Consider the following 115,343-nt stretch of genomic DNA (forward strand, 5'->3'; position numbering starts at 1 on the left):
GCAAAGAGTGAAATATGATTATACTGAAAGTTAAAGGAGAAGAAAAAAATGACAAAAAAGCCTTATAAAGTAATGGCTTTATCCGCATTAATAACGGTAATGGCAGCAGGTAGTATCATGCCAACATATGCTTCTGCAGCGGAAAGCACGGCAAAATCAACTCCTATTCACGCTAAAACAGGTACAACGGGCGATTACCCGGATTATTCATTAGGACCAGAGGGTCTTAAAGAGGCAATAACAAATACAGGGTCAAATGCTTTAGTAATGGACCTTTATGCTTTAACAATCATTAAACAAGCAAATGCTGATTTCAATGGGCTCAATTCAATTGATACATCTTTACGAACGAAAATAATTAATGATCAAAATATTGCCAGAATAAATGCAGGGCAATGGTTAGATAAACTTAAACCGCAAATGATTTCAACGAATCAAAATATTATTAATTATAATACTAAATTTCAAAATTACTATGATACGTTAATAACAGCTGTAAACAATAAGGACAAGGAAACATTATCAAATGGACTTACAAGGCTAAATAATGATGTTGTAGCAAATAAGGCGGAAGTGGACGAATTATTAGGAGAACTGCGAGAATTCCGAAAGAAAATGGCGACAGATACGCAAAACTTTAAACAAGATGCAACTCAAATAACGTCTATTTTAGCAAGTCAAGATGCTGGAATTCCGCTGTTGCAAAATCAACTCACAACGTATCATGCTACAATTGCTGAATATAATAAACTGCTTATTGCCTCAGCAGTTGCAACTGCTTTAGGCCCACTTGCTATTATAGGCGGAGCAGTTCTAATTGGTACTGGTTTAGGAGCTAAACTAGGAGTGGTGTTCATTGTAGGTGGTTTAGGAGCAACAGCAGGTGGTATAGCGGGAATTGTTATAGCAAAGCAAGAGATGGATAAGGCTCAGGAAGAGATTAAGAATATAACAGGACAAATAACCCAGGCTCAATTAGAAGTAGCTGGTTTAACCAATCTAAAAGAGCAAACTGAATCCTTAACAGAGACTATTGATATAGCAATTACTGCACTACAAAATCTTTCAACCAAATGGGATGTAGTTGGATCAAAATATAAATCTTTACTTAAAAATATTGCAGTTATGGACCCTAACGATCTATTTTTCATAAAAGAGGATCTCGATGTGGCTAAAGATAGTTGGAAAGAAGTTAGAGATACTGCTGCAAATCTTTATGAAACTGATATTAAATTAGTAGATACAAAATAATCAATTGATTTTATGTGATAAGGGTTCCCTGTTCAAACTTGAGCAGGGAACTTCCTCAATGCTCACTAAAAGATACGAATTCTTAAAAAGCGTAGGTGGCATAATATGAATAAGAAATTGTACAAGAAATTCCTATTATCAATGATGATTGCTGGAATGGTAACAAGTAATATAGTACCACTTCATACTTTCGCGGCAGAACAAAAAGTCCATACAACTATATCGCAAGAAACCATTCATAATTATTCACTTGGTCCTGAGGGCTTTCAAGATGTACTAGCACCAGCAATGTCTAATGTACTTGTTATGGATTCATATGCCAAAACAATACGCAATCAACAAGAGACAGACCTTAGTGGTATAAGTTCTCTTAATAGTTATTTACGAGCAAACATGTTGAAGCACCAGGACGATGCAAAAAAAAACGCGACCTATTGGTTAGATAATCTTAAACCACGTATTATGAATACGAATCAAAACATTGTAAATTATAATGATACATTTCAAACACACTATAGTATTTTACTAGATGCAATAGATCAAAAAGATACTGAAAAATTGAAAACTGAGCTCGAAAAATTGTATCAAAGTATATTAACTAATAAAAGTGAAGTTAACGAGCTATTGGAACAGCTGAAAACATTCCGAAATAAAATGACAGCAGATACGCAAAACTTTAAACAAGATACAAATCAATTAACGACTATTTTAGCTAGTACAACTGCAGGTATTCCGTATTTAGAACAGCGAATTAATGGGTATAATGAGTCTATCAAAAAAAGCAATGATCAAATTATTGCAGGTTCAGTACTTTGCGCGACGTTAATAACGTGTATCATTGGTGGACCGCTGATCGCAACAGCAAAAAGTAATATTGCATCTGCTGAGCGAGAAATAGAAATTTTAAAAGCACAAATTTCTGGGGCACAAGCAGAAATAGCTATTATAACTGATGCAAAAAATAAGACTACGAATATGGCGGAAACAATTGACACAGCTATTACTTCTATACAGAAAATGTCTAATAGTTGGGATACTGTAGCAGCAAAATATAATAATTTAGTAAAAAACATCACATTCATTACCCCAGAAGAATTTGCTTTTATAAAAGCAGATCTTAATACAGCAAAAGATAGCTGGCAAGATCTTAAGAATTATGCTGATAAATTATATGAATCGGTGAAAATTGCGGAGAAAGAAGAGCAGGATCTTATGGATCGACTTCTTCCTTCAAGTGTTCAATATTTCTACAAACCGATACACAATGCCTATACATTTGAAATAAAAACGGGAGCAAATGCACCAAATGCGTCCTATAAAGTTATGAATTTAACAAAACGGACTACTCATAATATGTGGAGCGGAGGACCAAATGCAAGCATGTGGATTGACCAGCTTCCATTAAACTTAAAAGACCAATATGCAGTAATAGCAACGGTCAATGGAATGGATTATGTCATATATAAAGAAGTAGGAGAAAACATTCCTGGAGCTAATTTGAATGGTACCTATCAACTATTTTCTGCGTTAAATAATAGTAGCGTTATAGATATGGATCGATCAACGAATAATGTTACCTTATGGAGCAATAACGGCGGTAATCATCAAAAATGGAAGTTAGTATATGATTCAAATAAAAAGGCCTATCAAATTAAAAGTGTAACAAATGGAAATTTAATATTAGCTTGGAATGACTATCAAGGTTCTAGCAATGTTTTTGCTACACCTAACCAATACTATGAAGAGCATTATTGGATAGTTGAAGATGCAGGAAATGGATATTTTTATTTAAAAAATAAGAAAAACTCTAGGTATTTAGATGTAACTGGTTCTGGTACTAAAGATGGAACAAATGTTATAGTATATCCATTTACAGCTAGTAATAATCAAAAATTTAAATTACAGAGACTAAATTAAATTATAAGATTCTGGTAGAAAAAATTTTCATCTTGAATTTCAATTGTTGTAAAATCGGGCATCTCTCCTGCTTCGGAAAGATGCCTCTTTTCTATTCTAACGAATGTTGGGATACAGCCGCATGCCCATCAACTTAAGAATTTTAAAAAAAGGCGTTATTCTTTCTTAATAATATAAATGAGAAAGGGTGTCGTTTTTTAGGTTCTGTTGCAAAAATAGTGGGATATGAAAGAAGGGTAAAAGATTCCTAGCGGTATTGAACGTTATGCTGTTAAACCAAAGAGTTCATTGATAAGATATATCTGCCTTTAGACAGACTTCTCCCCTTGGAGAGTTTGTCCTTTTTTGACCATATTTGTGAAATTACCAATGTTTCAAGATCTGCTTTATATAGAATACTACAAGACAAAACATAATAAAAAATACCCGCCCAAATTGGAAATTTTCAGATGTGGGGGTTTATTCTTTGAATCGTTTCTGTACCCCAGTTTAACATTTTGTATGTTTTTTAAAACTATTTTTCTTTCGGAAGTACAATTCTTTTATACAATTGAACTGTAATCAAGTAGTAAATTAAGTAAATCACTACGAAAATGACAAGTGGCAACCAAATTCGGAAATACGGATCAATCAAAAGCGGACCGAACATGTTCATACCAACTAATATATGAGCAATACCCACAATTGCCGGTACTAAGAATATGAAGAATAACTCTTTATAAATCGATTGTGTTAATAACCCCTGGCGGACACCGATTTTACGAAGCATTTGATAACGTGTGCTGTCTTTCGATGCACCAGATAGAATTTTAAACATTAGGCAACTTGCCATCATTGCTAAGAACGCAATTCCAACGAAGAAGCCCATGAACATGAATCCACTGGCCATACCATGACTCAGATTATACATTTGATATGTACTACCTAATTCTTCCGCTTTCACATTTTTACATTTCGCTATCTGTAATTCATCAAGTTTTTCCCATTATTTCAAATGTGCTCCAAAATCATCTGTTTTTCCAATAAACACAGTATTTTCTTTATTCTTCATACTATCGTATATGCTTTGGTCTATAATTTTTATTTCATGATCAGGATACATATAAGTTGGCTGGATTGTGAAGAAAGCTTCTTTCCATTGTTTTGTTTTCGTATCATCGTTATACAGTTTATACAGTTGTTTTGGCAATGTAAATGCATTCTTAGGAAATTCCTCTGAAACTTTCATCTTCTTCCTATTTTCACTATCTTGTGCTAAAGGACGATTTTTCTCTACATCTTCTTTTATATAATATACCCCTTGAAAGGAGCACTTATTTGACAAGGTACTGTTCTATTTCTTTTATTAATAGTTCTGCACCTTCTGGACTTAATGAGATCTTACCCTTTGCTAATGCTATGTTACGATTTGACACTTCTCCTGTTAATGCACAAACATGACCAGGCTGATACTTCTGTAAAATGATGTCTTCCCCTTCTACAAAAATCTCTAATGGTGATTTTTCTTTAATACCAAGCGTATTTCTAAGTTCCTTTGGAATTACTATACGCCCTAATTCATCCACTTTTCTAGTTACTCCGGTTGCTTTCATCCAGCATATTTCCCCATTTCATTATCAATTTGTACCCAAGTTATTCTTTACTATTGTAACAGGCTTTCTCCATACACGAGAAACATAATGATTCAAAAACTAACGATCATAACCAGGATTTCTTTAAACCTTTGCTGAAAGGAAATACGCCCTTCTTCCATTCTACATGCCCCTTTTCTCTACAACTTTTAATAGGAGTCCCACCAACATAACGCGAATTTCATACGCTAAGCAAAATTTTATAAAGAAAAAATCGATCTCCTGTAAATTGAAGGAATTGACTTTTTGTGGTTAAGTACCAAAAACCTCATCGGATTAAAATAAGGAACTTTGTTTTTGGATATGAGTTTTGGTACCTGGTATGATTAGGTTTTTAACGATTTTGTTAAAGAACCACCCAAGTCCCATAAACGGTCGTTTTTGGGAATATTAATAGTGTTTAATACATAATCAATATGGATATTTATGGTACATTGATAGGGAGAGTGAAAAAATGTACTTAAAGCATTTAAGTAAAATAATGAAATAACACTCTAGGATATGATAAAATCAAGAATATACGTTCGGTCGTTGTAGGGTTATTATAATTTAAAGGGGGAGAAACAATTGGAAGAAACAAAATATTCGCAAGTTTGGAACTTAGATAATCTATTCCCAGGTGGAAGTGAATCCTCTCAATTAAGTGAACATATAAAAGATTTAGATGTTCAGGTCAATAAATTTGAAGACGAACTGAATTTTTTTAATACTCCGGGAAACATAAATGAATCAGAAAAAGTTGCAGATTTACTTGATTACATAGGAGACATTCAAATTTATATATCACAAGCTAATTCTTTTATAACCTGTCTTCTTGCTCAAAATCCTAAGGATCAACATGCTATAACATTAAAAGGAAAAATAACAACAATACATACTCGTTTTGAATCTGCATTGAAAAAAGTGAAAAATACTTTAATAAAAACGAATCAATTTTTGTGGGCGGACTTACTTAATACTGATGTTTTAGCAAATTACAAGTTCATACTAAATGAATGGCGTAAAGATACTAAAATGAAACTTTCAGATGAAGAACAAGATTTAGTGTCAGACCTTATGGTAGATGGGTATCATGCTTGGGGACAATTTTATAATTCGTTTATGAGCAATATTAGAATTAAAGTTCAGATAAATGGTCAACAAAACGAATTATCAGTGGGGCAAGCTATAAATTTACGTTCACACCCTAGCGAAGAAGTTCGTATAGAATCTCATACCGCTTTAGAAAATAAGTGGAGAGAAAACGAAGAATTATTTGCGAAAATATTAAATCATATTGCAGGATTTCGATTACAAGTTTACAAAAATTGTGGCTTAGATAATGTAATAGAAGAACCCTTAATGAAAAATCGTATAAAAAAAGAAACGCTAAATGCAATGTGGTCTGCGGTTAATAAATTCAAAACCCCCTTCACTAACTACTTAAATCAAAAAGCAAAAATGAATGGTCATGAAAAAATGAAATCATTTAACTTTTGGGCACCTGTTACACAGAGTGATCAAAAAATAGAATACGAAGATGCTGTTGATTTCATATTGGAGCATTTTAGTCAGTTTGGAACAGAACTAGAGCAATTTGCTAAACAGGCTTTCAATAAAAGTTGGATAGAATCAGAAAATCGCTCTAATAAGTCAGCTGTTGCTTTTTGTGCTGGTTTTCCACTCTCGAAGGAATCAAGAGTTTTTATGACATATGACGGTACGTTTACAAATCTATTAACATTAGTTCATGAGTTAGGTCATGCCTTTCATAACCATGCAATGCAACCTATTAATGGAATAAATAAACAGTATCCAATGAGTATTGCCGAAACTGCTTCAACATTTTCTGAGATGATTATTTTAGATGCTGCAATGAAAAAAGCAGGATCTACTAATGAAAAATTGTTTTTACTTGATGAGAAATTAAAGCGTAGCGTCATGAATTTCATGAATATTCATTCTAGGTTTTTGTTTGAAAAGAAATTTTATGAGGAACGTAAAAAGGGAATTGTTTCATCATCACGCTTAAATGAAATAATGCAAGAAGCAATAGATATAGGGTATGCTGGTTCCCTAGATAAGGCTTCACTCTATTCATGGATATGGACACCACATTATTATATTACACAATCTCCTTTTTACAATTTCCCATATACATTTGGATATTTATTTGCATTAAGTATGTTTGCAAACGCAAAAGAAAAAGGGAAAGAATTTGAAAAAGACTATTTAAAATTGCTTCGTGATTCAGGAAGTATGTTAGCAGAAGATTTAGTAATGAAACACTTAGGAGAAGATATCACATTAGAAACTTTTTGGGAAAAAGGGATAAAATTATGTGTTAACGATGTTAATGAGTTCATAAAATTAACTTCTTCACAAAATAAAGTGTTTCAATAAGTATAAAATACTGGAGGAAATAAAATGACTCAAAATGGGATTGTTTTAGTAGTTAGTATATCAGTATTTAAAGATGAAAAAGTCTTAATAATAAAAGAAAATAAGCCAAATTACAGTCCCCTTTGCTTAATATATTTTAGTTAGATTACTACCGTAACCTAACTAAAATATATAACTAATAGAAAAAAATAGGTATTGAGAAAATGTAATTTCTTAGGAATCCGAAATTTGTTTATTCGTGAATTATGGCATAAACTTGTATTTTAATTTTAGATGGTGTAATTGTTACAATAATACATTTAAAAAAACCACCGATTCATTAAATACGCTAAGTTGGGTCACCATACATGTCCATCAATTTATTTTGTCTCTGTTCTTAAGTTTTGGGGAATGCCATCAGCCCCCTATGTCAGTGGATTCCATAATGCCAAAGCGAATATCCAATTTGGGTCACCATTTCCTTGATGATTTTGAATAGCTTCATACACTTTCCCTTGATGTTCTACTTTATCTCCCTTTGTATACGCCTTCTTTGAATCCCATTTTTCATAAGATGTATTTTGATCTTTTGTTTTTACCGGAAGAATGTTACTTTGAATTGATGTATTTCCAGCTGCATCTACGGCCTTCACTGCATATTTATATTCCTTATTAACTGTTAAGTTTTGATCAGTAAACGTCGTTCCTTGTACCGTTTGAATTAATTGTCCATCACGTAATACCTGATATTCTTTTACACCTACATTATCTGTAGAAGGATTCCATTGTAGTTCTACACTGTTAGAAGTAAGGTTGCTTGCATATAATTCTTGTGGCTGTGTGGGAGCTTCCGTATCTGGTTTCGGATTAACAATTTGATTTAATTTCTTCAAGCCATCCTTTGTAACTTCATAAACTGCTTTTTTATCAAAGTTTTCACGTTTATTATTCTCTAAATTTATTAATGTTGCCCTCTCTCTGCCTTCTAGATGTGTAAGTTCAATAAAATCGCCGATCTTTACTGGAACTTTTTGTGTTTCAGCATTTTGCTGTTTATTCCCATAAACCTCTTTGTTATATACCACTTTACCTGATGTGTTTTGCACTTTAATACTTGCATATGTACTATCAAAGTAGTTATGTGGTACACCTGCTTTTAGATCAATTTGCATTTCTTCTGTTGATTTATTTAAATTTACTTTCGCAAATTCAAAATCGCCAATCCCTTTCAGTGACCATGCAAATTGGTCTCCTTCTAAGATACCATCTCTATTTGGTACATGGTCTTTTATTTGAGTAATAAGATCCATCATCGGTCTCGGTTCATTCGCAAAAACGGAAATGATACTGTTATTTAATTCTTCCCACTCAGCATCTGTTACATTTGGATTTTGTAACATAAGAGAAACGTAATCTTTCCATACTAAAAAATTGATTGGTAAAATATTGGTGGATATTTTATAAATTGCAATTTTATTATCTGTTGAAGTCATCGCTTTCGCTAACCAGCGTAATCGCTCTGATTGATCTAGTTTTACTGGTTCACGTTCAGCATTTTCAAATAGTAACATATACGGCACTTGATTTGTCGGGCTATTATCTGACCAAGGAATAACAGTTGCATCATGACGGCTCGACTGACCCCATCCAGATATATCATATCCTAAATTCCAAGAAGATGGCTTGTTATTCCATATAAGTGCACAATGTCCAGGTTGTCCAACAGGCATAGCTGCCACTCCAAATGCTTGGCTTACTTGCGTACCAAACTTCGAAATATTACCGCATACCCCACCAAATTTATAAATGGAAGAAAGATTCCAACCTAAACCGTAGAATGCATCATTTCCAGCTTGAATGCTAACTCCATCTTTGTTATGGGTTACATAATCAATCAAATATGCACTTTCCCCTACCTTATCTTGGTTTTTAAGTTCTGGATGTTCCGTATTAATCATATTTCTTGCCCAAGTTAAATCTTCTTCTGGTGACCAAGTATTCACTACTAATCTTAAATGCCAAACATCATATGTTCTAAAGCAAGGAAGTAACTCATTATTTTGATCTGCTGATTTATAATGTTGGTACCTTATTAATGGATTAATAGGTTGATTGTTTGTCCAATATTTTATAGGTTCAGCATGAGCTAACGATGTAGCTACCGCTAATTTCAAATACAACCCTTCGTGAGAATCTGCATCCGCATTCCAGATTGTATTCCATATCTCAAGTGCATTTACAGGATTTTTTCCCGTTGGACTACCACCTTCAAGATAGGTATTCATCACGCTTGTATTTTTCATAGCCCAGCTAAGAAATTTCTGATGGTCAGCATCTTTTTTGGCAAATGCATCCATTGTTGCACCACCTGTTTGTGATATGAATTGCCACTGAGCCAAAGCTGCTGCAAATACTGGGTCTGCAAGCTTCTTTTTCAAGTTTTCTTCAGTCATACCCCCAACATTTCCATTTAAATATGCTGTGAGATTTTTCAAATGGGCTTCAAAATTACCATTTGCAATGGCTTGATCTGTCTGTTGATTCAATGTTTCTAAAGTGAATGTTTCTTGATTGAATGACATTGTTTCAGCTGAAACCTTTGTATGCGGAATCGTAGCAATACTTCCTAAAATAATAGGCATAGTTAATAATAAAGATGAAATCCTTTTCAAAATAATTTCTCCTTTTTTGTTTTTGACTTTTGACTGTTGCATGATTCTCATTTATATAAAATAATTCCCATGCCATCAACTTAAAAATTCAAAATAAGCGGGCTCCATAACGATAAAGCAAATATCCAATTTGGGTCACCATTTCCTTGATGATTTTGAACAGCTTCATACACTTTCCCTTGATGTTCTACTTTATCTCCCTTTGTATATGCCTTCTTCGGATCCCATTTTTTATAAGATACATTTTGATCTTTTGTTTTTACCGGAAGAATGTTACTTTGAATTGATGTATTTCCAGCTGCATCTACAGCCTTCACTGTATATTTATATTCCTTACTAGCTGTTAAGTTCTGATCAGTAAATGTTGTTCCTTGTACCGATTGAATCCATTGTCCATCACGTAATACCTGATATTCTTTTATACCTACATTATCTGTAGGAGGATTCCATTTTAGCTCTATACTGTTAGAAGTAACGTTGCTTGCATATAGTCCTTGTGGCTGTGTGGGAGCTTCTGTATCTAGTTTTGGATTAACAATTTGATTTACTTTCTTCAATCCCTCTTTTATAATCTCATACACCGCTTTATTCCCAAAACTTTCATGAATGTTTTTTTTCCATATTTGTAATAGTGGCTCTATTCGCACCTTCAAAATGTGTGAACTCAATAAAATCGCCTACTTTTACCGGAATTTTTGCTTGCTCAGCATTATGTTGCTTATTTCCATAAATTTCTTTGTTGTATACCACTTTACCTGATGTATTTTGCACTTTAATACTTGCATATGTACTATCAAAGTAGTTATGTGGTACACCTGCTTTTAAATCAATTTGCATTTCTTCTGTTGATTTATTTAAATTTACTTTCGCAAATTCAAAATCTCCAATCCCTTTCAGCGACCATGCAAACTGGCTTCCTTCTAAAATATTCGAAGAATTCGGTGTATCTGGTTTAATCGGATTAGAATCTGTACTTTTCCAAATTTCAGCCATTAAATTTGGATACCCTAGTGCCGCTATTTTTTGGATTGTATCATTTTTTAACACGGATACTTTTTGTTGCTGCGCTTGTTCTTTCGCAAAGATTTCTAATGAGGGCGTTATTCCAATAGTAAACATAGATAATGTGGCGGTTACCATCACTAAATTTTGTGTTTTTCGTTTCTGTCACCTTTTCATAATATCCCTCCGCTATATTTCTAGATACTTAAAATATGAATATATAAGTAATAAATATTACTTACATATTCATATTATCTATTTACACATATTTACACAATTTAACATAAATATACTCATTTATATAAGAAAATGGATACATTTCAATTCAATTAAAAAGAAGAATAATCAAATGAATGTATGAGAAAAAACAGATTTTAATACATTTATTTTAAAAAAAACATAAAATATATAAAAATGTCGAAATATTAACACACTATGTTCTCATAAAAAAACTTCTAGACAGTTATAACTAATCACCTAAACTCAGATATAACAGTACTTTAAAAAGAACGTCATCCTAATTGGGATCACCATATCATTTTGATGAATTTGTACGCTAAGAAATTTATAAATGAAGAAATCATTTATGTAAAATTAAACAAATGTTTGTTTAATTATTTTAGTTATGGATCAATTTGTGAGATATGAGTATGGTTGTTTGAGTTGCGGGGTTCAATTGTCTGCTTAGTTAATTTCTCATTTATTATATAAATCTTATATAGCAAAGAAAAAAGCATCCGCTACGGATGCTTCCTCTAAAAATTTATAATATGTGATTTTAAATATTCTATTTTTTTTGGTCATGGATTGTCCCATCTTTTTCTAGAATATCCGCATCAACAAATAACGAAAATTTAGGTTGTACCGTGGGTACCATCTTACCGTTAATAAGATAATAGTAGGTTGATAGTGCTTGCATATGAAAATTTTTTCCTTTTTCATACCGATCACATACTTTTTTTAGAGTAATAGCATCAGTATTTCCAAGATGTAGAGATTTTTTGCAATTCCCATAAAATTTTTCGCACCAGAACTTTTAATTATACATCAATATTTAATTTTCTTTTATAGATAAAATAAATCCCTAATAACCCAAAAAATAGATAAATATTTCTATATATACATAATATTACATTTTTAAATAATCTCATTATACTACTAAAAAATACAAAAAATTATCTATATTTAGTCAAAATGTATCTAGTCTTCTATTTAAGATATAAGTTTTTTAGCCAAACTAGATTATTAGAATCGACACTTTTGTGTACATTTATATTACTTATGATTTACCGTTAATTCCCAACTTACAAAAATGGTATATATTTATTAATTTTAACTCGATTTTACGTAGTTTATGAGAAGAAATATATTATTTTTGAAGGTACAATTAATAGTTAATTTGGTGAATTATAACATATATTATCTTTAAATAATACCCAGTTGAAAAAACAATGGATCAATTGTGACATAATTGTTAGATTTAGGAATATCAGAATACATTCTATATATAAATAGAAAGGTGATCGTGTACGGATAAAATATAAGGGGGATTTATATTATGTTTTCAAAAAACAAAAATTAGTAACAATGGTAACCACTTTAACACTAGGATGTGGATTAGCTTTTGGATTAACTCCTATTTCGGCAGATTCTATAAGTAACCCTACTCCTATTAACGAAGAACAAATACGAATACAGATACCTTTCACTAGATATGTTATTTCAGCAGATGATAATTATTTAGTTGTAGCTGACACTAACACAAAAGTGGAGGCACTCTCTTATCAAAATAATTGGTGGGAATTAGCCTCTCAAAATAAAATCTTACGTGTCCCTATTACTAGCAAAGATAACTACAGCGTAGGTGAAAAACTAAACATATTTTCCGTAGGATGGACTCACTCTATTCCACCAATTGCTGCTATGCCTGTTATCGAAAAAATAATTGAATAAATTATATATTTTTTATAAAAGAAGATAGCCATTATTTGTAATACTGAAACTAAGATAATTAAATAAACATCATTATTACTACACGACGACACATGTTGTTTAACAATGTAGTTTTAAGGCGTATCAACACTTTGCATGATACGCCTATTTTTCATGGTTTTTCCTTCGTTTTATCACTACATTTTGTAGATTTATCAAAACTTTTATCGCTACATTTGAATTTTTTTCATCACTTTTAAATAGCCAGTTTAAGAGAGGCAATTGATTGCTTAGTTGAAATTCATGTTTGTATTTGTGTCAAAATAAAGCTCCTTCAATACTTCCTTTTAATAGATGCGTTTAATACACCTAATTTTAAAAAGATTTTATATACCATGCATTCATAGTGGAGTGTTCAGAACCTGGTAGGGGGGCATTTAAAAGTATAAATCCAAATTTTTCATATAATAGACATGCAGTTTTTAATTCATGCATTGTTTCTAAATAGCACTTTTCATAATGTTTAGAGGCAAATGACAAAGCTGTTTCCATTAGTTTCTTGGAAAACCCTAGACCTTGTGCTTTTGGACTTAAGTATAGCTTTTGTAATTCGCAAACTTTATCATATTCGTTAAACGGTGCTATACCAATTCCACCAACAACTTCTCCTTCCATTTCTACTACCCAATAGTTCGCATGTTTTAGATTATTATAATATTGATGTAGGTCATTAAGTTGAGGGTCAAAATAAGCTGTTCCAGGAAGCGCTAATCCAAGTGATTTTAATGAATCTTGTATAATTTCTTTTACTTTTGCATTGTCTTCTTTTTTCATTTTTCGAATAATCATATACGATCTCCTTCAATTAGGTTTTAATAAAGATTGCGACAGATTTTTGAAAATGGCATCCTTAAAACATTGACTAAGTCCACATTTTAAGGGTACAGTTATATTAATATTAAACGTGGACTTAGTCAACTAAAGGAGGATCTATGGATAAAAAAATTACTTATGACATCAGACAATTCAACCGTTTTTATACAAAGGTACTTGGTCTATTTAATAACCAGATTCTAGATACAGATTATTCATTAACCGAAACACGAATACTATTTGAAATAAGCGAAAGAACAGAGTGTATTGCGAATAATCTTGTGCAAGAACTTAATATTGATAGAAGCTATATGAGCAGAATTTTACGTAGATTTGAGAAGGAAGGATTAATAGAGAAAAGAAGCTCAATAAAAGACAGCAGAAAAAACTTTCTCTTTTTGACAAAAAAAGGAGAGGTACTACTAGATATAATTCATATTCAGTCAGATGAACAAATAAATCAATTGTTTAACGGACTAAGTGATAGTGAGATTAATGAAATTCGTATTTCCATGATGATAATAAAAGAAAAATTGGATAAAAATATTAAACAAAAATAGATGTGTCAATCCTTAGAACATTAGCTATAACTTGTTTTTTTGAATAGGTATAAATATATAAAATATCTAATGTGCCTATAGAATTCATCATACATCATTATCAATAGTTAACTCTTTTTTAATAATAAAAAAGATGTCCAAAAAAAATTATATTTTTTAGACATCTTTTTAATCTATTTTATTAATAATCCCGTAGAAGTAACTTGATATGTTCTTTTCTTACCCATAAATTCCTGTTTACTATTCTCAAGATTAATTAGTAAAGCTCTTGTCTTTTCCTTTTGTGCTTCTCCTTCTATATGGGTAAATTCAATATAGTCTCCTATTTTTACTGGAACAGTTTGAATTTCAGCGGCTTGTTGTCTATTTCCTACAATTTCTTTATTGTACAAAATATTGCCCGATGAGTTTTGAACTTTAATGCTTGCATACGTACTAGTAAAATAGGAGTGTGGTATACCGGCTTCTAATTTGATCTGCATTTTTTCTGTTGCTTTGTTATACTCTACTTTTGCGATTTCTCGATCATTATATCCCTTTAAAGACCATGCAAATTGATTTCCATCTAAAACTGTTGCTTCTGGCATTTTTTCTACTTTCTTCAGACCTTCTTTTGTAACTTCGTATATGGCTTTTTTTCCAAAGCTCTCTTGCTTACTATTATCGACATTTGTGAAAGTAGCTCTATGCACACCTTCTAAATGTGTTAACTCGATATAATCTCCTACTTTGACTGGTACCTTTTGTGATTCAGCATTTTGCTGTTTGTTTCCATAAATGTCTTTATTGTATACTACTTTCCCCGATGCATTTTGTACTTTAATACTCGCGTATGTTTCATTAAAATAATGATGCGGTATGCCTGCTTTTAAGTCGATTTGCATTTCTTCTTTGGACTTATTGAAATTGATTTTAGCAAACTCGAAATCACTGATTCCTTTTAGCGACCATGCAAATTGATTTCCATCCCAAATTGTTGCTTCTGGCATTTTTTCTACTTTCTTCAAACCTTCTTTTGTAATTTCGTATATGGCTTTTTTTCCAAAGCTCTCTTGTTTACTATTATCAACATTTGTGAGAGTAGCTCTATGCACACCTTCTAGATGTGTTAACTCGATATAATCTCCTACTTTGACTGGAACCTTTTGCGATTCAGCATTTTGTTGTTTGTTTCCATAAATGTCTTTATTGTATACTACTTTCCCTGATGCATTTTGTACTTTAATACTCGCGTATGTTTCATTAAAATAATGATGTGGTATGCCTGCCTTTAAATCAACTTGCACTTCTTCTGTCGACTTATTGAGATTGATTTTAGCAAACTCGAAATCGCTAATTCCTTTTAGTGACCATACAAACTGCTTTCCTTCTAAAATATTAGAAGAGTTCGGTATATCTGGATTAAAACCTAAGTTATCTAATATAGATTTTAGATCAGGTAAAACACCTATTCTATCATTCCATGGATCTTGAGATTTTGTTCCTGTATTTGGATTACTTAAGATATTTCTTAATTCGGCTGGTGTATAAGGAGAACCTCGGTGTTCTTTAGCAATACCTTGAATCGAAGTTGCTGCCCCAGCAATAATTGGTGAAGCACTTGATGTTCCACTAAATGTTGATGTATATAAATTTGTATTATTTTGACTTGGATTTGCAGATGTTGTATCAACATTTTCTCCCCATCCATATACATCTAATCGGCTTCCATAATTTGAAAACCATAAACGTTTATGTGGAACAGTTGATGTTCCCGCCCCAACCATAATAGCACCTGAATCCTTAAAGTCTGGACTATTTCGATTTAAGATTTTTTTTCCATTACGATCTTTAAAATTATCTAAGTCGTTTGAACCATTTGCGCCAGCTTCTATAATAATAATCCCTTTATCTGTACCAACACGAATCGCATCAAAAATATCTGGATGTACTTCTACAGGTAAATATTTCTCCCCATACCCATCATACGAAGCTTGTGCCTCTAATAAAAGGATATCCCCTGCTTGTAAATTATGTACAGCACTTAAAATGGCATCCGCTGTATTATAAATTCCATTATCCCTGATTTGGGATATTACTTTTACATTTGCTCTTGGTGCAATTCCAATATTTCCAATTTGATTATCTTCGGATGAAACAATTCCTAATACAGAAGTACCATGAGCTCTATGCTGACTTATATTTTGTCCAGACATAAGCTTTATATTTTTATTGACTAAATCCTCATGGTTCAATAACCATCCATATTCCATATCCACAAAAGTAGTACCCTTTCCGTCACCACCTTTAATGCTCCAAGCATGCGAGGCATTAATTCCCTTTGGTGCTGCTTCAAGATATCCTTGATTTTTAAATCTAGGATCATCGTACGGATTAACAGATAAATCTGGTAACTGTTGTATTTCAGGGGGTGTCAAAATTTGTTTTTCTTGTATATAAGCTTCCTCTACAAGAGGTGATGTTTCAAATTTTTTCAGTAATAATTCTATTTCTATGTTATTAGGAGCTTGTACAATATAATAATTTAATAGATTGTTAGCTGATTGATTAGCAAATGATTTAGAGTGTAATGATAACTTTTCAATCTCTATCGGATTTACAGATGAGAACAGGCGATTTAAAGTAAGTTCCGTATTTTCGGAAAATAACTTCTTTAAATTGTTATCATAATTCCCATTTTTTATTCGTTTCTCAATACCATCTTCATAAGGTAAGTCAATTGCATTTTTAAACTTTACAATTAATTGTTCTTCCTGTGAATCTCTTTTATTAGAATCTGTTTCTTTGTATGTGACATTATAAGATTCCGCGTAAACTTTATTATGAATTCTATCATTTTGTAGTATTAGATCTGTTCCTACAAATGTTGTCATTGCAATTGATGAAATTAGAAACCCTTTGAATATGTTCATACTATACCCGCCAATCTATTTTCTCTTGAGCATTTTTTAATGCGTATAATAGTTAAGATTTATATATATTATATAAATCAATAATTTAAGTTTTGTAGTGAAATCTATGACTTTATTAATAATCCCATAGAGGTAACCTGATATATTCTTTTCTTTCCTATATATTCCTGTTTACTATTCTCAAGATTAGTAAGTGTGGCGCGTGTCTTTTCCTTTTGTGCTTCTCCCTCTATATGAGTAAACTCAATATAATCCCCTACTTTGACTGGAACGGTTTGGCTTTCAGCAGCTTGTTGTCTATTTCCTTCAATTGCTTTATTGTACAAAATATTGCCCGATAAGTTTTGAACTTTAATGCTTGCATACGTATCAGTAAAATAGGAATGGGGTACTCCCGCTTCTAATTTAATCTGCATTTTTTCTGTTGCTTTGTTATACTCTACTTTTGCGATTTCTCGATCATTATATCCCTTTAAAGACCATGCAAATTGATTTCCATCTAAAACTGTTGTTTCTGGCATTTTCTCTACTTTCTTCAGGCCTTCTTTTGTAACTTGATACCTTGCTGTCTTTCCAATGGTTTCATTTTTTTTATTTTCAAGGTTAGTTAAAGTTGCTCGCGTTTTCTCCTTTGTTGCTTCTCCTTCTATATGGGTAAATTCAATGTAATCCCCTACCTTGACGGGCACAGTTTGGCTTTCAGCATTTTGTTGTTTATTTCCCACGATTTCTTTATTGTACAGAACATTTCCAGAAGAATTCTGGACCTTAATACTCGCATACGTACTAGCAAAGTAGGAATGTGGTACACCTGCTTCTAGTTTTATCTTCATCTCTTCTGCCGTTTTATCGTAATCTACTTTTGCAATTTCTCTATCACTATATCCTTTTAATGACCATGCAAATTGATTTCCATCTAAAACTGTTGCTTCTGGCATTTTTTCTACTTTCTTCAGACCTTCTTTTGTAACTTCGTATATGGCTTTTTTTCCAAAGCTCTCTTGCTTACTATTATCGACATTTGTAAAAGTAGCTCTATGCACACCTTCTAAATGTGTTAACTCGATATAATCTCCTACTTTGACTGGTACCTTTTGTGATTCAGCATTTTGCTGTTTGTTTCCATAAATCTCTTTGTTATAGATCACTTTACCTGATGTATTTTGCACTTTAATACTTGCATATGTACTATTAAAGTAGTCATGTGGTACACCTGCTTTTAGATCAATTTGCATTTCTTCTGTTGATTTATTTAAATTTACTTTCGCAAATTCAAAGTCTCCAATCCCTTTCAGCGACCATGCAAATTCGTTACCTTCAAAAATGTTTGGAGATTCATTTTTGATTTGTACCTTTTTCTCAACAGTTTGATCAAATAAATCCGTTAATACAATTTTTGCATAAGCATTTGTTGATAATGATATAGATTGACTGATTCCATTTTGATAAGATTTAATATCATCAATTACGTTAATAGGTTGGCCCGTCATATTTTCATTGTTATAAATTTCAATTTTCCCCTTAAATTGCGGTGTACTATTTTCTTTTAGTTTCCAAGATACATTTAATTTTTCATTTTCATAATATATAGATTGGATATCAAAATCTAGTTTTCCTATTTCAGGTTGAGTAGGTTGATTTAGCGTGAATATTTTTCCTGATCCAATGGTAGACTGCGTATTACCTCCTGCTTTGACCCATACATATTCTGAAGTGGCTCCTCCATCATATTGATATGTATTATCATGCGTCCCTGAAATATTTTGATTATTCCAGGAATTCCATTGTTTATCTACTAACTTTCGGCTATAACCATTTTTCAGGCGAGCTTCTCGAACATTCTGTCCACTATCAGCCCAGTCTTCTTGAAACATTCCTAATCCATGATTAAATGCAACATTAGCAACAGGAAAATCCATAATTGCAATTTGATGCCATTTATTATTTGTTACATCTTTCAGCCATTGTCCAAATTTAGTATGACCATTTTCTTGCCATGAACGCATTGTCATTCTGTACCAATTGTAGTCTTTCCAACCATAAGTTGTTTGAACCTTCATTCCTGTTCCTTCTCCTCCAAAGGGTCCAGCTTGCGAATTCGGAGATAAGTATTCGGCCTTTATTGCTTCTTTAGAGGAAATTGGATCCCATAAAGCAAAATGTAAAGTACGTTTTCCATTTTCATCAAACCCACTTTGTTGTTGAAAACCAGCATATCCTCCAGCTTCACCACCTGCATTCCAGTTGTGTACAGCCCAGTACGTATAAGGCGGAGTCTGAACTGGTGACCAGTCTATACTAATAATATCTGAGGCAGGTATATTTTGGGGACTGACATAAACTGCTGGAGCAGCTGAATGTGTTGCAGCTTTAGTGTGCGAAATAGACGTTCCAAACATAGAAAACATGCTACATGCTGCGGTAATTATAATAACTTTATTAAATCTTTTCTTTTCTTTCTGAATAATCACTAATCTTCTTCCTTTTCTAATTTTAATTTTTGAATAATAACTTAATAGAGAAATCTATCAAAATTCAAGCAACATCCAGTAATTCTTTAAAATACTGGCTCAATTTATGTTTTTCTATCTTCACATCTGATTCTTACATATTACTTGATTGTAAGTGGTTTCCATAACGATACTGCAAATATCCAATTCGGGTCACCATTTCCTTGATGATTTTGAACAGCTTCATACACTTTCCCTTGATGTTCTACTTTGTCTCCCTTTGTATACGCCTTCTTTGGATCCCATTTCTCATAAGATGCATTTTGATCTTTTGTTTTTACCGGAAGAATGTTACTTTGAATTGATGTATTTCCAGCTGCATCTACGGCCTTCACTGCATATTTATATTCCTTATTAACTGTTAAGTTTTGATCAGTAAACGTCGTTCCTTGTACCGTCTGAATTAGTTGTCCATCACGTAATACCTGATATTCTTTTACACCTACATTATCTGTAGAAGAATTCCATTTTAGCTCTACACTGTTAGAAGTTACATTGCTTGCGGATAATCCTTGTGGCTGCGTGGGAGCTTCTGTATCTGGTTTCGGATTAACAATTTGGTTTACTTTCTTCAGGCCATCCTTTGTAACTTCGTATATGGCTTTTTTCCCAAAGCTCTCTTGTTTACTATTATCGACATTCATAAAAGTAGCTCTATGCACACCTTCTAAATGTGTTAACTCGATATAATCTCCTATTTTGACTGGTACCGTTTGTGATTCAGCATTTTGCTGTTTGTTTCCATAAATATCTTTCTTATATACTACTTTTCCTGATGCATTTTGTACTTTAATACTCGCGTATGTTTCATTAAAATAATGATGCGGTATGCCTGCTTTTAAGTCGATTTGCATTTCTTCTGTCGACTTATTGAAATTGATTTTAGCAAACTCAAAATCGCTAATTCCTTTTAGTGACCATGCAAACTGTTTTCCTTCTAAAATATTATTTCCATTAGGCATATCTGGTTTAATTGGATTAGAATCCGTACCCTTCCAAATTTCTGTTGTTAAAATTGGATATCCTAATGCAGCCACTTTTTGGATGGTATCGTTATTTGGACGTAATCCCCACTTCTCAAAGAAAGGCATCAAATTTTGTTTGGCTACTTTTGATGCTGAAATCATAAATAATTGTTTTTTATTTTCATCAGTTTGTGGAATTTCATTTGAAGGCATGTCTCTATACAATTGATGCAATTTAGGATAGAAATCCTCTCCATATGCTAACTGTAGTTGCCAAAGCATAACAAGCTTAACAAAAACATCACTAATTTCATCATAATTTTTATTCGTTTGTTCTAGATATTGAAACGCTTTTGGATAAATTCCACTTTTCTCTAAATTGGATGGTTGATTAAATGCTTTTTCTACAGAAAGGCTGTATATATTATTTTGTACTTCTGTCATATTATAAAACTTCCAGGGCGATTGTTGTCTCAAATGTCCTGCCTCGTGCCATGGACCCCAGCCATCTTTTACAAATTTATCAATATCTAACACGTATTGAATTGCATCTCCTACATATGCAGTTCGATAAGAAGTTGCATACATATAATAATCAGGAGAATGATTTTCCTCTACGTAATGAACATAATGTTTACCTACTTGTTCTTCGGATAATCCAGCTACTTTGTCTTGAATTCGAGTAGCTTCATCCATCTTTTTTAAGAGTTGTACAGGATCTGTATTAGAACCCAACAAATATTTCTTAACACGTGCAGGGCTGGCTGTAATTAATACACGTTCTCCTTTTAACTCCACTGCATGTGCATTAGGATATTGGTCCAGCATGTTTATTAGATCTTGTTTCGTATGCTTTCCTAATTCAAAGAAAGGCGTAGTCGCTCCACCTGTTGTGACTGTTGTTCGAATGGTGCCACCTTGTTGTTTATTATAAAAATAAATCATCCCCCCATTTGGAGATTGAATTGTGTTTATACCAGGTTTTAATGTAAATAATTTTATTTTAGAATCTTCTCTCCAAGAAGCATCATACGAATACGTTCCAATATATACCTGAATATCTTGATTACCTTCTACATTAATCGTTATTTGTTCATTTGGTTTTGCATATAAACCAGTGGGTTCATATGGGCTAAATGCCATACTTTTTCTTTCCTGTTGTTTTAGTACCTCGACATCACCTTTCCCTGGGACTGTATACGCTCTATTTTCTGATTTAACTGAATTCTCACCTTGCAGTGATGCTGATAATTTTTTTGGTTGCTGCATTTCCTCTGCAAAGACATCTGGTGAAGAAGCCATTCCAGAAGCAAGTATAGTTAATGTTGCAGTAGCTACAAGTATTCTTTTGGTTTTATGCTTTGATTTATTCCCCATAGTATCTCCCTCTCATTTCCTTGATAAATTTAAAAGTTTTCATTTCTTTAGCATGTGTTTACGTGCAAAAACAGTTCATGAACTTGTATTTATTACTTTTTACATAGCCCTCCCTTTACTCTGTTTATAATTATATTTAGATGTTATTTTATGACACATATAAATACAACTTTATAAAATATCTATCAAAAACGTGTATTTATGTTTTAATCTAGTATTCCTAACTGTCTTACAAATCAAATAAATTACACAAAGGTAGTCATTTCGTGTGAATAATACATTAAATCTAATTAATTACAGAGTAATAATTCACAAAAAATTAATATTATGTAAAATTCAAGAAAGTAAATAGCTATAGGCGGATTTGTCATATATACATTGACACCGCTAAGTCATTTACTACCATCAGAATACTTCATTCTTTTTTCTCTTATAGCTTAAGTTTTTAAGTTATTGGGAGATGAATTGGCTTCGGACAAGGGATGGCAGGAAGTCATCTTAATTGTTCGAAATACTTACATTGTTACTTCAATATCATTCGAATGTACGTTTGTTGTATAATAGGTAAATATCAAAATGGGTGTAAAAGGAATAATGATCAATGAAGCATATAAATTTCGTATCTATCTAAATAAAGCACAAGCAACCTTAATCATTCATTAGTTAGTTACTGAAAATACTTTGTTTCAATTGTAAGATTAGGGTGTATGATAATAAGTTTAATAATTATAGAAAAAACCCCGATTTGATTATGTTTCAAAATAAAAGTAAGCCTATGACTCAAAATTACATGTATCTTGGCAGTACCCCTATATTTACCTTTAACAGTACAATTTTTTCATTTGTAAGTTTCTTCAAAATTCCCCCACCAATTAACAAGCCTAATCATCATTTATTTTTCTTTATAACTTAATTCTATGATATACTCATAATGAGTCGGGAAATCACTCTCCCCTCTATGTACTTATATTTTATCTATTCATTTTGGCGTTTAGACATTTAAAGCTAAGCGTCCTTTTTCTTTTTTACCCTATAATTCAGCATCTCGTACTAAATTATTTGCTAATCTTCTCAAAACAAACAATACAGTATCTATTTAGCGGATTAATTCAACATAAGATTATATGTAGACTATTAATTAGGTATTTAGTTTTTTATTAAACATTATGATACGTGAAATTTTATATTTCCCCTATAAAAAAAGCCCCTTGAAAGGAGCATTTATTTTACAAGATACTGTTCTATTTCTTTTAGTAATAATTCTGCACCTTCTGGACTTAATGTTATCTTACCATTTGCTAATGCTATGTTATGATTTAACACTTCTCCTGTTAATGCACAAACACCACCAGGCTGATACTTCTGTAAAACAATGTCTTCCCCTTCTACAAAAATCTCTAATGGTGATTTTTCTTTAATACCAAGCGTATTTCTAAGTTCCTTTGGAATTACTACACGCCCTAATTCATCTACTTTTCTAGTTACTCCGGTTGCTTTCATCTAGTCTCTTTCCCCATTTCATTATCAATTTGTACCTAAGTTATTATTAACTATTGTAACAGGCTTTCGCCATAAAGAGGTATTACCACATTACTATAAATCTAACAGAACAGGTTACCCCAAAAAAGCCAAAAATGAAATTTTGTGCTATAAAAATTTTTTCTATTTAGAGTGTACCTTAAAATATTAGCTTAATGGGCATGTGACAAGACCCCTAACACTATAAAATTAATTACTATTTTCACGTCTTTCTATAAATGTGATTTGTAGCATACATCTGCCACAATTTAAACCATAACTTTACCCGGAACGTTAAATATAAATAACTATAAATAGACATTGAAAAATAAAGCCTACATCTCCAATTACTAAGTAATTGGAGATGTAGGCTCTTTTATTTTTTTCCCTGGTCCAACTTGAAAATTAAGAAATTCTCCACTGTGCAGATCATATTCTAATTGTATTTTGGTTCCAGCTGTTTGGGCACACCCTCCTGAGCCTAGATATACATTCTCTAAAGCATTTGGCACTTGAAATACGGTGGCATCTAGGATACGGACTCGTTGAAAATAAGAGAAAAGGTGGTTAGAAATTTGTGTTTGTTCACATATCTTTTGTTCTAACAGTAAAAAAAATATGTTTTAAAAACAAAACTGCTTTAGCATTTAAACGTATATTTAAGCCCTCAGGGCTAAGTAAAGTGCCTGCCGCTGCATGAAGCCTACTACATAATCGAACCAAGGAATCACTGCCACCCGTTGACTAATCCAAATGCAAATAGCAGCTAAGTCTGATCCAGAAAACTTACGTTTTCGCTTTATAAACCCTATTTCTCTTGCAAGTTCTTCTAAGAATACAGGTTTAACATATCGTTGTAATTCTTCTGCAAATGGTAGTAATTCATCTTGAATCGAGAGATTCATAAGAAAACATCATCCTTACTAATTTAGCTTGTTTAGAAAAGATAACGTTTTTTGATATTTGAGGGTATTAAAATCTCCTGAGTTGCTGGTTATATATGGTGACCCCATAGCCAAAGAAATAAGAAGATATTTAGAAGTGCATCAAATTTTGAGGAAGTGCTTGTGAACCGTATCATAAATAAATGAGGTTTTATATGTTCGATTTTTAAATAATACCCAAGAAGGAGTGGGTTGCAGTTATAGTAATACTCTATTTTTTGTATTTCTATAATAGATAATTTTTTTAAAAAACAGAATTATCTTGACAGTTATTGAAGGGATTGATAAGGTTATAAAAAAATATTTCTTATCCAGAGAGGTGGAGGGACTGGCCTTATGAAACCTCAGCAACAGGTCTGCTTAAGTAGACACTGTGCTAATTCCAGCGGGTGATAATCCTGATAGATGAGAGCTTCCGTTTTTATTTGTCAGTAGCGCCCTCTTTTTTAGAGTGCGTTTTTGTTTTTTCTGGATAGTAACTAAAGGAGAGTAGAAATGGAGAACAAAAATGGGCAAGAATTTCAAAGGAAAATGCAAGCACGTCATTTAGTCATGCTATCACTTGGTGGGGTGATTGGAACGGGCTTATTCTTAAGCTCGGGTTACACTATTCAACAAGCTGGCCCGTTTGGAACAATTCTATCCTATCTGATTGGTGCGCTAGTGGTTTATCTAGTTATGCTATGTTTAGGAGAGCTATCCGTACATATGCCTGAAACGGGCGCATTTCATAGTTATGCAGTTAAATACATTGGACCAGGTACAGGGTATACAGTAGCCTGGTTGTATTGGCTAACTTGGACTGTTGCTTTAGGTTCTGAATTTACAGCCGCAGGATTACTTATGAAGCGATGGTTTCCATCGGTTAATGTTTGGGTATGGAGTGCTCTTTTTGCCATTTTGATCTTTGTATTAAATGTCCTGACTGTTAAATTTTTCGCCGAATCCGAATTTTGGTTTTCATCGATAAAGGTTATAGCTATTGTGATTTTTATTGTTTTAGGAGTAGCGGCAATGCTAGGTTTTCTTCCGATGAATCATTCAAAAGCAGCACCATTCTTTTCTAATTTTACAAGTGGAGGTTTATTTCCTCATGGTGCTACCGCCATTATAATGACCATGCTTGCGGTTAATTTTGCTTTTTCGGGAACAGAATTAATAGGCATTGCAGCTGGAGAAACAGCGAACCCGGAAAAAATGATACCGAAGGCCATTCGAATTACTCTGTGGAGATTGATCATCTTTTTTGTAGGAACGATTGTTGTTTTATCTGCGTTATTGCCTATTTCCGATGCAGGGGTATTAGAGAGCCCTTTTGTTGCAGTTCTAGAACGAATTGGGGTGCCATATTCAGCTGACATAATGAATTTCGTTATCTTAACAGCCATTTTATCTGCAGCAAACTCAGGCCTTTATGCCTCTTCTAGAATGCTTTGGTCGCTTGCTAATAAGAATACGATATCCCCGATTTTTGGAAAAATGACAAAGCAAGGTGTTCCAATCAACGCCGTCATTTTCAGCATGGTGGGTGGAGCTTTGGCTTTGCTCTCAAGTATTGTGGCACCAGATACTGTCTATATCGTACTTGTTTCCATTTCTGGTCTAGCAGTAGTTGTAGTTTGGATGAGTATTAGTGCTTCCCAGTTCCTATTTCGCAGACAATTTTTGAAAGAAGGAAATTCTGAAAAGGACTTGATTTATCGCACACCACTATATCCATTAGTACCAATTGCTTCTTTTATCCTTTGTCTGGCATCGTGTATTGGAATTGCATTCGATCCAACACAGAGAATTGCCTTATATTGCGGCATACCGTTTATTTTGTTTTGCTATGGAAGTTATTATCTAACAAAAAATCTAAAAAAGAGGGACGTAAATTATGTCGAACAAAATCAACCCAATTGATGCTATTTTATCCCAACATTCCATTATGCTTCTTGACGGAGCATTAGCTACAGAATTGGAGGCGCATGGATGTAATTTGGACGATCCCCTTTGGTCGGCACGTGTGTTACTAGAAAATCCGGAACTAATTTATCAGGTTCATTCGGACTATTTTCGTGCTGGAGCGGACTGTGCCATAACAGCAAGCTATCAAGCTACTATTAGTGGTTTTTCCGCGCGTGGAATACAAGAACAGGAAGCTTTGGAATTAATTAAGAAAACGGTGTTACTTGCAAGAAGGGCAAGAGATGATTTTTGGAAGGAAAATACGCAAACGAATAGGCCTAAACCATTGGTTGTTGCATCAGTTGGGCCGTACGGGGCTTACCTTGCAGATGGTTCAGAGTATGTAGGCAACTATGGTGTGACAGATAAAACATTAGCAGACTTTCACCGTTCGAGAATGTCAGCGTTAATCGAAGCAGGTGCAGATCTATTGGCATTTGAAACAATCCCTTCCCTGCAAGAAGCAAGAGTATTAGATAGATTATTGCGTGAGTTTCCAGAAACATATGCGTGGCTTTCCTTTTCGGTAAAAAATGAGAAAGAGATTAGTGAAGGTATGAAACTCGTGGAGTGTGCACGAGCTTTTGAGAAAAGTGAACAAATTGTAGCGATAGGCATCAATTGTGCGCCAGTAACCGTTGTGACTGGTGCAATCCAAGCGTTGAGGGAAAACACCAAAAAACCGATTATTATTTATCCAAACTCTGGTGAAACTTATAATCCAGAAACAAAAACATGGCATGGTCATGAACAATGTAACGCGTTGGATATTCAATCTGAAAAATGGTACCAAGCAGGTGCACGTTTAATAGGTGGATGCTGCAAAACGACCCCTTATCACATTGAGGAGATATCGAACAAGTGGCGTTCTTCCGAGTTTTTCTATTCGAACGAAGCAAAACAGTAATGTAATGGATGATAATCTATCTTTGTGTGTATTTTCATGATTTGGCTTGTTCAGGAATCTACAGTTACGTCTAGTGGCACAAAATGTCTTTTCAGAGACACAAATATGGATGGTAGCCTCGGGAATCCAGTGGACTTTTGGGTACCTTAGGTATGGAAAGGAATCAGGGAAAATAAAAACCGCTAGTTTAATAGATATGGTAGACAACATGCTAAATCTTTTAATGAAGATATAATTGATCCAATTGAAGGTGAAGGGGACCATTTATTCGTAATTAAAGTTAACAAAGAGGTTAATTTAGTTATTCAAAAAATAGTTCAATAACTATATGAAAATTTGTTGTAGTAGTAAATGTGGTCATATTGTTGTAAAAAAGGATAGATGTAAACAGGTATACTCCCCTGTTCATCTATCCTTTCCTTTTTACCTTATAAAATGTGTGATATTATATTCAATCGTATAAATATAGGATTTCATTACTATTGCCTTGACTTTTAATAAAACGAAAGGGTTTATTTGGTATGCGTATTATTAAAAGTATGCTTCTATTTTAGGAATGCTTTACCCCATAAAATGAAAGTACACTTTGTTTCCATTCTTAAGTTGATGGGTATGGGGTGTCGCCACATTGCTATTTCCTCCAACTCGCAACATGTTTGCGGTATCCTTGCTCAAATCATAATAAATATTATATATCTAGCAGCTTAACTCTTTTAATATAATACTTAAAAATGGATATGCTTAATTGCATATCCACTATCAAGATAGTATACACTTCCCTTATACATACTTTCTTCCTATTTATATACTTACCTTCGCTTCTCCAACATCCTCTTTTTTAATTAAATCTAAGTAAAAATGTGTGACAGTTGTGTTGTAATAAGGAGAAATGAAAATAAATGATAGATTAAATGTAAACATTCCGATAAATGCGGCTAATAAAAACCAACCAATAAATGATAACCAAAGAACAAATAACTTTAGCTTTTGTCCTTTCATTATTCTTTTACTTTCTCTCAACGCTTCACTTGCTGTATAATCAGGATTCTCTACTAATATGTAATACGACATGGAATAAGAAAAATATTTAATAATACCTGGAACAATTAATAAGAGACTCCATAAAAAAAGAAAAATAGCTTGCAACAGGCCCAATTTTATTGATCTAAACAAATTTCTTTTTTTAAATCCTAGAAATACATCGTCCACTTTAGCGTCTTCATTTTTCCCTAAATGTAAGGTGAAAGCAGAATATCCATAGTTAAAGATACCTTGTATGGAACTGTAAATTAAGAAACAAATAAGTCCTAAAAATATATAACTTAGAATAATTAAAACTAGTGCAGTAGGGTCTACTTGGGGTTGCCCACTAATTGAATAAACAAAAATTACATCCAAACCAATTACCCCAATAAACAGGCCAACTATTAAATACATGAATGTCGCGATTGCTGATGCACTAAGAGTAGGTACAAAATAGTTTAACGCTGATACTCCTATACCTACCCCCCATTTACCATCTAACGAATTAAGAGCTGCTTTCTTTAAATTTCTTGTCATATTTGTATTCCCTCCTTTTTTCTTATTTTCCTATACTGAAAAAATAAAAGAACTTGTAGCAGGCCCCGCTACAAGTTCTTTTAGCCAAATACTTTAGCTCATCAAATAAATATTTATTCTGCACAATCGGGGGTAATGCCTAAAATATGGTTTGTTAACATCATTATATAACATAATTATGAATTTTTGTTAAAAATTCTATATATTTAGACAAATAACCCTCCACTTTTTTACTTATTTTTTCATGTAGTTTTATCTATTGAAAATACGTAAAAAAACATCTGGACTAATTGGAACAAAAGTTTATTTAACGAACATGAAAAGACCACCTACAAAATTTCATAGGTGATCTTTTTTGTGATTTTGCACTTGTGCACTACTTTAAAAATATATCATAAATTTATCTAGTCTCCTAAACATTTGAATCTATAACTAGGTCGAAACACCATATTTAAGACAAACGTCCATTAGAACTTTTTAATAAAGATTTATTCTGTAAAAAAGTTTCAAGCTTACTAAAATCTGTAGAAGAAAATAATAAATTCATGTTCAACTCGTTTCTCTCCCTCATGGGGGAGACAATGTTGTGAATCTTTATATAACTGAAACATATTCCACGGTACTGCATCGGAAACCTTAAATTTACTTAGTAGTTTTGGACAAAGACCTTTAGTTGCTCCATCCTGAACAGGAAAAGCGAAGTTTATATAAAGTACGGCTGTTGCTGCAGAGTAGTTATCCACTTTAGTTGAGAAGTAGCTTACGCCATCAAAAAATCCATCATATCTTATAAACTGCAATAATAGTTGTGGGATAATATATTCTGGTTTGAATGTGTCATTCGTATTTTTACACGTACAGAACATGCTGCCATTAAAGGCCAAATAATTAGATAAGAAATTACTTCATTTGGTTCATTTAATCTATCCGCCAAAAAGCGTTTTTTCATAATTGTACCGATATCGTAGAATTTCTTAATTATCTTATCTATAAAAACAACAGGTGGTGTAGATAAATCCATATAACTTATATCATCTGATTTAAATACTGAAGTCTGAACCGTATTTAAGTCAGGTTTATTAAGTTCTTACCAGCTGGTTAAAGGTGAGCTTTCTAAATAGATACATAGTAACCCATGAATACTGTATCAATTTGTGCTGACTATTCCCCGAAGTTCTAACGGAATATGAAATATTTCTTCACCTGTAAATACATGATCGGTACCGACTCAAATTTTATAGAGGAATTCATTGTCAAAGTTTTGAAGTGTTTTTATATCATTGAAATGATTTGGTATAGACACGTTATTTATTAAAACTTTATGAAATTCTTTAAAAGCCTTTGACGGAAAACCTTTATAATATTCTTTTAAAGAATTAATAATCCCATTACACAAATCCTTTACAAGCTCCAAATCCTTTTTGGTAATCACTGTTTCTAATGTTGTACTACAAATGCTCTCTAACCCTGAGATATAAGTAATAAAACAATTTTCAAGATACTCTATAAAGTCATCATTCTCCCTAGTAAGGGGTAACTTTCCCGCCTTCTTATATAATTCAATAATAGGCAGCACTTCTAAAACCCAGTTTCTTAAACGGGTAATTTTTTTAGCGTCTTTCGAGAAATCAGATATTGAGAATTCACTGGCTTACTTTTCATTATAAGGATATAATTTAAATTTCTTAGGTTCATCTATTTTTTGTAATTTTTCATAAAAATTTAATGCAATATTGACTTCCTCTTTACTAACATTGGTGTCTTCTTTGATATGAGTTAGTTTACTGCTTTCTCTATTAAATCTGTTCTTAATTTTAAAATAGTAATCACATCACTTTTTAAACGAAAATATTTAATTAAGGTTTTACACTTTCTCAATATTACAGTATCAAATTTCTTATATAATTAAATTATTCTCTTTATTTATTTTATGTATCTGTTCCTTTTGAACCCTACTATTATAGGGTTCCTTTTTTTATAATCATATATTTATTAATTAATTTATCAATTTCCTGACTTAAATGGAGGACTTTCGTATGACTAAAACCATGTTTATTTACCAGTTCTACTAATTGTAACTTTTTATTTTCTATTAGGTCATTTAACTTCGCCACTAACATAAACTTTTTTCTTTCACACTCCTCCTAAGCAAAATAAAAAGAGCTGCTCCCAGCGCTTGTATAATAAAAATCTTTATTATTTCGATGTAAAATTTTCCGTATTTTACTATAAATGAATATACATAAAACCAACAACAATAAATTTAGTGTATTTAGAAATAAAAAAGCAGCAATAATTCATTACTGCTACAACTTCTTTATAAATCCATTATTTATAAAAACATATTCTTTTGGTTCATCAGCTTCACCATATCAAGCTTCCAGCTTTTTAATATGTTCTGCTACTTCTTTTAATATCAAATTCATACATAATAAAATAGGGTTCACATTATATTCTGTATCTCTTTGACACTCCCACGGCTAAAGCCGCAAGTCCTAAACCTTACGGTGTAACGGATGGGATTCTTGAATGACTAAGCATTCGCAGTCCATTTCTGTTTTGAACAGCCTTCAAGATGAGGGTGTGCCATCACCCCTCCTAAGACAGACCATATAGGTTCTTAGGCTGATTGACTATTACCGCCAACCACAGTTGCGTAGCGAATATTCATCGCCCCAACGATATCACGATGTTTCTCAAATCCACATTGGCACTTGTATTTTCTATCTTGCGCCTTGTTCTTTTCAGAACATTTCGGACATTTTTGACTTGTATAAGAAGGGTTCACATATTCGACCTTTATGCCAACTAATGTCGCTTTGTACTCGATGAATTGTGCTAAACGATGGAATGACCAAGTGTGTATATTTTTTCCGTTTTTACGGCTAGTTCGTGCCGTCTGTCTAATGTTCGTTAGTTGCTCTAATCGAATGACAGAAATATTATTATCCGTTGCAAAATCAACGATTACACGACTTACTTTGTGGTCTTGGTCTTGCATCCATCTTTGTTCTTTATTATCAAGTTGACGAAGGGCATCCAGTTTCTTTGCTTCTCCTAACTTCTTGCGAGCACTGCGAAACTTACGTTTCATAAATTTGTTTTGCCTACCGTTTCCGAAGAAATGAACTTTCTCATCATCTGTGATGGCTACCGCAGGAACTTTGAGACCTAAGTCCACTCCTAAAATCTTTGTTCCCGTTTTTTCGTTTGTAGGAATCGTGACAGATATTTGAGCAATCCATTTAGCAGATTTCTTCGTGATACGAAGTGTACCTAACTTGTGTTTCAACAATTCGAAATTGCGATTATATTTGTCAATTAATAAAGCGCGAACCTTTAAACGAGTTGACTTTCCGTTTACCATAAACGGAATTGAAATGTGCGTGAAGTCAAATGAATAGTTTTGGTTATTCCATACACAAACAGGTCTTTTTAGAATCGGAACGATTTTGTATTTACTCTTTTTCACCTTTGTAGAAAACACACTTTTCGCATCTTTAATTGCTTGATTTTTCACCGCACTTGGGATATTGGCCTCAATATCCTTTGTACTTTTCTTAGTGCTTTTCTTTGCTTCAACCATTTCAGATACAAGGGCATTAATGACTTTTATATATTCGTGGCTACTTTGTTCCAATAGCATGATTTGTTCTTTTGTTGGAAGCAATTTAACTTTAACCGTGATGGTTTGTGGCACAATTTTCACCCCCTCGTTTTTGATTTTCAACATAATGTTTTATTGTCTTATTTTATACATTTCCAGCAGTAGAAACAAAATAAGAACGCATCCATAGGATCAGCAAGTGTTGAAGATGTGGAAACTCTTCTCTCAAACGTTTTGATGTCACTCCTTTAATTTTTGCCATTGTATCAGCAGGACTAAGTGTTGGTGTATTTAAGAACAATTGAACATGGTCTTTGTCGAATTCCATCGCAACTATAGAAATATCCAATTCTCCGCATATTTCTTGAACCAACATTTTGGATACTTAGAGTGCCACCAACTTTGCGGTTTTTAGTAGCACTCCTTATCCAACCTCACTTTCATCCCATGCCTAAAGGCGAGGGGCTTTCTCGTTCAGGAAGGGCTGCAATTCTTTAGATTAGCTATAAATGACCATTCATTACCTTTCAAATTTGTATAATAGTCATTCTCTTCTTCCCAGCTTCCTGTATTTATTAATTCCACCAATTCTTATATTCATCCTTAATAATTACTTTACCTCGAAAGGCTGTATACATTTCAAAAGACAAATTTATCACCTTCTTAAATTCATTATGAATTTAATTAACATATATACTTAACTACACAATAGATGGTTTTAGAAATCGTACTACGTTTCCTTTTTCACTAAATTCACTCTCATTGTTACAATTTTTGGCGGTAAGATCTACTATATAACTCTCTGAAATTTTAAAAGTTCTCTCCTCATTAAACATTGTCAAAGGAACTGATACTCCAACATTATTATCTAGATGACTTAATACCATTACAGGTATAGTTTCTCCTTTTAATAAATCAACATATGAGGTCTTAACTTTATAATAATGGCCTTCTAAAAAATGCATTTTTCCGTTTATTAAATCCACTGCAACTCCATTATTACAGTACGCTAAGCTTTGATTTGAAAAATGGATGTCATCCGATACTTTAATAAATTTCATCGTTTTATTATCAAATATATAGTAACCCTCTCTTACTACAAAGAGATTATGCGGATTGATAAACTCTAGCAAATAATGTGTGATTTCAAAGCTAGTATCCCCCTCAATCATTTCTCTGTATTCTACATAAAGTTTCTCTAATTTTTTAAATGTACTTAGTTTGATCCCCTGATTTGGTCTTGATGCAAGTGTTAAGTCATCTAATACCCATTTAGCCACGTATGTTGACGTTGGAATCATTTACAATATACCCCCTTCAAAATTCTATATATGAACATATTAACTATTTAAAATATAATAAATTGGCCTCTACTTAAAGTATAGGCAGAATCTATTTAATAACTAAGATAATTCTTTAACTTTTTCATATTTACTTCTTATAAATTATATTTATCAAACTCTAAAACGAATTCTTTATAATTAATTTACATTTTCAGAAATTTGAGATATTATTTGTTATATACACCTTTTTTATTTTTTAAATCAATCTCAATACACATAAGCCCTTCGGGTTACTTGAAAGAAGAATGTAATGCTAAATGCATTAGTTCTTACTATCCAGTGTCCTTGAAGGGCTTTTTGTATTGTCTAGAAAGGAGAGAATGAATGAGTTTTAAGGTTTCCTTTTTTCTATGCAAAATAAAAAAGCAGCGATTACGCTACTTAAAGTTTTTCTTATCACCAAATAAAATGATATATATATTCTCCCGTTATACTTTCATTAATTCCAGCAATCCTAGCGAATCTCATTAAGTCCATTCCCTGAAGAAAATACATTTGGAGCGTAACTGGTACCTGTGACCACATGAATTGATAAAACTCATTCACCCTCTGATTCGTTGAAACAATTAAATCATTTACAGGTCCATGATTCCATGCAGAGGTTTGAACTGAAGTAAACGGAAGGTCTTTCCCATTAACTGCTATTCTTGCCACACTTTGAGTTATGTCCACAATAATCCCCTCCTTCATTACAAAAATCCGACCTATTTCTATACTCATATTCTCGATTATAATTAAGTGGTTACGGCAAACACCTATTTTCTTTTCTACTCAAAATAATTTATTTTATAAAATAAAAAAGCAGCGGATTCGCTACTTTAAATTTTTTTCTCTTGCCTTCTTCATTTTCAAAGCGCCTTCATGAGAATACTCCAATTGATCTATTAATTTAATCAATTCATTAATGGGTTAATCTATCAATTCTATCAAATCCATTAATTCAACTATTACATATTATCGTTTCATTCATATACTATATTAGATTGCTAGAAAGGAGGCGTAACCATGGATAGTTGCGTTGTGTTTGTAAATGGACAACCTTTTTTAGTTCTTTCAGTAGCTGGTATTGAAATTGCTAGATTGGAGATTTCTCTTCAAGTAGCATTAGCTCTAAGAGTGCTTGGAATACCAATCTGCGATTAATTACCTTATCAAAAGAAAAAGAGGGCACTAGCTCTCTTTTTTTATTTCCCCCTTATCTTTCCTTAACAACAAAAAAGACACCGCCCAAATCACGGCAGCGCCTACGATAATCGCTATTGATTTAATCAAACTTATTTATCCTCACATTATTGATTTCTTTGCTTCCATACACCATTCTTTTTACGATAAGTATTCTTGCCATCCATGAAGTCAGCTATCTTACCAGGAATGCTGTATTCCTTATTCTTTTTCTTAGCCTTCTTCTTCAGCTTTTTCTCTTCTTGAATAGCTTGCAGATCCGCCTTCGATTATTTCAACAAGTCCTTTTCACGCCGCATCGAATTTGTACCCCTTGGATTAAAATGTGAACCAACTAATTAGATTCTACCTATTTATATAGATATCCTTTAATCCAAATATCCGTTTTATTCACATTTTCGTTTAACCTTTACCAATTTGTGGTTATCCTTCTAAATAGAACAACAATATATTAAATTTCCTTATATACCCTTAGGAGGTCTAAAATGCTCAACTTTCGTGCAATACTACTCATCTTAGGATTCATTTTGTTTTTATATGGATTCATCGCTCTAGCGTTATTCTTTACGGCGTAATAGCAATTCAAAAAATGTGCCCATCTTATTCAACAAAAAAGAGCATCCACGTCAGTAGATGCTAGAATATGTTAAGGGAAATTCCCCAATGAGCATTGAATAGGATATAAGCGAATGGCTTGTCCTACACTATACTATATGATTTCTATATTAAAATGGTTCATCAAAAAGGCACCTTATATAGGTACCCTTTCATGAATGCAGTGGTCACACTAAAACGCTACAATACACTAGAAGAGTTGATTGTTTGGTGTTATATCATTTCTATGCCCCCCTAATATTTAATGTGTGATTTCCACATAACAAAGAAAAAGGCATCCGTATTGGATGCTTAATGTATACTAATATTAATATTGAATAACTTCATTGATAGGCTTTCTAGAACAATAAATATACTAGCTGAAACTGATCTATATCCGATATTCTTTCCTGTAACATTAATAGTAATCTCCTCTAAATGGGTTTTCACATCGTCTTTTTCAAAAATTTTGTCTTCAACCTTTTCAACTATTGCTACATTATCGACTTCTTTAAAAGTTTTCAGTAATTTTGCTTCTAATAAAATAAAATCAAAATTTTCATCTTTAACCACATTAAATTTAATTTTCATTTTTCTTTCCCCATTTTTAACTAGTTAATATATTAACATCGATATAATTATATATATTTGTATTAAATAATTCAAAAAATATGTTTTATTAACTTACTCATAATTTTCCTATCTAATAGAGAGAGAAAAATAAAAATAAACGGAAAAAGGTCTTCTTCCAAGGTCACTCGCAACCTTCTCCAAACCACCGCATCATGTAATTTTTCAGCTCATATTAGCTACGCACTTTACGTTCGGTACTTAGGAAAAGACTAAGAATCTTCTCGTTTAAACTCTGTAGAGTCGGTCAATACTTCAGCCGACCGATCTTGTGCTGACCAATCACGTTTGCATAATGTTTAATTTATATCCAAGACGTATATCTTTCTTCCGATGCCTTATTTGAAGCAATACACATGGAGAACTGAGGGAGCTCTGTTTATATTAGCTCAAACAAAGAGCGACACCCCTTGCTCAAAGAAAATGTGAGTACTTCATTAAAAGTGTAAATCACATCGTCCAAATTGATGAATTGAGGCCTATTTTAATATTTGTATATTATCCAGAAACTCGTAACCATTCAATCATGAACAACCACCCCATTCCATTCCCAGAAACAAATGACAAAGAATAATAGACTTGTATTCACTTAAAAGGATTATTTCATTAAGCTTCTATAAAACGGTAATTAATGTATATTTAATTATCCAAATATTAGGTGGTTATGCAAATGATTGAAACAATCCGAATTGCTCTTTTCACTCTTGTAGGAATAAGTGCCATATTTTCTGTAATCAAAGAATTTCAAAAACCAGAAAAAAGAAAGTTTTGGATTACATTCAAAACTTTGATTCTGATCGGGGCAGCCTGGATGTTAATAGGACTTCTCGTGTAATCTACATAATTAGTACACCCCCTTGAATAAAACTTAATATTACGTCAATACTATATATGACATTAGATTTTCTCCTTGTTCCCCCTTGGAGAACTGAGCAGTTAGCATTTGCTAGCTGTTCTTTTTTGATTCATCGTCACATTATAATGAAATGGTCATATATTATCTCGAAGCAAAAAACCCTAATTTATTTTTTAACATCTCACTTTTCCCTTAAAGAGCACTTTTTAAAGGTGCTCTTTTAAGGTTCACTGGAATAAATTTCGATATTTTGTCAATAATATAGATAGGTAATGACCATAACTCATTTAATAAAATCCCTAACCTTTCTCCTTTCCCCCTTGGAGAACCAGTCGAGCAGTTAGTTTTTTAGCTGCTCTTTTATTTATGTAAAAAGATAAAATCCTTTATAATGATTCTTCTTTATTTCTCAATATAAAGCTCTTTGGATTTTTATTAACAATCTTGTAGTGTATGAACAAAGAGTAAGGCAAGAGTTACTCTTTGCCATTTTAGGAAAGGTCCTTTTGTAGACAACGGGGCCTATTTACATATATAGATAGTTTTTTTATATTTTTCACCATTAACCACAAAAGCATCTTATAATCGTTATATGCTAAATTAATTAACGAATTAGGATTAGATCAAATGCCAGTTACACTAGAACTTATTCTTTTCATTCTTCTAGCAATTAGTGCTGTTGGCTATTTAGTAAAAGAATTTCAAAAAACTAGGGAAAGAACACTTGGAATTTCACTAGAATTCTTGGTCCTTTTCTGGTCAATATGGAGAATTTCGACTATCATAATCTGATTTGTAAAACATGAATTCCTTCGAATAAAAATCAATATTATGTCCATAATGTTGATAGGCTTGTATGCCAAAATCCATTTAGTTTTCTCTGTATCTCCTTGTATTGAGCAGTTAGTTTTTGCTAGCTGCTCTTTTATTTATGAAAAAAGATAAATTTTTTATAATGATACTTCTTTATTTCTCGATATAAAGAATCTTGGATTCTCGTTAACAATCTTATAGTATATAAATAAAGGGTAAGGTGAGAGTTACTCTTTGCCGTTTTAGGAAAGGTTCTGTTGGAAACAGCAGAACCTTTTTTCGTGATTTAAAGGTACTAAGAAAACATGAAATTTTTACCATAAAGATAATTATTAAATATTTTACGCCCATACATTATAATGGAATAGTTATTGTATATTGGCATTAAGAGGAGTGACCTGATTAAGGGCTTCTCTTTTTTTATAAAATAGCATTATTGCAATCTCCCTCTGTATATCTTCTTGATCTGCGCTTCAGGGAATCCCTCGTACACAGCAAATACTTCAGGGAACTGACTCAAATACATATCAATAATTATGTCATCTATAATTCTAATAAAGAACTACTTAACTTCACACATGTAAACGTTTTGTAGGTAATAATTCCTAATCATGCAATGGCGAGCATTTGCTTTTAAGACTTCATACAGCCTGATTTTTGTTTCATCTATATCAAATATTGATAACTGCCCTTCGATCTCAACCTTTTCAATCATTTTCCCATTCCCCTTTCAAATCAAATGACATTTTATTAGGCCTACTACGCCAATAATATACAAACAACCGTATATCAAGATTTTAAAATATTATTGTGATTCTTATATAATGTCATTTACGACTTTTTCTTTGTTCATAGGGCTCTTACGTAGTAGTAAGAGCCCTTTTTTTTATAAAAATAGATTATCAATTCACTAATTCGCATATATAGTTGTTAAATTATTAGTTAAGTGTTAAAATTCCTTATATGCTCCTTAGGGAGTTATCATGTAATTAACAAGAGTTTAAAAATTCTCGAATCTTAGCCCCTTAGAGCGCCCTCTAAGGGGCTGCAACAATTAAAATAATGTTTTTACATTCATGTGTTATCTTCAATACGTTTTATTCTTTTTTTATGTCGTGTGATATATATAACACCCCCCCTTATCCTAGTTCTGTTCCATTTCAATAATAGTTTTATACATTTTTATTCTTTTCAAAAACTATATATTAGTTATACTTAATATTCGAATTATGTTATAATATTTTGTGAAACATCACGTGTTTCAAATACAACATTTTTTGATGGCCTCTTATCTTTCCGTAAGGGGTCCTTTTTTCAAATATAAAACGTCACAAAAACGAACGTTTATGTTACAAAAATCAACGAAAAACAAAGTTTAGTAAAAAATGTGTTGATATAACCTATTTTCACACGTATCTCGACGAAAAAAATAACAGAAATTTTATAAATGTATAACAAAAAATAATCTATTTACCTACATAAAGTAGGCGCATAGATTATTTTTTTATAGACTTCCAAGTTTGTCCGCATCAGGATCTAACAAATGAGTCCAAGTAATTAATGTTGTCAACATAACAAAAAGAGTCCTGATTGATACGGACTCTTTTTTGAGTTTTTACAAAAGTAAACTTTTAAACACATAATTCCATTTCTATTATTTATTTTACCACCTGAACAGAATCTGGTTTCCACCCCTGATTCTCTACCCAATCAATATTAACCTTATATTTTTTATTACTTTGCTTATCTCGTACATTACCGTAGGCTTTATTATTACCATTATTCCCAATAAAATCGAAAATCAATTGGCTCTCTGGAACATCGATAGCATAAGAAATTGCTTTTTTCATCTCACTCCAATCTACTGTTCCTTCTTTAAATTTCATTTCAGGTTTTGCTCCTTGTTCTGTACCAATTGGCTTCCAAGAAGAATTAGTTTGAGAACCCTTTTCTTGAGATACCGTTTTTTCTCCCTCTTTATTTTCATTTTCGTTTTTACCGATTTTTCTGCCTTTAGTTTCCCTTCTAACTGTGCTGCTTCTTTCTCTTCACTTTTCTTCTCTTCTATCTTTGTTGCTTCTTTCTCTTCACTTTTCTACTCTTCTATCTTTGTTGCTTCTTTCTCTTCATTCTTCTTCTCTTCTATCTTTGTTGCTTTCTTTTCTTGAGCAATTGCTTTCTTTGATGCATCTGATAGGGTAAACAACTGGTATGTCACTATACAAACTGTCACTAATATCAAAGTAAATGCAATATTAAAAATCGCCTTTTGACGACGATTCTGTTGTTTTTCTTGAAACCTGCTTGCTTGTCCCATTCTTTAAACCTCCGTGTTTATTTTTTCCTCTATTCTTTATGTATTATCCCTATAATTCTTAATATTTTTATTAAATAATAGAAATGAACTACACTTTCCATACAGGATTTCATATCATAATAAAATTTGTTTTTTTCAAGCATCTGACATATGTTATTCAAAATAGTTTAATACATTAAAAATTGATAAGCCTCGGCACTTAAGAAACCTTTAATTTTATTCAAAGGTGATTCCAATTACGTCCATATTAGATCCTCTGTAGAAAGCTTTTTAACAATTAAACCTCTTCTTCCCTTATTTATAATTTTTAAATTAAATCTCCCTCTATGGTATAATAAAGATGTTTCGTTTTCTACTGGGGTATGTCGTAAAATCAAAAGGGATTTTATCTCTTTTGCCTTCTTTTCAGAGTAACTTTCACCACTAGGAAACTCTATTATTCCTAATGTAATCTTTAATTCGCTATCATCATAAAGCCACTCCTTATTAAGTTCCCTTATCTTTTGTATAAAGCTTCTTTTGGTTTTTCCTATATAGAGCAATGTTATATTCTTAGCATCTACTCTAGAGATTGTAAATATCCCCTTCTTAGAAGCTTCTTTTCTATTATAAAAATCATTTATACTATACAATCCATATCATTTAATATGTACTGTTTCTATGAATCTCACCTCATTTTTAGACAATATTATAATTTCTGAATGCTCAAATTATTATGGGTACATAGTCTTGATTACTTGAATTATAAATTGTGTTTTTCAATAATACATTTTATTATTACTAATTTCAATATATAGTTTAATTACAAATCTATATAAAAAACAAAGTGGTGTCGTACCAAATATTTTATTTTTCACGATATTAAACTATCGTGAAAAAAGATAGAGCGTTATAGAATAAAATTTAATGTGTATGTACGTACATTTCTTTTAAAAGAAGTTTTGTAGTTTGCAACTGAATTACAAAAAATATAGATTTTTAGAAACTAAATTGTTAAAAAGGACTACATAGTTTAGTAGCCCTTTTTAAGTCCAGAAATCTGTATGATTGATGTTTTTACCTGTTAACCTCCGTAATGCATTAATAAGTTTGTTTGGATTTTTAAATGAACAAAAAATTTACCTTACAAATAATGTAACAACTATTTAAGTACAGCCTCTGTTTTAGGACTCCTGATCGGTATTTGTTTAGTGGTATTATTATATTTACATTTTAAGATATCATCCCCATATTAAATGGGATTGTAGCAGGAGTAATGGGAAGAGCAATGGGCGTAATGATCGATATTAAGATACCTTAACCCGAATTGTATATCATTGTAATACTATTAATGATATTGTTTACAGCCACTTGGGTTACCATGAATCTATAAATTCGTAGTCAACCTGTAGAGTAGAATCTACTTCCTTATTTTTAGGTGTCTTCACTGCTATCATTCTCTTGTTAATCGTATTTCTAAATATAAGAAATTTAAAAATATACTATTATTTAAATGCAAAATTCCTTTTGTGCAATGAGAAAGTAATATCCAACCTAAAACCCACCTATTTTCGTAGATGAGTCTTATCTTTATTACACAATACCCAATTATACTCTCTTTTTTATAAACCTTATGCAATTATACATATTCGTAAAAATTACACTAAATAAATATTATATATAGTAAAATAAAAATGTGAATACATTCTATAAAACAGATTCTTTTTATAGGCGTAACATAACAATTATTATAGAAGATGTGGCGTCACTCTAATACTGATCTCAAATCTCTTGTATTTTGTAAACTAACAATCTGGTGTATATAGACGATTCTGTTTTATAGGATGTGTTTATAGGTATAACAAAGGGATAATACGGATAAGTTTATACTAAATGAACGTGGTTCAAGTCGGAGGAAGGCACCTTAGGGTGTCTTTTTTTATAGATTTCCATAAATAAAAAGCCCTGATATTAGGGTTTTTTATTAAAATTATTAATATTGTCTGCCTTCATAATGTCCATATTTACCGCCACCTGGTGCATCTCCAACTACACCTTTAAAATACCACTTAATTCTTCGATTTGTATCCTCAAAAGAGTTGGCAAAATAGCCATCTCGACTAAGGAATTTATAAGTTTTATATACGTCTCTGTCCCTATCATGTGTGAACCAGAAATCATATTCAGAATTATAATAATATGTTGTGTTTTCTAATGCTGCGATTGATGGTGACATTTTATTTGTGTTCTCTACACCTTCTGTACTCGCTGACGCAGCCCCAATTCCTCCTGTTAATGCAATACCAGTTGCTAATGCTCCAACTACTAATTTCTTGAACATAATAAATCCCCCTTAATATTTTTTATAACTTGCATCTTAAATGTATCACTTTTGTTATTTTTATAAATATTTTGAATATAAAGAAATATTTATTCGAATCTTGTCAATATTGGTAATATACTTTGTCAAATGGAAAATAGAGGGATGTATGATGATATGTAATAATGCATGTTCATTTAGAAAAAAATCGTGATAAAATCTAAGCACCTGTTCTATTTTTTCAGTTATCTTAGAAACCTTACTTTTTATTTCCCAAAATGGGAGGCGCTTTATAGCGTCTTTTTTTTATTTTCAAAAGGACCTGCTCAATCTATTCATAAAATCATAAAGTAAATTGAATTCATTAAGAACCATGAAATGAACCCTAGTTTTACCTTCTGATTTAAAGGAGGGACTATTATTATGGGATATGGTGGTAGTTGTGGCGAAGGCTGCGGTTTCGCTGGAGGATTTGCTTTATTAGTTGTATTGTTTATTTTATTAATCATTATCGGATGCAGTTGCTTCTGCTAAAAAACTATTGAGAAAGACACTCTTATAAGAGTGTCTTTCCTGCTCCTTTTAAAGATTTAATATCGATCTCGTATTTATTCCCATATGTTCTACACGATGGGATTTCTTCCTTTGCCGCATAACATAACAATTTTAAGTCGTCATCTGTGTACTGAAACCACCTGTTTGTTCTGCTAACTCTACTGTACTAGAAGTAAAATCATGTGCCTTTATTAACTGCATTCCATACAGTACACCCTCTGGTATAAGAGTTATCAATAATAAAGAAAGCGTTAGAAAAAGCGCTGTTGTTACTGTATTTTGCATTTCTTACACACCTACTTTTTCTTATTTATTTCACGTTTCCTCCAGCTTTCTTGTTGTCAGAATCTGCTTCATAAATAAATATGTGTTTTGCGTTACTTTTAATGCTGCCTTTCTTTTCATCAAATTGCTTAGTATAACTAGCAGTCTCAGCTTCTCCTTCAACCGCAATCATTGCAGGTTGCTCTTGTACAGCATGTACAGAAAACTCTCGTTTTGATGCAGGATCCTTAAATGTTGCATTTTGTTTATAAGACTTTTCAAATTCTTTCTTTGCGATTTCCGGTTCAATAGCAATTTCTTCTTGCGCTCGTAGAACACCTACTTTTACGGCTTTATCCATTGCTGTACTTCCAGCGCGTTCTAATGCAGACTTATTATCTGTGTGTGTTGTATCTCCAATAATCATATCTGTCATTAAGAATAAACAGCCAACAAATAATAATAATGAGGCGGCACCTATAATAAATTTTTGCATCTCTCTTCACCCCCCTTAATTTTCAGACTTCCGAAAACGAAATCCACTTAAAATAGAACTTTTCTTTTGGTTCAACAATTGGTTTGGTAGCAATAACTCTGCTATTTCCTTCATTATTCCTTCAAGCTCTTTATAATAGTTCCGACTAGATAGTAACGTACTACTATTTAATTGAGATTCAAACACATCTTCTATCTCATATGGTGCTAAAGCAGTTAATAACTTCTCTCCAAAACATTCTTCTACTACTTCATTCTTTAAAAGGGCAGAAGAAAACTTATTCCCAATGATTCTCGTTTTCTCTAAAGCTAAGTAAGAAACGAGCTTTCTCTCTTTTGGTGTAAGGGGATGTGCTATCTTTAGCAATTGATGCAGATCTGGTTCCGCTACAAAGAATATATAATCTGCCATTTCGCATATTTCATGATATAAATCTTTATCCCAATCGTAACCCGCATCAACAATAGATATAGGTGCTTCTTGGTTTGCCAATAAAACCTTAATAAAATGGTCAAAGTCATGCTCTGTTTCTATTTTTAGCTCTTGGTCCACTATAGGATTCTTTACGATATAATTTATTTTTCCTTGCTTCCATTTTGGAATTGATAATATATCAGATTCCTTCTGTAACATCTCTTTATATCGCTGCAACATAAATTCACTACGATAGTTTTCTGGTGCTTCCGTATATCCCTTTAGTAACGGATACGTATAGCCATCATCATAAAGATTTTCTATATAATTCACATCAATCTGTAATTCATTTAAGTAAGCAGCTAAAAGATGTGAAACAAAAGTAGCACCACTTCTCCTATTCATACTGGCCACAACAATTGTTCTTCTTGGAATGGCAATACCAATTTGTTTTTCATATACCGGCTCAAAAGCCAATTTATAATGTTTTTTTATAATAGGTGCTTGTGGCGTCTCTTCTGGGACAGATTTACGCTTTTGTTTGTTTTTAAATAATTTGTTGGAAATAGAGGCAGGTTCACTGTTGCTACCTTCATCTATTTCACTTGATACTTCCTCTTCTTGCTTATCTGCAGGAACCTCAGGCAACTTTGTTTGTTTGGGTGCCTGACTTGCTCCTACAATTTCCGCTACATTTTTTATATCTGATTCTTGTAGCAGCTGCGGGATAACTTTATTATCAATATCAATTTTACGAGAGTTAAAAATGTCATAGATACCTAGATAAATTAGTTTCGCCAAAAACTCATCATCATTTTCACGCTCTGTAAATACCACAATACGAATATCCCGATTAAAGCGAATATCCCTTAACTTCTGTAAAATAATTAATTCCCGTTTATCTTCTTGTCCCGCATCAATATTTAAACGTTTGTCATTAATACATAAAATATTGGGTTGTTCCGTATCTAGAATTTCATCTAGATACTTGATGTGCATCACATCACTATCAGCTACTTCAAATCCCGCACCAATAAAATCCTCACGTAAATATGCCGTATATACAGTATCACTAATAGCTAATACAATTTTCTTCACCATAGCTAACCTCCTACAAACTCTAACGTTGGATTAAAATCATGTTTTCGATTGGAATCTGTGCCTGAAGATGAACCTTCCCAATAATCTCGTTCAGTATATACTCCATTTCAACTTGTTCAATTGGACGTGGAGCCCCAAAATCAGAATTTAGTTTTACTCGTATTTCTAATCGATCTTGTATCTCATGTAAAGGTGTATCAAGATAAAGAATGCTGTAGTATAAAACACCATTTTCAATATTTTTTTGAATCATATCCTTTGTTTGATGAATAAATGTAACCTCAGCAAGCTCAATGAAAGGATTATCAATTGTTACTTTACTGTTCCAATTTAAATCCCAAATCTCGCAATGTTCTTCCGCATGTACAACAACTCCATTGACAGAAGGCGTAATTGAGAAGAGACGATCTACAGGAACTTTGGTTAACGAAGTACTATCACCCTTCTCTAATTCAAATCCTTTTTCCAATCGCTCATGTTCAAAAGCACATTCAGCACCAGCGTATGCAATTTCACAAAATACCTGTTCTAATAGTGGACGAATCCCCTCGTATGTTCGTATAGCAAACACACTAAATTCCTGCGTTTCATCTGTTCGAATGATTTCGTACAATTCATATCCGGATGCATTTGCTAAGGCAAAAGGAATATCTTTTATAAAGTTAGGATCAGTATATAAAGTGTCTGGAATTTGTGTTTCAGGATGATGTATAAACTCTAGGCAAAGTTGATACCCTTTTAAAAACGCATTCTTAGCTGCTGCTGGGAATAAAATTTCAAAATGTTTTACATTATTTTTAAATTTTTGTTCTTCAACTTCGTTATTAAATTCTCTTTCTTGTAAGATATTCGTTCTATTACCTAACTGCAAAAAGTAATGATTAATCATTCGATTAATACTTTCCTCAAATGTTGTATTATCCTCACAATACTTTGTAAATCTCTTTTTACTCAGGTTTATTATTTCATTCATAGCCTGGATTCTCACTCTCAAATGTTATATATACAAAAAAAGACACACCAATGGCAGGTTATGTGCCTTCGGTGTGTCCGTTTAGCTAGAAATTAAATCTATTAATTTGTATATTAACCTTGAATAATTGTCATTCACACATAAGAATAAAGCTATAATTTTTAAAAGTCAATAGCTTTATTGCATCCTTGTGCATATATAATTATTCCTCTTTCTCTATACTTCCATGTATCTAAACTCAAAAATACAGTTAATTACATAAACTTCTATATTAATCAAACAATTTTTAGAATAATACAATGTACAGAAGATTATTTACTAGAAATCTGCAATTATTATAACAAAATCTCATAATTTTATTTACGATTAAATTTTTAAAACTACTTAACATACAATCGCCCCCATATTAATATTATGTAAACAATAAAAAGCCGATTTTATTAAGTACACTCACATTCATATATATACCGACATTAATATGTAAAGAAAAATCCAAGGAGAATTATTAATTTCATATCAACATTTTAATAGAATAAGTATATATATAAGATGTCTTAATATCTTATATATATACTTATTAATAGGAAAATTATAAATAACCATCTGTTAATAGCAATATACATTTAGATTTTTATCATCTTCATGTAGAAAAACTATTACATTTCAATAAATTCTCTTAACAAACCACTATATTCAAAAGATTACTCCAAGAGATCTGGAGCTTTCATAAAAAACACTATAATCTTAATATATTATTCAACTTTCGAAACTCCATTATCTCTGTTATTAATGTCATATAAACAAGAAAAAACCATTTCGCACCTTAAATTCACATCGACATATCAACTGACATTGATATGTCGAACGAAAACCGAAAAAAATGTTAATTTTATATCAACAGTTTTTATGCAATAAATACAAATACTCATTAATAATTTAAAAATACGTTTTACGGTAATATTATTCATAGCTAGTAATGCTGTAATATAAACATTTAATAAATAAATAAATTAATTACTTATTAACTAAATATAAAACTTCTAATCAAATGCAAATCTCAATCTATTAATATACTATCACATTAACATTTTATCCTTTTGGTTAACATGAAGTTGACAATAGAATATAGTAAAGTATTTAAATTCAATTTTATGTTAATAATAGTGGTGCAGATATTTGCTACAGAATCAACCAATCATTGTTTACATGTTAATTATACACACGAAATCAAGCAATTATACATTCAGATCCTTGTCACTTTCATTTAAACTAACTTTTACATGTCATTCAAATCTTTTAATGTATCACTTATTTAAATGATTACTTCAAGAGGCCTGGAGCTTTTGTACAAAATACCAAGATGTTTATATACCATTTGAACTTTCAAAACTACATTATCCCTATTATTGATGTCATTTGAATAAGAAAATCCCCCTTTGAAACGCGCACTCACATTGACACATCAATCGACATTGACATGTAATCATAGAAACTACATTAAATGTTGATTTCATATCAACATTCTGGGTGCATTAACGATAAATATTTATTAACAACTCTATAGGAAAACACTTTTTAAATAGAAACATTGTTAATAGCTATCAATTCTGTAACTTGATCTTCTAATAAATTTATTAATTACTTAAATACTTATCACAAGATATAAGACTTCTAATCATGTACACAGTTCCATCTATCAATACTCTATATGAAACTATCGTATTAACATTTCATTCCTTTGGTTGACATGAAATTGACATTAGGATCTAGTAAGGTGTTTTAATATCGATCTCATGTGAATGATAGAAGTGTAGATTTGAGGAATTATGCATTCAGATCCCCGCCACTTTCGTTTAAACTAACTTTTACATGTAAATCAAACCTTATAGCGTACTACTTATCTTTAAATAATCACTTCAAGAGACCTGGAGCTTTTGTACAAAATACCATAATGTTTATATACAATTGAACTCTCAAAGCTACATTATCTCTGTTATCGATGTTATATGAACAAGAAACAACCTCTTCACAACACGCACTCACATTGATATATCAACTGATATTGACATGTAGTGCCAAGCTTGAAGTAATGTGTTGATTTCATATCAACACCTATAATACAATAAGTATAAATACTCATCAATAACCCTATTAAAAACAGTTTATAATAGGGTATTGCTAATAGCTATTAATTCTGTAACTTGAACTTCTAATAAATTAATCACTAACAAGATATAACACTTCTAACTATGTAAAAAGTTCAATTTATCAATAACCTATATACAACTACCATATTTACAGTTTATCCTTTTGGTTGACATGAAATTGACAATAAACTATAGTAATGTGTTTTAATATCAATCTCATGTTAATAATAGAAGTTTAGATATTTGCAACAGAATCAGTCAATAATTAATTATATGTTAGTTCATCCGCTAAATTAAGTATTATTACAAAGTTGTTAAAAGACTTATTCGATTAATTTGAATGAGTCTTTCTTATATTTGATCCCATATAAATAAGAACATCGCCAATACAACGATAGCTAATGATAGTTCAGTTGACAAGACATTGATATTTATCCACCAAAAATCCTTTCTATGTCAATCTCATATCTCGTGTTAATGTCAGTAGGGGTGAAATTTTATCCAAAATGAGTGATTTCAACCTTTAACAACAGCTGTCTTGTTGAAAATTAAACAAATGACATCTTGTGATTGTTTGAAAATCACGAGTGTTAACACGGTGACATAAATCTATCTCAAATATTCCATACACTATTAAAATACATGTAAATATCCTATTGATTGTGACATAGAGTAGGCATTAAACCTTAAAGTCGATTCACATTAATTCTAATCCTATATTCCTAGCAATATTTGTCCTCATAAAATACTGCTAATTTGGTTATATTATTACCTTTTTTTCTAGCTATTATACATTATAATTTAAATTCCCTAGCTTACATTAGTTGATTTTTCCGCACTATCATTGATTATCTCCTCATAACTTGTTTACAAAATACCTATATTTCCTTATCATTAGTATTAAGTAACGTGTTTTGTTAATCTCATGGCAACTATCAGTAATCTTGCTAACATAAAAGATAGTGTTATCCATTGATAGAACATTGCCATTTATATACTTTAGGGTGACAATAGTATCAACAAGTCCAGCGTATTCTATTTAGATAGGTCATGTTCTGTTAACAAACATTCGTTTACATGTTAATTTTATATTTCATATGAGTTACTTAATACATAGGGATTTGCATACATGTTAGCGAAATACTACCTAACATGTTAATTTCAGTCCACATGTTAATTTCAAATTGAGTGTTCATGAGCTGATTTTTAAGGAGGTTGTTACAATGATTGAACAAAAAAGCGAATCACATGACCATCAAACTAACGATGATGACATATTAGATGATAATATTTTTGAAAAGGCATGGCGAATAACTGAATTCTCTAAACTAGTTGGACGTCATCACAATACTGTTTATAATTGGTTCAATATATTAGAGGAAAAAGGGCTCCACGAAACGTTAAGAACCCAAAACACAAATGAAAAACTTTATAATACATTAGATCTTGAAATTGCTCTATTTATTAAGCAAAAAAGGGATGAGAAATGGTCTTTAGATGCAATTATTGACCTATTACCACACCAATTCGATTTAAGACCTGTATCACCAGAAAATCAATCAAATGAAGTGTCTACTGAATTAAACCTTCAGGCCACTGCAGAAATCATTGAAAAAATGGTAGCTAAACAGTTAGAAGAAAAAATACAACATATTGAGTCTCGTTACGAAGAGAGGGTAGACAGTTTACTTAAACAGTTACCACAACCCGAAGATGCAGAAACCGTAAAATTACGTCAGCGCCAAGATAGACTTGATAATTTCATTATTGAGCATAGGGCACGTCAGGAGTTAAGAAAGCAGGCAGAAGGCCTGTGGAATAGTAAAGCTGAAGAGGAACGTACTAGAAAGGTAGGATGGTTTAAAAAAGAGGAAGATTTGGGTAAAAAACAACTCTTCATTGAACAGTATATACAGGATAATATAATTGATTATATAAAATCTCTTATGAATTCTGTGGAATAATAAAAAAGTCTGGAACTTAGTCCAGACTTTTTTATTATTTTGTAGTACCAAACATCTTATCAGGATCTAGAAAATCTGCTAAATCTTCTTCTTCATTTGCTCCAGCATCATTTTCTTCGTCACTACCCATATCGATAAAATCTCCAAATGCAAAACCTAAATCCTCATCCTCATCAATACTCTCGATAGTACTAATTTGAGACTTTGTAAACTGAATCTGGCTTTGTCTTTCTTTAAACTCATTAAATTCTTCAACTAATCCTTTAGATAGTCTTGATGGTAATGCATCAGTTTTATAGAACGTATATACACTTCCTAAGAAATCATTTTTACTTACCAAATATCCGTTAAAAACTGTACCGTTTATAGGTAGATTATTTGAAACTTCTACCTTAGCATCATCCATAAAGGAATCATTAATATTTTTTTGCTCATCTAAGATAGCAAGCATACCAAAATGATGTACTTTTGACGCTTCTACAGAACCGTCGTTATTCTTCTTCATCAAATCAATTGGGGGATGGAAAGAGCTACCTCTTAATGATTCTTGGAACATCTCTATAATTGCATGGCTATTTTCTATTTGGTTCATATTACGTGAAACCTTATTAATTACTAAACAGCCCGTTTTCTCAAGTAAAATACGCTTAAAGTCTTGAGAATCGAGTATTACAGATGTACCAGATCCATTGGCAGCGGTATTTAGCTCATGAATAATTTCACTAATGCGTTGATTTGCATAATCCCGTGAATTGGCGATACCTTTTTTCTCATTTTCATTTAATTCCTTAAATTCATCGTAGAAGTGCTGATTATCAGCAAATACTACAAAGGCTACACCTTTGGATTTATCATTTGCTAATTTCCAAATCTCCTGTGAAAATTTATTTACTTGTCGTAATACATCCGGCCCATCTGCTCGAACGGGAAGTGTTACAACAATCCCCATTTTAATAAAATCTTTGCGCTCAATAGCATTTTCAAAAGCAATTCTCGCAAACTTTGCTTGATTTGCTTTGATTTCAGACATTGGATATTGCTGAGCAACTTTTTGTAATTCTTGTCTGATTACTGGTTTATTATGAAAAGCCGAAAATTCTTCAATAGCTTTAATGATTGTAGAAGTTCCTGTTCCTCCACCTAAACCTGCAAAGAATAAAACAAGTTCATCAGAAGGTCTTACACGTTCAGTAATAAATTCTTTTAATTTATCTTTTGCTTCCTCATTTGAATCAAGAACTTTTAACGCACGCTCAGGGTTCTTACCTAAACCACCTAATTTAAGTGAAACTTGATTACTTTTTGGTACATTTTTTAATTCAGCTAGATCTCCATCATTACTATTTAGTGCTAAGCAATTATATACTGCTGTGCCATCTGTATGTGTATATTCCGCAAATTTATCTACCATTCTAGTACCAGCTTGACCAAATCCAACCATTGTCATTTTAACTGCTACTTCATTTTTTAAGAAGTTTTTTGCCATTACTTTATCTCTCCTTATTTACCTTTTTTCTTTTCCCTAACTCAATAAGTACTTGTTGCCCTCTATAAGTTGAGATTAAAAATTTATATGGGTGCATAGTCTTTTCATAGATTAAAGACATTGATGATAGTGTACTTACACTTATTTCGGCTGAACGTCTAGATATATTTGTACGTTCAACTTCTAATGAATAGGATTTACCTTTTTTCTTCTTTACTCTCCTATCAATAACCACATTTTCCACTATTTCATTAATCGATATGCCCCTCATGTACTTTGTCTCTTGAAATTGTTTATTTACTACGTTTCCTATGTATAGAAATACACTGTAGAGTATTTCATCTTGTTCAATTATATCAGCAAACATGTTTACTACTTCATCTGCAAACTTGATTGTTTGATATTTTTCACTTAAAACCTCGTTCAAGTTGTCCCCCCCTTAAAGCATTGGTTAATTATTCCTAGAAACATAGTACATCATTACACGTCGTATATCAAGTCATTATAAATAAAACTTATATATAGGTCTTATATATAAGACCTATATTAATAAAATCATAAAGAATCTATGTTTTATAAGGGTTTTTATATACAGCGTATATATAACGCGTATATATGTTATATCAATCTTAAATTTCATGTGATTTACATTTTAATTAATTGTAATAAAACACTATAGAAAAAAACTGATAAAAACACATAAAAAATCACTCCTTTTTATTAACATAAAACTTACAAAAATATGTATACGACTTATATATAAGTTTTATATATAAGTCGTATACATAAACACTGTTATAACAACAATAAATTGAATTTTATTCACAAAATTATTTGATATTATTTTATATAAGCTGTATAACTAAGTTTTATATATAATTCTTACTTATACAGCTTATATAAATCGCATCTAAAATATTAAATATCCAAACACCTACTATCATACGCGTGTAGATATGTTACTAAGGAAATTTCATGAAGATCTTATAACAATTCACACTAAGTTTTTTTATTACTTAATTGGTTTGAAGGAATCTATCTCTTATAAGGACGATAATTGTTAATGTTATGTTAATGCGCTGTTCTTTACCTAGTGCTTGTTAGTTCACATGAATGTATATGTTAACAGAAAAAATATGCTCTGTGCATCATTTGAATACAATTCCTTGTCAATTTCAGTCATTCTTAGAAAGCCATTAGGAGAGGCTGTTAATTTCATATAAACAACAAAAATCATCCCAAATTATCATTAACATGCAAAAAAGAAAGTCCAAGGTTAAGCTGGTTGATGCAATAGTTCTTAAGATCCTTGTAAATAATCTTTTAAACTAAGATATTCTAATAGAATTATGTTAAAAATTTGCATCACTGTTATGAAAAAGGAACATTTATGTAAATGGAATTATTAACAGTAAGTTCTTATCTTATTAACATCAAAGTGATACTTACATTACACTAAAAGTCTTATTCATTTAGGAGGAATGATGATAGCAATTAGAACTTCACATAAAATTAACAACTAATTAACTTCATGTGAATGGAACCCTTATGTTAAGAACATGTAAACACATTTTTAACGTACTAACGATTTAGTACAAACTATAATTTTTTATTTATATAAACGAATTTATTGTTTTATGAGGTGAAACACCTAAAAGAATAAGTAGAATTTTTACACTGAATCTATAACAAAAGTAGGAGAGGGCACTTCAACAAAAAGTTTACTTTCTAAAAAATATAGGGAAAGCTACTTTTTGCTATCAAAAGTCTCATTATAATTCTTGAATAATTGTAATCAATCCAAATGTTATGGCGTCCTATCTAATAATTGTTAGGACGCCATAACATTATTTTATTAACGAAATTTCATTATAACTATTGTTAGATGTCTAGTAGTATACCGACCTAACAATACGAAAGGTTTAATAGACCCACATAAACCCATAATCTATAAGAGATTTATAAGTGCAATTACAATCCCAACTCTGGTGTACAAAATTGGGTATCTCTGAAAAGCAAAACCTCTTATTCATGTTTTCTTATTTTACAACCACTATATCGATGTAATATTATATTAAAAATGATAGTTATTTAATTTAAGTCTAATTCAATATAAGAGGTGTATACTTTGTCCGGAGAAGTGTATAAATATAAACGTCCAGGTACCAAAAAACATTTTCACTTAAAAGAAGCAGACGTTTTTATGTTAACAGTTTTATATTACAAAAGAGCTCTTACAACACGACAAATCACAATGTTATATAGTGCATTTGAGGGAAGGGAATGTTCTGAAGCTAGCATATTTACAAAGCTTGATCGATACTCACAATACGGAGCTATGCTAACTAAAAAAATAGATAAAAGGGATGACAGCATTACGAAACGTGCCTTATTTTCCTTAAAAGAAAAAACAATTGAATTTTTAATGGGGATAGGGAGAATTCCCATTAAAAGTTCCAAAAGAAGGTACTCACGAGCAACTTCTTTTCACACAGTATGTTCACGCGAAGTCATTATGCGTACTCTTCTAGCGACTACAAAGAAAACTCAAACCAATGAATTATTATATAAAATGGATATTCGTTCTTTTTACCAGAAACAAAATATGAAAATTGAGGATGACCAGTTGCCTTTGATTCCTGATGAACATATTTCATATCAAGGTAAAAATATCTATATCGAGATGGATATGTGTAAAGAAACAAATACTACCTTAGTTGAAAAAGTAGGTAAGTACATAGAATTCTCACAAAAAACTAATGAGAATATAACCGTTGTTTTTGTTATGTACGACAAAACTATGTTTCTTGCAGAAGATGCTGAACCACCATACGTGCGGATGAAAAATCTATTATTTTCTATGCGGAAATATCATGAAATTTTAATGAATCAAACCAATCTACATGTACACGTCTGCTCACTTAAAAATGCTGGAGATGTTATTTCAGATATCATCCTTGGAAAAGATGATAATCAAAACTTCGAACAAGATATTCTTTTATCTTTATCTCAACGTACAGTTGGAGATGCCGATTGGCGTTACGCATTTGTTGAAAAGGTTCAAACGTTCAAAGAACCAATAGATGGAGGACTTCGACGAACGTATAGGAGAGATAAAGATGTGATCCAAGATTTCTTCTTTATTTTCGGAAATGAAAATGATTACAGGATGATTGCTAGACTAGACGATGTCGTATTTTCAAGAAAAGAAGGGGACGAAGGCGTTCCACTTGTTGTTATTTATCCGAAACGTGAGAAACCTAGAGATATTCTTTTAATGAACACTTATAACAACGTAATACTACTATCCTTACAAAATGAGAGTGTCACTATAGACGCGAATGAACAGATCATGGCACGTACTGCAAATAACATTCATCCAAAGAGACGTAAACTTGTAGAATTATATTAATCCGTTGTTTTTTATATACTTCTATATAATTTTATTGATTTCTATTTTTTAAGGTGTTAGAATAGCGATTGAACATATAATAAAAACTACAATCAAATCAGAACATATGAAATTAAGGCAAGCGACACACGCTGTTTTTACAGTGGGTGTCGCTTGTCTTTTTTTATATGGAGAAAGGGGGAAAATGATAATGAATTTACAATTTGCATCAACAACGAATGGAGGAGTGCTCTCTGCAAGAGAAGCATTTAAGAATCCAGAACTTGTCCTAAAACATATGACAGAAGAGGGGGCAACGTTTAGTGTTTCTCTACAAGATATCCAAATCCCAGGAAAACCGAATTGCTTTTGGTATGATGTCATAATTGAAACGGCAACGAATAAAAAAATAGAAGTAAATATTGCGGTACTTTCACAAGAAGAATACGAGCAACTATGCGAAAGAAATAGCATTGATTTATATTTAAAACAAACCGAAGATGCAGCTAAATTCTTTTTAGAAAAATCAAAAGAACAATTTAAACAAGAATTCAATAATCGATTTACACTCCATCATAAAGCTCAATTATATCTGTAAGAGGTAGGTGGGCCTATGATGAGTTTCCGGATTATGTTGTGCGGCCATTTAAAGAATTCCCTGCACAATCTCGTAAATATAAAGTAATTCTAACAATCGCTAGCCAAACACTATCTCAATTGGCTCTCGACTTCACAGAGCATTACATGTTTACCTTACTGGGCTCATTCCGTAACAAAATGATATTTGGAGATGTAACGCCATATGATACAAAAATCTTCTCTGACATGTTTGGTGAGAAAGAGGAATTTAAAGAGGCGGAATCCGAACAAGGTATTTCTCCTATGCAAGAGAATCCTGTTAGTCAATTAGGATCAACCTATCAGAAAACAAAAGAAGTTATTATGTCACCAGGAGATATCATGGCACAAGGTGCATTTATCTGTGCTGCTCGTATTGTACAAGACAATCATGTCCAACCCGTACAACAAATTACGAGAAATTTTGTACCAAAAGAAGCATATGTTCAAGCGGTTATTCAGGTAGATATGAAAATAGGACGATATTGGGAAAATGAACGTCTCCGTCTGATTAATGAATCTATTGTCAAAGCAAATCCTATCAAGCATGTAGATGCAGAGAAGATGAAAGAATTTGTACCTTTATTCCCTATTCAAGATGAGGAAATGGAGAAAGATATACCAATAAAATTACAAGATGAGCAACAATACATTGTATCATTGAAGAATTATAGGGGACATAAATCCGAAAGTACAACCTCTTCTAACGATTCTGCAGTTGTCAGCCAACAGATCGAGGTTGATAAAGAAGTGGGTGAAAATAAATTGTATAAAGAAATTAAAGGATTCGTTATTGAATCACAACAAGTCTCTCCAGCCTTTCTGCAAAGAAAATTTAAAATTAGCTATATGAAAGCTGCTCGATTTATTGAGAAGTTAGAACAAAATCAAATTGTAAGTTCTTATGCAGGGAATGGCCCTCGTACAGTTCTAATTTCAAAAGATAATAGTATACCAATATTACCAAGAGAATCAGATATTAATACTACCCAATCACCTAATATAAGTATAGAGAATACTATATCACAAAAAGTAGCCACTTCAGGCGAAGACAACGAGGTCACGCAAGGAGAGAAAAGTTTCTTTAAAGATATTCTATATGACGATGTTTTAGCTTTTGTAAAAGAAGCTGGTACCACGTCTATATCTTTACTGCAGGACAATTTTAAAATAAATTATACACGTGCATCGAGATTAATAGACGCCTTACAACGAAATGGCGAGCTGCCAGTATTAAAAGAAATATCAATAGAAAGTGTAAGTCCTGAAATAACAAATACATTCTCGGAAGAAAATATTGAGGAAGTCATAAGTATAGAATTACCTCATATGGAAGAATGCCATGAAATAAACATGGGGGTAGAGGAAATGAACAAAGAATTATCTATTACTATGCTAGAACAAGAGTGGGACAAAGATTCCATAATGCATTCCGAAATTTCTAATGAGACTGAACCATTTCTAGAAAAATTTTCATCAAACCGACTTCCAATTGCAAAAACAATTGATCATATTGAAGAGAATAAACTCGAAGAGGAAGTTGCAAAAGTTTACGAATCCATTAACCTTACTGTTCATCAAAACTTAGAAAAAAACATGGTAGAGACCATTAGAAATGATGAGGAACAGCGTCAATATAAACTCATGAGCTATAAAAAACAACAAAATCGCTTGAAATCCCAACAAAAAAATAAGTATAACAATACACAATCACTACTTAATAAAAATGAGGAACCAAAGAACAAAACATCGAATGTTATGAGTAAAATCCTGGATGATATATTTGGTAATATCGAAAACTAGCTTATTAATATTCAAACTCTACATCTCAATAAACTTATATAATTTTTAAAATACCCATCTACCTAATATATGATAAAATAAAACTAATAATCATGTAAAAAAAATGGCCGTTATGAATTTAGAGGAAATAAAAAGAAACTAGAAACAGATCCAATGGATAAGCTATTAGAGCTAAAGAAACGCCGTGACCGCTTTGTAGGTAAAATAGTAGGGGTAGATGCAATTGCTGGTATTTTCGTAGAAGTTGCACCAGGTATTCAGTTTAAAGGACTAAAGATCCGTAATCTTGCCAACCCAACTGCGGAAGATGCAATAAACCAAACGATTGTTACATGCGAGCTGCTTAATATCGATGCCAAAAATAGAAAAGGAACTGTGCGTATCCTAAATTATCCCCAAGGACAGAGTAAAAAATCTAATTAGTCAATTTACCAATTTTAATGGATGATTATGCGTACAATAGAGAAACAATTGTCTACTTATGTACCATCTATTCCTCATTTATCAAATGAGGATGTACAGGGACTTCAAATATATCGAATACATGAACTGGATAAATCCTATGTATTCCATTCTTATGAAGAATTGGTTAAGTTTAAGCAGCGTTTGACAGAGGAACAGTATGCCATACTCACTTTCATTGGTGTTCATACATCTGTTCGATTCAATCATTTACTATATTTATTCAAGAACAAATACTCACGTAAGAAAATCACTGATGCACTTCAAGGATTACTTTACTATCGCCTAATTGAAAAATGGCGGGTTAAGAGTTTTGATATGGAAATCTTTGAAGAAACATATACATGATCCGATAATGGTTACAAGCTCTTAAAATACTGGAAAGGTAATATGTTCTTCTTTGCTCCAGAGCGTCTTGATAATCACGGTAAATATGTTCATCTACGCTATTGGCATGATATAGATCTACTTTGCCACCTGCGTTATGCTCCTTCCTTTATAGGGCATATTATGCATCCATCTATTAGTAAAGGGGTTTTTACCCCTCCTTTAAGTTTTGCTGCGCAGGGCGGAGTAAATCAAGAATTTAATTTTGTTGTATACTCTACCTTATTAACAGATAAAAAGGATCGCTTCAGACAAATTATCGCTAAATGGAGAGATTTCGTAGAGTCAGGTAAGGATGTTATCATAAAAGATTTAAGGAATAACCCTACAATCCTAGTTATTTATGTTTCTACTGAAAAACAAGCAAAGCAAATTAATAATGAACTACTACTTGATTTAATTCCTGGTAAAGTATTGCTATGTATAGGAGAAACATTACATGTAGAAGGATTACAACATGCTTTTTATCAGCCTCTTGCAGAGGGAGAGATTAAGCAATTAAATACAAAGCTATTTACTATAAACTAAGCGACCCTTACAAGCTATTGCTTTCTTTTAAAGGGTGGCTTGTTTGTTGTATAAAAAGCACGAAATATTCGAAAAAATTAAAGAAAACTAATTATCCTGTGTCTACCTCTATACAAAGTGCGGATTTTACGAAATAATACTATTTGATGCCTGGTTTAACAACAATGATATATACAAATGTTGTTATTATTGAAATGAAATATACAAGAAAGGAGTAATACATTGCTACGCATACAAAGAGGGTACATGTACGATCCGGATGATAATGAAGTAATTGTAAATGAAATTTTCTACGATGCTGCTTCAGATAAAAAGCTAGGAAGTAAGATGGGGGGATTTGGTGCAGTAAAACTACCCACTGCTATTTTTCGAAAGGTTCAAGAAAATGAAAGTAAGTCCTATATGGAAAATATTGAAGTTGCAAAAGGAACTATTAGAGAAATACTTATTTATTTAGACCAAAATCAAAAACCAGAAAAACTATATTTTGAAATGCAGTACATGAAGTAACACCAAGAACCGAAAATAAGGGGGGGGATTTGTAGCAGTGGAAACAGGGACATTATTATTTAATACATATAATAACTGCATATAAAACCTCTTCTTATATTCTTTTAATTAAAACAATTGAATACAATATAAAAATAGTTTAATATAAAAATATGCTTATTGTTTAATTGATTCCGTTTATTCCCACGCCTTATGGGTTGTGGTTGAGTTGTAGAAGCAAGTTGTGTTCTTGTTTCAATTGTGAAAGGGCTTCTTTGAGCCGATTAATGTATATAGCTTATTTTGCTATGCGCATTTTCAATCGACTTAAAGAAGCCCTTTTTATGTTGTCTTTAAGTTAGGAATCACTTGTAAATAGACCTTTTGGGCTAATAATATGCTAAATGAAAAAAGTACATATATTGTGCTTTTTTCATTTAATTTAGAGGAGGGATCATATGGAACTTTACGAAGTATGGCATAAGAAAAACAATGTGAAGAATGAATTCGTAGTCTAACTCTTTAGTATTGTTAAGACTTTTTGAATTCAAAACTAAAAAAGGATATTAAATACTAATTTATAGTAGAGTAGAGAAATAATGGAATATATAAATTAGTAACTAGGGATTTTATATAGAAATAAGGTACTCGTTGCAATGTTAAAAGCACAAGGAATTAGAAAACGAAAAATGAGAGGAGCACTATAATATGATTACAGTTAACCGAGGATATATGTATGATCCAGATGATAATAAGGTCTTAATTACCGAAATTTATTATGAAGCTGCTACCGATACTAAGTTAGGAAGTAAGATGGGGAATTTATCTTACACAGTTATCCCTAATGAAATTAAAGAAAAAATAGAAGCAGCTGCTTCATTATCTTATATGGAAAACATTCAGATGTCTCAGCAATTAGCTGATGTATATCAAAATGAAATTAACATGTATGGAAAACCGGAAAAATTGTACTTTGAGTACACAAACATGTAAGAGGCGCAAAGACATTGAACCATTTGGTTCAATGTCTTTTTTTAATAAGCTACAGAAAAAAGAATAAATAGGAAAAGATATTTGTTCATTTTTGAGATGAAGTAACGTTATAAAATAACCATATCAATTTCCTGGGCCAAAAAGCCTTTAAGGGAATAATATCAACCGATGAATTGGTATAAATGTAAAAAATATGAGAGTGTAATCATTAGACAATCCTAAATTACAACATAAATTAATACCCCAAAAACGTATGTAATGTCGTCCTCAATACTATTAAAACCAGTATTATAATATCATTTATATATTAAAATATTTAAAAAGTATATCACAAAATATTCAGATTTTTAGAGTTGCTATTTTCATATGATTTCATTTATTATAATCATCGAGCTAGTTCCAAATGCCCATGAAAATAGATATGACTTGGTCTATTTTAGGCATACTTTTATCTGTTATAACAACAATCATTGTGGTTTGGATAGCAGCAAAACAATCATTATCAGCTAAACCTATACACCTTTTACAAAATAAATAAATAAAAAAGCGTATTTTGATCCTTAGTCAAAATACGCTTTTTTTTCCATTCCTAACATATTAAAAATCATAATTATCTCAATCAACTTAGATTCCTTAATTACAACTTTTTAAATATAAAAAATAATAAATAGTAATATTTTTTGTAAATAAGTTTTAAAAATCAGAAAATATCTTGCTACAATAATCTCAATTATGGAATATATGGAGATATTTTTATTTTATTTGATTCCGTTTATTCCCACACCTCTTGCATTGTGGTTAAGTTATAGAAGCCCTTTTTGTGTTAGTTTGGATGTATTATATAATCAAACGTCTATTTAATTCCATTATCCGAGGGAGGGATTTGAATTAACGAAGAAGTACAAAGTAAACTGAACCTATTATTACAAAAAATTCGTGAAACCGTGTCTGCTGTCGCTAGAAAATCGTAATTAGGCGTTGCATCACCATAAAGTTTTTTAACAAATTTAAGTTATTTGATCATTACCATTATATAGTTCCACTGCAGGGCATATTTTTAAGAAGAAGTGGTACAATAGATGTCATAATATGTTCGGAGATTTATACGCTTAATAACTAATAAGGAGGACGTATGGAAATATTAAATGCATCTAAATCGGATTTAGGAGAAGTATCACAACTTACCGGTCAAGCTTTAAATGAAGGGTCTGTAAACAGTTATACTGTTGATAATGTAAAAGCAACCAGCCTAATGGAAAAAGTACTAGCAAATAATGGTAAGCTCTTAGTAGTAAAAGAGTCGGAACAACTGGCGGGATGGGTGCTATTTGGCTCTCAAAAAGATAGTATCACTGATGAAGAAATTGGATTTATTTATGAGATTTATATTTTGAAGAATTATAGGAAAAAGGGCTTCGCTAAAAGATTACTTGAAAAATGTATTACTGACCTAAAAACACAAGGTCTAAAAAATGTTCGTCTTGTTGTATATAAAGGGAATAAAGCAATTCAAATTTATGAGGAATTTGGGTTTATTGAGAATCGAATTGTCATGAATAAAGAGATTTAAGGTGAGTGTCCTTGTTGTACTGACGGAGGGCATTATGGAATAACTCGTAGAATTAAATGATCTTATTGTTATATTTTTAAGTTTAGTGAAATATTTTACATCGAAAACTTAATAACTTTTAACCTCATTAACCAAATTTAAAATCCTTGCTACACTTCATAGGCAGCAAGGATTTATTTTTCCACATCAAAATTAAGCAAATTTGTTATTTCTCTATACGACGAGAATATTGAAATTTCATAGTTTCCCCCTAAAAATGTAATTATTTAAACATCAGAATAATCACTTTTATTTTCGGTTGTATAGCTTTTAGAGTTCACCCTAAAGTCAATGATAATAGCGGAAACTAGAGTAAGGGTACATATACCTAACAAAACCATTAAACTACTATACCCTATTTGATCTAGCAAAAACCCAATTAACACTAAACATAATTGCATAATTGTTCGATCTAACATTGTTTTAAATGAAAAAAATCTTCCATGAATACTTGAAGGGACTTTTTGTTGCGCATATGTATATAAAAGGGGATTAAACATGCCGTATGCCAAACCAAATACACTAAAAGCGAAAATAGTTAGATAAAGGTTTGTCAATGATAATAAAATTTGAGCTATCCCCATCAAACAGCAAGAAAATAAAAGGATATTCACTTGTTTATGATATCGTTTTATTACTCTTTTGATGAGTAGGCCTGCAATTAATATACTTGTCCCTTCTATAAAATAGAGTATCCCCATGATTGAACTGGGTTGTCCCTTTCCAATCTCAATAACAAATAAATTAAAGCCAGAAATAAAGATTAGAGGGATAATGGATAATGTAAGAACTACTTTTATAGGATGATTATTTATAATAATGGGAAAAATATCCTTAAAATTAGTCTTTAGTTTTTTAGGAAGCAATTGTATATCGTTTGGAATAACTAATAAAAAATTAATAAAGTATAAAATTGCATAGGCGATGAGAGCAATGATAAATAATGTATATAAAGGAGCGACGGTTAATAAAAGGCCAGCTAATACAGCTCCAAAAATTCTTGACAAAGTGATTATATTTATATTAATAGCATTAATCGTAATCAAGTCATCTTCTTTAACTAAAGTTGGCAATATTGTTTGTATAGTAGGGTTAAAAAATGAAGCAGAACAGCCAATTCCTATGCTATAGATAACCATCCAATAAATTGACCCCGTATATATAGCAACTAACATTGATAAAACAGATGCAATTCTCATCAATCCAACTAATTGTAATACCTTTAATTTAGAAGTAGAATCTATATAACGCCCTGCATAAGGGCCTATAATAACCCCAAGGACACCACCAATAACAAGAAAAAAAGCCTGCAGAACATGAGATTTTATATGTATTTGTAAAAATTGCAAATTTCCAATTGTGCCAAACCATATACCTAATTGAAAGACTAGTTGACTTCCTAATACAATACATAAATTTTTGTTATGAATGATGGCTTTAAAGGATTTCATTTCAAGTCCTCACCTCTAAACCTAAAATCTCTCCCATAATTTTTAGCTCCATCACTAATATGTCCTATTCCAGATAGTCCGCAAACAATTTCTTTTTCCTTATCTATAAATAGTCTTTCTTCTACTAATTCGTCTTTAAGATGGCCAGTGAAAAAGGCTCCTAATTTTAACCATGAAGCAACTAAATAGAAAGTCTGACTTAGATGACCTACATCCATCATAATAATACGATATACCCTTGGACTCTTGTATTTCCACATTGGTCGTTCTAAACATGCTGTATAAAAAAAGAGGACCGATGCATTTTTTACATATTCTTGACCTGCGGCCATATCTATAATATCTGTAATTTTTTCTTTTTTAATCACATTCAATGAATGATTTTGAACATTGTAGTGATATAACCCTTCTTTTATCCCTGTTACATTAGTTATATAAGGATATACCTCAATAGGATGTCTAGCACCTCCAGAAGGACTTGTTTTAAAAAGATTGGCACCCACTCCAAAATCCCTTTTACAAGACTGTGCCCCCCAAACAAAATAAAGAATTGTAGATAATTCAATTAGGGTAATAGGTTTTTCTGAGAAAGAACGTATAGTTTGTCTTTCTAAGAGAGTCTCTAGGAATTTTCCTTCTTTTTTAAAATCAGGAGTAGGTAATGGTATTTCTTCTACATTGTCATATATTTTATATATAGATGGTGCTTTTATATTTTGTTTTTTATTAACCAATCTTTCATAGTCTTGATTTACATCTAAATAATTATCTTTATGGAGTAACCTTGTATTAAAATGAAAATATTTAGCTGGAGTTCCCCATTCTCTCCAATTTTCAAGCTTCATATCTTCTAGATTTTCTTTTTCTATTAATATATGAACTTCTTGAAGGCTTTTAATTATTTCCATCATTTCGTTTCTTGTTAAAGATGAAGCTCGATCTTTCTGTAGCTGTAGATACGCACTATCAGGATCATTCCATTCTTTAAATAATCCTAAAATAGGGAAAACCGAAAGCTCTAAGCTATATTGTTCGTGTCTAATAAAATCATCTATCATAAGATGACCATTTTTCCAAAAATAAATCATATTTTCGGATATTTTTAACTGCATATCAATGTCTCCTAACTTAAAAAATATGTATCTCTTTTTTTAACGATAAATGACTGCCCCTAGTAGGACAGTCATTTAAGCATTTTTAATTATTTTGATGGAGAAGTCTCACCGTGTTCTAAATCAACGCGATTTGTATACTCATTTTCACAAGGTTTAAAAATTTTCATTTCTCTCAACTCCTTTCTATAATTAGAAAATTATTACAATGTATATTTTTCCATAAAAGATTACTTTTGTCAATTAATAGTTTGAAAGTATTTTTTATTCCGAATATTTAAACCATCAAAAAACAACTAGGTTATTAGAAAATATGATTTACGATTCTTGGGGAAAGAGGGTTAAATAGCATAAAGAGATACTTATTCAACTGTTCATTCAATCTATGAAGAATAATCACATGTTTAAAAAAGAAGAACCAATTTTATCAACGTTAGTATAGCCCTTTTATTAAACAAACATCTAGTTGCTCACATTTGACAAGTAATTATAAATTTAATCAACTTTTTTTCACAATAGGTGAGCTTTTTCTATTAAGTACTTCTAGCAAACGGTATATGGCTCATATTAAGCGATACAAGCTCTTTCAAAGATAAAGCATAGTTTACTATTAAATTGATTATACAAGCGTTTCTATCCATAATTGGAGCTCGATATTTAGCCTGTCTTTCAGTTAACCTCTTTGTCTTCATTCAAATAAGCAGAAAAGATTTCTAAGATTTTCTCTAAACTAATTGTCACTTTCATTATAATCACCTAGTTTCTTTAGGTGTATTATAACAGAAAGTAGGGTGAAGACCTGCTATCGTCTTTTGCTGCGCATAGTTGCTGGCATATTAAAAAGCAAACGGACAAACAAGTTTTTGCTTTTTGATATGTTGATTATTATTTACAGAGCCAAATGAATAAGGCTATCATCATACTCCAAAAAGGAACTACAAAGACTATTCCCAAAAATATCCCTTTGAAAAATCTAATCTCGTTATGCGTATTCATTTCTATATAAGTTGTATCTTTTAGTACAGCCATATTTAATCCTCCCAATAAGAATTGTTTACTACAATAAAAAAAGGACAAACCTGGCCCTGATAGGGATACGTAGGTTTGTCCTTTTGTATGAGGGTAATGATATCTTTAATTACCATTATTATAACTAAATTAACAAATATTTCCAATTAGGTCGGACATCTTATTAACAATCATACTAGTAATAATAAAATCTATTATAAATATATATCTTATATATTAAAAAGAAATAAAGATAAAACTATTATAGGTTATCAAAAATAGGGGAAAGATCTACTCCCACAAGGGAAAATTTCATGTTAGAACGTAAAAAATCATAAATAGTAGAAAATGTATCCGTAGATTCAATGATTAATAGGTTTTTAATTCTACAAAAAAGCAGAAAGAAAATCATATGTTTCTACATGAAATCGGAAAGAAATTAATACAAATCACTTTATATGTATCCAACTATGGAAATAGGCTTTATTTTCTTTAGTTTGGTAAATAAAGCAGTGTCTAGCGTCAACTTGTCCACATTTTGTTCAGAAAATGTAGCGATTTGTTAACATAACTCAGTATTTACACATAACTCACATTATTGTTGATGATTTTTATTAGATATAATGAATAACACTAGTATTATCAAGGATGTTGTGAAAATTTTATTCACATTTGATCATATTTGTCCTCATATCCACTATTTTTATAAATATCCTTCTGATTTTTTGTAGATATAAAATCGAATGTTTTACTATACGTGAAGAATACCCAATGTGGAGTGTGGAGATTCTTGTATAGCTAGAAGAGAACTTGTATAGAAATGCATAAAAAAAGACTCCATTTTACATGAAGTCCTTCTGATTTGGTATTTATAAATAGAGGAGTAGAAAGGGGATGTTAATGAAACAAACACGAATAGCCCTCCACTTTCGATTTTTTCAAAAATAGAGAGCTTGTTGCTATTATTTTATTTCCATTGCATTTAGCACCTGATCTGGAGCTGTTATTGTTACACCAGCACGTACTAAACGTTCGAAGGTACGCATAAACTCTAGTAAATTAAACTGCTTTGGTAGCTCAATAACACGAAGTTTTTCTTGTGGCAGCTTATCAATTGCCTCGATAAACCATTCACGCACATCACTTGGAATCGTGCGTTCTTTATGACCACGAACTTTTAGTTTTTCACGCATTTCAATTTCTAAAGCGATATATGCATGGAGATTTACTCCCTGATCATATGCATATTTTCTAAATAACGTTTCTTCCTGGTATTTTAGATAATTACGGTGATAAGACTCTTCCGTCACCGGTACCGCAAACTTCTGCTTCAGTAGTGCATGCACATTTTTAAACATCTTCTTAATGTTATGAAGAGAGTACATAGAATAATGTAGACCAAAATTAAAGACAGCTTGTTCACGGTCACTATTTCTCTCTTTTGGTATGTGCTGCGCAATAAGAGGGTAGATACCTTCTTTCGCTGCAGTATCAAGGATTTGATATTGAGATGTTTGATGTAATAGTTTCTTCAATGTATATACAATTTTTGTTGGATATCCTTCTTTTCGATCAACCATATCACGAAGCCCACGAATGACACTGCGAATTTGACGATGACAAGTATGCTTTAAAACATGAATGAATTTATTCATATCTGCAGACAGTTCACCGATGTTCATTTCTTGTAGGACTGACTCGATGAATTTCGCTTTACGAGCATAGGTAGCTCTTGGTGTAAAGGGATCTCTGTGTTGTTGTTCACCAGATTCTTTCGTACATAAGAAGTCTGAATGGATAGATAGATATAACGTTGTATAACGTTTTGTATGCTTTACACCTTTTTGCATTTTACAAATTTTGAATAGGGGATTCCCCGTACATGGTAATGCAGTTGTTAATTCTTCGATAACCGCATGAATTTGGTGCGGATATTTTTTATGTAAGAAACGATACATCCCACCAAAGTGAGTTTTGTTGCCTCTTTCATCCTGCTTGTCCAAAGAACGTTTTAACGTTGTTTCTGTATGTTGTTGCATAGCAATGTCTAAGAATAGCTTCTTAGCCGCTACAGATAGCTTAAAGAAATCCTTTGTAAATACAACCGGACTAATATATACGTACGGATTTGCTTTTTCTGTTGCCTCATTCATAAAATGATTCAGTTTAATTGTATATCGGCCATCTACGCCATTTTCAATGGAGATAATGTTATGTAAGTTTAATTTCTTTAATGCGATATAGAATTGAGAGTGTTGGATATAAGCAAATTCTTCTTTATATTGCTTGTAATCTTCCCACATCATATGTATTGTTACATTTGGAATGACACCATTTGTATAGCATTTTTTATGTAGGTACAAGAATACTTCAAGATCTGCATTCGTAATACCGTATAATTTATGTTTTCTTCCGGTTTTGTCTGCAATTGCAGACATTGCGCGACGTGAAAAAGATGGCTTGGCTTTTTCGACAAAGCCTTCTACGTCAGCAATACGTTCTTCGTATGTCATGTGCTGCAGAATATCTTCTAAATATGTATCTTTATAGCTGTAGTATTTCTCCTCAAATGTTTCCACAAATTTTTGCCAAGATTTTAATGTTACTAGTACTGCATTAGTTGTTTCCCCATTTAAGCTACGTTGATTACGTATCACAAATGATTTCCCCATCTTTTTCACCTCCGTTCTGCAAAATTCGAAATGTATGCCAGAATACTATAAAATATACCAATTTTGATTATAGCAAATCGAAAATTGGCGAAAGGTGCTCCTTTAAGAAGAAAAATAGCAACTTGCAACAGCCTCTAAAGCCAAGTGTGTCAAGGGATTGGAGAATTTCATTTATTTTTTTTGTGTTAAGGATACCGCAAACGTGTTGCAAGTTGTGTGATATGTATAAAAGTAAGTGGAAAAGTACCTAAACCCTTGGTATATAAAGGGTTAGAGTGAAAATAGCAGGGAAGTTAGGGAGAGGATACCGCAAACTTGTTGCAAGTTGGTGAACGTAATTATAAAAAATGGATTATAATGATTAACCTTGATATCAAAGGACTTGTTCGCACCTATAGATTAAAAGTAGGGAGAGGATACCGCAAACAGTGTTGCATCTTGTGAGAAAAATAAGGGTATGCATACCGCAAACGTGTTGCAAGTTGTGTGATATGTATAAAAGTAAGTGGAAAAGTACCTAAACCCTTGTTATGTAAAGGATTAGAGTGAAAGTGGTAAGAAAGTTAGGGAAAGGATACCGCAAACATGTTGCATTTTATGTATGTAACTTATTCAAAATATGAGAAAAATAGCTTAATAACCTTAAAATCACATAATTTTTTTAAAATTACTTGGTTGAGAAATAAATTATACTGTTGCAAGTTGAAAGAAATAGGGAGAGGATACCGCAAACGTGTTGCAAGTTGAGTAGAAATAAGTAAAAGAAAGAGCAACTGTGTTGCAAGTTAAAGAGTTAGGGAAAGCAAAGCGCAAAAAGTGTGCAAGTTGAAAGAAATAGGGAAGAGAAAGAGCAAACGTGTTGCAAGATGAGGAGTTAAGGAAAGCAAAGCGCAAAAAGTGTGCAAGTTGAAAGAAATAGGAAAAAGAAAGAGCAAACGTGTTGCAAGATGAGGAGTTAAGGAAAGCAAAGCGCAAAAGGAATGTAAGTAAGGAGAGATAGGAAAAAGAAAGAGCAACTGTGTTGCAAGTTGAAGAGTTAAGGAAAGCAAAGCGCAAAAAGTGTGCAAGTTGAAAGAAATAGGAAAAAGAAAGAGCAAACGTGTTGCAAGATGAGGAGTTAAGGAAAGCAAAGCGCAAAAGGAATGCAAGTAAAGAAGAATAGGAAAAAGAAAGAGCAACTGTGTTGCAAGTTGAAGAGTTAAGGAAAGCAAAGCGCAAAAAGTGTGCAAGTTGAAAGAAATAGGAAAAAGAAAGAGCAAACGTGTTGCAAGATGAGGAGTTAAGGAAAGCAAAGCGCAAAAGGAATGCAAGTAAAGAAGAATAGGAAAAAGAATGAACAAACATGTTGCAAAATGAGGAGTTATGGAAACAAAGACGCAAAATCTTATAAATATCTGTTACAATGTATTAAATAAAATAGTAGTAAAGAATTTATGATAAAAACTACTTTGTTGTGATCCATGGTTTAGGGAGGAATATAAAGTGGATAACTTATTACAAATGTTTCGAGATGCCTTGCTAATCTCTGAGCCAATTTATAAAACGAATGAGCTAGTATGGAATAAGTGGAATGCATACTTTAAAGATGTTGAAAACAATAATAATAAAGTATTAACCTCACCTCATGCTTCCCCATCATTTACTGCATTAGTGTCTTGGCTAGAAAAAAAGGAAGAATCCGGTACTACATTAGTACAAATTTATGCCAAAATTGATTCCTATAAGGAAGAAATATATAAAGAAATTGAAGGATTTATAGACAAAGAATTTCAAAATGTAGCATCTTCAAGTTCCATAATATTAGAAAATGATCAAAATATAGAAGAGACCAACATAGTAAACCACGAGGATTATTATGAGGTAAATAACTCTGCTGTTTATTATAAATTAAGAGATGGAATTGCAAAGAATCAATTTGAAGAGGATGACAATACCAAAGTTTTACAATATCCTATTGAAACGAAGTCTTCTAATGGGATGGCTCAACTTTCTTCACATAAAGATGAGGATTTAAGACTTACAAATATTGAAGAAGCTGCCCGATGGAATACCCTTGTTGATGATGTAATGAGTAATATGGATGATTTAACGGCAGATTGTTTAGATGCAATTACAATACAGTGGATCAACGAAGCAAAATCTCCAGATGAGTTTATTGATTTTTCATATGAGCAAGTTTTAGAAATGTGCAACATTCCAAAGACAGTCGTTAAAAATAAAGAATATTATCGAGCTGAAGATAAAATTAAAATAGCAAAAAGAATTGCAGCTTTAGCAAGTATTTTTATCTATTTAAATGATGAAAATGAGGTTGTAGTATTAAATGACCGCGATGATGAAGGAGAACGACTAGAATTAAAGCGTGAGGTTGTTAAGAGATTATTCGTATTAGATTCGGTTGTATTGTGGAGACATAGTGTTACAAATGAGTATATGGGTATTGAGTCTTGTCGTATTAAGCCAGGCAGCTTTTTAACTAATTACTTATATGGATCAAATAATACAACGGCGTTATTGTCTAAAAAAGCACTTGAATATAATAGTTATAGACATAAATATCATAAAAGGTTAATTCGATACTTAACATGGCAATGGAGAATTAGACAAATGTATTCATCATTGAAAAAGCCATATTCTATAGGTGGGGACAAAGGGCTGCTAGCAGTAATGGATATTCCAAAAGATTGGAAGCCAAATCGTATTAAGGAACAGCTAGAAAATGTTCTAATGGATTTGGAAAATGAGAAAGTAATCTCTCATTGGGAGTATAGTGATCCACTGGATGAACAACAAATTGGGAAACGTAACTGGTTTAAAAATTATTACGCTAACTTAGGAATAACTATTTTACCTCCTGAGGAAATGCTGCTATCAATGGATAGGGTAATTGGAAAGAAGAGCATAGAAGAACCTCAAGAACAATTACCTGAAGTAACAGTTGTTAAAGAGATAAAGAAGACTGTAGAATCGGTCGAGCAAATAGAGAAAAAGATTCGTGACCAAATACTGAAAGTACACAATGAAAAAAAGGTAAGCATTCGTGAAATAGCAGATGAAATTAGTATTTCTCCGTCTACATTATCGAGATTTTGTAATCATAAAACAAAACGTTTATCTAAAAAAGCATTAGAAAAGCTAACAAAATGGTGTGAAAGACAAGAAATATTAGAAAAGATGTAATATAGACTAAGTATTTATCTTAATAATAGTCAAATTAAAAATACACATACATTATGTATGTGTATTTTACTTATTACCAATTATAATAGTCGGAATTTTCTTTATAAGTAGTGATTTTGGAGGGTAAAGGTCCTACTTGAAACTCGATATAGTTAAGCTGTTTAATCCACTACAATTAAATTTCTTGTCTTTTCGATATGGTTCAGTAACATACGATACTCTTCTTCATACATAGTTAAACGTTGTAGAAGGGATTGATTCTCTGCTTCTAAATCTTCAATTTGATTTTGTAAATTTGTCAATTCATTCACATTTTTATAATTTTGTAGAAAGAGAATAATGTCATCTAATGTAATAGACAAAGAGTTTGTTTCTTTTTCTGGTGGGGAGAGGGGAATGTTGGTTCCCACTTTTCGCTCTTGTTTTGCTTGTTGTATTTCTTTTTCGTATTTTTTTCGCACGTATGAATTCCAACGGAATCCGCAAGCAGAAGGTGTTCTAGCTAGTAGTTTTGCGACTTCTTTGAATGCAGCTAATTGTGTTCCCCCGTTATGAATATACTGAAGTACTGTTGATGCGAGAAGTAAATCGTTATCATCAGTCCATGAATCTTGTCTTGAGATTACCACGTTTTAACCCCCTTATATGTTTTATATTACATATATGCAATTACTCAAAATGATAGAATCTCAACTTTTCTTGAAATAATTAGGAGTAAGTTGATAGAAGTATGTATGGTTTTAAATGCAAAATTGCATTTAAGGTTGACTATTTCGTAAAGGTGTAACTATAATAGTTACAGTCATGCGACTTAATTAATAAAATTGTCGGTATGAATTAGTTGTATTAACAAGTATTAAATAATGAATGGAGTTGAAAATATAATCCGATATATAAGAAGTTTGCATAAAAAAGAAGTTAAATAATCTATAGGTTTTATTATTATATATTAATTAAAAGAGGTGCACGTTTTGAAAATTTTTAAGGGAATTCTAGTTTCTTCAATTGCATTAACAGCATTTAATGGAATAGGCGGTATACTTCCAAGTGAAAAATCAGAAGTTGCCTACGCAGCTACTTACAATTATTCAAATAAGCAATTGAATTCTACTGTACATAAGCAAGTTACTAAACAATTAATTTTGAAATTTAAAAATGAAGCGAATTTACCATATCAGGATGGAGTAGAAAAATTCATTACAGAAGAAAAGCAAGATCCTGAATTAATTAGAATTTTAGCTGAATACCCAAATGTAACTATAAATCGACTTTTTAGTTCTTTAAATCCTAAAGAAATTAAAAATCTAGGTAAAGAAATAAAAGATTCCGATCAAATTTCTTCTAATTTGCTAAACTATTATATTGTAGACACTCAAGATAATATAGATGTACAAGCATTACTTACAAAAATTGAAAAATCATCTCTTGTTGAAACGGCGTATTTACAGGAAGAAGAGGCGCCACCAGAAGATCGTTTACCAAATTTATCTGTAAATCCATATGATGAGCCTAGACTTACAAGACAAGGTTACCTTGAACCAGCCCCATTAGGAATTAATGCACCTTATGCCTGGAGCATAAAAGGTGGAGATGGAAGAGGAACTACTTTCGTAGACATGGAGTATGGCTGGTTATTTAGTCATGAGGATTTAGTGAATCAAAAGATTGAATTGATATCCGGACAGAATAAGAGTGAACACCATGATCATGGTACCTCAGTCTTAGGGATTGTTTCGGCAGAAGATAATAACATAGGTGGAATTGGGATTGCACCAAAAGCTAAGGTAAAGGTTGTATCTCAGATTAGAGATAATGGTAGATACAATACAGCTGATGCTATCTTAAGTGCAGTTAACAATATGCAAGCTGGAGATATCCTTTTATTAGAAGCCCAAGCTACTTATGATGGATATGGAGATAAGAACTATCTTCCTGTAGAAGTAAAACCGGATATATTTGATGCAATTCGTATAGGAACAAATAAGGGAATTATTATTATTGAAGCAGGTTCAAACGGTGGAAATGATTTAGATCAATTTAGGGACCGTAATGGTAAACAAGTCTTAAATCGTAATAATCCTGATTTTAAAGATTCAGGGGCAATTATGGTTGGGGCAGCTTCTGCAAGAGTTCCTCATAAGCGTTCATATTTCTCTAATTATGGTAGTAGAGTAGATGTGTATGGATGGGGGAATGCAGTAGATACAACAGATGCTAAACCAAGTGAATTTACAACAAATCTATATACTTCTAGCTTTAGTGGAACATCTAGCGCATCACCTATTATTGCTGGTGCTGCTGCATCAATTCAAGGAATTGCAAAAAATAATCAGGGAAAAGTATATACACCAAGCCAGCTTAGGGATATTTTAAGTGATTCTAGTACCGGAACGAAATCTAATGATCCAATTAATGATAAAATTGGTGTTTTACCTGACTTAAAAGCCATATTATCTAAACTTGGTTTTTCACCAAACTTAGGTAATGATTCTTCCATTGTATTTCCTGAGGAGCAAGAAATAAATAAAGGGAATCAAGGTTCTACTATTACGTTCCCGAAAGAGGATTCCGATAATAGTGAAGGAAACTCTAACTTCATTTTCCCAGAATAATAGAAATATCTCCTATTTAAAATGAGGCAAAATAGTTTACTCAATAAGAATAAAGGATATGAATTCAATAGAAATATGAATTCATATCCTTTTAATTATGCTATTTTTACTACCTTACAAAAACGTAATGTTAGCGTAATGGAAATGAATTTTGGCAACCAATAGATTAGGATATAATTTTTGTGAGAAAAGATATGAGGTGAATAATATGAAACGAATAGTGCTTATGTGTAGTGTTTTTGTGATGTTTACTGTGTTGTTATCGGGGTGTAATTTAAATCGTCTTGGTACAGATACATATTATGTGCAAATTACCAAGGATGGTGAAAAATTAAAAGAGAAAAATGTAAATGGGGATACGACTTACGAATATAAATTACCTGGATTTGATAAGGATGGTAAAGAGAAAGAAATGGAGTTTACAGCGTTAAAAAACCTTCGTAAAGAAGCGTTTTTACGTATATATTACTCTGAGAAAAAAGGTGTGAAATCTTGGGAAGAGGTTAAGAAAGACGAACTCCCTACAAAGGTGAAAGAAAAATTAAAAGTGGATTAATATATATAAGTCTTTGTTAGAGCAATATATCCTCAAATTATTAGAATGTATATTGAAATAGGCTAAAGTTCTTTAGAATTACAAAAGTAAGAGGCTGACAGTTATTGTCAGTCTTTTACTTTTGCAAGAAGAAAATATAAAAGACATTTAATAGGTGAAGTGTAGGATTATAAACAATTATTTAAGATTCAAAGTTACAACATACCTACTCCTGACCTATAATAATTTTAGGTCAGAAATAAGCTTCTAGTTTTGTTTAAGTATTTGTAGTAGTTTAAAGGATTGATGATTGGTTATGATATAATAAAATTCAAGTATACTAAGGGGGACTAATGAGATGATTTTTCAAAGCATGATAACAGCTATTATAGAAAAATTACAAGAGACGGTGAATCCCTATTGGATAATTGTGTTTGGATCAACGGCTGAGAACAGAGAACGAGAAGATAGTGATATTGATATAGCTTATTTAAGTGACACAACTTTAGGGAACTATGAACGTTTTTTATTAGCACAGGAGTTAGCTAACATTGTTCATAGAGATGTTGATTTAGTTGATTTATCCAAAGCTTCTACAGTTTTTCAAGCTCAGATTATACATACAGGAAAGACAATATTTTGTTCGGATGAAAAACGTAAAGTTATTTTTGAAATGAAAACCTTAAAAATGTATTCAAAATTGAATGAAGAACGACAGATAGTATTTGATGATATAAAGAAAAGAGGTTCTATATATGAAGAATGAGGTTATTTTAAATAAAATTTCTACAGTAGAGCGTTGTATAAAAAGAATCCAAGATGTGTATGGAAATGACCCTGAAAATTTAGAGGATTTTACAAAACAAGATTCAATAATATTGAACATACAAAGAGCTTGTGAAGCAAGTATTGATTTAGCAATGCATATTGTTGCAGGAAAAAAATTAGGACTACCCCAATCTAGTCGAGAGGCCTTTGATTTATTGGTTACAGCAGGATTACTTAGCGCGGATTTAGCAAATAAGTTAAAGGCAATGGTTGGATTTCGTAATATTGCTGTTCATGATTATCAAAGTGTAAATTTAGATATTGTTCGTCAAATTATTGAAAAACATTTAACTGATTTTAAACTATTTACGAAAGAAGTAATGGGGATATTGGAATTTTAGGCAAAATAACATAATAATAAGGCTGAGAAAGAAAGTAATTCTATGATTCCCAAACCAGCTATTGAAACAATCACTTAATTTCGTAAGAAGAAACGCGGTCATAAGATGAATTTCTTTATGTTGTAGTGAAGCTTTGCATGAGATGCGTGTAGATAATATTAGGAATAATATCCATGTACAATTTTATCAACAAATAAGTAAATATTTTCAAAATTAATTTTTATACATATAATGTATACAAAAAACAAAAAAGTTTCCCTACGGAAACTTTTTTGTTTTTTGGTGAATTTACAGCGATTAATTAATATACAGTTTTTGAGAAAAATGATGAATCATGTCAAATCATCTTCATTTACACGAACATGAACGTAGTATAAAAAGGAAGCATATCCAAAATAATTAAAGGGGCTGAAAAAATGATTAAAAAACTTATTATTGTTTCTATTGCTTTAGGCGCAACAATAGGAGTGAGTAAACCTACATTTGCTGCAACAATACATTCTTCATCACAGCTTAAAGAAACTCAAAATTCCCATGTGCAATCTCTACATTCTCCATGGCAGTATTTAGGGCAAACTTCAAGGGAACTTCAAATTAAAAGTAAGGATCCAAAAGTACTAGCTTTTGAACTAGCGAAAGAAGCGCCATTTTACGAGGAAGAATTAGTAGACATATGTTCTGTAATTTTAGATGCGAATGTAGATGTTGTATATTGGATAAGTAAGGAATGGGTTAGATTTGAAGCAGGAAATTATGAGTTTAAACATGAAATTAAAATTTTTAGAGATAAAGAACGTCAGCAATTAATTACTGTGCTAGAATCTTAAATCTTTTACAAAAAAGAAGCTATGCTATACTCCCCTTATAGTAGATAGGAAAAGAAAACACATTAACCTGTTTACTATGGAGAGGATTTTTCTATGGGTTAAATTAGAATTACTCGCTATACAAAATGCAAAGAAAAAGAATTGCGTTTATACTCAAAAAAGGTATAAAGGATAAAACTGTTGCGAAAAAATTAGAGATTTATTGTCCTATTATAAGTTGTTGGATGAAATAATTCGAAACTGTAGGTATTAAGGAACTAGAAGAATAAAGTGGGGAAACAAAAGGATTATGTTTAGGTACTAAGACTAAACGATTGGAAGAAGAGAATGAGATGTTAGAAAAATGAAGGAAAGTATGTCACGAAAGCGAAACTTTTAGGATAATGCATGTATAAAAAGAAGTCTTTCGCTATGTTAAGTGCGCAAATATATATAGTTTTATAATCATTAAAGATTTCAAAAGAAATTAAGCCACCTGAGCCCATACAAATATAGACTCAGGTGGCTTAATTCTTAGTTATGCTTTGAAAATACGGGCACTCTCTAATCTTTATTTCGTGTCATTTACCTTAAATAAGTACAAACATAATTCATTAATCTATATTATCTTTAAATTTATAAATTTGATGCTATAAAAGCAATAGAATTATGTAATAAGTGAATCAAAAACACAACCCAAAAAGCAGGCAATGTAACCTGATATTTTTCATTCTTTTTTTTATATACCCAATAAGCATAGTTATATAAAAGACCAATTATGGTTGTACCAACTATATAAGTGATTCCATATTTATGATTTAATCCAAATATAATTGATGCCATTAAAATGATAAGGTAATCGCGATTTTTAATATAAGGAATCCAACTTAATATCCAAAATAAAAATACTTGAAAAACTATTGTTTCATATATAGGTGCCGCCAATACCCCTAATAAAACTTGCAGAATAAGAGGTGCTTCTGTTATTGGGTTTTTTTGTATTTCAGGTAAGAATAGATCTAGTGGTATAACAAATAAAAATGTTCCTAATAAAATAAGAAAAACAAAAGAAATTGTAGGCAAAGCAAACATAAATCTATTTATTTTTTTTAGCATATATATTTCTCCTATAATCTTTTATTACACATATACAAAAAGTAATATATAATTGGGTCTCTTTTTGTTTCACATCTTTTTTCGTTTACTATTGATGGAAATTGTTCTGTAATTGAATCCTTGGCTTATATAGGTGTAGCTATAAAGTAGGCATATTTTAACACCATATTGTTAATATCAAAATATTAAAGAGCAAAGTGAGATATTAATGTCACAACAATTCTATGATAAATAATATATCAAGCTTCTTAAGGAAATCTGTTGTATAGGGCACTCTTGTATTTAATATTTTACTATATGAATATTTAAGTGCATATAGTTTTGGGGGAGTATGTATTTTTGCATATTTTTAATATAAAACTTTACTTACTATGCTGCTTCATATGAATTTAAGACAATTAAAGAATCAAGGCCAAAACAGTCTAAGTTTAATTTGTACAAGTAAATATTAAAATTTTATAGAAAAATAAGGAAAAAATTTATAAAATGGGAGATTGGATTCAACTTACCAATTTTTTGTTATGCAAGATAAAGATAACTACAGAAGAGGCTCTTAAAAATTCTTGTCTTTATTTAAAACTAACGATATTATAAAAAATCTTCACTGAAGGAACTCCAACAAATTTAATGTGAAATTTTTTAGAGGATAAATATGAAATTTAACATATTCTTAGTAGGCCATTAAATTTTATAGCAATTATTGTAGGCAAAGCCTTTAACACATCAATTTAGAAAATATCAGTACGAATAGAAGAGATGAGGTAGTAGAAGTTTTACGTCTTCCTTTTAATAGATTTCCAGAAGCAGCTGGACATATATTAAAAGGATGCGATTGCAAATGGGAAAACTGATATTTGTACAATAGATCAGAATGAGCTTCGAAAAGAAGAAAATAAACTTTAAATTATTTCTTTAATTATAGTGAAACTATCAGTATAAAAGGAAAGAAGATCTATCAAACGAAAAAATTGGAACGTTTGATTGAATGACAAGTCTGCTATTTTAATGTTTAAGTTAATAACAGAAATAGAACCTTTTAATAAGTTACTACTTTGTTTTTGTATTGTTGAAAATAAGAAAGGTGAAATCAATGAAAAAATATTGGCATAAGCTATCGTTGCTTCAGAAAAATGTATTACTAACGGTATTAGTAATTCTAACGCTTGTGGGAAGTATGGGTTTGTTAAGCTTTAACATGTTTCAAAATAGTATGATGTCTATATTTGAAAGGCAGTCTTTTGAAACAGGAGATACAATAATAAATCAATTAGATCTAGAAATAGTAAGAGATGTAGCAAAAGACCCCACAGCACAAAGAGTGAAGAAAGAAAAATTGACAGATCAATTAGATAAAGCCATAAAAGATATGAAAAGTGTCGGACAAACATATGTTACAGGAGCCAAGCTAAATGATAAAGCTCAATTACAATTAGTAGCCTTGGATACAGAATTAGCAGATACGGTTTCTGTAAAACTAGGTTCTGTAAAAACAGGTGACTATTATGAGCATCCTACTCATTGGAAGAAGACATACGACCAAGTAATGAAAACGAAACAGGCACAAATGACAGAAGTGTATGAAGATGTACTAGGTACATGGGTAACAATTTTAGAGCCAATTACTGATGAAAATAATAATATAATTGCAATTGTTGCAGCGGATTTAGACGCTTCTATTATTCCTCTTACAAAGAAAGAATTTATAGTGCATGGTTTACTATTTATAATCATTTCATTAACAATCGCAATTACAATTCAAATATTCATCTCACGAAAATCTCTATCGCCTTTAAAGGATTTACAAGAAGGGTTACGTAAAGTTGGTGAAGGGGATTTAAGTATTAAATTGAATGAAGGGTCTGATGATATAGGGATAACTAATATCTATTTCAATAACACTATTAAAAAGTTTAATAGGATTTTAGATAAAGTAAGGCAGACTGCTGAACAAGTTTCAACATCCTCACAGGAATTGTCGGTAAGTACAAAAGAGAATAGCATAGCTTTTAAAGGAATTGCAAGTGCTATTACAGGATTAAATTTAGGAGCACATTCTCACGAATATGTAGTGCAAAAATGTTTAGGAATTGTTCGAGAAATGAAAAGTAAGCTGAAAGAAATTACAGGAGCTGCAGAACAAGTTAGGAATACTTCGGAAGACATGGAACAGAATTCTGGAGAAGGAAAAGATTTGATTAAGGAAATTGTAAATCAAATGAAAAGAATCCAAGATACAGTTCAAGATGTATCTTCTAGTATGTATGCATTAGAAGCACGTTCTAAGGAGATTAGTGAAATTCTTACTGTAATTACAACTATGTCAAATCAAACAAGTTTATTAGCTGTAAATGCTTCTACTGAAGCCTCATGTGATGGAAAGGTGGGGAAAGAATTTTCAGTTGTTGCGGATGAGGTACGTATATTAGCGGAAAAAACCGAGACATCTGCAAGGAATATAGCTAAATTATTTGATGAAACCCAAGCTGAAGCAGATGAAGCTCTAAGATCCATACAGAAGAGTTCAAAGGAAATAGAATCAGGAATAACACTTGTTCAAAGTAGTGGTGTTTTCTTTGAAAAGATTTCAGAATCTGCACAATCTGTTACAAATCAAATTAAAGCGACTTTGAATAATTCAAGTGACATTTTAAAAGATAATCAAACTATTGTTCAGATTGTAAATGAATTTTCATACATTGCAAATACATATGTGAATAGCAGTAGTAATGTAGAGACAAGTATGAACGAGCAAGAACTGTATGTACAAGATATTGCAGAGTTGGCCAATTCTTTAAATTGGCTCTCCCAAGAGTTACAGGAGTTAATAGGGGAATTCAAAAGTAAATAGGATAGGAGAAGGGGGAGGTATAGGTATGACCTATGCCTTTATTTATTCCCATATAAAGTGTGAAAGCTTAGGTATATATGTAAAATGGCTAAGCGAATAAACTTTTTTGCATATTTTGTTGGAAATAGAGCATGATATTACCAAATTCAACGGAGGTGTTTAAAAAATGCAAATTCGTGAAAATAATAATTCAAACGAAATCTTAATAGCAGCTGCAGCAAGTGCAATTGATCAAATGAAGTATGAAATTGCTCAGGAGTTTGGTGTTACACTTGGACCGGATTCAACAGCAAGAGCAAATGGTTCAGTAGGTGGAGAAATTACAAAACGTTTAGTTCGTATGGCGCAAGAGCAGTTATCTGGTCAATATAAAATTCACTAAAGTTAAAGGTATATCCCATAGAAGGGATATACCTTTTTAATTTGCCTTTAAATGAGGATAGTGAAAATTTTTATTGATAGTTAAATTTAGACACTGCAAATTTGGCTGTGAAATTCATCTTCTTCATGTAAGAAGAATTTACTCCTGCTTGAAATTGAACAGAAATATTACCGTCTTTTTGTGCTTTGAATACGCGACCGTATGGTGAATTAGCATTGTATGTGCCAATTACTTGATCATCCGCATCAAAGACTGTATAAGAAATTGGGAACCCGGAATTTTGTACAAAGACCGTAAGTTCTTCCCCTTTACTAAGATTAAATGATTCTTTTTGAGAAACTTCATACGAACTCATAGAGTAATATTTTGTCACCTCTTGAATTTCTAAATTCGCAGTTGCCGCACTCGCTTTTGATGCCTCTGCTCCTGGTAAGTTCATACCTGATAGTACTGCAATTCCTAATGCCCCTGCTAAAATAACTTTTTTCATAATGCTAGTCCTCCTTTAATATATTGTGAGATTTGAAAAGGAAGTGAAAATATCACTTCTTGAAACCATTATAGTTACAACGAGAATGATTTTCAATCGATATTGATATGTAATTCTGCATACATAAGATGTCAATATAAGGTGATCTATCCGAGGTTTAAAGTATTCTTATAGAAGGAGAGAACAACTTTTCAAAACTATGAATGGGATGGTAGCTGGTCTTTACATACGTTGGTTCTATAAGTGAATATTTTGTTGTTTTTTTATTGTGCATTCATTGTATGTAAATAAAAACTCAATTGTTGATAAAATTGTAAAATTTGTAATTATTAAACAAAACAAGGGGGTTATATGTTATAATAAAGCTGCAATAAGGTTCAGCAACCTAATTTTATTGTGTATATTTAGCCTATGTATGTCGTTTGTATTAAAAATAAGAAGTCTCTCAAAAAGAGGCTTCTTATTTTTTGTATGGAGGGGGAGTACAGATGATTGATTATTATCAAATTTTTTATTTACTATCAACATATCTTTTACATACATGTTCAGGGGAATTCCGAAAGTAGAACAGAGATTATTAATGTATAAGGGAAATATTTTAATCAAATATTGATATATAACAATTATTGTATTTTATGTTAATATTAATATGCTAGGAAATGAATTATATAAGACAAATGAAATTATTTGTAATAATAAATTGTAGAAATAAGGGGATTACAGTATGAAACTAACAAAAATGCTTTTAATAGGAGCTACACTTGCTACGACGACATTAACATCGTTAACGAATGTACAAGCAGACACAACGTTTAAAGATGTTCCTGCAAATCACTGGTCTTATGATGCAATTATGCACCTAAAAGATAAAAAAATGATAGCTGGCTATGGAAATGGAATGTTTGGATTAGGCGATAATATTACGCGAGGACAAGCAGCTCGTCTGCTATATGTGTATCTACAGCCATTACTTGTAGGTGATAGGTTTGAAGATCAATTTAAAGATGTAAAAGGTACTATGTTTGAAAAAGAAATTTATGCTGTTGTCAGTTCTGGTCTTATGAATGGATATGGGGATAATGAATTTGGACCAAATGATGTATTAACTCGTGAACAATTAGCGGCAATTTTACAAAAAACATTTAATTTAAAGCAACAATCTATAACTACTTTTAATGATGTAGAAAAAAATTATTGGGCTACTGAGGCGATTAGTGCCCTACAAGAGAACAAAATTGCTGTGGGCACAGGTGACAATTTATTTGAGCCTAAAAAAGTAGTAACTCGTGAGCAATATGCACAGTTTCTATATAATGCAATGCGTAAGTTAGAGAAGCCGGGACAACCTGAAGTAATGCCGTTGGGGATACCGAGATCCATGGTGACAGATGATTTCACTTTTAATAAATCGTTAGTGGATATTGTTCCCGTGTATAGTAAATCTATATCTAAAGAGGCACAGAATCTCATTAAGGAGATAAATGAGAAATATAATCTAGATATAAAGTATTGGGAGACAAGTGCTGTAATATATTTAGCTTCATCTAAAATGGCAAAAGAAAATAAAGATTGGTATGTGCCATTGAGTATAAATGAAAAGGGTGGCAATAATTTTACTATTAGCTTCGAAAACCATAACCCATCTATTGAGTTGACGAAAAGATGGGTTACTATGATATACCCTGATTTAAATCTAGACAAAGAGATTGATAGATTGGTCAAAAATGTAAATGTGGAATATGCATTTGATAAAGGCCGACATAAAATAAAAATGGGACAAATGGCTAATTATAGGACCTGGTACATTTATATTGGTGAATAATTAAGCTTTTATAAGGGGTTAAACTGATAGAAGAAGTTATTATTTTGATTGAAGGAGTAAGGAATTGGATCGAAACAAACATTCATTCTATGTAGTGTAGATTTTTAATAGAGTATATAAGAAAATGCAACGTCTAGGAGCTAATTTGAGTAAAGCTAATAGAAATGATGAAGTTTATAAAAGAAAATAGAGAAGAGCATGTTCGTAAATTAATTGCTAATAACGAGCGGGAAATTGCAAAAAAGAAGAGTTAATCAAAAATTAACTCTTCTTTTTATTTAAAAATAAACTAAATTTCTATACCCGTTATACCACAGTTTATTAATTAGATTGTGTATAAAATCAATTTTTATTCGTTCATATTATTTGGGTTAACTAAAAAACGAAATAAAAAGGATATTTTAGGTTAGGGAAATTTAAAAGGCCTTGTCATTATAGACAGGGCCTTTCAAAAAGGGACACAATTGACAACTGAAGGTGACTTCATATTACCATTTTTGGTATTTTAATTCCAGGTATTCGTGTTGAGAAATAAAATGATTATTTTGTAGAGTGTGAGATGGGGGATACTGCTTATCAATTTTTCAGGACGGGAAGGCAAAAGCAGAATTTTTTATTTGCTTTAAACAAAGGATAGGAGAAGTATTTTTACTTAGCAAAGTGTGTTAATCATAGATCAAAGTTATGTGAAAAAACTGTTTTCAGGATAGGTGTCCTTTTTGTTTTAAGAAGAGAATATATTTTCTCAACAGGACAAATCGTAATCATCTATAAGTACTATTTATAAGGATAATAAGAAAAATAGAAATTAATAATTAAAGGAGAATGCGAAATGAAAACAGTAGTAACTGATAGAGATCTAGCTGAAATCCGTGAAGAAGACGTAGATGTTTTAAAAGTAATGGCACATCCGGTACGATTACAAATTGTAAATGAATTAATGCATCATAAAATGTGTAATGTTACGCAATTAACGGCAATATTAAGACTCCCACAATCTACTGTTTCACAGCATCTTTCAAAATTAAGGGGAACCGTACTTCGTGTAGAAAGAAGGGGATTAGAGATGCATTATTATATAGATAATGCTAAAGCTCGTCAGATTGTAGGAATCTTAGGTTTTTAGGCTAATAGTATGTGAAAAGTTTCCTGTCATGAGGCAGGGAACTTTTCTTGTATGTATAACAAAATTTCCACATTTATAAAGAAACATAAAGCTAAGAAAGCACGATGTCTAGAGTATTTTATGGTGGGGGCACATGTAATTTCTGTAGTTCATGGCTGGAACACAAATGGTATGAATAAAGGTAATCTTAAGCAGTGGTTTAATGCATTTATTGACACTCCCACCTCCAAAGGGGCCAGCTGACTTACGTCAGTGGGATTCTTGCTACCAAAGGCGAAGTCCATTTCTAGTATCGCTGACGTGCAAGATTGCGGTGTGCCATCACCACTCCCGCGACAGACCATATAGGTTCGTGGGCTACGGTACTGTGACCATACCGTGCAGTTTGTTGGTTCTCAAATGTTTTTACGTCTTTTGCATGACGACTTAATACATTTTACGAAGTAGAAGAATTTGCTATTTCAACCTTATATGTATTCGGTTTTCAGAGAACAGTCGTTTTAGAGTCTTTTGCATGACTATGAATAAAGTATACCATGTTTAGCTATGCAAAAACGATACTTTCCCCCCACGTCTAAAGACGGACTAAAGTCCTGCGTGTGTTTCCCGTATCATCAACTCTGTAATGGGGCTATGCTAGTATAAGGAGATCCAATTGTCAGAGCATTTGATGTGGCAGGACATGAGTTTACACATGCGGTTACAAGAAACGAGTCTGGACTTGGGTACGTAGGAGAAGCAGGTGCAATAAATGAGGCTTTATCCGATATTTTAGGTGTAGCTGTTGAAAAGTATGCTAATAATGGGAAGTTTAATTGGACGATGGGAGAATAATCAGGTCGAATTTTTAGAGATATGAAAAATCCTTCATCAATATCTTCTAGATATCCTGAAGATTATAAACACTATAACCATTTACCTATTGATTCTGATCACGATCATGGTGGCGTGCATACAAACTCTAGTATTATTAATAAGGTAGCTTACCTGATAGCTAGCGGTGGTAATCATAATGGCGTAAATGTCCAAAATATTGGAGAAGATAAGATGTTAGATATCTTCTATTATGTGAATACAGATGAATTAAATATGACATCTGACTTTAAAGAATTAAAAGAGGGTTGTATTCTGTATTAGTGTAGCAACAAACTTATATGGGGAAAAATTCATCTGAAGTACAAGCTGTCCAACAAGCTTTTAAAGCAGCTTATATTTAATTTTTATATAGAATAAAGTGTCAGCTTTTATATACTGTTACGTATAAAAAACGTTTTGTATTATAAGCAAGTACATGCTATTTATATGATAAAAACTTATTATAAATGAAAAGATTTTATTTGTAATTAATCAATTTTTTCGTGAAAAAGTAGCATCATTTGTCAATTATTAATTAAAAATATAAAAATAATTTGGGTATAATATTTTCTGAGAAATATAAAAATTGAGTCTAAGTAAGTAAAAGTTGGTTTTGATTATGTTTAATTTTAGACATCTCTTTGATCTGTATCCACTTAAGTTAAATAATTTTAAAGTGATTTCTCAAGGAAAGAAATAATAATTATATATTATTTTTTTCATTTTTTCCTATACTGTTATATTTTATGCAATTTTGATTTATTATATAAACTATAGTTAGAACATCTAGAAAAAGGGGTGTAGATATGGAATGTAATATTATTTCTGTACTAAATATGAAGGGAGGGGTAGGAAAGACCACGCTATCATGCAACTTAGCCTTAGAATTAGCGCAAAAAGGAGCAAAAGTTCTCGTTATTGATATTGATCCGCAATTTAATACAACTCAGACACTATTTAAATACTATGAAGGTAATGTTGATAATTACACACAATTACGTAATTCTGATAATACTGTTAGAGGTATATTTACAAAAAAATCTAGGGGGGTCGTAAGAAGGGAGGAACAAGGACAATCAGAATTTAATCCAATTTACACATTAAGTAGTAAAACAGATACAACTTTGAAATCTTTAGATATTATACCTGGAGATTTAAGGTTAATTGTAGATGTAAATACTACCGCTGCGGATAGATTTAGTAGCTTTTTTAAGAGGAAGGACTTAAATTCTCTATATGAGTACATAATAATTGATTGTCCTCCTACCTGGGGACAATTAACTTCAGTGGCCTTATCTGTATCAAACTATTATTTAATCCCGACAAAATTAGATGAGTTTTCAACAATTGGTATAACAATTTTATCGGAACAATTAAGTGATAAGGTTGCAGGGGTAGATGGGGAATTAAAATGTCTTGGTGTAGTTTATATGATGTTAAATGAAACTTCATCACCGACAGGAATAGCTAGAAGACATAAGGATTTTAAGGAATCTATTGAAGAATTTTATGAATCAATGGCTCTTGAAGTGGAGTCAGAAGTAAAAGAATTTGATACAATTATATATAATAAACCTGCTATTTCAAGCTCTTCTGTAATATATAGGAAACATACACAGTACCCAGAATTAAAAGAACGAGTTTTAGATTTAATAGATGAAATTGAGAAAAGACTATCTATAACAGTGGAGGTGTAATAATGGATGCAAAATTAGCAGAATCCTTACTTAAAGGAAAAAAATTTAGTTTTCAAGAAAAGAAAATTTTATTTATTGGGATAGTTAATCAAACTATATACGATACATTCATATTTAACAATAACATAGACTTAAATACATATCTAATGCCATATGAACTCTATTTAAATAATAATGAACCATTTAAGGATTATTTATATAAATCTAGAACATTGTTATCTGCAAGGGTTACTCGTTTAATTTTAAATAATGATGATAGGGATCTTACATCTTTATTAATAAATGAACATATAAATTTTATGAATCAAAATTCAACTCCAAGTACTGATAAAAGACGTAAAAAAGAAAATGATAGCAATTTGTTAGATGATATTTTAAAGCAAAGAAAGAATAATAAATATGAGTAATTATCAAGAAAATTTATCGGATAGAATATTAGAGGATTATCATAAGGTTGAAATGATAATTCAAGAAAAGTTAGGAATACCTATATGTGAATGGACGGAAATGGATTTAATTAAGGATTTTCATAAATCCCTTTATATTTATAAAGAACTGTTAAGTGAAATTACCTTAGCTGAAGATCCAAAAAGTTATTTTTTGGAATCACTAAATGGTTTGATGGAATTTTTGTGGGTTATTTTATGCGGAAAATATAGGCTATCATCTATGACTTTAAGAGGCTCAATGGAAACTTATGCAAAAGGTTTATTAATACACCTTATCGGCAGATCTACTGATAAGTTCTCAAATAATATTGAATCAAGTTTTAAAAATATAGTAGATCAAATTAGCACTTCTCAAGGTTTAAATAGAAATAAAAAGGATAGTTTGAAAAAATTAATGAATCAAAAGTTTGCTGATAAGGTAAAGCAAGAATATTGGGATTTATCAGATGTAGTACATTCACGTGAAACAATGTTTAATGCTTGTAGTGAATACATAGATGATATATTGTCCATTGTTAAGGAAGAAGAGTTATTAATCTTAATGATGAACAAAGTGAATAAAATCCTTAAATATTTTATAGAAATTCTAGTTATTTCTAATTATGAGGATTTAGATAATAATATGAATTATTTTATTTTTAAAGATATTAAAAACAGGCTTAGTGATGAATTTAAAGAGGTAAACAATATTTTCATTTAGAGGAGAATTAAAGTGAACGTTTAATTAGGTGTTACTTTTAAAATAAATCCGATTAAAAATATCTCGGGAATTGTATTTTATGGTAAATGAGAATGTATATTTTGAAAAAAGGATCGAAATGGAGTATTTTATAGTATATTTAAGTATTAATTTTTAAAAAGTTTAACTATTTATTATCTTAGATTTCACATAATAGCGTCTGGTTGTTGAAAAAAATCCTCCATTCCAAACAGGATTTTTAATCAGATTTGTTTACAATCAATACATCGTTTTATAAGCGATAGGACTGTCTTATAACCAGTACAATCGATATAAGGCGAAGGCTAAGGATTATTAGCATAAATAATGAGATTTTTACAGGCAGTTTATCTTCAACCTATCTTATATACTTGTTGAGCATGTATGATAAAAAGCATGGCAGATTATGTCATGCCTTTAATTTTTTTAACAGTATTTACAGTCTATATTTTATTTTGGTGAATTAATGATAAAAATGATGTGGAAAAGCTTGAGAAAAGGATTAAGAAATATGAAAATCAAGATAAGATATTAAACATTAACTAAACTATATAAGGAAGTGAGTAACAATGAAGAGAAAAATATCAGTTGTTGGTGCGGTAATTGTTAATGAAAATAATGAAGTCTTATGTGCATTACGTTCTCCTAAAATGACGTTACCGAACTATTGGGAATTTCCAGGTGGTAAGATAAACAGGGGAGAAGAGCCACAAGCTGCATTAATTCGAGAGATAAAAGAGGAGCTTGGGTGTAGAATTGTTGTAGATGAGAAGGTAGAGGAGGTCGAGTACGAGTATGAAACTATTGTTGTTCATCTTACTACATATAAAGCAAGAATATTGGAAGGTGAGCCCAAAGCTCTTGAGCATGCAGAGCTAAAATGGACGAGTATTAAAGGTTTAAAGCAATTAAAGTGGGCACCAGCTGATATTCCTACCGTAGAAGCACTGTAGGAATATTTTAATGAAATATCCTTGAGAAAAATAACTCTATTATGTAATATATAATTATATTATTTGCTTATTAGATTCCGTTTATTCCCACACATTATGTGTTGTGGTTGAGTTGTAGAAGCAAGTTTTGTTCTTGTTTCAATTTTGAAAGGGCTTCTTTGAGCCGATTAGTGTATACAGCTTATTTTGCTATGCACAATTAATCGACTTAAAGGAGTCCTTTTTGGTTTGTTTAAGTGGGTATATAAAGTAGGTTTTAAGCTAAAAAGAAATATGGTTGTTTAGAAGGAATGTGTAGTGATGAATTAAAACATTTAGTATCTAACGAAAAGAGCTATATAAAATCACAGTAAGGATGTTCTTAAGTAGAGACAAGAGACAAAAGTTATAAGTACATGGTGAGAGTGAGTTCTCTAATTTTAAAGAGAACCTAATAATTCATTTATAGAAGAGGAGAAGGCCAAGTGAGAACAACTCGATAAAGATACGTAATTAATGGGAATATGTAATAGAACATAAGACTCTACATAATGAGATTATTGAATCATTTTCAAATAAACATCTACAGTAAGAAAAAGAACTGGAAGCCATTTTACTTGGTGGTAGTTTTGCTTCTGGAGAAATCTCAATTTTAGAGTAAAGGGATATAAAATGTTTTTTAGTGGTTACAGGTGGGAATAGTTTAGGAGTAAAATAGAACTTATATCACGTGATTTAATAATAGAGTATGTGCTGCCTTCGTAGATATTTCTGTGATATATATTTAATTTATGAATTGCAAAAGTAAATTTCATGAGAGAAATTCTAATAAATTAAGAAAAGTACGATAGATGAGTAATATACACTTAAACAGACTATTTGCTAACCATAGAAGAGTTTTTTTAGTATTATATTTATTAGAGAATACAGCGTAGTAAATAAACGCCTTAGGAGAGAATATATGAATCATTTTATTGTTATGCAAGGACATACTTATCAAGAGGAAAAAGAATTAGAAATTATTTGGTCGCCTAAAAAGGATAGAGGCGGTAATGTACCACATTCATGGAAAAGAATGATGGATGTAAAAAATGGAGATCGAATCTTTCATTATGTAAAAGGGGACATTGTAGCGGTTAGTATTGCTGAAGAAGATTGTAAAGAATCGAATAAACCGTCGATTATGAAAAGTCATGATCAATGGAATGATGAGGGCTATTTGGTGTCTTTAAAATATCATGAGTTGGAAAAACCAATTAATATACGTGAGAAATTTGAAGAGATATCGCAGCTGTTGCCAATTAAATATTCACCTTTTCAATCAGATGCAAAAGGAAATCAAGGATACTTATATCCATGTAATGAAGAATTAGCCCTCAAATTAATTGAACTAATTAGTGATTTAAACATTTATGAGAAGAAAAATGAGCAATTAGAATTATCAGTTGATGAGGTAAGAAGGACTGAAAATAACACATTAATTCCTGTGATATCTGAAACGGAATCAGAGGTAAAAGCTACAATTCGAATTGGACAGCAAAAATTCAGGAAAGCATTAATGGAGCTATGGAACGGAAAATGTGCATTATGCGGAATAAATTTGCCAGAGTTATTAAGAGCAAGTCATTCAAAGCCATGGAAAGATAGCACAAGTATGGAGCGATTAAATTCTTATAATGGTGTGTTACTTTGCTGTAATCATGATGCCTTGTATGATAAAGGGTTCATTACATTTGATGGACAAGGCCGATTGCATATTTCTCCATTGATAGTAGAAACAGATTATTTAATATTTGGATTAAGACCCAAAGCTAAGATAGAAATTCATCTAGAAAATAAATTATACTTTAAGTGGCATAAGAGGAACATTTTTAAAACAAAATAGTATAGTTCATAATTTCAATTGTATGAAGAACATAAGAGAATTGAAGGAGATTGCTACATGTGTAAATGTTATCAATGTGGTACAGAAATGATTATGCAATTGCAAGATAGGTATAGAGAATATTGTCCAAAATGTCATGATCTCAGGCAAAGTAGCTTAGTATATTATAATTTACATGAGCTACTAGAATATATGGAAGCAAATGAATACATGAGTAAGGAAAGTATGTTACATAACTTTCTAAAGTGGGAATTTGAGTTAACGAATGGAAGTGTATTTAAGTTATATTTAGATGTGGATAGATACAATCAAGTCGGTGATGAGAGCCTTTCAAAACAACTAGAGGAATATATGAAAGGAATCCGATTAAAATTAAACGTTAAATATGAGGACGATTATATCTGGATTAAGGTGGATTAGTTGAGATTCTATATATAGTGCGTGTTATTTTGAAAAGATAGTATGAAAAAGAGAGGAGATTAATAGTGATGCAAGATTTACAAAAGGCAGTAATAAAATTCCGAGATGAGAGAAATTGGGGTCAGTTTCATAATGCAAAGGATCTGGCAATTTCATTAAATTTAGAGGCAGCAGAATTACTTGAAACTTTTCAATGGAAGTCTAGTGAAGAAGCAACAGAAACTAAAATGCAGGAAATGAAAGAAGAAATAGCAGATGTGATGATTTATTTGCTTATGTTAAGTGATAAATTGAATATTGATTTAGAAGAGGAAGTACATGCCAAATTACTCAAGAATGCAGAGAAATATCCAGTAGAAAAGGCATTTGGAAAAAATAAAAAATATAATGAACTGTAAAACGATTAACGTTTTACAGTTTTTTTGAAATAAGTATGTAAAAGAAGAGGGATGGGAATTTGAATGGGATGTGTGTATTGGATTCAAATGGTATACAAGATTCACCATTCTCAAATATTCATTAACTTAAAAATTGGGGGTCATTTAATTGATATCAGTTGCAGCAAAATTATCTTCATTTGAAATAATTAAGAAGAAGCGAAAAGATTTTGAGAAAGGCTGTACGAAAGATTTTGAAATTGATACAGTACCAGTAGTCTACATTCAACGAGATAAGAAAAGTTTATATGTAGGTAAGTCCACAGATATATATGAGCGTTTCGTTGCACATTTAAGTGATGAAAGTAAAACATTCAATGAAGTTATCGTAATAAAAAGCGAATTATTTAATGAAAGTTCAATTAAGCATATTGAAACATTGTTAATTGAATATTTATCTGCAGATGATACATTTAACTTACTGAATAAAGTAAGGGGCCAAAAGATTCATTCTTATAGCGGGATTGAAAATGTTCAGAGTATGTTTAAAGAAATTTGGAATCATTTAATTGAAGAAGGGATAGCTAGTGAGAATTTAGGCGAGATACATAATAAATTTATTTATAAATATTCACCATTTAAAGAGCTATCGGCTAATCAAATTGAGGTTTGTAAAGACATTTTTAATACGATGCTTACCACATCAAATAGTCGACATTTGATTACAGGGGATCCGGGTACCGGAAAAACAATTGTATTAACAAACATCTTATATGCGCTTGCTTATGACAATGAAACTGGTAAAGCACGAGAGGGCTTGAATTATGAAGATATAGCACTTGTTGTTCCGCAAAATCATTCATTAAATTTATATAAGAGCCTAATGAACAAACTAGGTCTACAAAGTATTACAGTACTGTCGCCTTCACAATTTATTAAGCAGGCAAAAAGTAGGGGCACAAAATATAAATATGTTTTTGTGGACGAAGCGCATCGTCTGAAACAATATTTTGGTAAACAAGCACGTGATTTAAAACATTTAGTCACTGATAATGGTTATACAACTGAGTTGGAGTTAATAGAAACCTTCGCGTATCACTTAACTGTGGTTTATGATCCATACCAAACTATTCGACCTGCAGATATAGATACAGATGTATTCCAACAGTTGACAGTGAATTATAAGAGGCATCCCTTACATAAACAATTCCGTTTAAAATCTGGAGAGCAATATTTAGCATGGCTGCGTAAATATCTACAAATAGCAAATAATGTTGGTGTTTATGAGGAAGGATTATTACAGGGTTATGACTTTAAAGTAATGGACTCTATTACAGAATTAAATGATTCTATCAAATCTTTAAATAAAGAATATGAATTATGTCGTGTAGTTGCAGGCTATTCTTGGAAATGGGCTACACAAAAGGATAAGAATCTATATGATATAAAAGATCCTGTTACAGGTAATACATTTATATGGAACTCAAAGGTAAAAGATTGGATTAATTTTAAAAACAGTGTAGATGAAATAGGGTGTATTCATACTACCCAAGGTGCTGATTTAAATTATGTTGGAGTGATCTTAGGAGCAGAAATTGATTGTTATTACACAGGTGAAGAAAATGGAGACTATGATTTGAATAAAGCAAAAATCATCGTCAATCCAAAAGAGTATAAAGATCGAAACGGCCTTCCTATTAAGGGGACTGATTTAAATAATGAAGAGTTAACAGCCTATATTAAACGTATTTATTATGTATTATTATCACGAGGGATAAATGGATGTTATGTCTATGCAGTAAATCAAAATATGCAAAGATATTTAAAGGAAATAATAAAAGTAAGTCAATAATTAGGAAAAGGGGTACAGAATTTACAATATGGGAAAGTCTACGCAAGACTTTAGTCAGCTGTCCCCTTTAAGGGGGAGTGTCAATAAGAAACTTGAGTTCTACATTTATTCAAACGTATTTGTTTAACTTTAAATAGTGTTATATAAGTAAAAAAGTCCATTTAGATCTTCTAAATGGACTTTTTTAGGTTTCTAGATATGACTACTGATAAATTGATGGTTTTCCAAAATAAAATACGAGCAAACTTCTCATAGATAACTGTGGAGAGATAATAATTTTGTTTTGTGAGTCCTTCAAAATACTGGAAAAATGAAGGTGATGTTATTTATTGCTTAATTTGATGACTCTAGGATACCAGTTTAATTGACCTGATAGCGATGTATCGGTATTCCTAAAAAACTTACCTTTGGCATTAGGTAAGTTTTTTAGGTTGATAATTCTTACAAGTGGATTAGGTTTGTTGTGAATTTTGAATTAAAGGTCTTATCCAAAGTTGAGAAAAATCCACATAACCAAAATATTTCATCTTAATATTCGTTAAATCTGATGAAAAAGGAATTTGACGTGTATCATAATATAAGGGAATCATAATAGAGGATTCTATCAGTTCTTTTTCAAGCTTCTTATTTAATGAAGCCCACTCTTCAAAATGTGTATGCTTGTACTTAGATAGTTGCTTTCTTAGTGATTCATTTGTTTTTAAGACTTTAGCCAATGGTGAATATCTAGCTGTTAAAAAATAATAAAATGATATCTCTTGGTTCATCTCGAATACTTCACCATGAATAAAAAGATCAACTTGTTCATTAAGTTTTTCATCCTTAAGATAGCTTTCAAATGGAACCCATTTAACTTGAAATGGTATAGATCGGTGCCCCTGACATGAGAATACCGATTCAATATGCATTCCATTATCCAACTTAATTACAATCAAACTTTAAAAAATTAAACCTACTAGAGATAGCTAGCCTACACTTTAAAAAACAGATTTCAAAAAATCCCCCTTTTTACATTATGCGTATGAATCAGGGGAAATTGGTGGTACAATACCTGCTGTATTAAATGCAGCAAATGCGCTATATTTACAAAATGAAATTTTTTTTTTGATATTGAAAAAACATATTAATGGTTGATAATTACATAGACGTTATTAAACTTTTAAAGTATTTTTAGAGATTCCGAATGGTGATGCTACTTTAAGCTGTTTAGAAGAAAATCATATTGATTTAGCTATAGTTAATATTATGATGCCTAAATTATTAAATATGCCATTATTCATATTTAATAATAATATAGTCTATTATTTATCTTTATCATTGCTAAACTATAGATGAGTGATTTATACTCATCTATATATTTTTTAACAATAATTTTCTGCAAGTTTAAAATAAGATTACCAGTTTACAAGATCAATAACTATTTTTTTCTTTAATTTTGTTAAAAATAGCTATGAGTTTTAATAGTTTAATGGTAATTACTTAAGAAAGGAAGTTGAAAGTAATGATTGAATTTATAGTAGGGTTAATAGGACAACTTTTTCTTTTAATCCCTTCCAAGAAACAAAAAGTGTTTAAGAAAAAGTATAAAATATTAAAACAACAGCAATGGTTTCAAAAAAAATATAGTTCAGGAATTTTATTTGATAATCAGGTTAAGAATTTTATTGTTAATTATGATATTGATAAAATGATAAAAAGTGATTTGGAAATTGACGTTTTTGAAAAGAAAATTGATGAATTATTATTAAAAAAATGAAATTTAAAATGGTTTGTATGTAGATATATAAGCTAGTTAATTTTTAAAAGTAGATTTTCATAAGATAACATCTGGATATTTAACAACGTTTAATAAAAATAACACTTTAACCCCATATAGCCACCTATGAAATAACATTTCATAAGTGGCTATATGGGGTTAAGTAATCATGCATATCAAAATAAAGGTACTTTTTTCAATTGAAAAGAAATTCAAATAAGGAAAGTGATTATTCAAAATAATGATCTGTTCCATGAAATTAATAAATTTCAAGTTCTAATTGTAGGTCTTCTTAAAATTTTATCATTTTAGTCAATAAGACTCCTTTCTCGAGGAGCGTGAAGGGTCACAGCCTAGTGAGTAGGTGGGAGATGAATTGGCTTCGAACAAGGGATGGCAGGTAGCTATCCCTTGTTCGACATACATAAACCGTTACTTCACCATTTTTTCAATGTTTGTCCGGTGTATAATAGTAGAAATGTAATGGTTTTTGTAAAAAAGAATTGACTTTTAATTTAGTTGTAACTAATATGGTTACATAAGGTGTAACTTATTTAGTTACAACAACTTCCTTTTTTAAGAAAAAAATTTATATATTTAATTAAGGATAGCAGTCTATACGTTGTCGTTCAGTGCAGAAAATTACTACTATATTAACAACTATTCATATTCTTAACGGTAGTATTTTCTGCTTTAGAGCCAAAATGTGCAGTGTTATCTTTTATAAATAATTTTAGTGATCTTTTTTTGGAAGGATTAGTTTTTGGGGAAAATAATAAGGTTGCTAAAAAAAGATGCAATTTTACAAACTAAAAAGCTAGCTAAGAATTTTTAAGTGATAGCTGAACTAGCTAATAAAAATAAAGGTAGGAGATTTAAATGGAGAAAAAACAAGATAACCTTATATATGTATGGGACGCATATTGTGGATGGTGCTATGGTTTTTCAGAAAGTATTAAAGGGTTTTACAAAGAACACACTGAAATGCCGTTAACAGTCTTATGTGGAGGATTATTTTTAGATGATCTACCAATAAAAAATTTTTCATATATAGAAGAGGGAAATAAAAGAATTAATCAACTTACAGGTGCAGAATTTGGTCCTTCCTATCAAAAATTGGTGGAAGAAGGGACTTTTAAAATGAATTCGAAAGATGCTGCAATTGGATTTTCAGCTTTACGTTCATTAGCGCCAGACCGTTTGTTAGAATTCACGTCTGCTATGCAAAAAGCATTTTATTATGATGGACAAAGCCTAAGTGATCCTGAGATATATCGTAAGATTGCAATTGAGCATGGTTTGGACCCTGAACAAGTATTAGAGCGTTTAAATGCGCAAGAAACAATTGTAGATGTCCAAAATGATTTCAATAAGGTTCGACAGCTTGGTGTTAATAGTTATCCTTCTTTACTTTTACAAAAGGATAATCAAATTATTCCTATTGGTGGTGGGGTAATGACGCTAGATAAAATTGAAGCACGTTTTAAAAATTTATATTAAGAAAACTTAAGCTATAGTAGCAAACATGTTAGCTTACGCCAACTGACATACAGTTCCCGAATATTTGCTGGTGCTATTACACTTTCAGGTGAATTGAAAAGGGAGCTTCTGTCGGAATAAGACAAAAATATGGTAACTAATTAATAACTTTAAAAAAGGAGAATAACATTCTATGTTTAAAACAATTGATATAAATCAAAAAGATGTAAAATTGACGGTGTTTAGTTCAGACGAAAATAGTTTTATGGTCACTGCAACCTTAGTTGAGAAAGCAGGACATGCATTTTTAATAAACTCAAAATTTACTCAATCTGATTCGAAAGAAATTGTGGATTATTTGAAAAACAATAACTTATCTCTAGATAAAATCTTTATTATCCATGGAGATCCTGATTACTATTTTGGGTTAGAAAGTATAAAAGCTGCTTATCCAGAAGCTATAGCGTATGCTACAGAGTCTACGGTTGAACATATTGTTCATTCTGTATTAGGGAAATTAAAGGTTTGGAAAGATGCACTTGGAGAAAATGCACCAAGTAATGTGGTATTACCTCAAGTGTTTAAGGAAAAATCTATTGATTTTCAGGGACTAACATTTGAACTAGTAGGCTTAGATCATTACAGAACAAGCTTATTTAACAGAGAACTGAAATTATTAATTGGAGGTATAGATGTATTTAACGAAATCCATCTATTCTTAGCAGATACTAGCTCAAAAGAAGCAATGGAGGCATGGATTGAGAACTTGAAAGTATTACAGGAGTTAAATGCTGACATTATTGTACCGAGCCATGGATCAATCGAAAAATCATTAGATAATCAAGCAGTTCATGCAACTATGAATTATCTAAGAACTGCAATTCAAGCTGCTGAGGAAAGTAAAACTTCAAAAGATTTTGTAGCAAAACTTGAAACAGCATATCCAGGCTATGCAAATAAAGGTGTATTAGAATTAAGTGCAAAAGTTGTAACAAAAGAAATGCCTTGGGGTTAATGCTATGAATAAATATCAAAAACTATTACATGAAACATATGTGTTAACTAGCGAAGGAAAATTAGATGTTTTCAAAACGTATTTAAGTGAAAAAGTATCTTGGACAGAAGCTGCGGGGTTTCCATATGCGGGCACTTATATAGGTCCCGATGAAGTAGTGAAAAACGTACATGAACGTCTTGGAACTGAATGGGATAACTATAGCGCTAAAGATGAAATTTATGCTTTTAATAATAATACTGTTATCGTGTATGGAAAATATAGTGGAATATATAAAATAACAGGGAAATCATTCATAGCAGATTTTTGTCATCTTTATGAGTTTGATGAGAACGATAAGGTTAAGAAGTTTATTCAAATTGTGGACAGTGCAACTGTTAATGAGGTATTAAGTTAGAGTTACTAGTTTCTAACATTCCTCGTATAGGGAGTATTGTTAGGAAAGATGGATTTTCCTAACAATATCTCTTACATCACATTCTGGGTAAGGTTTATCCTTTATCGAGTTTGTTATCGAATATGAATCATAAAATTAGAAGAGGTAGGTATATATGAAATTAGAGAAAAATTTAATAGTAATAATTATTTCTGTGTTTATTTTAGGAATTGTGTCGACTTTGATATTTCAAGCTTCAACTGGTAATACCAAAGGTCATTCAACAAAGAGCGAGAATGTTGCATCAGTATCGAAAGATAATGTGACAGAAAAAGAAAAGAATAAAAAGATGGTAGTTGATTTCTATAATGAAGTTTTTAACAAGCATAATATTGATATTATCCCTAAATATGTAAGTGAAGATTATAAGCAACATAATCCTTTTGTTGCTGATGGACGAAAAGCCTTCATGGATTTCTTTAAGGAGGACTTTGTAAAAAATCCAAATTCCTCTGCAGAGATTAAACGTGTAGTAGCTGAAGGAGATACAGTTGCTCTTCATGTACATTCTCGTGCTAATTCTCAAGATAAGGGAGTTGCTATAGTGGATATTTTTCGTATAAAGGATGGGAAGATTGTTGAACACTGGGATGTAATTCAAGAGATTCCAAATGAGGCAGCTAATAATAATACGATGTTTTAGGTAGAAGATATCCCTAATAATTGTTTAATTGTTAGAGATGTATAGAATCTTGAAATATAGACAAGTTAATTTTAAGCTGAGTAAAAATGAAGGGATGCCCTAGATATAGTACTAGGACATCTCTTTTTGTTTTAACGAGATTTAATTTATTATGATTTGTAGGGTGCTTATTGCATCTATTTGTTTATCATTTAATTTTAATACTGCACCGTTATAAAATTAGATTACCGTATTAGTTTGTAAGAAAGGATGAACGTGGTCCAGCAAGACATGCATCTATACGATCTACTTGGTCTTTTGTAAACATAAACATAGTATCATCATGAACATAGTCCATAAAATTCATAAACATATCTCCATTTGGTCCATTATTACATGAAGTGTGTGGGAATGTCGGTTTTCCGTAATTTGGTTCTCCTTGATTGGGTGTATCATCAACTCTATCTGAACCACTACAAATGTCAGGTAAACGTTGATCGTCACCCCAAATATGATATAGGTTAAACCAATGTCCAATTTCATGCGTAGCTGTTCGTCCTAAATGGTAGGGTACTGTCGCAGTACCTGTAGTGCCAAAATATTTGTATTCTATAACTACACCATCTGTTTTAGTGGAACCGCCTGGAAATTGTGCATAACCTAAGACCTCTTCACCGTCGTTGTCTAAAATTTGAGGACATACCCACAAGTTTAAGTATTTATCAGATGGCCATGCATCTGTTCCACCTTTATTTTTAAATTTGACAGGATTATTCCTCATCAAAAATGATTGATTGGTTGTATGGGAACGAGTGATACCATTTGTTTGATTTCCTTTAGGATCTTTTGTAGCAAGAAAGAATTCTACTCTAGCATCACTTACAGAATCTTTAAATGCAGAAGGTACATTTGCGATATCAGGGTTCGTTGCTCGAAAATCACGATTTAAAACATCAATTTGACTTTGGACTTGTTCATCTGAGATGTTTTGTTCCTCAGTATTCCATACAACATGGACTACTACAGGGATTTTGACAACCGGCCTTTCTGATTCTAAACGCGCACTATTTAGAAATTCGCTTGTGACACGTTCAATTTTCGCACGTGCATTTTTATATTGCTCAGACTCTTCTAGTAATTTTTGATGAAGCTCAATGGTTGCGCATCTACGCAAAGTAGGTGTATTTGTTCTTTCTGATGAGTTAGTTTGATTTGGCATTTTAATTTCTCCTTTAGCTGATATCATGTAAGTTACATTGAATATTTCAAATAATGTTTGATTCGAAAACTATTGTAAAAATGTTTATTGTTTTTTATTCTTAATAAATTCTTCAGTCATTTTTTCGATTTTTTCTCGTTCTTCTCTGTATTCTTTTGATTCTTTCAATAAATTTTCGTGCATACACATAGTTCCACAATTACGCCTGATAGGGGAAGTTTCTTTTGAATCATCTGTTGTATTGTTAAAACTTTCTTCATGGGTAGAGTTTTTCATGAAAATTCCCTCTTTCATTCTAAATTTGTAATTTGAGAAGCAATAAAACCTATATTCATTCGTAAAATATCGAGAGCAAGTGGATAATGGATATGCTCAAGAGTTTCGTTTGCGGTATGGTCATTAGGATTCAAAGAGTCTTCGCCCTCTATTGTTAAAACAGCAGGTATTCCCTTATTAAGAAAAGATACATGGTCACTATCAAATGGATTAAGAGATACCTTAACATCGAGATCCGTATATAAAGATGCTGCATTTTTTAATCCATTAATGAGCTCTTCAGATAACGGTGAACCTTCAATTAATGCTGCTGGTGTCGAAGTGTTTAATTTTCCTATCATGTCCATATTAATAACTGCTCGAACGCGATTTTTATCTGGAGTAGGTAGGTTCTCAACATATTGTTTACTACCTAATAATCCTTGTTCTTCTCCTCCAAAAAGGATAAAGCGCAGATCATGTTGTACGGGAATGTCTTTGAATACACGAGCAATTTCCAAAACTCCTGCACTACCACTGCCATTATCATCGGCTCCAGGAGCATTAGATGAAGGCCCTCCACTATGGTTAACAGAATCAAGATGGGCAGTAATAATTATTAAGTGTTTCTCTTCATCACGATTTGTACCCATTTTATTTGCGATAACATTTTGGCTATCTTCATTATTTACGCGTATTGTTTCGCTACTAGTTGTATATCCCATTTCATTTAATATCTCACGAGTCCACGTTGCGGCTTCTTCATAAAAAGAGCTAGTAGAAAACCTTGTTGGATATGAAACTAAATGTGTTAAATATGATTGGAACTGATTTTCGCTTACTTGATTAACTAGTGATTGTATAGAATTTACAAGTGTAGACTGATTATGAAAACTGCCGGAAATAAGTAATTCGTTTTCAGTATCATTAGTACCACCAGGGACAATAGGTTCACTCATTCTTATAATTTCACCACCTTAATTATATTTTTGCTTAGAAAGCAGTATTTCAAATATAACTTGTGAACGAACTCATACGTTTATACAAGCATTAACTGGTAAATTTACATTTATCATAGTTAATTATTTTTTATATATATGAAGTTAAATGACATTTTTGGATGTAAATACCATTTGGAAGTAGTGTTTAAATCTTAGATAATCCTCAAAAGTTTCAGGGTTAGAGAAATATAAATATCTTATTTTAAAAATGTATTAGACTAAAAAATGAATATTAGATTTTTATAATGTAAAGAACGAGATTTTAAAAAACTACTTAGAATAAAATGAGTGGCTTTAGATTGCTGTTCATGGGTTTTAAAGAAAAAAAGTAATATTCTTCATGATGTATATAAGGAGAAAATGAAGTTATATTTTTGATAAGTAAAAAATAAAGTTTTATGCTGCATTACATATTAATTACATTCAAATCAAACAATAGTATCCGAGGGTCTTTATTTAAATCTAATGAGGTGAAGTTAATGAGTCATAGAAATTCATTTGTGAATGGACAAAATGCAATATCTTTAATTCCTTTCCAAGTATTAGAAATGGCTTCAAGTGTAGCTGAAATACCTAGTGGAGTAAAACTGATACATGCTCCATCAGTATGGGAGAAAAGTGAACAAGGAAAGGACATAGTTATTGCGGTTTTAGATAAAGGTTGAAATACTGAACATATTGATTTAAAAGATCGTATTATTGGGGTAGCTCCATTAGCCAAATTACTAATTTTAAAAGTGTTTGATGGAAAGGGAAAATCATCAAATGAATGGATTACAGCTGGAATCATTAATGCAATAAACTGGAGAGGCTCTAAGGGAGAGAAGGTTAGAATCATTTCTATGTCCCTAAGTGGAAAAAAAGATGCCTATTGCTTACATGAAGCGATAAAGTTAGCAGTAAAATAACATACTTGTTGTATGCTCGGCTGGAAATGATGGGGACTGTAGAGAAGAAACAAATGAACTGAGCTATCCAGGGGCCTATCAAGAAATAGTAGAGGTTGGTTCAGTAGATATAAATAAAAAAATTGCGTGTAAAAGTAATTCTAATAATCATTTAGATTTAGTGGCACCAGGTGAAGAGAATTGGTCAACTGATAGAGATGGCGGATATGCTAAATTGAGTGGTACTTCAATGGCAACCCCACATGTTTCAAGAGCAGCTGCATTAATTATTAAACAAAGTGAAAAAGAATTTAAAAGAATATTATCAGAAAGTGAAATTTATGCCCAATTGATAAAAAGAACTACTAATATTGGATATTCTCTATTTTTGGTAGTAAATGGAATGATGGACTTATCAAGAGAGTGTTAAGTGAAATGTAACAGTGAAATCGTAGTAAAAACTCTACTATAGGCAAGAAGAGTTTTTTAGTGAGTCTATAGCGTTCTGGGGGATTAGTATTTTTATCATTAATAACAATAAATAATCATATATAAATATAATGTATTTATGTTATTATATTTATATTGGAAAATAAAGTATATTTTTGTTCGCAAAAATAATTAGGATAAGAAGGGGAAATAGCATGAAAATGAAAAAAATGATTTTAACAGGTGCAGTACTTGCAGCAACAACTTTAACAAATGTACAGGCAGATACAACATTTAAAGATGTTCCTACTGATCATTGGTCATATAAAGCAATTATGGATCTAAAAGAGAAAAATATCGTAGCTGGTTATGGAAATGGCATTTTTGGTTTCGGCGATAGTATTACACGTGGTCAAGTTGCTAGATTGCTTTATGTATACTTGAAACCAGTAGATGTAGATGCTAAATTTCAAAACCCATTTACGGATATAAAAGGTTCTATGTTCGAAAAAGAAATCTTAGCAATCACAAAAGCAGGGATTATGAGTGGATATGGTAATGGAAAGTTTGGACCAAATGAGGTCTTAACTCGTGAACAATTAGCAGCTGTTCTAACACAAGTATTTGATTTAAAAGGAACAACTGTCACCACTTTTAAAGATGTTGACAAGAATTATTGGGCTACGAAGGCAATTAGTGCAGTGCAGGAGAGTAAAATTGCTGCTGGTACAGGAAGTAACTTATTCGAGCCAAAAAGAGTTGTAACACGTGAGCAATATGCACAGTTTCTATACAATGGAATTAAAAGTGTGAACAAACCAGAGACAAAACCAGAGACAAAACCAGAAACAAAGCCAGAGACAAAACCAGGAGTAACGCCAATAGGTATTCCCAATGCGTTAGTGACAGATGATTTTTTCTTTGATAGATATTCAATTGAAATTTCACCTGTAAGAGAGCAATCTATTTCTAAGCAAGGTCAAAATCTTATTACTGAAGTAAATAAGAAATATAATGCGAATTTCAGATATAGATACGTTGCATCAGAAATTGATCTATATACTCCTAATTTGCCAAGAATGATTGATTCTCATGGTTCATTTTCGTTTGTTGGGAAGGATAAAGATAATTTCTATTTCGTGTTTGTCGTTGACAAATCAACTGTTGAGCTAGCGGAAAACTGGATGCATATGATAAATCCGAATTTCACACTTGATAAAGAGATTGATAAATTAGTAAATCCAAATCCAGAATTAAAAAAAGAAATTGATAGTTTTATAAAAAATAATAAGGATTATATCAATCGTTTTGAAAAAGATAATCATAGCGTTGAATTAAATGTAAGTCCTCTAGAGTGGGTGAGCCCTGGAGAGTCTGTAGTTACTCTACATCCAGATTACTATGTATTAGGAATTTCTGTACAAGGAAAGTAATATTTAAGTAGTGTATAGATTTTCGTACAGTAAAGTATAGACAATATTAGAGCTTAGAGATTTTTTGAAAAAGACCGACTGTGATATTATCCCCTTTAGGTGGACAGTGTAAAAAAGACCATGTAAACACATGGATGTTACACTATTAACTGGAGGGGATTTTTCATGACTAAAAAAGATCGATATTTAATACCTATTTAGAAGAATTAAAGTTATCAGCTGTTTAAAGTTATTTAAACGGAGAAGGAAGTTACAATATGATAAAGGAAAAATATCATATTAGAAGTTCTACCCAGCTTAAAAATTGGGTCAAAAAATAAAAAGAATGTGGTGAGATTTCAGATACTCACAGGAAAAATGGGGGAATAAAAGGTATACTAAACGTTCTAAAAGGAAAACGTGTTTATTTTAGGACGATTGAAGAGGAACGTGACTACTATAAGGCAAAGGTTGAATATTTAAAACAGCAGTATCCAAATCTCTAAATGAAGGCGTACTAAAATATAAAGAGAGATATCATATCATTGAATCATTAAAGACAAAATATCCAGTTATATGGCTTACGAAATTTGCGGGTGTACATCGTTCAAGTTACTATAAGTATTCATACCAAAGGTATGAAAAACATGCGACTAGAATCAAAGGAATGATTAATAAAGGTACTACGATTGATTCACGTAAAGCACAAAGAATATGGTTATCCACGTATGAAAATCGCGTTACAGGAAGAGGGCTATTTTATAAATCAAAAAATTATAGCGCTTAATGAGTGAGCTTACTGAAAAAGAGTATGATCAATATAACTAAATATTAAATTATAAAAATATAAAAATTTTTTCGCTAAATAGAATTGATAGCATATACAAAGTGGAGCAATATAAAAAGGGAAGAAAACATCCTTCCCTTTGCATTAGTATCTATTCTGTGTACATTAAAATAGGATATCAACCACCGTGATCTCCATGTTCCATCATCATAATAACAGGTGTAACAGATTTATTGTTACCCTTGTCAGAGGAAATACCTGTTGTCAAAGTTAAGGCTGTTAAAACGCCCATCAATCCTAATACTAGTTTTTTCATTTTAAGGACTCCCTTTCTTTGATTTTTTGTCGTGTTTTCGTGGCCAGATAGAAGTATTCACTTGATTTAATATGGTTTCTTTCTTCATAGAATTTAACAGCCAAATACTCTTGGCTATCTTCCACATACTCATATAGTGATTCGCTTTCAAAGTAAGATATTCCTTCAAGTGCAGTCTTTTCTAAATCTTCTCCAGATACATTTGAGATGAGGCAGTTTAAAATAGAGAATAGATGGATATACTCTGTATTGCCTAATTCGAGGCATATGCTATAACCTTTATCGACTAAATCCTTCGCAATATCAAGTTCATTCAATTTATAATGTTCTCTAGCTTTTAAGAAGATTGCCTTGTGATGTTTAGGATTATGGTTTATTACTTCTGAAAGATATCTAATCGCCAAAGGAGAGAGGTTTTGACTAGAGTACATATACCCTAGGTTATGTCTAACCATAAGAATATATTTTTCCTCATCAAGCTTTTGAAATATATCCATAGCTTTGATAAGGTGTTCTTCTGATAATGCCCATTCTTTTAATTTTGTACATGCAGTTCCAAGAAGATTCTCACAGAACCCGACGTTACGTTCATAGTTCTCGTGTTGTTCAAAAATCTCTTTTGCTTTGGCCGTATATTTAACTGAGTTAAGTGATTCATAAATATCATAATGAAAAGCACCTAATTTATAGTAAAACTCCGCCTTTTCAATCTCGTCGGGTACTAATTTAAGAAGAGATTCTGCTTTGTCAAAGTGTTCTTTTGCGATTGCATAGTTACCAATACCCGAAGTATGTATTGCTTTAAAGAAATGATAGTAGTAAGTTAAAAAGTTGTTTGTTGGAATCTCAAATGCTTCAACCTTATCAAAGCTACTTGCAGAGACACCTAAGTTGTCTACAATGTATTGGAAGCGGAAGTCTAAAAGGGAGTAATATAATTGTAGATTCTGATCTTCTTCTATATCGTTAATCTTTTTATCAATCTCTTCTTTCAGCCTATGCGCTTGACCAATTCTTCTTGCACGGATTTCTATATACCATTCATTTAAAAGCTGTGTAATCTTATCGTTCCCCTTAACTGAAACGTTCATAGTATCCTCCTCATCATATATATATGATATATCTTAATAAATATCATAACAGAAATTAGATAAGACTAAATCCATCATATACCATTTCTCAATAAAGGTCAGAAAATTCAGTCAATTTATGATAGCAGCCCTTATTATATATGTTTTGAGGGCTACCGTAAAATGACGATTACTAGACTCAAAAAAAGTATAGCACAAAAAAGAAGACTTACATAATTTTAAACAATAGATAATATTTCACTTCTTATGCTGAAACGAAGGGATATTCTCTCTTTTCGTCAGTGTTTGAACCAATAATTATAATGTCTTAATTCCTTTAGCAAGGCTTGTAAAATTCCAAAAGTTCAACTGGAATATTATTTTTGTATGCTATACATGCTTTTGTATCACCAGGCTGAATGGTTTTTCTGTCAATTAACAAAAGCGCAGCAAACGTGTTTGCTTCTATCTCTAATTTATCAACGGAAAAGAATGTATTCTTACGCAGAAAAGGTGTATTTGCATGAGTATGTAGAACTGCATGTCCTAATTCATGAGCACAAACAGTTTTCTGCATGGATGGAGACAAATGAGTATTAATGACAATGAAACGATTTCTTTTTTCATATTTATAAAAACCATTTATTTCTTCATGTAAATCCCATGTTAGTACATGTATTTTTAAGTAGTCTGCAAGCTCATAGGGGTTTGTCGTGTTGTATTTGTTGCTAAGTTGTTGGACTAGATCTCTAATGACGAATTTCAATGTATTCCCTCCTAAGCTCGCATCATTTATCGTCTGGATTACGATATTTCTTAGGCACGTATTTTTTATTGATTACTTTCGTTTGTTTTACAATGTACTCCATTGCATCTAATAGTGATTCTACAGCTTCTTGACTCATAGGTTCACCAGAGAACATTAAGCCATCTTCTCCTTGAAGGTCTTTTTTTATTTCTTCCATTCTTTTTGCTATGTCTTTATCATCTTTTGGCGTTAATTGCTTCTTAGTTTCATCCGTAACAGCTCGTCCTAGTAAATAGTCAGCTGAAACTGAAAAACAATCCGCTAATTTAGTTAGAACATCATGTGGAGGGAATCTTTCTTCTGATTCGTAGTAGCCTATCATTCTTTGGGATACTCCAATTTTTTCAGCTAGTTGTTTTTGTGTTAAATTTTCTTTTTTTCGTAAGGATTTTATTCTAACTCCTATCACATTGTTCACCTCTCTAATTGAACTAATTGTTCTCTTTAGATTCATTATAGCACAAATAGTTCCTTTTTGTGTTGACAAAGAACAATTAGATCTTTAATCTGTATTTAGAACTAATTGTTCTTATGGAGGTGGATTAATGGGTAACAAAATGTACGATTCGGAAAAGAAGTTATATAAAGAACTTGCTAGTTATTTTGGGGTTACGGAACGATATATTCGAATGATTGATCAAAAAGAAAGAACCCCTTCAATGAAAACTGCTAAAAAGATTGCACAGTTTTTTGATATGAGTGTAGATGATATTTTTTTAATAATAAATCGAACTTTAAGTTCTTTTAACCTCGTGTTGGTGTGAAAAGGGTGGAAAATAGATCTCGTTATGAGAAAGTTAAAGGTAGTGAGTACCGAACTTTGAAAGTAGGTATTTGTTCTTAATAATAATGGAGGGGTAGATATTATGGGGATTTGTAGAGTTAAAAAGGATCATAATTATTCCGTCATAAATAATACAGGGTTAAAAGATAAAAGGCTTTCTTGGAAGGCGAAGGGGATATTAGCATACATACTTACACTTCCAGATGATTGGGTGTTTTATAGAGAGGAATTATCTCAACATGCAAAAGATGGTATTAATAGCTTAAGAGCTGGAATGAAGGAATTAAAAGAGTATGGATACATTAAAAGATTTCCGATAAGAGATGAAAAAAATAAAATTGTAAGATGGGAGACAATTATTTACGAAATCCCAGTGGATGATTTTCCATCAGTGGAAAACCTACCTGCTGAAAATCCTGTTGATGGGAATCTACTGGTGGAAAATCGCAAGCTACTAAATACTGATTTAAAAAGTACTAAAAAACTAAACACTGATACACAAAATAAGGATCATCATCATGATAATAAGGAAAAATCACTCCCACAAAGATTGATAAATGAAGATTTCAAAATAAGTTATAAATTTTTGCTGATGAATGGAATATTGTTAAGTGAAATAGCTATTGTAGAGCTCGGTGAATTTTGCGAAGCATTAGGCAGTGAACTAATTTTGGAAGCAGTAAAGAGATCAATTGATGAGAATATACCAAAGTGGAGGTATGTACGTGGAATTCTTAAAAACTGGGAAAGTCAAAAAGTAAAAACACTTAATGATGTAGTTGTGTTAGATTCACAGTTTGATTTTTGTAAGAATAAAAAACAATTTGGATCAGGTTTTACCAGACGAAATGAAATGGTACCAGAATGGCTACATCAAAAAGAAGATGAAGATTTAGGAAAGCAATCTAGACAAAATAATGAGTTAACTATTGAAGAAGATCGAGAGAGATTAAAAGATTTATTAAGAAAATATAAATTATGATAAATATCTATATATTATATTTAATTGATTATAAAGATTAGTTTACCTTTGGTGATATCAATAAAACCAGGATGTAAATAAAGAAAAGTAGGTGGATTATTAGATGCTAGGCTGGCTGAAAGATTATCAGAAACTAGAAGAAGAAATTACGTATATAGAATATAACTTAGATAAATCAAAAGCGGAATTAAAGCGATGGACTAGTGGGGACTTGCAATATGTCCGATTAACTACTGAATCAGATGGTACTAAGGTAGAAGGTCGTATTGAAGCTATTGAATATGAATTAGGACATAAGATGAATGAAATGTACGATTTAAAGATTTTAATTAATAAGTTTACAGGATTAGATCATCAAATAATCAAAATGAAGTATGGAGATGGAATGACTTTAGAACAAATAGCGTTTGACTTGCATTATAGTACAGGCTATATCCGACGAAAACATGCTGAAATAAGAAAGATTGTCAAGTTTTTAGAGGGGTTTTAATGTTACCTTTTTGTAGGCTACATGCAGTGTACAGAAAGTATTGAAAAAGTGATTTATAGTAGTAATATAAGATTTCGACGAAAGAGCAACTATTTTATGGTTGCTCTTTTTGTTGTGAAAGAAGGTGAGCAACATGAAGTAATTTTATAGATTAATAGGTATTTGACTGATAGTCATATTTCGTAAAGTAGTAGTATTTTAGACAAAAATAATAGGGAAATAAGGAGATGTTTAATAATGAATATATTAGCTGCTTCAGCTAAAACAAAGAATTTGCCACAACAAGTGTTACGTTGGCAATCGATGGTAGAAAGTGAATGTTCTGCACAAGGTGTTTCTGAGTTGGTTCCTTACGTACTTGGAATTATTATGGTGGAAAGTGGAGGGAACTCTGAAACAACACCTGATATTATGCAGTCAAGTGAATCACAAGGCTGGTCAATGAATACAATTAAAAATCCTAAAGATTCAATTTATTATGGAGTAAAGCATTTAAAAGGAGCTTTTGATGATGCGAAAAAAAATGGTATTACAGATTTAAGTGCCATTGTTCAATCATATAATTTTGGACGAGCTTACCTTCGCTGGTTAGCTTCTAACAATAAACAACATTCATTACCGGTAGCGGATCTGTACTCTAAAACGGTTGTTGCGCCATCACTTGGAAATACAACAGGTGCCATGGTTCGATATAGTAACCCGATTGCTGTAGCCTACAATGGTGGTTACCGATATAAAAATGGAGGGAATTTCTTCTACGCTGAAATTGTTAAACAATATGTAGATTTTAATGCAGGCGGTGTTCCACAACCAGAGGGGATTGGGATGGCAAGATCAATATACTGGGAAGGATACGGCATTAATTACTACGATGGACCACACGGTAAATATATTGCGGACTTTACGACAGCAGCAGAAGTATTATACTGGGATGCGTACTGGGGAGAAGATAATGATGTTTGGTTAGATTTAGGTAGAAGCCGTTGGGTAAAAGCAGAGCATTATTATTGGAGACCCTTCAAAGCAATATCAAAATTTCCAGAAGGATATGAAGTAAGCTATTGTGATGGAATTGACGGCGCATACAAAGGCAGTATTAACTCAAAAGAACCTCTTACAGTATTCTTCCGTAAAGATGGCTGGATTGATATTGGTGGGAATCGTTGGACACCAGAGAAACACTTTGACATTGTAGATATTCGATAAAAAACGGCTCTGTTAAGAGTTGTTTTTTATCTTTAAACGGTGTTTTAGGTAAGAAGAGTTAGCTATATAGAATAATAGCTTTCGATATTTTTGGCTAATTTCAGTGACATTTAACTTATGGTTACAAGATGGAAATTTTAATAGTAGATAACAATAGGGAAATGTTCTGTCTTGTTCATTTTGAGGTTGGAAAACCTACAATATATTTAAAAATAATAAATATAGACAATATAGAAATAGAAAGGAAGATTTATATGGCAACATTTATTTATCCAACAGATACAACGAGAGTAACAAGTGGTTTTAGGGGTGACAGACCAGATCATCATGGGATAGACCTTGCACAAGCAGGTTATCATCCAATTTATGCAGCAGCTGGCGGGCAAGTTAGTCGTTCGTATTTTTCAACTAGTTACGGCGAGTGTATTATGATTGTCCATAATATTAATGGGATTACATGGGAAACCGTATACGCTCATATGCGAAGTGGCTCCCGTACAGTTAAACAAGGTGATTATGTTACACAAGGACAAACAATCGGGGTTATGGGAGAAACAGGAGAAGCCTATGGTCAGCATTTACATTTTGAAATGCATAAAGGCGGCTGGAATATGAATAAGAGTAATGCTGTGAATCCGTTAGACTACTTAGGAAAAGGTGGTGTTGTTGGTACACCGCAACCAGAGGGGATTGGGATGGCAAGATCAATATACTGGGAAGGATACGGCATTAATTACTACGATGGACCACACGGTAAATATATTGCGGACTTTACGACAGCAGCAGAAGTATTATACTGGGATGCGTACTGGGGAGAAGATAATGATGTTTGGTTAGATTTAGGTAGAAGCCGTTGGGTAAAAGCAGAGCATTATTATTGGAGACCCTTCAAAGCAATATCAAAATTCCCAGAAGGATATGAAGTAAGCTATTGTGATGGAATTGACGGCGCATACAAAGGCAGTATTAACTCAAAAGAACCTCTTACAGTATTCTTCCGTAAAGAAGGCTGGATTGATATTGGTGGGAATCGTTGGACACCAGAGAAACATTTTGACATTGTAGATATTCGATAAAAACAACTCTGTTAAGAGTTGTTTTTTTATTCTTAAATTTTTATAGGGGAAAGAAGGAGACTGGAAATGAAGAAAATTGCAGATTTATCTCATCACAATAATTCAATAAATTGGGCTGCAGCTAGTAAGGAGCTAGACCTTGCTATTATACGTGTACAATATGGGTCAAGGACAATTGATAAACGTTATAAAGAGTATGTGCAAGGCTGTAAAGACTATGGTGTTCCATTTGGACACTATGCTTATGGATGTTATGTAAGTGTTCAGGATGCTATTGTAGAAGCAAATGATTTTATGGCACGCGCTGATAAAGAGGCAAAATTTTTAGTATTAGATGTAGAAGATGATACTTTAGCAAGTTGTGGAGCGGCTAACTTAGCAAAAGCTTCGCAGGCATTTATTGATACGTGCCGTGCAGCAGGCTGGAAAGTGGGGCTATATGTATCACACCACATGTTTACAAGCTATGGACTAAATACTGTGAATGCGGATTTCCTTTGGATTCCACGTTATGGAAATAAACCAGCGTATAGTTGTGACTTATGGCAATATACAGAAACTGGTAGTCTTGCAGGCGTAACTGGTAATGTAGATTTAAATTATTTAAACGGTGAAAAATCTATTGAATGGTTTTCAGGTAAGGGTGGCGCTGTTGGTACACCGCAACCAGAGGGGATTGGGATGGCAAGATCAATATACTGGGAAGGCTATGGCATTAACTATCATGATAGACCACACGGTAAATATCTGGGGGACTTTACAACAGCAGCAGAAGTATTATACTGGGATGCGTACTGGGGGGAAGATAATGATGTTTGGTTAGACTTAGGTAGAAGCCGTTGGGTAAAAGCAGAGCATTATTATTGGAGACCCTTCAAAGCAATATCAAAATTTCCAGAAGGATATGAAGTAAGCTATTGTGATGGAATTAACGGCGCATACAAAGGCAGTATTAACTCAAAAGAACCTCTTACAGTATTCTTCCGTAAAGAAGGCTGGATTGATATTGGTGGGAATCGTTGGGCACCAGAGAAACATTTTGACATTGTAGATATTCGATAAAAGGTTAAGATTCACTCGTATGAGTGGCACAGGTTAGGAGCTTATTATACCGGATGTAGAATTAGTAAAGAAACAATTGATTTAGCTAATATAGATATTGCATCCACAAAAAAATAATGAAATTAAAAAGTGGAAGATGCTAAAAAAGTATCGTAGTAATACAATGAAGTTTCAAAAATATTAAAGAGATTATACAAACTCTTACTCCAGTGAAAAACACACAAGTAGAAATAGAAAAGCAGTTACTAAAATGAGACAGCAAAATGAAGGATTTAACAAATCTATAGAAAAAATAAAGAAAAAAGATAGTGAAATCACAAATAAATTAAACACATCAGAAGAGAATGTTAAAGGTATAAATAGAAGATCTCTAAAGCACAATTAAAAACTGAAGAATTAACAAAAATAACAACTGAAAAGAAAACAAAAATAGAGCAGCTATAAGCTGCTCTATTTTTGTTTTTTAGGAGGAGAGAACAAGATGACAAATCCTATCCAAAATAAACATCCAGAAGACAATCAATTACAGTGCCAAATTATCAATCAAATCATTCCAATCTTAGAGAAGTTAGTTATGCAATTCATTCAAAATCTAGCACCGAATGAGGATGCGAATCCAGGTAATGAAAATAAATTCATGGAAATTGATGATGTTGTAGATAATTTAGTGAATGCTGGGATTATTACCGCTAGCAATTTTAATGTTAACGTGGAGCTATTTAGAGGTAGTCCAATTACGGTTTCCATTGTCAAATCTGGGGATCCAGTAGTAGAAGTTCCTGTAGAAGTTGATGCTGGGAATTCTATCGAGGAACATATAGATGAGGCAAATAAAAAAGAAGGAACTAAATAATGAAACGGAAAGTCGAGCATATATAATGTAGGCTTTTTTATTTTAAATCAAATAAGAAATGGGAAAGAGGTGGCAATATGCATGATATACAGGAGATGAAAGGTGATGTTCAGGAAATAAGGCAAGATATTAAGGACATACGATTAGAGATTAGAAGTTTAGAAATGCGGACAACAGGTAATGAAAAAGACATTATTAATATCAATAAGCAATTAGATAAGATTAGTGCTAATACAACATGGATCTTACGCCTTATTATTGGTGGTCTAATTGGAGCAGCTCTGACTTTCCTCTTGAAAGGTGGCGGTATGTAATGATTGAAATCACGGCCATAATTGGGGTTGTTGTAGGATTATCACAAATTGCAAAAACAAATGGATTGCAAACGAAATATATCCCGATATTAAATTTGACGCTTGGCATTATGCTAGGTGTTTTATTTTTGTCTCAAGATATCAAAATGAATATATTTCAAGGAATGATTATCGGATTGTCAGCAAGTGGATTGTTTGACCATACGAAAATTATGAAAAAGGATGACAATCGGAAATGAAAAAGAAATAGAAACATATTTTATCCATAGTTGTTGCTGTTTTTGTAGATGCAGGATTTACGATTGATGCGAAAGTAACTGTCAATGGATTGTCACAATATAAAGTACACAATAGCAAAGGAAAAACATACTATGTAACAGCAAATGAAGCCTATGTGTATGTGAGATGAAAAAGGACTGTTTCCTTTAGTCTAGATGGTTCTTTTTATGTTTGTTTAGTTTATATTCACCAATTCATCAAATCCAATCGCACAATACACCAAATGAATTAACAATAAACCTTGCAAACTCTCAACTTAAAATTTTATTAGATGGTTAGATGTGCATAAGTCATACTATGAATATTTGAAGTGAACAGAAAACAAGGCTCCAATGGGGCCTTGTTTTTTTATTATCTATCAATTATTTTCTTTTAACACCTATGAATAATGCATCATAGCCTTTCTCAGTTTGAGGGCTTACCCCTAGCTCTATTTTGTAATTATCTTTTTCTTTGTATGTATGATAATATGGCCCAGATTGGCGTTTTTGAGCTATTGTTACAGCATTATTAATTTCATTATCTAGATTCAGATTAGCATTTATCATTGGGACCCAATTTTTTGCTAATTCAACAGTTGCGTTATCAATTATAAACATAATATAGAAATCATGTTCATTTTCACCTTCTACAAAGAACTGCCCTTGTCCTAAATCATAAATCCTTCCCAAATTAGGGTTAGAAGTACGTAACTGTACACTTTCAGGAAGGCCCATACTGTTGACAAAGGCGCTAGCGTATCTATAATTCTCATTATATTTCTTATTTATTTTGGTAATTAAATTTTGAGCTTCATTAGATACGGATTTTTTTAGCACAGGCGAAGCGTTGTTCCAGTTTTTACTGTCGTAAGAAAAATCATTTGTAATCATAGAACTATGGATACCGAAAGGTATTAATTCGGGTTTAACTTCTGCCTTATTTATTGTGTTATATAGAAATTGTGCATATTGTTCACGAGTTACAATTTTTTTGGGTTCAAACATACTATTCCCTGTTCCAACAACAATTTTATTTTCTTGTAGTGCACTAATTGCGTTAGTAGCCCAATAATTTTTTTCAACATCTTTAAATGTAGTTATAGATGTTGTTTTTAAGTTAAAAGCTTGTTTTAATACAGCAGCCAAT

85 protein-coding genes, 20 pseudogenes and 1 riboswitch (1 of these 106 cut by a window edge) are annotated in these 115,343 nt (G+C 31.7%); of the genes and pseudogenes, 59 read left to right on the forward strand and 46 right to left on the reverse strand.

Going from position 1 to position 115,343, the window contains the following annotated elements; genetic code table 11:
• Positions 1-48 precede the first annotated feature (48 nt).
• From nheB to DN393_RS32090, 3 genes and pseudogenes are all read left to right on the forward strand, one after another.
• Entirely contained in the window at positions 49-1,251 is a 1,203-nt protein-coding gene (nheB, locus tag DN393_RS20980; protein WP_050845448.1) for a non-hemolytic enterotoxin subunit B, read from the forward strand.
• A gap of 105 nt (positions 1,252-1,356) precedes the next feature.
• Positions 1,357-2,433 (forward strand): annotated as a pseudogene (gene nheC, locus DN393_RS32085) (non-hemolytic enterotoxin subunit C); the annotation flags it as partial.
• 369 nt (positions 2,434-2,802) lie between these two features.
• The gene (locus DN393_RS32090; RefSeq protein ID WP_229135894.1) at positions 2,803-3,168 is read left to right on the forward strand and encodes an RICIN domain-containing protein; all 366 of its coding nucleotides are present in this window, start codon (positions 2,803-2,805) and stop codon (positions 3,166-3,168) included.
• Positions 3,169-3,682: 514 nt separating this feature from the next.
• On the opposite strand, the pseudogene DN393_RS21000 reads toward DN393_RS32090, so the two are convergent.
• A pseudogene (locus DN393_RS21000) lies at positions 3,683-4,465 on the reverse strand (ABC transporter permease); the annotation flags it as partial.
• Positions 4,466-4,481: 16 nt separating this feature from the next.
• The gene (locus tag DN393_RS21005; RefSeq protein WP_000648344.1) at positions 4,482-4,760 is read right to left on the reverse strand and encodes an AbrB/MazE/SpoVT family DNA-binding domain-containing protein; all 279 of its coding nucleotides are present in this window, start codon (positions 4,758-4,760) and stop codon (positions 4,482-4,484) included.
• A 606-nt stretch (positions 4,761-5,366) separates the two neighbouring features.
• Here DN393_RS21005 and DN393_RS21010 point away from each other — a divergent pair.
• Positions 5,367-7,181, forward strand: coding sequence for a M3 family oligoendopeptidase (locus DN393_RS21010; protein ID WP_149173835.1), 1,815 nt, complete (start codon positions 5,367-5,369; stop codon positions 7,179-7,181).
• Positions 7,182-7,585: 404 nt separating this feature from the next.
• Here the strand turns inward: DN393_RS21010 and DN393_RS21020 are convergent, their stop codons facing one another.
• From DN393_RS21020 to DN393_RS32615, 3 genes and pseudogenes are all read right to left on the reverse strand, one after another.
• Positions 7,586-9,832, reverse strand: a complete 2,247-nt coding sequence (locus DN393_RS21020; protein WP_149173836.1) for a putative mucin/carbohydrate-binding domain-containing protein — start codon at positions 9,830-9,832, stop codon at positions 7,586-7,588.
• An 80-nt stretch (positions 9,833-9,912) separates the two neighbouring features.
• Positions 9,913-10,870 (reverse strand): annotated as a pseudogene (locus DN393_RS21025) (putative mucin/carbohydrate-binding domain-containing protein); the annotation flags it as partial.
• A gap of 801 nt (positions 10,871-11,671) precedes the next feature.
• Positions 11,672-11,776 (reverse strand): annotated as a pseudogene (locus DN393_RS32615) (IS6 family transposase); the annotation flags it as partial.
• Positions 11,777-12,421: 645 nt separating this feature from the next.
• Between DN393_RS32615 and DN393_RS21035 the strand changes: the two are divergent.
• Positions 12,422-12,787, forward strand: coding sequence for a DUF3221 domain-containing protein (locus tag DN393_RS21035; RefSeq protein WP_149173837.1), 366 nt, complete (start codon positions 12,422-12,424; stop codon positions 12,785-12,787).
• A gap of 354 nt (positions 12,788-13,141) precedes the next feature.
• On the opposite strand, the gene DN393_RS21040 is transcribed toward DN393_RS21035, so the two are convergent.
• The gene (locus DN393_RS21040; RefSeq protein WP_088047596.1) at positions 13,142-13,615 is read right to left on the reverse strand and encodes a GNAT family N-acetyltransferase; all 474 of its coding nucleotides are present in this window, start codon (positions 13,613-13,615) and stop codon (positions 13,142-13,144) included.
• Positions 13,616-13,758: 143 nt separating this feature from the next.
• On the opposite strand from DN393_RS21040, the gene DN393_RS21045 reads away from it, so the two are divergent.
• On the forward strand, positions 13,759-14,199 hold the full coding sequence (locus tag DN393_RS21045; RefSeq protein WP_149173838.1) for a MarR family winged helix-turn-helix transcriptional regulator: 441 nt from the start codon (positions 13,759-13,761) through the stop codon (positions 14,197-14,199).
• A 173-nt stretch (positions 14,200-14,372) separates the two neighbouring features.
• Here DN393_RS21045 and DN393_RS21050 read toward each other — a convergent pair whose 3' ends face one another.
• The 3 genes from DN393_RS21050 to DN393_RS21060 all read right to left on the reverse strand — a co-directional run bounded on the left by DN393_RS21050 (position 14,373) and on the right by DN393_RS21060 (position 21,963).
• Positions 14,373-17,111 (reverse strand): putative mucin/carbohydrate-binding domain-containing protein, encoded by a 2,739-nt coding sequence (locus tag DN393_RS21050; RefSeq protein WP_149173839.1) that lies wholly within the window; start codon positions 17,109-17,111, stop codon positions 14,373-14,375.
• Positions 17,112-17,215: 104 nt separating this feature from the next.
• Entirely contained in the window at positions 17,216-19,582 is a 2,367-nt protein-coding gene (locus DN393_RS21055) for a putative mucin/carbohydrate-binding domain-containing protein (protein ID WP_149173840.1), read from the reverse strand.
• A gap of 140 nt (positions 19,583-19,722) precedes the next feature.
• A complete protein-coding gene (locus tag DN393_RS21060; protein WP_149173841.1) occupies positions 19,723-21,963 on the reverse strand; it encodes a M60 family metallopeptidase in 2,241 nt (746 codons plus the stop codon).
• Positions 21,964-22,557: 594 nt separating this feature from the next.
• Between DN393_RS21060 and DN393_RS32475 the strand changes: the two genes are divergently transcribed.
• Entirely contained in the window at positions 22,558-22,626 is a 69-nt protein-coding gene (locus DN393_RS32475) for a helix-turn-helix domain-containing protein (RefSeq protein ID WP_370458104.1), read from the forward strand.
• 558 nt (positions 22,627-23,184) lie between these two features.
• On the opposite strand, the gene DN393_RS21070 is transcribed toward DN393_RS32475, so the two are convergent.
• Positions 23,185-23,463 carry an AbrB/MazE/SpoVT family DNA-binding domain-containing protein gene (locus tag DN393_RS21070; RefSeq protein WP_064474240.1) on the reverse strand — a complete coding sequence of 93 codons (279 nt, stop codon included), beginning with the start codon at positions 23,461-23,463 and terminating at the stop codon, positions 23,185-23,187.
• 401 nt (positions 23,464-23,864) lie between these two features.
• A pseudogene (locus tag DN393_RS21075) lies at positions 23,865-24,386 on the reverse strand (IS4 family transposase); the annotation flags it as partial.
• A gap of 343 nt (positions 24,387-24,729) precedes the next feature.
• Positions 24,730-24,837, forward strand: a riboswitch (SAM riboswitch).
• Between the two features lie 83 nt (positions 24,838-24,920).
• Between DN393_RS21075 and mmuP the strand changes: the two are divergent.
• On the forward strand, positions 24,921-26,330 hold the full coding sequence (gene mmuP, locus DN393_RS21080) for an S-methylmethionine permease (protein ID WP_149173842.1): 1,410 nt from the start codon (positions 24,921-24,923) through the stop codon (positions 26,328-26,330).
• Positions 26,305-27,282, forward strand: coding sequence for a homocysteine S-methyltransferase (mmuM, locus tag DN393_RS21085; RefSeq protein ID WP_064474247.1), 978 nt, complete (start codon positions 26,305-26,307; stop codon positions 27,280-27,282). Before mmuP ends, mmuM begins: the two co-directional genes overlap by 26 nt.
• Positions 27,283-28,083: 801 nt before the next feature.
• Here mmuM and DN393_RS21095 read toward each other — a convergent pair.
• The 7 genes and pseudogenes from DN393_RS21095 to DN393_RS21125 form a co-directional block, all read right to left on the reverse strand.
• A complete protein-coding gene (locus tag DN393_RS21095) occupies positions 28,084-28,842 on the reverse strand; it encodes a DUF975 family protein (protein ID WP_149173844.1) in 759 nt (252 codons plus the stop codon).
• 451 nt (positions 28,843-29,293) lie between these two features.
• Positions 29,294-30,720 (reverse strand): annotated as a pseudogene (locus DN393_RS21100) (hypothetical protein).
• A gap of 80 nt (positions 30,721-30,800) precedes the next feature.
• Positions 30,801-30,962 (reverse strand): aspartyl-phosphate phosphatase Spo0E family protein, encoded by a 162-nt coding sequence (locus DN393_RS21105; RefSeq protein ID WP_025118349.1) that lies wholly within the window; start codon positions 30,960-30,962, stop codon positions 30,801-30,803.
• A 500-nt stretch (positions 30,963-31,462) separates the two neighbouring features.
• Positions 31,463-32,542, reverse strand: a complete 1,080-nt coding sequence (locus tag DN393_RS21110; RefSeq protein ID WP_149173845.1) for an RNA-guided endonuclease InsQ/TnpB family protein — start codon at positions 32,540-32,542, stop codon at positions 31,463-31,465.
• 52 nt (positions 32,543-32,594) lie between these two features.
• Positions 32,595-32,828: pseudogene (gene tnpA / locus DN393_RS21115) on the reverse strand (IS200/IS605 family transposase); the annotation flags it as partial.
• A gap of 322 nt (positions 32,829-33,150) precedes the next feature.
• Complete coding sequence (locus tag DN393_RS21120) at positions 33,151-33,750, reverse strand: hypothetical protein (RefSeq protein WP_061689702.1); 600 nt, start codon at positions 33,748-33,750, stop codon at positions 33,151-33,153.
• A 438-nt stretch (positions 33,751-34,188) separates the two neighbouring features.
• Positions 34,189-34,512 (reverse strand): hypothetical protein, encoded by a 324-nt coding sequence (locus DN393_RS21125; protein ID WP_149173846.1) that lies wholly within the window; start codon positions 34,510-34,512, stop codon positions 34,189-34,191.
• A 285-nt stretch (positions 34,513-34,797) separates the two neighbouring features.
• Between DN393_RS21125 and DN393_RS21130 the strand changes: the two genes are divergently transcribed.
• Positions 34,798-34,935, forward strand: a complete 138-nt coding sequence (locus DN393_RS21130) for a DUF3956 domain-containing protein (RefSeq protein ID WP_000376554.1) — start codon at positions 34,798-34,800, stop codon at positions 34,933-34,935.
• 945 nt (positions 34,936-35,880) lie between these two features.
• On the opposite strand, the gene DN393_RS21140 is transcribed toward DN393_RS21130, so the two are convergent.
• Positions 35,881-36,159, reverse strand: a complete 279-nt coding sequence (locus DN393_RS21140) for a hypothetical protein (RefSeq protein ID WP_016135680.1) — start codon at positions 36,157-36,159, stop codon at positions 35,881-35,883.
• Between the two features lie 709 nt (positions 36,160-36,868).
• Between DN393_RS21140 and DN393_RS31645 the strand changes: the two genes are divergently transcribed.
• Complete coding sequence (locus DN393_RS31645; RefSeq protein ID WP_081339411.1) at positions 36,869-37,033, forward strand: hypothetical protein; 165 nt, start codon at positions 36,869-36,871, stop codon at positions 37,031-37,033.
• Positions 37,034-38,300: 1,267 nt separating this feature from the next.
• On the opposite strand, the pseudogene DN393_RS32480 reads toward DN393_RS31645, so the two are convergent.
• The 4 genes and pseudogenes from DN393_RS32480 to DN393_RS21175 form a co-directional block, all read right to left on the reverse strand.
• Positions 38,301-38,582, reverse strand: a pseudogene (locus DN393_RS32480) (hypothetical protein).
• Positions 38,583-39,525: 943 nt separating this feature from the next.
• Positions 39,526-40,184, reverse strand: a pseudogene (locus tag DN393_RS21155) (YrrS family protein).
• Positions 40,185-40,420: 236 nt separating this feature from the next.
• Positions 40,421-40,816, reverse strand: coding sequence for a sodium:proton symporter (locus tag DN393_RS21160; RefSeq protein WP_149173847.1), 396 nt, complete (start codon positions 40,814-40,816; stop codon positions 40,421-40,423).
• A 1,340-nt stretch (positions 40,817-42,156) separates the two neighbouring features.
• The gene (locus tag DN393_RS21175; protein ID WP_149173848.1) at positions 42,157-42,504 is read right to left on the reverse strand and encodes an LCI fold-containing protein; all 348 of its coding nucleotides are present in this window, start codon (positions 42,502-42,504) and stop codon (positions 42,157-42,159) included.
• Between the two features lie 402 nt (positions 42,505-42,906).
• On the opposite strand from DN393_RS21175, the gene DN393_RS21180 reads away from it, so the two are divergent.
• Complete coding sequence (locus DN393_RS21180) at positions 42,907-43,017, forward strand: YjcZ family sporulation protein (protein ID WP_000540371.1); 111 nt, start codon at positions 42,907-42,909, stop codon at positions 43,015-43,017.
• Between the two features lie 153 nt (positions 43,018-43,170).
• On the opposite strand, the pseudogene DN393_RS21185 reads toward DN393_RS21180, so the two are convergent.
• The 4 genes and pseudogenes from DN393_RS21185 to DN393_RS21200 form a co-directional block, all read right to left on the reverse strand.
• A pseudogene (locus DN393_RS21185) lies at positions 43,171-43,323 on the reverse strand (DUF4320 family protein); the annotation flags it as partial.
• A gap of 25 nt (positions 43,324-43,348) precedes the next feature.
• On the reverse strand, positions 43,349-43,798 hold the full coding sequence (locus DN393_RS21190) for a hypothetical protein (RefSeq protein WP_149173849.1): 450 nt from the start codon (positions 43,796-43,798) through the stop codon (positions 43,349-43,351).
• Positions 43,799-43,813: 15 nt separating this feature from the next.
• Positions 43,814-45,313, reverse strand: a complete 1,500-nt coding sequence (locus DN393_RS21195; protein WP_149173850.1) for a hypothetical protein — start codon at positions 45,311-45,313, stop codon at positions 43,814-43,816.
• Positions 45,314-45,332: 19 nt separating this feature from the next.
• Positions 45,333-46,286 (reverse strand): hypothetical protein, encoded by a 954-nt coding sequence (locus DN393_RS21200; RefSeq protein ID WP_149173851.1) that lies wholly within the window; start codon positions 46,284-46,286, stop codon positions 45,333-45,335.
• Between the two features lie 3,370 nt (positions 46,287-49,656).
• Here DN393_RS21200 and DN393_RS21205 point away from each other — a divergent pair.
• Positions 49,657-50,397, forward strand: a complete 741-nt coding sequence (locus DN393_RS21205) for a MerR family transcriptional regulator (protein ID WP_149173852.1) — start codon at positions 49,657-49,659, stop codon at positions 50,395-50,397.
• 34 nt (positions 50,398-50,431) lie between these two features.
• On the opposite strand, the gene DN393_RS21210 is transcribed toward DN393_RS21205, so the two are convergent.
• Both DN393_RS21210 and DN393_RS21215 read right to left on the reverse strand, forming a co-directional pair.
• Positions 50,432-51,883: an FtsZ/tubulin family protein gene (locus DN393_RS21210; protein ID WP_149173853.1), complete on the reverse strand. Its 1,452-nt coding sequence runs from the start codon at positions 51,881-51,883 to the stop codon at positions 50,432-50,434.
• Between the two features lie 4 nt (positions 51,884-51,887).
• Positions 51,888-52,310: a hypothetical protein gene (locus DN393_RS21215; RefSeq protein WP_088060717.1), complete on the reverse strand. Its 423-nt coding sequence runs from the start codon at positions 52,308-52,310 to the stop codon at positions 51,888-51,890.
• Between the two features lie 1,701 nt (positions 52,311-54,011).
• On the opposite strand from DN393_RS21215, the gene DN393_RS21220 reads away from it, so the two are divergent.
• The 8 genes and pseudogenes from DN393_RS21220 (at position 54,012) to DN393_RS21260 (ending at position 62,124) form a co-directional block, all read left to right on the forward strand.
• Positions 54,012-55,295, forward strand: a complete 1,284-nt coding sequence (locus DN393_RS21220; protein ID WP_149173854.1) for a replication-relaxation family protein — start codon at positions 54,012-54,014, stop codon at positions 55,293-55,295.
• Positions 55,296-55,485: 190 nt separating this feature from the next.
• Positions 55,486-55,872 carry a hypothetical protein gene (locus tag DN393_RS21225; RefSeq protein WP_255449801.1) on the forward strand — a complete coding sequence of 129 codons (387 nt, stop codon included), beginning with the start codon at positions 55,486-55,488 and terminating at the stop codon, positions 55,870-55,872.
• Positions 55,873-55,889: 17 nt separating this feature from the next.
• Positions 55,890-57,695 (forward strand): annotated as a pseudogene (locus DN393_RS21230) (DNA translocase FtsK); the annotation flags it as partial.
• Positions 57,696-57,791: 96 nt separating this feature from the next.
• A pseudogene (locus tag DN393_RS21235) lies at positions 57,792-58,118 on the forward strand (RNA-binding protein); the annotation flags it as partial.
• A gap of 27 nt (positions 58,119-58,145) precedes the next feature.
• A pseudogene (locus tag DN393_RS21240) lies at positions 58,146-59,072 on the forward strand (hypothetical protein).
• A 222-nt stretch (positions 59,073-59,294) separates the two neighbouring features.
• Positions 59,295-59,582, forward strand: coding sequence for a hypothetical protein (locus tag DN393_RS21245; RefSeq protein WP_149173857.1), 288 nt, complete (start codon positions 59,295-59,297; stop codon positions 59,580-59,582).
• Between the two features lie 687 nt (positions 59,583-60,269).
• Complete coding sequence (locus DN393_RS21250) at positions 60,270-60,554, forward strand: hypothetical protein (protein WP_149173858.1); 285 nt, start codon at positions 60,270-60,272, stop codon at positions 60,552-60,554.
• Between the two features lie 1,132 nt (positions 60,555-61,686).
• Positions 61,687-62,124, forward strand: a complete 438-nt coding sequence (locus tag DN393_RS21260) for a GNAT family N-acetyltransferase (RefSeq protein WP_149173859.1) — start codon at positions 61,687-61,689, stop codon at positions 62,122-62,124.
• A gap of 266 nt (positions 62,125-62,390) precedes the next feature.
• Here DN393_RS21260 and DN393_RS21265 read toward each other — a convergent pair whose 3' ends face one another.
• The 5 genes and pseudogenes from DN393_RS21265 to DN393_RS21280 all read right to left on the reverse strand — a co-directional run bounded on the left by DN393_RS21265 (position 62,391) and on the right by DN393_RS21280 (position 68,406).
• Complete coding sequence (locus tag DN393_RS21265; protein ID WP_255449802.1) at positions 62,391-63,614, reverse strand: MFS transporter; 1,224 nt, start codon at positions 63,612-63,614, stop codon at positions 62,391-62,393.
• Entirely contained in the window at positions 63,611-64,726 is a 1,116-nt protein-coding gene (locus DN393_RS21270) for a SagB/ThcOx family dehydrogenase (RefSeq protein WP_088107211.1), read from the reverse strand. Before DN393_RS21270 ends, DN393_RS21265 begins: the two co-directional genes overlap by 4 nt.
• A gap of 536 nt (positions 64,727-65,262) precedes the next feature.
• Positions 65,263-65,418, reverse strand: a pseudogene (locus DN393_RS32485) (integrase); the annotation flags it as partial.
• Between the two features lie 193 nt (positions 65,419-65,611).
• A complete protein-coding gene (locus DN393_RS31650; protein ID WP_179958528.1) occupies positions 65,612-65,755 on the reverse strand; it encodes a hypothetical protein in 144 nt (47 codons plus the stop codon).
• Between the two features lie 941 nt (positions 65,756-66,696).
• Complete coding sequence (locus DN393_RS21280) at positions 66,697-68,406, reverse strand: hypothetical protein (protein WP_149173860.1); 1,710 nt, start codon at positions 68,404-68,406, stop codon at positions 66,697-66,699.
• A 1,482-nt stretch (positions 68,407-69,888) separates the two neighbouring features.
• Here DN393_RS21280 and DN393_RS21290 point away from each other — a divergent pair.
• A complete protein-coding gene (locus tag DN393_RS21290; RefSeq protein ID WP_149173862.1) occupies positions 69,889-71,586 on the forward strand; it encodes a helix-turn-helix domain-containing protein in 1,698 nt (565 codons plus the stop codon).
• Positions 71,587-71,747: 161 nt separating this feature from the next.
• Here the strand turns inward: DN393_RS21290 and DN393_RS21300 are convergent, their stop codons facing one another.
• Positions 71,748-72,215: an RsfA family transcriptional regulator gene (locus tag DN393_RS21300; RefSeq protein ID WP_064474261.1), complete on the reverse strand. Its 468-nt coding sequence runs from the start codon at positions 72,213-72,215 to the stop codon at positions 71,748-71,750.
• Between the two features lie 342 nt (positions 72,216-72,557).
• On the opposite strand from DN393_RS21300, the gene DN393_RS21305 reads away from it, so the two are divergent.
• The 5 genes from DN393_RS21305 (at position 72,558) to DN393_RS21325 (ending at position 76,729) form a co-directional block, all read left to right on the forward strand.
• Positions 72,558-74,198, forward strand: coding sequence for a S8 family peptidase (locus DN393_RS21305; RefSeq protein WP_149173863.1), 1,641 nt, complete (start codon positions 72,558-72,560; stop codon positions 74,196-74,198).
• 208 nt (positions 74,199-74,406) lie between these two features.
• Positions 74,407-74,754, forward strand: a complete 348-nt coding sequence (locus DN393_RS21310; protein ID WP_000822914.1) for a YxeA family protein — start codon at positions 74,407-74,409, stop codon at positions 74,752-74,754.
• Positions 74,755-75,091: 337 nt separating this feature from the next.
• Positions 75,092-75,499 carry a type VII toxin-antitoxin system MntA family adenylyltransferase antitoxin gene (gene mntA, locus DN393_RS21315; protein WP_149173864.1) on the forward strand — a complete coding sequence of 136 codons (408 nt, stop codon included), beginning with the start codon at positions 75,092-75,094 and terminating at the stop codon, positions 75,497-75,499.
• Positions 75,489-75,902: a type VII toxin-antitoxin system HepT family RNase toxin gene (gene hepT / locus DN393_RS21320; protein WP_046956013.1), complete on the forward strand. Its 414-nt coding sequence runs from the start codon at positions 75,489-75,491 to the stop codon at positions 75,900-75,902. Before mntA ends, hepT begins: the two co-directional genes overlap by 11 nt.
• Positions 75,903-76,318: 416 nt before the next feature.
• Positions 76,319-76,729, forward strand: coding sequence for a hypothetical protein (locus DN393_RS21325; RefSeq protein ID WP_149173865.1), 411 nt, complete (start codon positions 76,319-76,321; stop codon positions 76,727-76,729).
• Positions 76,730-77,344: 615 nt separating this feature from the next.
• Here DN393_RS21325 and DN393_RS21330 read toward each other — a convergent pair.
• On the reverse strand, positions 77,345-77,824 hold the full coding sequence (locus DN393_RS21330; protein ID WP_149173866.1) for a CPBP family intramembrane glutamic endopeptidase: 480 nt from the start codon (positions 77,822-77,824) through the stop codon (positions 77,345-77,347).
• A gap of 1,090 nt (positions 77,825-78,914) precedes the next feature.
• Here DN393_RS21330 and DN393_RS21335 point away from each other — a divergent pair.
• Both DN393_RS21335 and DN393_RS21340 read left to right on the forward strand, forming a co-directional pair.
• Positions 78,915-80,672 (forward strand): methyl-accepting chemotaxis protein, encoded by a 1,758-nt coding sequence (locus DN393_RS21335; RefSeq protein ID WP_149173867.1) that lies wholly within the window; start codon positions 78,915-78,917, stop codon positions 80,670-80,672.
• A 166-nt stretch (positions 80,673-80,838) separates the two neighbouring features.
• Positions 80,839-81,054: an alpha/beta-type small acid-soluble spore protein gene (locus DN393_RS21340; protein ID WP_070169552.1), complete on the forward strand. Its 216-nt coding sequence runs from the start codon at positions 80,839-80,841 to the stop codon at positions 81,052-81,054.
• Positions 81,055-81,124: 70 nt separating this feature from the next.
• Here DN393_RS21340 and DN393_RS21345 read toward each other — a convergent pair whose 3' ends face one another.
• Entirely contained in the window at positions 81,125-81,544 is a 420-nt protein-coding gene (locus DN393_RS21345) for a hypothetical protein (protein WP_149173868.1), read from the reverse strand.
• Positions 81,545-82,268: 724 nt separating this feature from the next.
• Here DN393_RS21345 and DN393_RS21350 point away from each other — a divergent pair.
• The 11 genes and pseudogenes from DN393_RS21350 (at position 82,269) to DN393_RS21405 (ending at position 93,677) form a co-directional block, all read left to right on the forward strand.
• Positions 82,269-83,366 carry an S-layer homology domain-containing protein gene (locus DN393_RS21350; RefSeq protein ID WP_097818941.1) on the forward strand — a complete coding sequence of 366 codons (1,098 nt, stop codon included), beginning with the start codon at positions 82,269-82,271 and terminating at the stop codon, positions 83,364-83,366.
• Positions 83,367-84,198: 832 nt separating this feature from the next.
• Entirely contained in the window at positions 84,199-84,492 is a 294-nt protein-coding gene (locus DN393_RS21355; protein WP_149173869.1) for an ArsR/SmtB family transcription factor, read from the forward strand.
• A gap of 624 nt (positions 84,493-85,116) precedes the next feature.
• A pseudogene (locus DN393_RS21360) lies at positions 85,117-85,709 on the forward strand (M4 family metallopeptidase); the annotation flags it as partial.
• Between the two features lie 444 nt (positions 85,710-86,153).
• Complete coding sequence (locus DN393_RS21365) at positions 86,154-87,044, forward strand: ParA family protein (protein WP_149173870.1); 891 nt, start codon at positions 86,154-86,156, stop codon at positions 87,042-87,044.
• A gap of 2 nt (positions 87,045-87,046) precedes the next feature.
• Positions 87,047-87,451 (forward strand): hypothetical protein, encoded by a 405-nt coding sequence (locus DN393_RS21370; RefSeq protein WP_149173871.1) that lies wholly within the window; start codon positions 87,047-87,049, stop codon positions 87,449-87,451.
• The gene (locus DN393_RS21375; protein ID WP_149173872.1) at positions 87,444-88,193 is read left to right on the forward strand and encodes a hypothetical protein; all 750 of its coding nucleotides are present in this window, start codon (positions 87,444-87,446) and stop codon (positions 88,191-88,193) included. The genes DN393_RS21370 and DN393_RS21375 overlap by 8 nt, the downstream gene beginning before the upstream one ends.
• Positions 88,194-88,780: 587 nt before the next feature.
• Positions 88,781-89,164 (forward strand): (deoxy)nucleoside triphosphate pyrophosphohydrolase, encoded by a 384-nt coding sequence (locus DN393_RS21380; protein ID WP_149173873.1) that lies wholly within the window; start codon positions 88,781-88,783, stop codon positions 89,162-89,164.
• 940 nt (positions 89,165-90,104) lie between these two features.
• Entirely contained in the window at positions 90,105-91,028 is a 924-nt protein-coding gene (locus DN393_RS21390; protein WP_149173874.1) for an HNH endonuclease, read from the forward strand.
• A 57-nt stretch (positions 91,029-91,085) separates the two neighbouring features.
• Positions 91,086-91,448, forward strand: a complete 363-nt coding sequence (locus DN393_RS21395; RefSeq protein WP_149173875.1) for a hypothetical protein — start codon at positions 91,086-91,088, stop codon at positions 91,446-91,448.
• A gap of 68 nt (positions 91,449-91,516) precedes the next feature.
• Positions 91,517-91,846, forward strand: a complete 330-nt coding sequence (locus DN393_RS21400) for a nucleotide pyrophosphohydrolase (protein WP_149173876.1) — start codon at positions 91,517-91,519, stop codon at positions 91,844-91,846.
• A gap of 148 nt (positions 91,847-91,994) precedes the next feature.
• On the forward strand, positions 91,995-93,677 hold the full coding sequence (locus tag DN393_RS21405; RefSeq protein ID WP_088047562.1) for a DUF2075 domain-containing protein: 1,683 nt from the start codon (positions 91,995-91,997) through the stop codon (positions 93,675-93,677).
• Positions 93,678-94,129: 452 nt separating this feature from the next.
• Here DN393_RS21405 and DN393_RS21410 read toward each other — a convergent pair.
• A pseudogene (locus DN393_RS21410) lies at positions 94,130-94,546 on the reverse strand (ABC transporter substrate-binding protein); the annotation flags it as partial.
• On the opposite strand from DN393_RS21410, the pseudogene DN393_RS32100 reads away from it, so the two are divergent.
• The 6 genes and pseudogenes from DN393_RS32100 to DN393_RS21440 all read left to right on the forward strand — a co-directional run.
• Positions 94,546-94,798: pseudogene (locus tag DN393_RS32100) on the forward strand (1-deoxy-D-xylulose-5-phosphate reductoisomerase); the annotation flags it as partial. The pseudogenes DN393_RS21410 and DN393_RS32100 overlap by 1 nt on opposite strands.
• Before the next feature lie 380 nt (positions 94,799-95,178).
• Complete coding sequence (locus DN393_RS21420) at positions 95,179-95,433, forward strand: hypothetical protein (RefSeq protein WP_088047561.1); 255 nt, start codon at positions 95,179-95,181, stop codon at positions 95,431-95,433.
• 879 nt (positions 95,434-96,312) lie between these two features.
• Positions 96,313-96,933, forward strand: coding sequence for a DsbA family protein (locus tag DN393_RS21425; protein ID WP_149173877.1), 621 nt, complete (start codon positions 96,313-96,315; stop codon positions 96,931-96,933).
• Between the two features lie 172 nt (positions 96,934-97,105).
• On the forward strand, positions 97,106-97,927 hold the full coding sequence (locus DN393_RS21430; RefSeq protein ID WP_149173878.1) for an MBL fold metallo-hydrolase: 822 nt from the start codon (positions 97,106-97,108) through the stop codon (positions 97,925-97,927).
• A gap of 4 nt (positions 97,928-97,931) precedes the next feature.
• Positions 97,932-98,324 (forward strand): nuclear transport factor 2 family protein, encoded by a 393-nt coding sequence (locus DN393_RS21435; RefSeq protein ID WP_088047559.1) that lies wholly within the window; start codon positions 97,932-97,934, stop codon positions 98,322-98,324.
• A 154-nt stretch (positions 98,325-98,478) separates the two neighbouring features.
• A complete protein-coding gene (locus tag DN393_RS21440) occupies positions 98,479-99,006 on the forward strand; it encodes a nuclear transport factor 2 family protein (RefSeq protein WP_149173879.1) in 528 nt (175 codons plus the stop codon).
• A 232-nt stretch (positions 99,007-99,238) separates the two neighbouring features.
• Here the strand turns inward: DN393_RS21440 and DN393_RS21445 are convergent, their stop codons facing one another.
• The 3 genes from DN393_RS21445 to DN393_RS21455 form a co-directional block, all read right to left on the reverse strand.
• Complete coding sequence (locus tag DN393_RS21445) at positions 99,239-100,204, reverse strand: zinc metalloprotease (RefSeq protein ID WP_149173880.1); 966 nt, start codon at positions 100,202-100,204, stop codon at positions 99,239-99,241.
• A gap of 84 nt (positions 100,205-100,288) precedes the next feature.
• A complete protein-coding gene (locus DN393_RS21450; protein WP_098650555.1) occupies positions 100,289-100,480 on the reverse strand; it encodes a hypothetical protein in 192 nt (63 codons plus the stop codon).
• Positions 100,481-100,494: 14 nt separating this feature from the next.
• Positions 100,495-101,418 carry a M28 family metallopeptidase gene (locus DN393_RS21455; protein WP_149173881.1) on the reverse strand — a complete coding sequence of 308 codons (924 nt, stop codon included), beginning with the start codon at positions 101,416-101,418 and terminating at the stop codon, positions 100,495-100,497.
• 521 nt (positions 101,419-101,939) lie between these two features.
• Between DN393_RS21455 and DN393_RS21460 the strand changes: the two are divergent.
• Together DN393_RS21460 and DN393_RS21465 are read left to right on the forward strand one after the other, a co-directional pair.
• Positions 101,940-102,777 (forward strand): annotated as a pseudogene (locus tag DN393_RS21460) (S8 family serine peptidase).
• 214 nt (positions 102,778-102,991) lie between these two features.
• Complete coding sequence (locus DN393_RS21465) at positions 102,992-104,209, forward strand: S-layer homology domain-containing protein (RefSeq protein ID WP_149173882.1); 1,218 nt, start codon at positions 102,992-102,994, stop codon at positions 104,207-104,209.
• Between the two features lie 944 nt (positions 104,210-105,153).
• Here DN393_RS21465 and DN393_RS31655 read toward each other — a convergent pair.
• The 4 genes from DN393_RS31655 to DN393_RS21485 all read right to left on the reverse strand — a co-directional run bounded on the left by DN393_RS31655 (position 105,154) and on the right by DN393_RS21485 (position 107,578).
• Positions 105,154-105,291: a hypothetical protein gene (locus tag DN393_RS31655; protein ID WP_167519267.1), complete on the reverse strand. Its 138-nt coding sequence runs from the start codon at positions 105,289-105,291 to the stop codon at positions 105,154-105,156.
• Entirely contained in the window at positions 105,288-106,382 is a 1,095-nt protein-coding gene (locus DN393_RS21475; protein ID WP_149173883.1) for a Rap family tetratricopeptide repeat protein, read from the reverse strand. The genes DN393_RS31655 and DN393_RS21475 overlap by 4 nt, the downstream gene beginning before the upstream one ends.
• A gap of 316 nt (positions 106,383-106,698) precedes the next feature.
• On the reverse strand, positions 106,699-107,127 hold the full coding sequence (locus DN393_RS21480; RefSeq protein WP_149173884.1) for an ImmA/IrrE family metallo-endopeptidase: 429 nt from the start codon (positions 107,125-107,127) through the stop codon (positions 106,699-106,701).
• Positions 107,128-107,149: 22 nt separating this feature from the next.
• Positions 107,150-107,578, reverse strand: a complete 429-nt coding sequence (locus DN393_RS21485) for a helix-turn-helix domain-containing protein (RefSeq protein ID WP_149173885.1) — start codon at positions 107,576-107,578, stop codon at positions 107,150-107,152.
• Between the two features lie 136 nt (positions 107,579-107,714).
• Here DN393_RS21485 and DN393_RS21490 point away from each other — a divergent pair.
• The 11 genes and pseudogenes from DN393_RS21490 to DN393_RS21535 all read left to right on the forward strand — a co-directional run.
• Positions 107,715-107,949, forward strand: a pseudogene (locus tag DN393_RS21490) (helix-turn-helix transcriptional regulator).
• A gap of 86 nt (positions 107,950-108,035) precedes the next feature.
• A complete protein-coding gene (locus DN393_RS21495; protein ID WP_149173886.1) occupies positions 108,036-108,935 on the forward strand; it encodes a DnaD domain protein in 900 nt (299 codons plus the stop codon).
• 103 nt (positions 108,936-109,038) lie between these two features.
• The gene (locus DN393_RS21500; RefSeq protein WP_149173887.1) at positions 109,039-109,425 is read left to right on the forward strand and encodes a hypothetical protein; all 387 of its coding nucleotides are present in this window, start codon (positions 109,039-109,041) and stop codon (positions 109,423-109,425) included.
• Between the two features lie 237 nt (positions 109,426-109,662).
• Positions 109,663-110,631 (forward strand): lysozyme family protein, encoded by a 969-nt coding sequence (locus tag DN393_RS21505; protein WP_149173888.1) that lies wholly within the window; start codon positions 109,663-109,665, stop codon positions 110,629-110,631.
• 254 nt (positions 110,632-110,885) lie between these two features.
• The gene (locus DN393_RS21510; RefSeq protein ID WP_149173889.1) at positions 110,886-111,707 is read left to right on the forward strand and encodes a M23 family metallopeptidase; all 822 of its coding nucleotides are present in this window, start codon (positions 110,886-110,888) and stop codon (positions 111,705-111,707) included.
• 66 nt (positions 111,708-111,773) lie between these two features.
• Entirely contained in the window at positions 111,774-112,769 is a 996-nt protein-coding gene (locus DN393_RS21515) for a GH25 family lysozyme (protein ID WP_149173890.1), read from the forward strand.
• A 250-nt stretch (positions 112,770-113,019) separates the two neighbouring features.
• Positions 113,020-113,154: a hypothetical protein gene (locus DN393_RS32105; RefSeq protein ID WP_255449804.1), complete on the forward strand. Its 135-nt coding sequence runs from the start codon at positions 113,020-113,022 to the stop codon at positions 113,152-113,154.
• 96 nt (positions 113,155-113,250) lie between these two features.
• Positions 113,251-113,622 (forward strand): hypothetical protein, encoded by a 372-nt coding sequence (locus tag DN393_RS21520; protein ID WP_149173891.1) that lies wholly within the window; start codon positions 113,251-113,253, stop codon positions 113,620-113,622.
• A gap of 77 nt (positions 113,623-113,699) precedes the next feature.
• Entirely contained in the window at positions 113,700-113,936 is a 237-nt protein-coding gene (locus tag DN393_RS21525) for a hemolysin XhlA family protein (RefSeq protein WP_149173892.1), read from the forward strand.
• Entirely contained in the window at positions 113,936-114,175 is a 240-nt protein-coding gene (locus tag DN393_RS21530; protein ID WP_149173893.1) for a holin, read from the forward strand. The genes DN393_RS21525 and DN393_RS21530 overlap by 1 nt, the downstream gene beginning before the upstream one ends.
• A gap of 32 nt (positions 114,176-114,207) precedes the next feature.
• Positions 114,208-114,345 (forward strand): annotated as a pseudogene (locus DN393_RS21535) (N-acetylmuramoyl-L-alanine amidase); the annotation flags it as partial.
• Between the two features lie 232 nt (positions 114,346-114,577).
• Here DN393_RS21535 and DN393_RS21540 read toward each other — a convergent pair.
• Positions 114,578-115,343 carry the 3' portion of an S-layer homology domain-containing protein gene (locus DN393_RS21540; RefSeq protein WP_149173894.1) on the reverse strand. Its footprint extends 389 nt past the window's final position, so the window shows 766 of its 1,155 coding nt (coding positions 390-1,155); its start codon lies off the right edge, out of view; its stop codon occupies positions 114,578-114,580.

It is taken from the genome of Bacillus sp. BPN334, assembly GCF_008368885.1.
Lineage (GTDB): Bacteria > Bacillota > Bacilli > Bacillales > Bacillaceae_G > Bacillus_A > Bacillus_A wiedmannii.

Coding starts and splice junctions, on each gene's coding strand:
- nheB (WP_050845448.1), top strand. CDS start 49: ATGACAAAAAAGCCTTATAAAGTAATGGCTTTATCCGCATTAATAACG.
- DN393_RS32090 (WP_229135894.1), top strand. CDS start 2,803: ATGGATCGATCAACGAATAATGTTACCTTATGGAGCAATAACGGCGGT.
- DN393_RS21005 (WP_000648344.1), bottom strand. CDS start 4,760: ATGAAAGCAACCGGAGTAACTAGAAAAGTGGATGAATTAGGGCGTATA.
- DN393_RS21035 (WP_149173837.1), top strand. CDS start 12,422: ATGGTAACCACTTTAACACTAGGATGTGGATTAGCTTTTGGATTAACT.
- DN393_RS21040 (WP_088047596.1), bottom strand. CDS start 13,615: ATGATTATTCGAAAAATGAAAAAAGAAGACAATGCAAAAGTAAAAGAA.
- DN393_RS21045 (WP_149173838.1), top strand. CDS start 13,759: ATGGATAAAAAAATTACTTATGACATCAGACAATTCAACCGTTTTTAT.
- DN393_RS21050 (WP_149173839.1), bottom strand. CDS start 17,111: ATGAACATATTCAAAGGGTTTCTAATTTCATCAATTGCAATGACAACA.
- DN393_RS21060 (WP_149173841.1), bottom strand. CDS start 21,963: ATGGGGAATAAATCAAAGCATAAAACCAAAAGAATACTTGTAGCTACT.
- DN393_RS21070 (WP_064474240.1), bottom strand. CDS start 23,463: ATGAAAGCAACCGGAGTAACTAGAAAAGTAGATGAATTAGGGCGTGTA.
- mmuP (WP_149173842.1), top strand. CDS start 24,921: ATGGAGAACAAAAATGGGCAAGAATTTCAAAGGAAAATGCAAGCACGT.
- mmuM (WP_064474247.1), top strand. CDS start 26,305: ATGTCGAACAAAATCAACCCAATTGATGCTATTTTATCCCAACATTCC.
- DN393_RS21095 (WP_149173844.1), bottom strand. CDS start 28,842: ATGACAAGAAATTTAAAGAAAGCAGCTCTTAATTCGTTAGATGGTAAA.
- DN393_RS21105 (WP_025118349.1), bottom strand. CDS start 30,962: ATGTTAGTGGCGAAGTTAAATGACCTAATAGAAAATAAAAAGTTACAA.
- DN393_RS21120 (WP_061689702.1), bottom strand. CDS start 33,750: ATGATTCCAACGTCAACATACGTGGCTAAATGGGTATTAGATGACTTA.
- DN393_RS21125 (WP_149173846.1), bottom strand. CDS start 34,512: ATGAGTATAGAAATAGGTCGGATTTTTGTAATGAAGGAGGGGATTATT.
- DN393_RS21130 (WP_000376554.1), top strand. CDS start 34,798: ATGGATAGTTGCGTTGTGTTTGTAAATGGACAACCTTTTTTAGTTCTT.
- DN393_RS21140 (WP_016135680.1), bottom strand. CDS start 36,159: ATGAAAATTAAATTTAATGTGGTTAAAGATGAAAATTTTGATTTTATT.
- DN393_RS31645 (WP_081339411.1), top strand. CDS start 36,869: ATGATTGAAACAATCCGAATTGCTCTTTTCACTCTTGTAGGAATAAGT.
- DN393_RS21175 (WP_149173848.1), bottom strand. CDS start 42,504: ATGTTCAAGAAATTAGTAGTTGGAGCATTAGCAACTGGTATTGCATTA.
- DN393_RS21180 (WP_000540371.1), top strand. CDS start 42,907: ATGGGATATGGTGGTAGTTGTGGCGAAGGCTGCGGTTTCGCTGGAGGA.
- DN393_RS21190 (WP_149173849.1), bottom strand. CDS start 43,798: ATGCAAAAATTTATTATAGGTGCCGCCTCATTATTATTATTTGTTGGC.
- DN393_RS21195 (WP_149173850.1), bottom strand. CDS start 45,313: ATGGTGAAGAAAATTGTATTAGCTATTAGTGATACTGTATATACGGCA.
- DN393_RS21200 (WP_149173851.1), bottom strand. CDS start 46,286: ATGAATGAAATAATAAACCTGAGTAAAAAGAGATTTACAAAGTATTGT.
- DN393_RS21205 (WP_149173852.1), top strand. CDS start 49,657: ATGATTGAACAAAAAAGCGAATCACATGACCATCAAACTAACGATGAT.
- DN393_RS21210 (WP_149173853.1), bottom strand. CDS start 51,883: ATGGCAAAAAACTTCTTAAAAAATGAAGTAGCAGTTAAAATGACAATG.
- DN393_RS21225 (WP_255449801.1), top strand. CDS start 55,486: ATGAATTTACAATTTGCATCAACAACGAATGGAGGAGTGCTCTCTGCA.
- DN393_RS21250 (WP_149173858.1), top strand. CDS start 60,270: ATGATTACAGTTAACCGAGGATATATGTATGATCCAGATGATAATAAG.
- DN393_RS21260 (WP_149173859.1), top strand. CDS start 61,687: ATGGAAATATTAAATGCATCTAAATCGGATTTAGGAGAAGTATCACAA.
- DN393_RS21265 (WP_255449802.1), bottom strand. CDS start 63,614: ATGAAATCCTTTAAAGCCATCATTCATAACAAAAATTTATGTATTGTA.
- DN393_RS21270 (WP_088107211.1), bottom strand. CDS start 64,726: ATGCAGTTAAAAATATCCGAAAATATGATTTATTTTTGGAAAAATGGT.
- DN393_RS31650 (WP_179958528.1), bottom strand. CDS start 65,755: ATGGCTGTACTAAAAGATACAACTTATATAGAAATGAATACGCATAAC.
- DN393_RS21280 (WP_149173860.1), bottom strand. CDS start 68,406: ATGGGGAAATCATTTGTGATACGTAATCAACGTAGCTTAAATGGGGAA.
- DN393_RS21310 (WP_000822914.1), top strand. CDS start 74,407: ATGAAACGAATAGTGCTTATGTGTAGTGTTTTTGTGATGTTTACTGTG.
- mntA (WP_149173864.1), top strand. CDS start 75,092: ATGATTTTTCAAAGCATGATAACAGCTATTATAGAAAAATTACAAGAG.
- hepT (WP_046956013.1), top strand. CDS start 75,489: ATGAAGAATGAGGTTATTTTAAATAAAATTTCTACAGTAGAGCGTTGT.
- DN393_RS21325 (WP_149173865.1), top strand. CDS start 76,319: ATGATTAAAAAACTTATTATTGTTTCTATTGCTTTAGGCGCAACAATA.
- DN393_RS21330 (WP_149173866.1), bottom strand. CDS start 77,824: ATGCTAAAAAAAATAAATAGATTTATGTTTGCTTTGCCTACAATTTCT.
- DN393_RS21335 (WP_149173867.1), top strand. CDS start 78,915: ATGAAAAAATATTGGCATAAGCTATCGTTGCTTCAGAAAAATGTATTA.
- DN393_RS21340 (WP_070169552.1), top strand. CDS start 80,839: ATGCAAATTCGTGAAAATAATAATTCAAACGAAATCTTAATAGCAGCT.
- DN393_RS21345 (WP_149173868.1), bottom strand. CDS start 81,544: ATGAAAAAAGTTATTTTAGCAGGGGCATTAGGAATTGCAGTACTATCA.
- DN393_RS21350 (WP_097818941.1), top strand. CDS start 82,269: ATGAAACTAACAAAAATGCTTTTAATAGGAGCTACACTTGCTACGACG.
- DN393_RS21355 (WP_149173869.1), top strand. CDS start 84,199: ATGAAAACAGTAGTAACTGATAGAGATCTAGCTGAAATCCGTGAAGAA.
- DN393_RS21365 (WP_149173870.1), top strand. CDS start 86,154: ATGGAATGTAATATTATTTCTGTACTAAATATGAAGGGAGGGGTAGGA.
- DN393_RS21370 (WP_149173871.1), top strand. CDS start 87,047: ATGGATGCAAAATTAGCAGAATCCTTACTTAAAGGAAAAAAATTTAGT.
- DN393_RS21375 (WP_149173872.1), top strand. CDS start 87,444: ATGAGTAATTATCAAGAAAATTTATCGGATAGAATATTAGAGGATTAT.
- DN393_RS21380 (WP_149173873.1), top strand. CDS start 88,781: ATGAAGAGAAAAATATCAGTTGTTGGTGCGGTAATTGTTAATGAAAAT.
- DN393_RS21390 (WP_149173874.1), top strand. CDS start 90,105: ATGAATCATTTTATTGTTATGCAAGGACATACTTATCAAGAGGAAAAA.
- DN393_RS21395 (WP_149173875.1), top strand. CDS start 91,086: ATGTGTAAATGTTATCAATGTGGTACAGAAATGATTATGCAATTGCAA.
- DN393_RS21400 (WP_149173876.1), top strand. CDS start 91,517: ATGCAAGATTTACAAAAGGCAGTAATAAAATTCCGAGATGAGAGAAAT.
- DN393_RS21420 (WP_088047561.1), top strand. CDS start 95,179: ATGATTGAATTTATAGTAGGGTTAATAGGACAACTTTTTCTTTTAATC.
- DN393_RS21425 (WP_149173877.1), top strand. CDS start 96,313: ATGGAGAAAAAACAAGATAACCTTATATATGTATGGGACGCATATTGT.
- DN393_RS21430 (WP_149173878.1), top strand. CDS start 97,106: ATGTTTAAAACAATTGATATAAATCAAAAAGATGTAAAATTGACGGTG.
- DN393_RS21435 (WP_088047559.1), top strand. CDS start 97,932: ATGAATAAATATCAAAAACTATTACATGAAACATATGTGTTAACTAGC.
- DN393_RS21440 (WP_149173879.1), top strand. CDS start 98,479: ATGAAATTAGAGAAAAATTTAATAGTAATAATTATTTCTGTGTTTATT.
- DN393_RS21445 (WP_149173880.1), bottom strand. CDS start 100,204: ATGCCAAATCAAACTAACTCATCAGAAAGAACAAATACACCTACTTTG.
- DN393_RS21450 (WP_098650555.1), bottom strand. CDS start 100,480: ATGAAAAACTCTACCCATGAAGAAAGTTTTAACAATACAACAGATGAT.
- DN393_RS21455 (WP_149173881.1), bottom strand. CDS start 101,418: ATGAGTGAACCTATTGTCCCTGGTGGTACTAATGATACTGAAAACGAA.
- DN393_RS21465 (WP_149173882.1), top strand. CDS start 102,992: ATGAAAATGAAAAAAATGATTTTAACAGGTGCAGTACTTGCAGCAACA.
- DN393_RS31655 (WP_167519267.1), bottom strand. CDS start 105,291: ATGAAAAAACTAGTATTAGGATTGATGGGCGTTTTAACAGCCTTAACT.
- DN393_RS21475 (WP_149173883.1), bottom strand. CDS start 106,382: ATGAACGTTTCAGTTAAGGGGAACGATAAGATTACACAGCTTTTAAAT.
- DN393_RS21495 (WP_149173886.1), top strand. CDS start 108,036: ATGGGGATTTGTAGAGTTAAAAAGGATCATAATTATTCCGTCATAAAT.
- DN393_RS21500 (WP_149173887.1), top strand. CDS start 109,039: ATGCTAGGCTGGCTGAAAGATTATCAGAAACTAGAAGAAGAAATTACG.
- DN393_RS21505 (WP_149173888.1), top strand. CDS start 109,663: ATGAATATATTAGCTGCTTCAGCTAAAACAAAGAATTTGCCACAACAA.
- DN393_RS21510 (WP_149173889.1), top strand. CDS start 110,886: ATGGCAACATTTATTTATCCAACAGATACAACGAGAGTAACAAGTGGT.
- DN393_RS21515 (WP_149173890.1), top strand. CDS start 111,774: ATGAAGAAAATTGCAGATTTATCTCATCACAATAATTCAATAAATTGG.
- DN393_RS32105 (WP_255449804.1), top strand. CDS start 113,020: ATGAGACAGCAAAATGAAGGATTTAACAAATCTATAGAAAAAATAAAG.
- DN393_RS21520 (WP_149173891.1), top strand. CDS start 113,251: ATGACAAATCCTATCCAAAATAAACATCCAGAAGACAATCAATTACAG.
- DN393_RS21525 (WP_149173892.1), top strand. CDS start 113,700: ATGCATGATATACAGGAGATGAAAGGTGATGTTCAGGAAATAAGGCAA.
- DN393_RS21530 (WP_149173893.1), top strand. CDS start 113,936: ATGATTGAAATCACGGCCATAATTGGGGTTGTTGTAGGATTATCACAA.